This is a genomic window from Paenibacillus sp. FSL K6-1318 (genome assembly GCF_037976905.1).
Lineage (GTDB): Bacteria > Bacillota > Bacilli > Paenibacillales > Paenibacillaceae > Paenibacillus > Paenibacillus amylolyticus_A.
In genome coordinates, this window is sequence record NZ_CP150270.1 from 4525458 (window position 1) to 4640800 (window position 115343).

At 46.6% G+C, this 115343-nt stretch carries 113 protein-coding genes, 4 tRNA genes and 1 other annotated feature (2 of these 118 cut by a window edge); of the genes, 22 read left to right on the forward strand and 95 right to left on the reverse strand.

Annotated features, from left to right (window positions below):
• Together NYE45_RS19970 and NYE45_RS19975 are read right to left on the reverse strand one after the other, a co-directional pair.
• A protein-coding gene (locus NYE45_RS19970) for a DNA repair helicase XPB (RefSeq protein ID WP_340013729.1) crosses the window boundary here: on the reverse strand, positions 1-982 show its 5' portion. It extends 713 nt beyond the left edge of the window; the window shows 982 of its 1695 coding nt (coding positions 1-982); it begins with the start codon at positions 980-982; the stop codon falls past the left edge of the window.
• A gap of 128 nt (positions 983-1110) precedes the next feature.
• Positions 1111-2280 (reverse strand): M20 family metallopeptidase, encoded by a 1170-nt coding sequence (locus tag NYE45_RS19975; RefSeq protein WP_340013730.1) that lies wholly within the window; start codon positions 2278-2280, stop codon positions 1111-1113.
• 210 nt (positions 2281-2490) lie between these two features.
• On the opposite strand from NYE45_RS19975, the gene NYE45_RS19980 reads away from it, so the two are divergent.
• Together NYE45_RS19980 and ftsW are read left to right on the forward strand one after the other, a co-directional pair.
• Positions 2491-2838 carry a YugN family protein gene (locus NYE45_RS19980; protein WP_017687430.1) on the forward strand — a complete coding sequence of 116 codons (348 nt, stop codon included), beginning with the start codon at positions 2491-2493 and terminating at the stop codon, positions 2836-2838.
• Between the two features lie 13 nt (positions 2839-2851).
• Positions 2852-4141, forward strand: a complete 1290-nt coding sequence (gene ftsW / locus NYE45_RS19985) for a putative lipid II flippase FtsW (RefSeq protein ID WP_062835372.1) — start codon at positions 2852-2854, stop codon at positions 4139-4141.
• A 175-nt stretch (positions 4142-4316) separates the two neighbouring features.
• Here the strand turns inward: ftsW and NYE45_RS19990 are convergent, their stop codons facing one another.
• Entirely contained in the window at positions 4317-4679 is a 363-nt protein-coding gene (locus NYE45_RS19990; protein ID WP_017687428.1) for an Asp23/Gls24 family envelope stress response protein, read from the reverse strand.
• 182 nt (positions 4680-4861) lie between these two features.
• Here NYE45_RS19990 and cax point away from each other — a divergent pair, with 182 nt between their 5' ends.
• On the forward strand, positions 4862-5932 hold the full coding sequence (gene cax, locus NYE45_RS19995; protein WP_062835373.1) for a calcium/proton exchanger: 1071 nt from the start codon (positions 4862-4864) through the stop codon (positions 5930-5932).
• A 185-nt stretch (positions 5933-6117) separates the two neighbouring features.
• Here the strand turns inward: cax and NYE45_RS20000 are convergent, their stop codons facing one another.
• The 5 genes from NYE45_RS20000 to NYE45_RS20020 form a co-directional block, all read right to left on the reverse strand.
• Positions 6118-6411 carry a YlaN family protein gene (locus tag NYE45_RS20000; protein ID WP_017687426.1) on the reverse strand — a complete coding sequence of 98 codons (294 nt, stop codon included), beginning with the start codon at positions 6409-6411 and terminating at the stop codon, positions 6118-6120.
• 225 nt (positions 6412-6636) lie between these two features.
• Positions 6637-6882, reverse strand: coding sequence for an HPr family phosphocarrier protein (locus NYE45_RS20005; protein ID WP_036614658.1), 246 nt, complete (start codon positions 6880-6882; stop codon positions 6637-6639).
• Between the two features lie 95 nt (positions 6883-6977).
• Positions 6978-8093 (reverse strand): aminopeptidase, encoded by a 1116-nt coding sequence (locus NYE45_RS20010; RefSeq protein ID WP_076333328.1) that lies wholly within the window; start codon positions 8091-8093, stop codon positions 6978-6980.
• 111 nt (positions 8094-8204) lie between these two features.
• Positions 8205-9068 (reverse strand): hypothetical protein, encoded by an 864-nt coding sequence (locus tag NYE45_RS20015; protein WP_340013731.1) that lies wholly within the window; start codon positions 9066-9068, stop codon positions 8205-8207.
• A gap of 136 nt (positions 9069-9204) precedes the next feature.
• A complete protein-coding gene (locus NYE45_RS20020; RefSeq protein ID WP_340013732.1) occupies positions 9205-11196 on the reverse strand; it encodes a GGDEF domain-containing protein in 1992 nt (663 codons plus the stop codon).
• A 465-nt stretch (positions 11197-11661) separates the two neighbouring features.
• On the opposite strand from NYE45_RS20020, the gene rpsD reads away from it, so the two are divergent.
• The 3 genes from rpsD (at position 11662) to NYE45_RS20035 (ending at position 17881) form a co-directional block, all read left to right on the forward strand.
• On the forward strand, positions 11662-12261 hold the full coding sequence (gene rpsD / locus NYE45_RS20025) for a 30S ribosomal protein S4 (protein ID WP_062835377.1): 600 nt from the start codon (positions 11662-11664) through the stop codon (positions 12259-12261).
• A 186-nt stretch (positions 12262-12447) separates the two neighbouring features.
• On the forward strand, positions 12448-14553 hold the full coding sequence (locus tag NYE45_RS20030) for a methyl-accepting chemotaxis protein (protein WP_340013733.1): 2106 nt from the start codon (positions 12448-12450) through the stop codon (positions 14551-14553).
• A gap of 229 nt (positions 14554-14782) precedes the next feature.
• Positions 14783-17881 (forward strand): transglycosylase domain-containing protein, encoded by a 3099-nt coding sequence (locus NYE45_RS20035; RefSeq protein ID WP_340013734.1) that lies wholly within the window; start codon positions 14783-14785, stop codon positions 17879-17881.
• Between the two features lie 200 nt (positions 17882-18081).
• Here the strand turns inward: NYE45_RS20035 and acsA are convergent, their stop codons facing one another.
• Positions 18082-19806, reverse strand: a complete 1725-nt coding sequence (gene acsA / locus NYE45_RS20040; RefSeq protein ID WP_340013735.1) for an acetate--CoA ligase — start codon at positions 19804-19806, stop codon at positions 18082-18084.
• Positions 19807-20075: 269 nt separating this feature from the next.
• Between acsA and NYE45_RS20045 the strand changes: the two genes are divergently transcribed.
• Positions 20076-20708 (forward strand): GNAT family N-acetyltransferase, encoded by a 633-nt coding sequence (locus NYE45_RS20045; RefSeq protein WP_340013736.1) that lies wholly within the window; start codon positions 20076-20078, stop codon positions 20706-20708.
• Positions 20709-20839: 131 nt separating this feature from the next.
• Here NYE45_RS20045 and NYE45_RS20050 read toward each other — a convergent pair whose 3' ends face one another.
• The 4 genes from NYE45_RS20050 to NYE45_RS20065 form a co-directional block, all read right to left on the reverse strand.
• Positions 20840-21535, reverse strand: a complete 696-nt coding sequence (locus tag NYE45_RS20050; RefSeq protein ID WP_340013737.1) for a 5'-methylthioadenosine/adenosylhomocysteine nucleosidase — start codon at positions 21533-21535, stop codon at positions 20840-20842.
• A 121-nt stretch (positions 21536-21656) separates the two neighbouring features.
• Positions 21657-22670 carry a catabolite control protein A gene (gene ccpA, locus NYE45_RS20055; RefSeq protein ID WP_062835383.1) on the reverse strand — a complete coding sequence of 338 codons (1014 nt, stop codon included), beginning with the start codon at positions 22668-22670 and terminating at the stop codon, positions 21657-21659.
• A gap of 92 nt (positions 22671-22762) precedes the next feature.
• A complete protein-coding gene (ytxJ, locus tag NYE45_RS20060; protein WP_062835384.1) occupies positions 22763-23110 on the reverse strand; it encodes a bacillithiol system redox-active protein YtxJ in 348 nt (115 codons plus the stop codon).
• A gap of 122 nt (positions 23111-23232) precedes the next feature.
• A complete protein-coding gene (locus NYE45_RS20065; protein WP_340013738.1) occupies positions 23233-23646 on the reverse strand; it encodes a hypothetical protein in 414 nt (137 codons plus the stop codon).
• Positions 23647-23923: 277 nt separating this feature from the next.
• On the opposite strand from NYE45_RS20065, the gene NYE45_RS20070 reads away from it, so the two are divergent.
• A complete protein-coding gene (locus NYE45_RS20070) occupies positions 23924-24448 on the forward strand; it encodes a type 1 glutamine amidotransferase domain-containing protein (RefSeq protein ID WP_062835386.1) in 525 nt (174 codons plus the stop codon).
• A 124-nt stretch (positions 24449-24572) separates the two neighbouring features.
• Here the strand turns inward: NYE45_RS20070 and ptsP are convergent, their stop codons facing one another.
• The 4 genes from ptsP to aroA all read right to left on the reverse strand — a co-directional run bounded on the left by ptsP (position 24573) and on the right by aroA (position 30195).
• Positions 24573-26333, reverse strand: a complete 1761-nt coding sequence (ptsP, locus tag NYE45_RS20075) for a phosphoenolpyruvate--protein phosphotransferase (protein WP_340013739.1) — start codon at positions 26331-26333, stop codon at positions 24573-24575.
• Entirely contained in the window at positions 26330-28210 is a 1881-nt protein-coding gene (locus NYE45_RS20080) for a glucose PTS transporter subunit IIA (protein ID WP_062835388.1), read from the reverse strand. Before NYE45_RS20080 ends, ptsP begins: the two co-directional genes overlap by 4 nt.
• A 196-nt stretch (positions 28211-28406) precedes the next feature.
• Positions 28407-28841: a CoA-binding protein gene (locus tag NYE45_RS20085; RefSeq protein ID WP_017687409.1), complete on the reverse strand. Its 435-nt coding sequence runs from the start codon at positions 28839-28841 to the stop codon at positions 28407-28409.
• 58 nt (positions 28842-28899) lie between these two features.
• Positions 28900-30195, reverse strand: a complete 1296-nt coding sequence (aroA, locus tag NYE45_RS20090; protein WP_145151207.1) for a 3-phosphoshikimate 1-carboxyvinyltransferase — start codon at positions 30193-30195, stop codon at positions 28900-28902.
• A 106-nt stretch (positions 30196-30301) separates the two neighbouring features.
• Between aroA and NYE45_RS20095 the strand changes: the two genes are divergently transcribed.
• A complete protein-coding gene (locus NYE45_RS20095; protein ID WP_062835390.1) occupies positions 30302-30607 on the forward strand; it encodes a rhodanese-like domain-containing protein in 306 nt (101 codons plus the stop codon).
• A gap of 131 nt (positions 30608-30738) precedes the next feature.
• Here the strand turns inward: NYE45_RS20095 and NYE45_RS20100 are convergent, their stop codons facing one another.
• Together NYE45_RS20100 and gndA are read right to left on the reverse strand one after the other, a co-directional pair.
• Complete coding sequence (locus NYE45_RS20100; RefSeq protein ID WP_340013740.1) at positions 30739-31248, reverse strand: shikimate kinase; 510 nt, start codon at positions 31246-31248, stop codon at positions 30739-30741.
• Between the two features lie 269 nt (positions 31249-31517).
• Positions 31518-32927 carry an NADP-dependent phosphogluconate dehydrogenase gene (gene gndA, locus NYE45_RS20105; protein ID WP_340013741.1) on the reverse strand — a complete coding sequence of 470 codons (1410 nt, stop codon included), beginning with the start codon at positions 32925-32927 and terminating at the stop codon, positions 31518-31520.
• Between the two features lie 271 nt (positions 32928-33198).
• Here gndA and NYE45_RS20110 point away from each other — a divergent pair, with 271 nt between their 5' ends.
• Entirely contained in the window at positions 33199-33804 is a 606-nt protein-coding gene (locus NYE45_RS20110; protein WP_340013742.1) for a suppressor of fused domain protein, read from the forward strand.
• A 76-nt stretch (positions 33805-33880) separates the two neighbouring features.
• Here NYE45_RS20110 and NYE45_RS20115 read toward each other — a convergent pair whose 3' ends face one another.
• A complete protein-coding gene (locus NYE45_RS20115; RefSeq protein WP_264927996.1) occupies positions 33881-34480 on the reverse strand; it encodes a hypothetical protein in 600 nt (199 codons plus the stop codon).
• Positions 34481-34733: 253 nt separating this feature from the next.
• Complete coding sequence (locus NYE45_RS20120; RefSeq protein ID WP_340013743.1) at positions 34734-36026, reverse strand: MFS transporter; 1293 nt, start codon at positions 36024-36026, stop codon at positions 34734-34736.
• A gap of 176 nt (positions 36027-36202) precedes the next feature.
• Between NYE45_RS20120 and NYE45_RS20125 the strand changes: the two genes are divergently transcribed.
• Entirely contained in the window at positions 36203-37678 is a 1476-nt protein-coding gene (locus NYE45_RS20125) for an aminotransferase class I/II-fold pyridoxal phosphate-dependent enzyme (protein ID WP_062836119.1), read from the forward strand.
• Positions 37679-37885: 207 nt separating this feature from the next.
• On the opposite strand, the gene NYE45_RS20130 is transcribed toward NYE45_RS20125, so the two are convergent.
• The 12 genes from NYE45_RS20130 to NYE45_RS20185 all read right to left on the reverse strand — a co-directional run bounded on the left by NYE45_RS20130 (position 37886) and on the right by NYE45_RS20185 (position 47345).
• Positions 37886-38203, reverse strand: coding sequence for a DUF1292 domain-containing protein (locus NYE45_RS20130; RefSeq protein WP_036614722.1), 318 nt, complete (start codon positions 38201-38203; stop codon positions 37886-37888).
• 98 nt (positions 38204-38301) lie between these two features.
• Entirely contained in the window at positions 38302-38856 is a 555-nt protein-coding gene (locus NYE45_RS20135; RefSeq protein ID WP_062835395.1) for a hypothetical protein, read from the reverse strand.
• A 506-nt stretch (positions 38857-39362) separates the two neighbouring features.
• Positions 39363-40103 carry an SDR family oxidoreductase gene (locus NYE45_RS20140; protein WP_340013744.1) on the reverse strand — a complete coding sequence of 247 codons (741 nt, stop codon included), beginning with the start codon at positions 40101-40103 and terminating at the stop codon, positions 39363-39365.
• Positions 40096-40722: a TetR family transcriptional regulator gene (locus NYE45_RS20145; RefSeq protein ID WP_340013745.1), complete on the reverse strand. Its 627-nt coding sequence runs from the start codon at positions 40720-40722 to the stop codon at positions 40096-40098. Before NYE45_RS20145 ends, NYE45_RS20140 begins: the two co-directional genes overlap by 8 nt.
• Before the next feature lie 233 nt (positions 40723-40955).
• The gene (locus NYE45_RS20150) at positions 40956-41135 is read right to left on the reverse strand and encodes a hypothetical protein (RefSeq protein ID WP_340013746.1); all 180 of its coding nucleotides are present in this window, start codon (positions 41133-41135) and stop codon (positions 40956-40958) included.
• A gap of 110 nt (positions 41136-41245) precedes the next feature.
• The gene (locus NYE45_RS20155; protein WP_340013747.1) at positions 41246-41821 is read right to left on the reverse strand and encodes a YdhK family protein; all 576 of its coding nucleotides are present in this window, start codon (positions 41819-41821) and stop codon (positions 41246-41248) included.
• 170 nt (positions 41822-41991) lie between these two features.
• Positions 41992-42411 (reverse strand): organic hydroperoxide resistance protein, encoded by a 420-nt coding sequence (locus tag NYE45_RS20160; RefSeq protein WP_340013748.1) that lies wholly within the window; start codon positions 42409-42411, stop codon positions 41992-41994.
• A 256-nt stretch (positions 42412-42667) separates the two neighbouring features.
• Positions 42668-43354 carry a hypothetical protein gene (locus NYE45_RS20165; RefSeq protein ID WP_340013749.1) on the reverse strand — a complete coding sequence of 229 codons (687 nt, stop codon included), beginning with the start codon at positions 43352-43354 and terminating at the stop codon, positions 42668-42670.
• Between the two features lie 2 nt (positions 43355-43356).
• On the reverse strand, positions 43357-44355 hold the full coding sequence (locus NYE45_RS20170) for a hypothetical protein (RefSeq protein ID WP_340013750.1): 999 nt from the start codon (positions 44353-44355) through the stop codon (positions 43357-43359).
• Positions 44342-44614, reverse strand: coding sequence for a hypothetical protein (locus NYE45_RS20175; RefSeq protein WP_340013751.1), 273 nt, complete (start codon positions 44612-44614; stop codon positions 44342-44344). The genes NYE45_RS20170 and NYE45_RS20175 overlap by 14 nt, the downstream gene beginning before the upstream one ends.
• Positions 44615-44816: 202 nt before the next feature.
• On the reverse strand, positions 44817-47030 hold the full coding sequence (locus tag NYE45_RS20180; protein WP_340013752.1) for a M1 family metallopeptidase: 2214 nt from the start codon (positions 47028-47030) through the stop codon (positions 44817-44819).
• Between the two features lie 243 nt (positions 47031-47273).
• Positions 47274-47345 (reverse strand) — tRNA-Val (locus tag NYE45_RS20185).
• Positions 47346-47550: 205 nt separating this feature from the next.
• Between NYE45_RS20185 and NYE45_RS20190 the strand changes: the two genes are divergently transcribed.
• The 3 genes from NYE45_RS20190 (at position 47551) to NYE45_RS20200 (ending at position 48840) form a co-directional block, all read left to right on the forward strand.
• A complete protein-coding gene (locus tag NYE45_RS20190; RefSeq protein WP_340013753.1) occupies positions 47551-47808 on the forward strand; it encodes a hypothetical protein in 258 nt (85 codons plus the stop codon).
• A gap of 238 nt (positions 47809-48046) precedes the next feature.
• The gene (locus NYE45_RS20195; RefSeq protein ID WP_340017408.1) at positions 48047-48490 is read left to right on the forward strand and encodes a GNAT family N-acetyltransferase; all 444 of its coding nucleotides are present in this window, start codon (positions 48047-48049) and stop codon (positions 48488-48490) included.
• A gap of 113 nt (positions 48491-48603) precedes the next feature.
• Complete coding sequence (locus NYE45_RS20200) at positions 48604-48840, forward strand: DUF3892 domain-containing protein (RefSeq protein WP_017687389.1); 237 nt, start codon at positions 48604-48606, stop codon at positions 48838-48840.
• A 75-nt stretch (positions 48841-48915) separates the two neighbouring features.
• Here the strand turns inward: NYE45_RS20200 and NYE45_RS20205 are convergent, their stop codons facing one another.
• The 4 genes from NYE45_RS20205 to NYE45_RS20220 form a co-directional block, all read right to left on the reverse strand.
• Positions 48916-49197: a hypothetical protein gene (locus tag NYE45_RS20205; RefSeq protein ID WP_017687388.1), complete on the reverse strand. Its 282-nt coding sequence runs from the start codon at positions 49195-49197 to the stop codon at positions 48916-48918.
• Positions 49181-49402: a hypothetical protein gene (locus tag NYE45_RS20210; RefSeq protein ID WP_017687387.1), complete on the reverse strand. Its 222-nt coding sequence runs from the start codon at positions 49400-49402 to the stop codon at positions 49181-49183. Before NYE45_RS20210 ends, NYE45_RS20205 begins: the two co-directional genes overlap by 17 nt.
• 197 nt (positions 49403-49599) lie before the next feature.
• The gene (locus NYE45_RS20215; RefSeq protein WP_062835401.1) at positions 49600-49920 is read right to left on the reverse strand and encodes a DUF3889 domain-containing protein; all 321 of its coding nucleotides are present in this window, start codon (positions 49918-49920) and stop codon (positions 49600-49602) included.
• Positions 49921-49976: 56 nt separating this feature from the next.
• Entirely contained in the window at positions 49977-50282 is a 306-nt protein-coding gene (locus NYE45_RS20220; RefSeq protein WP_340013754.1) for a hypothetical protein, read from the reverse strand.
• Between the two features lie 256 nt (positions 50283-50538).
• Here NYE45_RS20220 and NYE45_RS20225 point away from each other — a divergent pair, with 256 nt between their 5' ends.
• The gene (locus tag NYE45_RS20225) at positions 50539-51441 is read left to right on the forward strand and encodes a manganese catalase family protein (protein WP_340013755.1); all 903 of its coding nucleotides are present in this window, start codon (positions 50539-50541) and stop codon (positions 51439-51441) included.
• 132 nt (positions 51442-51573) lie between these two features.
• Here NYE45_RS20225 and NYE45_RS20230 read toward each other — a convergent pair whose 3' ends face one another.
• The 8 genes from NYE45_RS20230 to NYE45_RS20265 all read right to left on the reverse strand — a co-directional run bounded on the left by NYE45_RS20230 (position 51574) and on the right by NYE45_RS20265 (position 58703).
• The gene (locus NYE45_RS20230; protein ID WP_340013756.1) at positions 51574-52008 is read right to left on the reverse strand and encodes an Imm8 family immunity protein; all 435 of its coding nucleotides are present in this window, start codon (positions 52006-52008) and stop codon (positions 51574-51576) included.
• Positions 52009-52107: 99 nt separating this feature from the next.
• Positions 52108-52536, reverse strand: a complete 429-nt coding sequence (locus NYE45_RS20235; protein ID WP_340013757.1) for a DUF5071 domain-containing protein — start codon at positions 52534-52536, stop codon at positions 52108-52110.
• A gap of 49 nt (positions 52537-52585) precedes the next feature.
• Positions 52586-53155: a DUF3221 domain-containing protein gene (locus NYE45_RS20240; protein ID WP_340013758.1), complete on the reverse strand. Its 570-nt coding sequence runs from the start codon at positions 53153-53155 to the stop codon at positions 52586-52588.
• A 125-nt stretch (positions 53156-53280) separates the two neighbouring features.
• Positions 53281-53610, reverse strand: a complete 330-nt coding sequence (locus tag NYE45_RS20245; protein WP_340013759.1) for a hypothetical protein — start codon at positions 53608-53610, stop codon at positions 53281-53283.
• A 231-nt stretch (positions 53611-53841) separates the two neighbouring features.
• Positions 53842-55557 (reverse strand): ABC transporter ATP-binding protein, encoded by a 1716-nt coding sequence (locus NYE45_RS20250; protein ID WP_315937085.1) that lies wholly within the window; start codon positions 55555-55557, stop codon positions 53842-53844.
• A 44-nt stretch (positions 55558-55601) separates the two neighbouring features.
• Positions 55602-56633, reverse strand: coding sequence for an iron ABC transporter permease (locus tag NYE45_RS20255; protein ID WP_062835409.1), 1032 nt, complete (start codon positions 56631-56633; stop codon positions 55602-55604).
• A 2-nt stretch (positions 56634-56635) separates the two neighbouring features.
• Positions 56636-57691, reverse strand: coding sequence for an iron ABC transporter permease (locus NYE45_RS20260; RefSeq protein ID WP_062835410.1), 1056 nt, complete (start codon positions 57689-57691; stop codon positions 56636-56638).
• A gap of 274 nt (positions 57692-57965) precedes the next feature.
• On the reverse strand, positions 57966-58703 hold the full coding sequence (locus NYE45_RS20265; protein ID WP_340013760.1) for a glycerophosphodiester phosphodiesterase: 738 nt from the start codon (positions 58701-58703) through the stop codon (positions 57966-57968).
• Between the two features lie 235 nt (positions 58704-58938).
• Between NYE45_RS20265 and NYE45_RS20270 the strand changes: the two genes are divergently transcribed.
• On the forward strand, positions 58939-59205 hold the full coding sequence (locus tag NYE45_RS20270; protein WP_340013761.1) for a hypothetical protein: 267 nt from the start codon (positions 58939-58941) through the stop codon (positions 59203-59205).
• Between the two features lie 222 nt (positions 59206-59427).
• On the opposite strand, the gene NYE45_RS20275 is transcribed toward NYE45_RS20270, so the two are convergent.
• The 5 genes from NYE45_RS20275 to NYE45_RS20295 all read right to left on the reverse strand — a co-directional run bounded on the left by NYE45_RS20275 (position 59428) and on the right by NYE45_RS20295 (position 63063).
• Positions 59428-59556: a hypothetical protein gene (locus NYE45_RS20275; RefSeq protein WP_017687371.1), complete on the reverse strand. Its 129-nt coding sequence runs from the start codon at positions 59554-59556 to the stop codon at positions 59428-59430.
• A 120-nt stretch (positions 59557-59676) separates the two neighbouring features.
• Complete coding sequence (locus tag NYE45_RS20280) at positions 59677-60261, reverse strand: TIGR00730 family Rossman fold protein (RefSeq protein ID WP_340013762.1); 585 nt, start codon at positions 60259-60261, stop codon at positions 59677-59679.
• 232 nt (positions 60262-60493) lie between these two features.
• Positions 60494-60913 carry a hypothetical protein gene (locus NYE45_RS20285; RefSeq protein ID WP_145322963.1) on the reverse strand — a complete coding sequence of 140 codons (420 nt, stop codon included), beginning with the start codon at positions 60911-60913 and terminating at the stop codon, positions 60494-60496.
• A 19-nt stretch (positions 60914-60932) separates the two neighbouring features.
• On the reverse strand, positions 60933-61601 hold the full coding sequence (ung, locus tag NYE45_RS20290) for a uracil-DNA glycosylase (RefSeq protein WP_340013763.1): 669 nt from the start codon (positions 61599-61601) through the stop codon (positions 60933-60935).
• A 241-nt stretch (positions 61602-61842) separates the two neighbouring features.
• Positions 61843-63063: a MalY/PatB family protein gene (locus NYE45_RS20295; RefSeq protein WP_340013764.1), complete on the reverse strand. Its 1221-nt coding sequence runs from the start codon at positions 63061-63063 to the stop codon at positions 61843-61845.
• Between the two features lie 250 nt (positions 63064-63313).
• On the opposite strand from NYE45_RS20295, the gene NYE45_RS20300 reads away from it, so the two are divergent.
• The gene (locus NYE45_RS20300; protein ID WP_340013765.1) at positions 63314-64021 is read left to right on the forward strand and encodes a helix-turn-helix transcriptional regulator; all 708 of its coding nucleotides are present in this window, start codon (positions 63314-63316) and stop codon (positions 64019-64021) included.
• A 154-nt stretch (positions 64022-64175) separates the two neighbouring features.
• Here the strand turns inward: NYE45_RS20300 and NYE45_RS20305 are convergent, their stop codons facing one another.
• The 3 genes from NYE45_RS20305 to NYE45_RS20315 form a co-directional block, all read right to left on the reverse strand.
• Complete coding sequence (locus tag NYE45_RS20305) at positions 64176-67097, reverse strand: insulinase family protein (protein ID WP_340013766.1); 2922 nt, start codon at positions 67095-67097, stop codon at positions 64176-64178.
• A 277-nt stretch (positions 67098-67374) separates the two neighbouring features.
• Positions 67375-67460, reverse strand: a tRNA-Leu gene (locus NYE45_RS20310).
• Between the two features lie 235 nt (positions 67461-67695).
• The gene (locus NYE45_RS20315; RefSeq protein WP_124116048.1) at positions 67696-68145 is read right to left on the reverse strand and encodes a general stress protein; all 450 of its coding nucleotides are present in this window, start codon (positions 68143-68145) and stop codon (positions 67696-67698) included.
• A 207-nt stretch (positions 68146-68352) separates the two neighbouring features.
• On the opposite strand from NYE45_RS20315, the gene NYE45_RS20320 reads away from it, so the two are divergent.
• Positions 68353-68577: a hypothetical protein gene (locus NYE45_RS20320; RefSeq protein ID WP_017687353.1), complete on the forward strand. Its 225-nt coding sequence runs from the start codon at positions 68353-68355 to the stop codon at positions 68575-68577.
• A 127-nt stretch (positions 68578-68704) separates the two neighbouring features.
• On the opposite strand, the gene NYE45_RS20325 is transcribed toward NYE45_RS20320, so the two are convergent.
• Together NYE45_RS20325 and NYE45_RS20330 are read right to left on the reverse strand one after the other, a co-directional pair.
• Entirely contained in the window at positions 68705-69187 is a 483-nt protein-coding gene (locus tag NYE45_RS20325; RefSeq protein ID WP_340013767.1) for a NucA/NucB deoxyribonuclease domain-containing protein, read from the reverse strand.
• 109 nt (positions 69188-69296) lie between these two features.
• Entirely contained in the window at positions 69297-70445 is a 1149-nt protein-coding gene (locus tag NYE45_RS20330) for an ATP-binding protein (protein WP_340013768.1), read from the reverse strand.
• A 313-nt stretch (positions 70446-70758) separates the two neighbouring features.
• Here NYE45_RS20330 and NYE45_RS20335 point away from each other — a divergent pair, with 313 nt between their 5' ends.
• Positions 70759-70947: a DUF6199 family natural product biosynthesis protein gene (locus NYE45_RS20335; RefSeq protein WP_083679584.1), complete on the forward strand. Its 189-nt coding sequence runs from the start codon at positions 70759-70761 to the stop codon at positions 70945-70947.
• Positions 70948-71092: 145 nt separating this feature from the next.
• Positions 71093-72316: an MFS transporter gene (locus NYE45_RS20340; RefSeq protein ID WP_340013769.1), complete on the forward strand. Its 1224-nt coding sequence runs from the start codon at positions 71093-71095 to the stop codon at positions 72314-72316.
• Positions 72317-72355: 39 nt separating this feature from the next.
• Here the strand turns inward: NYE45_RS20340 and NYE45_RS20345 are convergent, their stop codons facing one another.
• From NYE45_RS20345 to pyrR, 21 genes are all read right to left on the reverse strand, one after another.
• The gene (locus tag NYE45_RS20345) at positions 72356-72685 is read right to left on the reverse strand and encodes a DUF1904 family protein (protein ID WP_062835423.1); all 330 of its coding nucleotides are present in this window, start codon (positions 72683-72685) and stop codon (positions 72356-72358) included.
• Between the two features lie 158 nt (positions 72686-72843).
• Entirely contained in the window at positions 72844-72966 is a 123-nt protein-coding gene (locus tag NYE45_RS20350; RefSeq protein ID WP_083679583.1) for a sporulation protein YjcZ, read from the reverse strand.
• A 116-nt stretch (positions 72967-73082) separates the two neighbouring features.
• Positions 73083-73757: a hypothetical protein gene (locus NYE45_RS20355; RefSeq protein ID WP_340013770.1), complete on the reverse strand. Its 675-nt coding sequence runs from the start codon at positions 73755-73757 to the stop codon at positions 73083-73085.
• Positions 73758-73926: 169 nt separating this feature from the next.
• On the reverse strand, positions 73927-74094 hold the full coding sequence (locus tag NYE45_RS20360) for a hypothetical protein (protein WP_340013771.1): 168 nt from the start codon (positions 74092-74094) through the stop codon (positions 73927-73929).
• A gap of 144 nt (positions 74095-74238) precedes the next feature.
• Positions 74239-75795, reverse strand: a complete 1557-nt coding sequence (locus NYE45_RS20365; protein ID WP_340013772.1) for a tetratricopeptide repeat protein — start codon at positions 75793-75795, stop codon at positions 74239-74241.
• A 238-nt stretch (positions 75796-76033) separates the two neighbouring features.
• Positions 76034-76459: a hypothetical protein gene (locus tag NYE45_RS20370; protein WP_339166532.1), complete on the reverse strand. Its 426-nt coding sequence runs from the start codon at positions 76457-76459 to the stop codon at positions 76034-76036.
• A gap of 184 nt (positions 76460-76643) precedes the next feature.
• Positions 76644-76717, reverse strand: a tRNA-Ile gene (locus NYE45_RS20375).
• Between the two features lie 56 nt (positions 76718-76773).
• A tRNA-Met gene (locus tag NYE45_RS20380) sits at positions 76774-76847 on the reverse strand.
• Positions 76848-76918: 71 nt separating this feature from the next.
• Complete coding sequence (locus tag NYE45_RS20385; protein ID WP_047843730.1) at positions 76919-77110, reverse strand: hypothetical protein; 192 nt, start codon at positions 77108-77110, stop codon at positions 76919-76921.
• A gap of 107 nt (positions 77111-77217) precedes the next feature.
• Complete coding sequence (locus tag NYE45_RS20390) at positions 77218-78669, reverse strand: extracellular solute-binding protein (RefSeq protein ID WP_339166533.1); 1452 nt, start codon at positions 78667-78669, stop codon at positions 77218-77220.
• Positions 78670-78689: 20 nt separating this feature from the next.
• Positions 78690-79553: an ABC transporter ATP-binding protein gene (locus tag NYE45_RS20395; RefSeq protein ID WP_340013773.1), complete on the reverse strand. Its 864-nt coding sequence runs from the start codon at positions 79551-79553 to the stop codon at positions 78690-78692.
• A gap of 2 nt (positions 79554-79555) precedes the next feature.
• Positions 79556-82468: an FtsX-like permease family protein gene (locus NYE45_RS20400; protein ID WP_339166534.1), complete on the reverse strand. Its 2913-nt coding sequence runs from the start codon at positions 82466-82468 to the stop codon at positions 79556-79558.
• Positions 82468-83577 carry an efflux RND transporter periplasmic adaptor subunit gene (locus NYE45_RS20405; RefSeq protein ID WP_145151143.1) on the reverse strand — a complete coding sequence of 370 codons (1110 nt, stop codon included), beginning with the start codon at positions 83575-83577 and terminating at the stop codon, positions 82468-82470. Before NYE45_RS20405 ends, NYE45_RS20400 begins: the two co-directional genes overlap by 1 nt.
• Positions 83540-84469, reverse strand: coding sequence for an ABC transporter ATP-binding protein (locus NYE45_RS20410; protein WP_340013774.1), 930 nt, complete (start codon positions 84467-84469; stop codon positions 83540-83542). Before NYE45_RS20410 ends, NYE45_RS20405 begins: the two co-directional genes overlap by 38 nt.
• Before the next feature lie 290 nt (positions 84470-84759).
• Positions 84760-85401 carry an orotate phosphoribosyltransferase gene (gene pyrE / locus NYE45_RS20415; RefSeq protein ID WP_036674850.1) on the reverse strand — a complete coding sequence of 214 codons (642 nt, stop codon included), beginning with the start codon at positions 85399-85401 and terminating at the stop codon, positions 84760-84762.
• Positions 85398-86138: an orotidine-5'-phosphate decarboxylase gene (gene pyrF, locus NYE45_RS20420; RefSeq protein ID WP_340013775.1), complete on the reverse strand. Its 741-nt coding sequence runs from the start codon at positions 86136-86138 to the stop codon at positions 85398-85400. The genes pyrE and pyrF overlap by 4 nt, the downstream gene beginning before the upstream one ends.
• A gap of 103 nt (positions 86139-86241) precedes the next feature.
• A complete protein-coding gene (gene carB / locus NYE45_RS20425) occupies positions 86242-89460 on the reverse strand; it encodes a carbamoyl-phosphate synthase large subunit (protein WP_340013776.1) in 3219 nt (1072 codons plus the stop codon).
• A gap of 1 nt (position 89461) precedes the next feature.
• Positions 89462-90604, reverse strand: coding sequence for a glutamine-hydrolyzing carbamoyl-phosphate synthase small subunit (carA, locus tag NYE45_RS20430; RefSeq protein ID WP_062835434.1), 1143 nt, complete (start codon positions 90602-90604; stop codon positions 89462-89464).
• 332 nt (positions 90605-90936) lie between these two features.
• Positions 90937-92241 carry a dihydroorotase gene (locus tag NYE45_RS20435; protein WP_339166539.1) on the reverse strand — a complete coding sequence of 435 codons (1305 nt, stop codon included), beginning with the start codon at positions 92239-92241 and terminating at the stop codon, positions 90937-90939.
• 126 nt (positions 92242-92367) lie between these two features.
• On the reverse strand, positions 92368-93279 hold the full coding sequence (locus tag NYE45_RS20440; protein WP_340013778.1) for an aspartate carbamoyltransferase catalytic subunit: 912 nt from the start codon (positions 93277-93279) through the stop codon (positions 92368-92370).
• Positions 93279-93842: a bifunctional pyr operon transcriptional regulator/uracil phosphoribosyltransferase PyrR gene (pyrR, locus tag NYE45_RS20445; protein WP_017687330.1), complete on the reverse strand. Its 564-nt coding sequence runs from the start codon at positions 93840-93842 to the stop codon at positions 93279-93281. The genes NYE45_RS20440 and pyrR overlap by 1 nt, the downstream gene beginning before the upstream one ends.
• Positions 93843-94551: 709 nt before the next feature.
• On the opposite strand from pyrR, the gene NYE45_RS20450 reads away from it, so the two are divergent.
• Complete coding sequence (locus NYE45_RS20450) at positions 94552-97227, forward strand: YhgE/Pip domain-containing protein (protein WP_340013779.1); 2676 nt, start codon at positions 94552-94554, stop codon at positions 97225-97227.
• 91 nt (positions 97228-97318) lie between these two features.
• On the opposite strand, the gene NYE45_RS20455 is transcribed toward NYE45_RS20450, so the two are convergent.
• The 8 genes from NYE45_RS20455 to lspA all read right to left on the reverse strand — a co-directional run bounded on the left by NYE45_RS20455 (position 97319) and on the right by lspA (position 103866).
• A complete protein-coding gene (locus tag NYE45_RS20455) occupies positions 97319-98623 on the reverse strand; it encodes a DUF6080 domain-containing protein (RefSeq protein ID WP_340013780.1) in 1305 nt (434 codons plus the stop codon).
• 59 nt (positions 98624-98682) lie between these two features.
• Complete coding sequence (locus NYE45_RS20460) at positions 98683-98985, reverse strand: EamA family transporter (protein ID WP_036660128.1); 303 nt, start codon at positions 98983-98985, stop codon at positions 98683-98685.
• A gap of 4 nt (positions 98986-98989) precedes the next feature.
• Positions 98990-99319, reverse strand: a complete 330-nt coding sequence (locus tag NYE45_RS20465; protein WP_340013781.1) for an EamA family transporter — start codon at positions 99317-99319, stop codon at positions 98990-98992.
• Positions 99307-99939, reverse strand: coding sequence for an HAD-IB family hydrolase (locus tag NYE45_RS20470; protein ID WP_036614827.1), 633 nt, complete (start codon positions 99937-99939; stop codon positions 99307-99309). The genes NYE45_RS20465 and NYE45_RS20470 overlap by 13 nt, the downstream gene beginning before the upstream one ends.
• An 18-nt stretch (positions 99940-99957) precedes the next feature.
• Entirely contained in the window at positions 99958-100848 is an 891-nt protein-coding gene (locus tag NYE45_RS20475; RefSeq protein ID WP_340017409.1) for a decaprenyl-phosphate phosphoribosyltransferase, read from the reverse strand.
• 204 nt (positions 100849-101052) lie between these two features.
• A complete protein-coding gene (locus NYE45_RS20480; RefSeq protein WP_340013782.1) occupies positions 101053-102306 on the reverse strand; it encodes an LL-diaminopimelate aminotransferase in 1254 nt (417 codons plus the stop codon).
• Positions 102307-102416: 110 nt separating this feature from the next.
• Complete coding sequence (locus tag NYE45_RS20485; protein WP_340013783.1) at positions 102417-103379, reverse strand: RluA family pseudouridine synthase; 963 nt, start codon at positions 103377-103379, stop codon at positions 102417-102419.
• Positions 103372-103866, reverse strand: a complete 495-nt coding sequence (lspA, locus tag NYE45_RS20490) for a signal peptidase II (RefSeq protein ID WP_062835441.1) — start codon at positions 103864-103866, stop codon at positions 103372-103374. The genes NYE45_RS20485 and lspA overlap by 8 nt, the downstream gene beginning before the upstream one ends.
• A 219-nt stretch (positions 103867-104085) precedes the next feature.
• Here lspA and NYE45_RS20495 point away from each other — a divergent pair, with 219 nt between their 5' ends.
• Complete coding sequence (locus NYE45_RS20495; protein WP_340013784.1) at positions 104086-104826, forward strand: TraR/DksA C4-type zinc finger protein; 741 nt, start codon at positions 104086-104088, stop codon at positions 104824-104826.
• A gap of 47 nt (positions 104827-104873) precedes the next feature.
• Here the strand turns inward: NYE45_RS20495 and NYE45_RS20500 are convergent, their stop codons facing one another.
• From NYE45_RS20500 to sigE, 11 genes are all read right to left on the reverse strand, one after another.
• Positions 104874-105230 (reverse strand): DUF5665 domain-containing protein, encoded by a 357-nt coding sequence (locus tag NYE45_RS20500; RefSeq protein WP_340013785.1) that lies wholly within the window; start codon positions 105228-105230, stop codon positions 104874-104876.
• 164 nt (positions 105231-105394) lie between these two features.
• On the reverse strand, positions 105395-108493 hold the full coding sequence (gene ileS, locus NYE45_RS20505; protein ID WP_340013786.1) for an isoleucine--tRNA ligase: 3099 nt from the start codon (positions 108491-108493) through the stop codon (positions 105395-105397).
• Between the two features lie 599 nt (positions 108494-109092).
• Positions 109093-109385 (reverse strand) — a binding site (T-box leader).
• A gap of 57 nt (positions 109386-109442) precedes the next feature.
• On the reverse strand, positions 109443-109952 hold the full coding sequence (locus NYE45_RS20510) for a DivIVA domain-containing protein (RefSeq protein ID WP_062835445.1): 510 nt from the start codon (positions 109950-109952) through the stop codon (positions 109443-109445).
• A 147-nt stretch (positions 109953-110099) separates the two neighbouring features.
• Positions 110100-110882 carry a YlmH/Sll1252 family protein gene (locus NYE45_RS20515; RefSeq protein WP_340013787.1) on the reverse strand — a complete coding sequence of 261 codons (783 nt, stop codon included), beginning with the start codon at positions 110880-110882 and terminating at the stop codon, positions 110100-110102.
• 15 nt (positions 110883-110897) lie between these two features.
• Positions 110898-111158: a YggT family protein gene (locus NYE45_RS20520; RefSeq protein ID WP_139331912.1), complete on the reverse strand. Its 261-nt coding sequence runs from the start codon at positions 111156-111158 to the stop codon at positions 110898-110900.
• Positions 111159-111174: 16 nt separating this feature from the next.
• The gene (locus NYE45_RS20525) at positions 111175-111642 is read right to left on the reverse strand and encodes a cell division protein SepF (protein ID WP_215077507.1); all 468 of its coding nucleotides are present in this window, start codon (positions 111640-111642) and stop codon (positions 111175-111177) included.
• Positions 111633-112334: a YggS family pyridoxal phosphate-dependent enzyme gene (locus NYE45_RS20530; RefSeq protein ID WP_062835448.1), complete on the reverse strand. Its 702-nt coding sequence runs from the start codon at positions 112332-112334 to the stop codon at positions 111633-111635. The genes NYE45_RS20525 and NYE45_RS20530 overlap by 10 nt, the downstream gene beginning before the upstream one ends.
• Positions 112335-112340: 6 nt before the next feature.
• Positions 112341-113240, reverse strand: a complete 900-nt coding sequence (pgeF, locus tag NYE45_RS20535; protein ID WP_340013788.1) for a peptidoglycan editing factor PgeF — start codon at positions 113238-113240, stop codon at positions 112341-112343.
• 51 nt (positions 113241-113291) lie between these two features.
• Positions 113292-113684, reverse strand: a complete 393-nt coding sequence (locus NYE45_RS20540) for a YlmC/YmxH family sporulation protein (RefSeq protein ID WP_340013789.1) — start codon at positions 113682-113684, stop codon at positions 113292-113294.
• A 174-nt stretch (positions 113685-113858) separates the two neighbouring features.
• Positions 113859-114641: an RNA polymerase sporulation sigma factor SigG gene (gene sigG / locus NYE45_RS20545; protein ID WP_017687309.1), complete on the reverse strand. Its 783-nt coding sequence runs from the start codon at positions 114639-114641 to the stop codon at positions 113859-113861.
• Between the two features lie 111 nt (positions 114642-114752).
• Positions 114753-115343: the 3' portion of an RNA polymerase sporulation sigma factor SigE gene (gene sigE, locus NYE45_RS20550; RefSeq protein ID WP_017687308.1), read on the reverse strand. Its footprint extends 132 nt past the window's final position; 591 of the gene's 723 nt are visible here — the last part of the coding sequence; its start codon lies off the right edge, out of view; it ends in the stop codon at positions 114753-114755.

Below are 115343 nucleotides of genomic sequence, written 5' to 3' on the forward strand. Positions count from 1 at the left end.
CCGGGGCTGGCAACAAATGTACTTCGTCATATATGATCAGACCCCATTGCCGCTCACTGAGCAGTTTGATATGGGTAAAATCAGCATCCTTGGATTTCCGGTGTGTAAGAATCTGATATGTAGCTACAGTCACAGGTTTCACCTGTTTTTTCTGACCGGAATACTCACCAATCTGTTCGTTGGTAATCGTTGTTTTGTCTTGAATTTCCTGAATCCACTGTCGCACAGACGTCGTATTGGACGTCAAAATCAGGCATTCACATTGAAGCCGCTCCAGAACGGCCATGCCAATGACCGTTTTGCCTGCCCCGCAAGGCAGCACGAGCAATCCGCTTCCTCCCATACCCTCACTACCTTCGAATGCATCCACAGCTTCTCTCTGGTATGAACGCAACGCAAATCGCTCTGCGTGGTCCCCTGGATCATTGGACCGCCATCCAAATGAAAGTTTGGTTCCCTCCCGATATCCCACATAATCAAGAACCGGGTAACCCAGTCGTGTTAATTCCCTTTTCAATAAACCTCGCTGTTCTCCTGAAAGCAGAAGCTCATGAGCGTCTGTTCGTTCCATACGAAAGGCAGCTATTGTTTTCAATCCGCTTAACTCATCCAGCAACCGCTCATCCTCACTGTAAAGGCGCATTATGGCATGATCTGCTTGGGAATGCAGCTTTAATTTCCCGTACTGATCCATAATCCTCTGAACATCCTGTATGAGTGCAGCTGGCACGTTCCAGCGGGATACCAGCTCCAGACTTGCGATGACCTGATCTGCATTCCATCCCAGTGCAGCAGCATTCCAGAGCGACAATGGAGTGATTCGATAGGTATGAAACGCCGCCGGTGTCTTGACCAGTTCTGAATACTTCCCAAGCTGCTCTCTCGCTCTGTCGAATCCGGGGTGTCCGACTTCCAGCAAAACCGTAAAATCCCGCTGAACGATACAAGCATCCGTTCTTTCTGTATGTTCTGTTCCTTCCATTCGAAACTTCCTCCTATCACAAAAAAGTCCAGTTCCGGCAGCTTCCGAAAATGAACCACTTTAAAAATAAACAAAAAAACATCCTGCCCATACCTCGGTATGAACAGGATGCCCAACTGCATCTAAAGTCATTCGGCTGTATAACCCTTAGCCATGGCGATAAATAATTTTACGGCCGTCTGCATCGCATCTTCATCAAAATCAAACATCGGATGATGATGCGGATAGATCGCATTTTTATCCGGATTACCCGCTCCAACAAACATAAAGCACCCTGGAACCTTCTGCAGATAATACGCAAAATCTTCCGCTGGCATAAGCATCGGCGACGTTTGCACTCGTTCTGCCCCAAATACTTCTGTAGCTTCCCTGAAGAAACGCGCTGTCTCCAGTTCATCATTCACTACAGGCGGATATCCCATAATATATTTCACTTGAGTCTCGGCCCCGTACGCAGCCCCTGTCTGGGCCACCATGGTGAGCACCCGATCTTTCATCCCACTACGCGTCTCTTCGTCGAATGTTCTAACCGTACCGCTCATTTTGCACTGCTCTGCAATCACGTTTTGAGCGGAGCCAGCCTGCATTGTACCAATGGTCAGCACTGCTGGTTGCAATGGATCAACAGAACGACTAACAACCGTCTGAAGCTGCATCACAAGCGCAGAACCCGCGATAAGACTATCTATCGTGGATTGCGGCATGCCGCCATGTCCACCTTTTCCTTTGATCTCAATGTAAAAGTCGTCCGCGGCTGCCATCATCGGTCCTGCTTTACTGGCAACAACACCTACAGGCAGCGGGGTCCACAGATGAATACCGTATATGACATCCACGCCTTCAAGCGCACCATCGGCAATGACTTGGACTGCACCGCCCGGAAGCAGTTCTTCTGCTGGCTGAAACAAAAAGCGAATCTCACCTCGAACCTCCTGCTTGTGACGGCTGAAATACAATGCCGTACCGAGCAAGATCGAGATATGACCATCGTGGCCGCATGCATGCATCGCTCCTGCTTGTTGTGACGCGTATTCGATATTCTTCTCATCCTGAATTGGCAATGCGTCCATATCGGCCCGTAGCATGACGACAGGCCCTGGCTTGTCCCCACGAATCGTACCGATGACCCCGTGACCGCCTACATGACGCTTCACTTCAACGCCAAAGCTCTCCAACATATCCGCTACAAAAGAGGATGTCTTCTCCTCATGAAAGGAAACCTCAGGATTGCGATGAAGGTGACGCCGCCATTCCACCATGTGGATCTGCAGATCTTCCCACCATATATTATTAGTCATGTCTCTCCACCCTTTCAATCTTGAACGGGACTTTGATCAAGCCCGAACCTTCCTTCTCAAACCTATTGCTGTATATTGTAGCAGAATTGGAAGAAAACCGATACGAAACACCCCTGGAAAGCTTGCACGGGAAGGGGAAACATACTATCATGAACTAGAGAAATGCACGAGAAATTACACTCGGAAGCTTATGAGGAGGATCAGACGCTTATGATTTTTGAGAATACAGGCTTGGATGGCTTGAAGAGCGACTTGGCATACCTGGATGAGAGCGCCGAGAAAGTCGGATTTGTCCGGTGGCAATGGGAATATTACCGTGCTACATACGACTACAAAATTGAAGATGAACAAACCAACTCAGAATACTTTGTACGCATTAATACCCGCGCTGTGGAAGGCAAATTGGAAAAACCGGATACCGTTCTTGCTGTTGAAGCAGTATACCTTGGCAAAGCCACTTTCCCTCACGGCCTGGATTATGACTCTTCCGTTCCGCAACCAGTCGTGAAGCTGGCAGCCCAAAAATTACAGCAGCTCAAAGAACTGCTGGAAGCATAGGCTGGGCCAAACGATGAAACAACAAACGGCCCAAACGAAAACGAAGAGAGGCACGCCGGATTTTCAACTGCTAATCCTCACTTTATTGTTGGTGGGCTTTGGACTGGTGATGGTATTCAGCTCCAGTTCCAGCATTGCAATCGCAAGCGATAGATTTAACAATGATGCCCTTTACTTCACGAAAAAACAACTTATGTGGGCGATTATCGGTCTATTTGGCATGTTCTTTGCCATGAATATCCGCTTCAACAAGTATAAAAAACTCTATGCACCCTTTTTCCTAATCACTACGGTCATGCTGGTGATTGTTTTGATCTCAGGTGCAGTATTGAACGGCGCACGAAGCTGGATTCACATTTTTGGTTTCAGTCTTCAGCCTGCAGAGTTCGCAAAAATTGCTATCATTCTATATCTTTCTGCTCTTATCACCAAAAAAGGTGAGAAATTCAGGGTTTTCAAGACAGGGTATTTCCCCGTCTTGTTCATCGTTGGATTCATCGCAGGACTGATCATGCTGCAACCAGACTTTGGTACCACCTTCATCTTGGTGTCCACCTGTGGTCTCTTGATCTATGCCGGTGGCGCCAGTATGAAACATATCCTGGGTTCGATTCTCTTGGTTGTACTCGGTGGAGCACTGGCGTTCGGAGCGAATTCCTTGTTCTCTTCCATGTCTCCTTCCGACACGACGACTGCTACAACAGCAGTCACTGCGGAGCAAAACTACAAGATCGGACGTATTCAAGCTTTTCTTGATCCATTATCCGATATCAATGGCGGAAGTCTTAACCTCTACCGTTCTCTTGTTGCCATTGGTGATGGCGGCATGACGGGTTCCGGGATTGGACAAGGTACGATGAAGCTGCACTATTTGCCAAATGCATATAATGACTTTATTTTCTCCGTAATCGGGGAAGAACTTGGATTCATCGGAAGTACCTTATTCCTTCTGGTTTATCTGTACTTCATCTGGCGAGGAATTATTGTATCTCTACGCTGCCCTGATCCATTCGGAACACTGGTCGGCATAGGCATCATGGGACTGATCGCGATACAGGCATTTATTAACATCGGCGGTGTAACTCAGACCATTCCGGTCACGGGGGTCACACTTCCGTTTATCAGTTATGGGGGTACCTCACTCTTTGTGATGATGGTCGCCATGGGCATTTTGCTGAGTATCTCGCGTACCAACAACCTGGACGTGATCAAGGAAGAGAAAACCAAGTCCGTGACTGTTCAGACACAGACTCGCACTTCTCCTGCTCTTCGTTCACGGGAGTCCATCCGTCGGATTCGGTAAACGGGACTGGTCGTAAAGGCACGGAGCACGTCTCAATTCAAAAGAAAAGCTAACACAAAAAAGGCTGTGCACCCCATCGGATGCGCAGCCTTTTTGTGTGTACCTGGTACACTCTGTCTATCAAGATGGAGACAAGGTCAAGATGTCTCTGTCCTCCATCGCGGATTGCGAAATTTTACAGATCGTCGCCTTTGAAAGATACGCCTTCTACCTTTACATTGACTTCAACCACGCGTAATCCGGTCATGGTCTCTACCGCTTCTCTTACATTTTGCTGAAGCATACGGGAAACTTCATGAATCGGGGTTTCGTACAGGACGATGATGCGCAGGTCAATGGCTGCTTCCAGCTGGCCGACCTCAACGCTCACGCCTTTCTGTACGTTTTTACCGCTGAGTCGCTTCGCCCAGCCCTCTGATAAACCTCCAGACATTGCGGCAATTCCGGGCGTTTCCATTGCAGCCATTCCGGCAATTTTCGCAACCACGTCATCGGCAATCCGGATGTTTCCGCTCTCCAGTTGAAGTTGTTCTGCCATGCCACATCCTCCTTCACTTCGTTACTCGTATTTTAAATCCTTTCCACCCCAAAAAGCAAATTAAACTCAAAAAGATGCGTTTACAACCTACCACCATTTGGTTATATTGAAATATGAAAATAATCTCATAAGCTCTTACAATGCAATTCAAAACAAAATTATTTATAACCGAGGTGTTTGTTGTGAGAAACCGGATTTCATCCATTTTGCTGATTGCGTTCTTTGCACTCAGTGCCATCGCCCACTACTTGAAATGGGATTCGATTCTACAGTTCGTGATATCAGCCATTTCGGTTATTTTTGTGGCCGGTTTTTTAGGCAAAGCCACCGAAAATGTTGCCCACTATGCCGGACAGCGGCTGGGTGGATTCTTGAATGCGACCTTCGGCAATGCCGCCGAATTGATTATCGCCATTTTCCTCGTCAAAGAGGGACTGTTTGACATGGTCAAAGCAAGTCTGACAGGCTCCATCATCGGAAATCTGCTGTTAGTGCTCGGGTTAAGTATTTTTGCCGGAGGACTCAAGTTCAAAATCCAGAATTATAATGTATCACTCGCAGGTCTGAATGGTTCCCTGATGATTGTTGCCATCATTGCCCTGTTTATTCCCGCAGTCTTTCTCAATACACATTCCATTACACAGAAAGACACAAATACACTTAGTCTCATCGTGGCCGGGTTGCTCATTCTCGCGTATATTGCCTGGTTACTATTCTCCATGGTGACGCACAAGAACTATCTTGCGGACGTCACTGAGGATAGTGATGAAGAGCTACCACATGAGCATGCTCCGGCATGGTCCAAGAAAAAATCAATTCTCTATCTGGTGCTCGCAACGGTCATGGTTGCCTTCGTCAGTGAATGGCTTGTCGGCACGCTCGAAGTATTCACTTCGGAATTTGGACTTAGCGAGCTGTTTGTTGGTGCATTCCTTGTCGCCATCATCGGTAATGCGGCGGAACACAGTGCAGCCATCATGCTTGCCATGAAAAACAAAATCGGAGCAGCCGTCGAGATTGCTGTCGGCAGCAGCTTGCAGATTGCACTCTTCGTTGCCCCTGTGCTGATTTTTGTAAGCTACTTCACAGGTAGAACCATGGATATCGTGTTTACAACGATTGAACTGGTCGCCATCGGCGTATCCGTATTTATTGCGAAGTCGATCACCCAAGATGGTTCTACGAACTGGTATGAGGGTCTACTTCTGCTCGTCGTATATATCATTCTGGGCGTATCTTTCTTCTTGGTATAACCCTTCCCTCAGCAAACTAGCATTAAAATAAACAAGCCATAAGAGACAGCTCGAATATCCATATCGAGTTGTCTCTTCGCTTATACACGCCTTCGGAGTGACTTATGTCATAATCGATTCAGACGCACAAAAAAAGCATGCATAAACGCCTGCATGCCTTCTATTCTGACCCGCGCATTTGCAGGCTATTGCTCATTCTTTTTGTTCAAGGCTTCATATAAAATGGCCAAATTCCGCTCAAGCGCGCTAACCAGCTGCTTACCTGCACCTTCTGGAAGGAGCCCTGCACGAACAGCAAAGTCAACTTCCTTGGAGAACCCATACATCTGTGTATCCAATACTTCCTCATAGAGAGGGCAGTAGCGGGTAGCCAGATTCTCCATCTGTACTTCAATAAGCTTCTGTATTTTATCTGCATCTTCTTGAAGAAGACTGATCGCTTTCAAATTCAGCTGGTCCTGCAGATCAGATGAAGTCATGCATTTTTCCCCCCTATGTCCCAAAAATCGCGTAAAGACGTTCTACCTCTAATATTAGACGAAATGGAGAGCTAATACAAGAACCTGACCAAAATAAGCCCACAAAGTGAAGCCTTCTCTTGCAGCTTATTCCCCCTGTTCCAGAGATGTCCAGATGAGGATTCAGGTCATGCAATGCCAAAAAGCACCCCTGCCAAAAAAGGCAGAGGCGCTTCTTGAGAGCTATTACTCAGATGCGATGCTTACATTCAGTCCATGTTTGGCAAATACTTCTGACATGGCTGCTTTCGCTTCAACTGCATCTGGTCCATGAACATGCAGTTCATAGCTGTGCGTGCTGATCAGCGTTGTAAACAACCCGAGAATGCTTTTCACATCGATATACTTGTTCTCCGAATGAAGCACGATTGAAGAAGTAAACTTGCCTGCTGTTTGAGCAATTTCCACTACAGCCGCGTTATTACTCGACATAGGAATCCCTCCGTCTTTTTACTTTGGTATCATCTATTAATTACCACTACATGATACCGTGAATCCGCTTTCCTAGCAACAGCAAAATCCTGTTCCTATTTCAAACGGTCCGGATTGAGGCATTCCAGCTCAGGAATAACAAAGATACCGTCTTTACGAATCAGTACATCGTCAAAATAAATCTCCCCGCCGCCGTAATCCGGACGCTGGATCAACACCAGATCCCAGTGAATGGATGAGCGGTTGCCATTGTCCGTTTCTTCATACGCCTGACCTGGCGTAAAGTGCAAGCTACCTGCGATTTTTTCATCGAACAGGATATCTTTCATCGGATGCAGAATATGCGGGTTAAATCCAATCGCGAATTCACCGATATGACGAGCACCCTCATCCGAATTCAAAATTTCATTCAAACGCTCTGTGTCGTTGCTTGTCGCTTCAACAATTTTGCCATCCTTGAACGTGAATTTGATATTTTCAAAAGTCACTCCATTGTACAGGGTTGGCGAGTTATAACTAATCGTTCCGTTCACGGAATCACGTACAGGGGCACTGTACACTTCGCCATCCGGAATATTTTTTTGGCCAGAACATTTCTCTGCACCGATATCTTTAATGGAGAAGCTCAGCTCTGTTCCTGGTCCCGTGATGCGAACTTTGTCCGTACGTTTCATCAGGTTAGCCAGTGAATCCTGTGCTTTGTCCATTTTGGCATAATCCAGGTTACATACGTCGAAGTAGAAATCTTCAAACGCTTCTGTGCTCGTATTCGCGAGTTGCGCCATACTTGCGTTAGGGTAACGAAGTACAACCCATTTCGTATGTTTGACACGTTGTTCACTATGTACCGGGTGGGAGTACAACGAATTGTACATTTTCATTTTTTCTTCCGGCACATCGGACAGATCATTCACATTTTCTCCCGCGCGAATACCGATATAACAATCCATCTGCTTCATACGGTTCAGATCAATCTCTGCCCACGTTTTCATCATTTCTTCTGTCGCATTTTTCAACATCGCACGCTGTACGGTCTTATCGGTCAACTGTACAAAGACGTTACCACCTTTTTTGCCTACCTCTTCAATAATGGCGTTAATCAGATCACGTTCCGATCCAATCATCTCAACCAATACATTTTCACCAGGTTGTACATCTACAGAATAGCCCACCAGGCTTGCTGCAAGCTTTTGAATTCTTGGGTCCTTCATCTTGGTAAAATCCTCCTGTCATCTGCCTTGCTTGAATTGAACAACGGTAAATTACGATACTATTGTAGCACGCGAACAGTCATCCCGTCAGCAGGCAGTCCCATACTTCATTTATTGATATGACTTGAAGTTTACATCGGTGACAAGAGCTTCTTTGTTGCTCTTACGGTTGTTGTCCGTGTAACTCACCTGACTTTCAGAGGATAAGCGAAGCGGCAAACTGCTCTTCCGATCTACGGTGAGATGATATACCGTCTGCACGTTGGCTTTTTCCATCATCTGCTGCATCGTTGTTTCACCCTGTGCCCATACTTTTTCCAGGTCCTTCTGAAGCTTCTCCTTACGCGCTCCTTTCACCGTAGCTGCCTTGTGCATATATTCTGCTCGAATAGCGTTCATCTCGTCGTTTAGCTGGGTTACAGCCCATGTTTTGGCGTCTTGTGGTGCAAGTTCAATCCGTAACGTTCTGGTTCGACGCCCGGACCCATACTCCGATTGAATGGTTTTGTGCATCCCGTCGATCTTCTCCAATTGGGCAATTGGATTAAACCGGGAAAGAGAGCCACGCAGCGGCTCATGCTGCGCCGACAAAGCCATCCATTGCCCTTGTTTTCGCTCGAAAGAAGCGCTAAACCCACTGGGCTGTCCGTTATTGTTTACGGCGGTCGTATGAATACCTGTACCCACAGCAGTTACCTCTCCAGGTAATCGGGTCTGAAGGGTCAGACGATCATGATTCTCCAGCTTGCCTTCAAATTTGAACTGATTCTCGAACAGCCCGCTGTTCTCCCGTCGCAGTCCTGCTTCTCCTTCAAAACTTAACGTTTCTTTTCCCGCTATCCCGGATAAGGCCAGGGAAAAAACTTCTTCAGGTGTTCGATCTCGCTGAATCAATCCACAACCCGGAACACCAATAATCACGATGCTCACGAGTAACCATAATGTACATACCGACCGGCGGTTAAGCATGTCCATGTCCATCTTCACCCTTCCGTCAACTTTCTCCATAGATTGCCCTGCCCGTATTTGCTTATACTTCCTTCTATAAAACAACTTGATCTCCAATACATAAAAAAAGAGAGAACGACTCCGCAATTGGAATGGTTCTCTCTTAACGTGATACTTCCTGTTCTTCTACAACGATTCTGTTCCGACCGCCATTCTTGGCGCTGTACAATGCCATGTCAGCCCGATAAAACAAGGACTCCACACTAACCTTCTCATCCATCCAATTCCACTCGGCGATGCCGCTGGATACCGTAACAAGAGGTCTGGTCTCTTCCGCGACTCTCCTTCGGATCACTTCGGCGTATTCTAACGCCTGATGCACACTTACCTGCGGCATATAGATGGCCAGTTCTTCTCCACCCCATCTGGCGCAAATGTCTACCGGACGAACAGAGCTGGTGACTATTTCACTCACTTGTTTCAGTACTTGATCCCCCGTCTGGTGTCCAAAGGTATCATTCACCTGTTTGAACTGATCGATATCCACCACAATGAGAGAGCCACAGAACTCATGAGCCTGACGCTCGTGAATGACGCTATCCAGGTAATGCCTTACGTACAATCCCGTCAACATATCCAGATTAGCCAAACGCCTAACCTCGGCATGTAGCGTGGCATTCGACAGGGCAAGCCCAATATGAATAGATAACATCTGCAAGAGCCGATAATTATCGTATGAAAAATATTGCTCTCTGCTGTGTCCAAGCAAAATGGCACCCTTCACTTCACCATTGACTCTGATCGGTGATGCAATCAGTGACATGGATCCGGTATCTTCCATGAAAAAGGAGGACACTTTATCATATTGCGCATAATTGGATATAATAAGCGGTTCCTCTGTTCGATACAGCAAGCCTGCGATACCGTAGTCTACAGAAAATGATTGGTGAAAAACATCTTTCACGTTAGATGACATGACTTCGAAGTCATTCGTATTATCATTGAGTTGTAAAATGCAGCACGTTTCAGCCTGAAATATTTCCTTTAGCTCTTGCTCGGATAGTTGATAAATCTCCGAAAGATGCAGACTCTTGTTCAAACGCTGTGTAAGATCATTGATTAGACGAAGTTCCTGTATCAACATATTGGATTGTTCGTGCAACTTGGCGTTCTCAAAGGCCGTGCCTGCGGTATCTACCATCATCGTAATCAATTGCAGATCCGATTCTTCCATGATCTCTTCGTTCATTTCGATATGGAACACACCGTATATGCCTTGTTTTCCTTTCAAAGGAAGACCTACCTCTACGATGCGATTCTCTCCATCATCTGAACGAGCAATGATCAGCTTGCCTTCCATAAACGAACGCACACATATATCTTCTCCTCGTTCCTGAACAAGCAATGGTTTAATCCGTGGATTAAAGTTGCTCTGATCCTGAGACATATACAGTTTGATATACGTGGCTGGGTACAGATAGTCCATACTGTCAAATACCTCATCCAATATGGCGTCGACATCCATTTTGTCATGCATTCGCTGAACAATCTGAAAGAGGATGGACCTCCGGTGTTCTTCACGCGCTGTTTGTTCATGAGCATGTAACAGGTCCGTCATAAATATGTATTCAAATCTTCGGTAAAAGCAGGTGCGGTAATGCAATGCCTCAGATCGAACCACAGCTTCAGACGTTTCATATCGATTGGATTCATAGATCACAGCAGTGAATACGGCAAACATATCCTTGTTCGTTCTGGAGAATAAGGGATGTGTTATCAGGAGATATTCTCCACGTTCGCTAGTCCCTCTATGGGACAGGGCTTGTCTTTTATCCAAACATTCCAATACAAGCCCGCGTGCATCCACGCCCGAATCAGCATCTCGATCACGATCGTACCCTATACAATCGCCTTCCGTGTTCCATACGCTGTAAAAGGTTGATTCCCTGTCCAGGCCCGGATCTAATTTGGAGTTCCAGTCACTGTAAGCCTGCTCTAGCAAGCTGCCCAAATATGAAAAATCAAAAGGTGTGATATCCATTTTTTGCATCCACAACACATGCTCTTCATGAGGATGAGGAGCGGCAAAAGATGCGGAATCGCCCGAACTTCGTGAATTCAAGCTGGCAGGTAAACTTCTTAGATGTTCTAACATGTCAGGCGCTCCTTTGCACCGTTTTTGCATCCACCAGGATGCATTAATCTGCAGACGTTATCGCAAACCTGCAAATTCGTTGCGATAACCTTGTTACATAAAGATGATTTAAAGTTAAGATACAATCTATTTTACTCTGTTTAAAGCTTTTTTGCATCCATATTTCAGAAAATTGTCCCATTATTTTAGGCCCAATGACCTATCGACAAATTTAGACGTTTTTTTGCTTTTATTCTACGCTTGACTTTGGTTCTCTTAAACTGTAATATAAATTGTTGATGAAGACTACTAATGGGTCTTTAAATTTGGGCATTACCGGTTGTGTCACCCTCATTCTTTTTGTTGCTTTCAGGACAGCGGCTGAACTTTCCTGATCGTTCTATGCGAGGCCAAGCCCGCATCAACAAATTGGAGCGCAAACAGAGCCCTAATATGAACTTTAACTAAAAAGGAGCTACTTTAAACATGGCACGTTACACTGGTCCTAAATTTAAATTGAGCCGTCGCCTCGGCATTTCCCTTAGCGGAACAGGCAAAGAATTGAAACGCCCTTTCCCTCCAGGTCAGCACGGAGCTAACCAACGCAGAAAAATGAGCAACTACGGTATGCAATTGCAAGAAAAACAAAAATTGCGCCACATGTACGGTTTGGGCGAGAAGCAATTCCGCACACTGTTCTCTAAAGCTCAAAAAATGCAAGGTATTGCCGGCGAAAACTTCATGTTCTTGCTTGAGTGCCGCCTTGACAACCTCGTTTACCGCCTTGGGTTTGCTAACTCCCGCGCTGGAGCGCGTCAGTTGGTAGCACACGGTCACGTAACTGTAAACGGCAAAAAAGTCGATATCGCTTCTTACCAAGTAAGCACTGGCGATGTAATCGGCTTGCGTGAGAAGAGCCGCGCTCTTTCTTCCGTTAAAGAAGCTTTGGAAGGCCGTTCGCATCTTCCAGCATACGTTGAATACAACGAAGCAGCTGTAGAAGGTAAATTCATCCGCTTGCCTGAGCGTGCTGAATTGTCCCAAGACATCGATGAAAAACAAATCGTCGAGTTCTACAACCGTTAATCGTTGCAATCACATTAAAGTTTCAATCCAAACAGCTGTCGAGATTTTCTCGGCAGCTGTTTTTCTATGCTTTTTCTATTTATCTTCATTATAGAAGCTTAAATATCGATATAAAATATAGACTCCCTATAGGAGAAGCACACATCCATACTAACATCACAAGAGTAACATCGAGGGGGATTAAACATGCATTTTTTTCGCAATCGCAAGCTGGCTGTTAAGCTTGGACTTCTGCTAGGGATCGTATTACTCTGCTGTATCGGAGCCCTGATTGCATTTAACACCAAATCCATTTACGACAAAAGCCTGCAGTACGGTGAATCCGTTGCTGGACAGGCAGCAAACCGGGCTACAAACGAGTTCATGACTGACATTAATCAGGTCAAAAACACATTAAACACCATGAGTACCACGTTATTGGATGCCGCTCAGAACGGGTCTCTCAACCGTGAGGAAGTCGTTAGACTTCTTGAACAATATCTGAAAAAGGACGAGAAAGTTTTCGGTTTTTATACAGGCTGGGAACCTAATGCCTTTGATGGAAACGATGCGGATCACGTGAATAAAAATGTATATGATGATGCTACGGGTCGATTCGTTCCATACGTTATACGCGATGGCACCTCCCTGCAATTCGAGCCTATGCCCACTTACGAGGGAAGTGGTGAAACCAGTACGTACTATCAGCAACCCAAGAAAACCAAATCCATCTATTGGTCTGAACCTGTTACCTATACGGTTGGCGGAAAAGAAACACTACTGGTTTCGATTGTGCTCCCTCTATTAGATGAAAACAAAACGTTTCTGGGCATTGTTGGGGCCGACTTTACTATTGATCGTTTTCAGCAAAATATAGCATCGCTCAATCCGGATCAGGGTTATGCGATGTTGATTACTGGTGAAGGACAGATTGCTGCTCACGGCTCCAAACCGGAACTGGCCAATGAAGGAGCCATAATTCCAGCTGAAATGAAGACAGTCATTCAGCGTATACAGTCTGGCGAGTCCCAGTTTTACGCTACTGACCCAGAAGTAGGTGAAGAATTATTTATTGCCGAGCCCGCCAGGTTGCAAGGAACCGATTCAAACTGGTACCTTGTCTCGGCGCTGCCAAAGAGCCATATCCTTCAACCTTTCTATGACAGCTTGAACTGGTCCATACTGATTGCCGCACTGGCTGTACTTCTGCTTGCAGGTGTAGTCACCTACACCATCATCTCCATTGTAAGACAGTTGAATCAGGTCAATATTGTGGCTGGACAGCTGGCTGGCGGAGATCTGACACAAAAGTTACCTGTACGATCCAAAGATGAATTCGGTATCATGGCAGGTCATATGAATCAGATGATGGATACACTGCGTCATACGATATCGGTTATTTCGGAACATGCTTTATCCGTGGGCTCCACCTCTCAACAGTTGACCGCCGGAGCCGAAGAAACAGGTAAAGCCGCCGAGTTGATTGCATTAACAGGACTGGAAGTGGCAGATAAAGCAGGTAAACAGGTGCAGGAGCTGCAAGAGTCCTCCCGTTCCATGAATGAAATATCTGCAGGGATCGGAAGAATCGCAAAAGCCGCCTCCGATGTATCCGATTCATCACGAGCTGTGGCTGAGCGAACAACCGTTGGAACCGATAAAATTCAGTCTGCCATGCGTCTGGTGGATAGTGCCAACTCTTCTGTGCAAACGTCCATGACCGCACTGGAGAATTTCCGTCAACGCTCTGAAGAGATTGGACATATTACGGGTATGATCACGGAAGTTAGTCGGCAAACCAACCTTCTCGCACTTAATGCTTCCATTGAAGCATCACGAGCGGGTGAGCACGGTCGCGGGTTTGGTGTTGTTGCCTCGGAAATTCGTAATCTGGCTGAACAATCCAGAATATCAGCAGCGCAGATTGCAGCGTTGATTCATAGCGTTCAGCAAGAGGTCCTTTCTCTCGTTGAAAATATGGAACACGGGAACTCCGAAGTTAGCCATATTGCGGAAGTGATTAATGAGAGTGGGGAACTATTCCTCTCCATCTCATCACAGATTTCAGATGTAAATGAGCAGATTGAGCATGTCTCAGCCATTGCGCAGCAGATGTCAGCTGGATCACAGCAAGTGGATGCCACGTTGGTGCAACTCAAAACCATTGGACATGAGACAGCTGATCACGCAACTCGTGTTGCCTCTGCTTCTGAAGAACAACTTGCATCCATGGAAGAGATCACAGCGGCATCTGCCTCGCTGGCTAATCTTACCCAGGAACTATTGGAACTGATTCAACGCTTCAAAACCTGATGTAGAAGACCTCATATACGACACATCTTTCAGGCCACCCTATGCACCACAGCATGGAGGTGGCCTGCTTATTTTGCCTTACAACTCATGAAATGTGCTTCAATATCGCATGATATATAGCATAATCCATGGCAGAATGGCAAATTTCGACCATTACTTGTATTTCTCAGGCATGCAAACCCGCCTTTTTATGCTATAATAAGTGCTGTTAAAAGGAGGAAGACACTGAATGGTTGATGTTAATAAGAAAAAGCCCGATGAACAGCCTGTACGCAAGCGCAGCTTTGCCCGCAGACTGGGAAGTTTCGTCAAATGGATGGTTGTCCTTGGCTTTATGGGGGCACTATTTGTAGGCGGTGCTTTGATGGGATACGTCAGTTCCATTGTGAAAGACGAGCCTGTCCGTTCAAGGGCCCTGATTGAACAAAAAGTCAGCGAAAACTCCATCACAGGCTTTGCTTACTTTGCCGACGGCAGTCCGATCGGTCAATTACGTACAGAAGAAGACAGGCGTCCGGTCACTACGGACCAGATCCCACAAAAGGTTATTGATGCTGTCGTTTCAATTGAAGACAATCATTTTTACGAACATAAAGGTGTAGACATGAGCGGAACACTCCGTGCCGTGAAACAGAAAGTGCTGAAAGAATCAGTACAAACCGGCGGTAGTACACTGACTCAGCAATTGGCGCGTCGTGTGTTCCTGAATCTGGATCGTACGGAAGATCGGAAAGTAAAAGAAATCTTGCTCTCACTCCGACTCGAACGTTTCTTGACCAAAGACGAGATTATGACAGCGTATCTGAACAAGGTTCCTTTCGGTAACGGTTCCAGCGGTTACAACGTTTACGGAATCAAGGCCGCTGCTAAAGGTCTGTTCAATATTAATGATCTTGAAAAAATCAACATCGCTCAGGCTGCTTATCTTGCTGGATTGCCGCAGCTGCCCTCCTCTTACTCTGCCTTTAACGGTAAAGGCGATTTTGTAGAGGAAAATTTTGACCGTGCAATCAACCGTCAGCATCTGGTATTACGCCGTATGCTTGAACTGGGCAAAATCAATCAGTCCGAGCATGACGAAGCTCTTGCTTTTGATATTAAAAGTTCACTCGCTCCGAAGACCATCAAGGCTTACAATACTTATCCATATCTTATGATGGAAACGGAACGACAAGCTGCACAGATTTTGATGAAACAATTGAATTCCGATACAGCTGAATCCACAGACAATGGTACGGATGCAGACACACCTCAGAAGGAAAGTAGTGCGTTATTAGAGGAAGCTCAGACGCAACTGCGTACAGGTGGATATCGAATTTATACGACCATCAACAAAAGTATCTACAAAACGATGCGTACCATTGCGGAAGATGACAGCAATTTCTCAGCAGATGATCCTGTCAAAGGGAAAGAACAAACTGCTGCCATGCTGATTAATCACAAAACAGGTGCTATTCTAGGCATGATTGAGGGACGGGATTTCCAGGATGAACAGATGAACTACGCAACGCAGATGGTGCGTCAGCCAGGTTCAACGATGAAACCTATTGCCGCTTATCTGCCAGCTCTAGATGAAGGTCTTGTTCAGCCTGCTTCAATTATTGATGACTCACCGATCATCTTGAAAAACGGTCCGAGCGGGTACCACATTGCAAAGAATGCCAATAACCGTTATCAGGGATTGGTCACTGCCCGCAGAGCACTGAATTATTCTCTTAATATACCGGCTCTGAAGTTGTTTAATGAAGAAGTAGGAATCGAGAAGGCTTGGACCTTCGCCAAAAAACTGGGAATTACCACCATTCAGAAGGAAGACTATCAGGCTCAGACAGGTGTTCTCGGAGGTCTACAGTACGGTGTAACCGTTGAAGAACTGACCAGTGCCTATGGTGCCATCGCCAATAATGGTGTCTATAACGACTCCTACATGATTAGTAAAATTGTAGATTCCAAAGGCAACATCGTGTATAAACATGATACTGAACCTGTCCAAGCTTTCTCGGAGCAGACAGCATACCTGATGACCGATATGCTACGAACCGTTATTACGGAAGGTACAGCAGATAAAGTACGGGAAAATTACAAATATTCCAAGAGTGTGCCGATCGTAGGTAAAACGGGCTCCACCCAAAACTATGCAGATGTCTGGTTCGAAGGCTATACGCCAGATGTCACACTTGGTGTGTGGGTTGGATACAAACAACCAGTGAATACGTTGGAAAGCAAATCACAGAGAAAACGTGCGCAGCAACTGTGGTCGAAAATCTTGAATGAAGTGATCGATACGCAAAAAGATCTGTTCGTCACGGATTCGTTCAAAAAACCATCTGGCATTGAAACGCGGACGGTATCGGCTTACAGCGGCAAACTGCCAACATCCATGACTGACAAATTTGTTACGGATATTTTCAACAGCAAATTTGTTCCGAAGGATAGCGATGACGGCGTCGCCAAAGCCAAGTACATTACTTACAATGGTGTAAATTACATTCCGCGTGATGGAACGCCTGCGGACATGTTGAAGGAAAAAACGGTAATTAAGCGTAAAAAGCCGATCTCTGATCTCATCAAGGAATTGCAAAATGCATTCTCACGCATGAGCAGACATGAGTCACTTGCTTATTACTTACCGGAAGATGCTGATGCAGACATGCCGACACAGATCGATCCAAGAACGGATAACGGCAAAGCTCCTGATGCTCCAGGTAACGTACGAATCTCGACCTCAGGTGACAGAGCAGTCATTACATTTAATGCCACACCTGAAAATGATGTCGTTGGTTATCGTCTGTATCGTTCTGTAAACGGTGGAGGATTCCAGAATCAGGGTCAAGTTGTCCTGACCGGTGAATCCAGATCATTCTCTGCATATGCAGCGCCAGGCGGCAACTTCGCCTTCTATGTAACCGCAGTGGATGTTGCTGGCAGAGAGTCTGCTCCTAGCGCTACCGTAAATAGTGCTGGAAGTGTAGCCCCTCCTGTGGAAGAAGAGATTAATGAGCCAATTGAAGTTCCAGGTACAGTCATTACTCCGGGAGAAACGCAGAACGATAATACGACAACGACAGCCCCAGGTACACCTGGTCAAGTCAGCGTATCTGCGCTCTCTCAAGGACTGCGTATTCAATGGGCGTCCACTCCGAACGCAGATAGTTACGCTGTATATTACAGTGAAACAGGTTCGGCTCCTTACACCAAAATTGGAACAACGTCGGGAACGACCATGGATTATGGCGTACCTGCGACTACCGCTGGATGGTTCAAGGTATCTGCCAGCAACAGTGCGGGTGAATCCGAACCTTCTGCAGCCGTACATTTTCAACCCTGATTCAACAGAGTGATCCACAAAAAGCCGCACGCTCAGACTGTATCTGAGGGTGCGGCTTTTTATTTGGTTGTGCAGCAGGCTTTTACAACCGATTTAATGCGTAGAGTCACCGTATTTGGATTCGTAGAGTATTAACTTCTTCCCCACACTCATTGGTATCGACACGATACCGACACATTCATGATCCTAGCACTGTCACGTTAGTCTTCAATGGTGGATAGATCCCCTGCTGGCAGATCAAGCTCCCAGGCTTTCAGTACCCGGCGCATGATCTTGCCGGAACGTGTCTTGGGCAGTTTATCCTTAAACTCAATCTCACGCGGAGCAGCATGAGCAGACAGGCCTTCTTTTACAAAACGATAAATCTCTTCTTTTAGCTCCGGGGTCGGCTCATATCCTTCACGAAGCGCTACAAAGGCCTTGATAATCTCCCCACGTGTCACATCCGGCTTACCGATTACACCCGCCTCTGCTACCGCAGGATGCTCCACAAGCTTGCTCTCTACCTCGAAAGGTCCAATACGCTCGCCTGACGAATTAATTACATCATCAATCCGTCCCTGGAACCAGAAATATCCTTCTTCATCCATATAAGCAGAGTCGCCAGACACATACCAGCCCGTAAGCCTGAAATACTCCTCGTATTTCGCAGGATTATTCCAGATCTTCGCCATCATGGATGGCCAAGGTGTTCGTATCGCCAGATTGCCCATACTGTACGGCGGCAATTCCTGCCCGCGATCATCAATAATAGCTGCCTCAATTCCAGGCAATGGACGTCCCATGGAGCCAGGCTTAATCGGCATTCCAGGATAGTTACAGATCAGCTGCGCACCTGTTTCGGTCATCCACCATGTATCATGAATTCGCTGACCATAGGCTTTCCATCCCCAACGAACAACCTCCGGATTGAGCGGTTCACCGACAGACATCACGTGACGCAGGCTGCTCAGATCATGCTGGGCAATCGTCTCTTCCCCTGCTCCCATCAGCATACGGAAGGCCGTTGGTGCACTGTACCAGATGGTGACTTTGTTCTTCTGGATGGTATTGTACCAATCTTGAGGACTGAAACGACCGCCACGTATCACATTAGTCACTCCGTTGAGCCACGGGGCAAAGATCCCATAAGAGGTACCTGTCACCCAACCAGGGTCAGCTGTACACCAATACACGTCATCCTCACGCAAATCCAGAACAACCTTACCTGTATAATAGTGCTGAATCATGGCATTCTGAACATGGTAGACCCCTTTGGGTTTACCCGTAGAGCCTGAGGTATAGTGAATTAACAAACCATCCTCACGATTCAACCACTCCACTTCCATTTCATCCGAAGCTGCAGACATCTCTGCATCAAAATCAATGAGTCCTTCTTCAGTCTGTGCGCCGCCACCCACAATAAAGATATGTTTGAGTTCAGGCAGTTCGGAGCGTTTGATCCGCCCCAGCAATTCCGGAGTCGTAACGAGCGCTACAGCCCCGCTATCCTCCAGCCGATCCTTCACAGCCGTTTCCATAAACGCTTCGAACAAAGGGCCCGCGATGGCTCCAGCCTTCAATATACCCAGAAGACTAAAATACAGCTCCGGGCTTCGCGGCATAAAAATAAACACACGCTCCCCTTTGGCTATGCCATATTTGCGGAGAACATTCCCGAACCGACTCGACTGTTCACTCAGATCAGCGAAGGTATACGCCTCTTCACGCGAAGCATCACTATACAATAAAGCGGTTCTTCCGCCCCTTCCTTCCAGTACATGACGGTCAATCGCTTCATGCGCCATGTTTACTTTTCCGCTGGCGTACCACGTAAAGTGCCTTTCCACCGATTCCCAATCGAACCGGCTTCTCGCCTCCGTGTAATCGCCCAGGTTAGATTCGGACACAACCGTTTGCAGCATCTCACCATGTGCTTGACTCATGCTTGCCAGCCTCCTTCAACTCGACATTTCGATTCCCGTTATGGGTTAATTCTCATTGCCTTGGTGTTGACTGAACTTCCAGTTAGCGCTTACATTAGTAGAGAGAACTTCTCATCATGTACTTGCTCTGCCAAACAGATGTTATCCATACTGCGTTGAATTGTGAACATTTTTTGTCTACGCAATTATAGCAAATCTTTTCAATTGTCGTCTATGGCTTTTCAATTTTTTGGATTTTTGCTATAAGTAGGGGGAGAGGAGCATGAACCATGGAACATATCAAGGAATATCATATGCGTTCCATCTTCAAGTCCGGCCACCGAATTACCATTGAAGGCCCCGTGCAGGCCGAGGAAATAACCCGCCTTGCCTTCCATCCGGATCTGGATGCCTTTCGGCGCCCAACCGAGCAACAGGGAGCGTTGGCTGAGATTGCAGCGTTGCCAGAAGGTCGAATTATCCTCGCACATGAAAATGAAACGATCATCGGCTATGTAACCTTTCACTATGCGGATGAGTGTGAACGCTGGTCTGAGGGCAACATGACTGATCTGATTGAGCTTGGGGCAATCGAGGTTGCGGACGAATACCGCTCGCTTGGCATTGGACGTGAAATGCTGCTTACGGCTCTGAAAGATAAACATATGGAGAACTACATTATTTTCACGACAGAATATTATTGGCATTGGGATCTGAAAGGCAGCGGACTAGACGTATGGGATTATCGCAAAATGATGGAGAAGCTGATGCAGACGATCGATATGACCTGGTATGCAACAGACGACCCCGAAATCTGTTCACATCCTGCGAACTGTTTGATGGTGCGAATCGGAAGTCAGGTACCCATAACATCGGAAGAACAGTTTGATCGTGTGCGTTTCCGCCACCGGTTTATGTACTAATGCAATGATCTGTTCCAAACGATATACATAACAAAAACCGCCTCTCGCAGCGTTGTTCCCTAATTCATGGAACAGCTAATCGAAGGGCGGTTTTTATTCCTAACGTATCACATTACTTTCCAAGCTATGCATTACATATTTTCTAACATGTGCTCCACAATGCGATGTGAACGCTGCGAAGATTCCACGGTAAATTCAGCAAAGTTAACATGCGCCGAACCATCCGCTTTATCTGACATCCCACGCAGGACAACAAATGGTACTCGATTCATGTAACAAACCTGAGCGACTGCAGCCCCTTCCATCTCGGCACATGCACCATCCATTTCGGTATATAACATGTTAACTGTATCTTTATTCGCAATAAATTGGTCTCCAGATAACACTTTACCGATCAGGTAATTGGCTTGCTGAGCTTTGCACGCTTCTTCAGCCAGTGCAATAAGTGAAGCCTCGGCGGGGAATGCAGATGTCTCCTGGTAAGGAATAACTCCGCGTTCGAACCCCAGTGGCGTTACATCCATGTCGTGCTGAACACATACAGACGATATAACCATATCTCCAATGTTCAGCTCCGGGTTAACCGCACCCGCAACACCTGTGAAGATAATGCGGTTGACCTGAAAGCGATCGATCAAGATCTGTGTCGTAACCGCTGCGTTTACTTTACCTACACCGGATTTGCACACAACGATTTGCTTGCCAAGCCACTCACCTGCAACGTATGTAATCCCGGTTTGTTTGACCGTCTCAAGCTGCTTCATGCCTGCCAGCAAAAGCTCTACTTCCTCATCCATCGCTCCGATAATACCAATCGTTTCGCGCATCTTCTGATACCCCCTGTTTTTATTTTTAAACTCATTCAGCACAAAAGCTCCGTCTCCGGAGCTTTCGCATATCCACTATGTAGAGAGAATGACTTCTCCCTTTCCTGTATATAGTTCCCGTTTAAACTACATCTGCGTGACTTACAGACAGACGAAGAATCGTTTCATGCGGCAAAATAACACGTGGGTTCTCCACATTTTCCTTCTTCATCAGCTTCGTCAGCAAACGCATCGCTACTGCACCAAGATCGTACATTGGCTGAGCCACTGTCGTCAACTGAGGACGCACCATGGAAGCCATACGGATGTTATCCACACTAATAATGGAGAAATCATCCGGCACTTTCAGACCTTCATCCTGGATGCTATGAATGGCACCAATCGCCATTTCATCTGTTGCCGCAAAGATCGCCGACGGTTTCTTCTTCAGCCCGAGGAAATACTTCATCGCTTCCACACCGGATTCATAACGATAGTTACCGATACGTACCAGATCCTCTTGGTATTCCATGCCTGCTGCTTCCAGTGCTTTCTTGTAACCTTGGAAACGGGCATATCCATTCGCAGGATCTTGCAATGTACCGCTGATCATCGCGATTTCCTTGTGTCCATGACGAATCAGGGTGTTTACGGCGTCAAAAGCAGCCGCCTCATGGTCAATATCCACCGAAGGGAATGTTCCCTTCTCATCACTCGTTGCACAAAGTACGATCGGCACAGCCGCAGACTGGAACGCCTGAATGTGTTCGTCCGTTACTGTTCCGCCCATGAAGAGCAGTCCATCTACTTGTTTTTCGAGCAAAGTGTTAATAACACGAATTTCTTTTTCTTTCTTCTTATCTGCATTACACAAAATAATATTGTAGTGATACATATTCGCAATATCTTCAATTCCGCGGGCAATCTCCGCGAAGGTTGAGTTCGAAATATCCGGAATAACGACCCCGACCGTGGTTGTCTTCTTGCTTGCCAGACCTCTGGCTACCGCATTCGGACGATATCCCAACCGTTCGATGGCTTCATATACTTTTTTCCGCGTTTGCGGTTTGACATTAGGGTTATTATTAACTACCCGTGATACCGTTGCCATAGACACTCCAGCTTCACGTGCCACATCATAAATGGTTACCGTCACAGTACTTCTCTCCATTACCAGTAAATTTTCATACCATTTTCATTAAGATTTATATTACGACAAATTTTTGCATTAATCAATTAAAATAGGCTTTAGGACTCACTCAAAACATTCGTAAGTGTGGCGCTAGTAATATCTGAATGGGAAGTATGCCATACAGGAATTCCCTTTTTGATCAGGATCGCCTGTGGAGATTCGTGCTTAACACCCAGCTTATCTGCTGCTTCATTGGATACCGGGCGATCTTCCACAACATAAATGATGCCATATTTCACTTGTTCATTGGGATTGTTATGCAAATAATCGTTCATCTCCTGATAAGCATTCGAGCTGATCGGGCAGCGTGTGCTGTGCTTAAACAGAAGCAAGGGTTGATCCTCGGTAGCCTCCACTGCGGAGTTTAGCTGTTCAATACTTGTCATTTTAGTCATGTCAGCCATTAGATATACATCCCCCTTTACCAGGAATACCGCTATGTTGAGCGTTTTCACTCTTCGATATCTTAACAAAAAGTGCGCAAAAAAGCCAATTTTCATGAAAACAAGCATTTTACACGTCAAAATTAGACAGCATTCGAGAAGTACTCCTGCCACACAAATCCGGATAATTGACTTAATCTGCGCTCTGTGGTCTCAATCCACGCTGTATCTCCAGACTTCGTTGCGTACCCCATAATGTCCAGTAGCAGATTAATACGCTCCTCCACCGCTTGCTGCATGCGATATTCCATCTCCCGATCCGTGGCATCCGGCCAGGCTAGCAATTGCTCATGAAACAGATCTGCCAGTTCATTCCGTTCACCAAAAGATACGTCCTGCTTCACCGGTTGATCTCCCAGTGTGCTTATGCATTCTGTTAAGTCCGGCTTGACCGGAGGAAGCACTTCGTAGGATACACAGTCTGTACACGCAAATACAGGTACGTTTCGAATCTCCACCTTTTTGGCGTATACTACTGTTCTTAATTCCAACTCCATTACATGTCCACATCTGCACGACTTGCGCACAACCATCACCTCATTCGTTCTATACTCTTATATAAGTACCATTCGACCTATTTCGGCTCAAATCCTGCTGCAAATGAGAGGTTGCACAAATTACCACTCCCACCAGATGAAGGTTGTCGAATGCAGGCAGTCCTTGACTTGTAATCGTTTCCTCAAAAGTGAATATGCACTTCCATGAACTCCCACGGAGAATCTGTTACAATTATAGACGCGACATCCCTAATCACCGCAAAAAGGAGAGATGGATATGAGATTAACCGGTAAAAAAGTCATCGCTCTGGTCGATGAAGAATTCGAAGATCTGGAATTGTGGTACCCTGTGCATCGTGTTCGTGAAGAAGGCGCGGAGGTGCATCTGGCTGGAGAGAAAAAAGGAAAAACCTATATTGGCAAATATGGTGTCCCTGCTGAAGCTGAATACAGTTTCGATGAACTCGACAGTTCACATTATGATGGTATTCTCGTGCCAGGGGGCTGGGCGCCGGACAAGCTGCGTCGTTATCCCAAGGTACTTGAGCTTGTGAAGGAAATGAATGCAGACAAGAAACCGATTGGACAGATCTGTCATGCAGGTTGGGTGCTGATCTCCGCCAAAATTCTGGACGGGGTAACGGTAACCTCTACACCAGGCATTCGAGATGACATGGAAAATGCAGGTGCCATATGGAAAGATGAAGCGGTTGTTGTTGATGGCCATATCATCTCAGCGCGTCGTCCACCCGACCTTCCACCTTACGGTAAGGCATTCTGTGATGCACTCGCTGACAAATAAAAATAACCCCGTTGTGCTTGAGATCAGCACAACGGGGTTATTTTATTATCACAAGTTTCTCAACAACAATTTATCACAAATGTAAATATATTAACTTAAAGGTATTTATATCCAATTATCCGTTTCATGATGCATTCGAACCACTTTGTTCATCCGGACTACCTGTGGAATCATTAAAGACTTGTAAACGCTCCTCAATATCTCCACTGGTGCGTAGGGAGAAGCACTTACGTGCTTCTTCTTTGGCTTCCGATGCCGTTGTATTCAGCACTCTGTGTTTCACACGCAGCAGGGATTGTGGAGACATACTCAAGTGGCGGATGCCAAGCTCCAGCCAAAGCGGAATGGCACGTTCGTCCCCTGCCATCTCACCGCACACACTAACATCAATTCCGGCGGTGTGAGCCGCATCCGCTGTGGCACGAAGCATCCGTAGAACAGCCGGATGATATGGATGATACATATGAGCTATCTGCTCATTCATTCGATCTACTGCCAATACATATTGAACCAGATCGTTCGTACCAATACTGAAGAAATCTGCTTCCTCAGCCAGAAGGTCAGCAATCATCACCGCTGCAGGAACTTCAATCATAATCCCCACCTGAATGTGAGGATCATATGATAATCCCCGCTCGTCCAGATCGGACATTGCCTCACGAAGAATCTCATTAGCCTGCTGGAGCTCTTCCACCGAAGAGATCATCGGATACATGATTTTGACATTACCGGCAGCACTGGCACGCAGAATGGCTGTAAGCTGTGTTTTGAACAGGTCCTTGCGGTCCAGACTAATTCGAATGGCACGGTACCCCAGAAACGGATTGTCTTCCTCTGGCAATTCAAAGTAATCGAGTTGCTTGTCACCACCGATATCCAGTGTACGAATGACTACGGATTGGCCTGCTGTTTTCTCTGCCACAAGGCGGTACACCTCATACTGCTCCTGCTCACCTGGGAACGTAGCCCGGTCCATATACAGGAACTCTGTCCGGAACAAGCCTACGCCCTTCGCTCCATGTTTCAAAGCCATGTCCAGTTCCTTCACGGAACTGATATTGGAAGCAAGGTGTAATATGGCCCCGTCTTTAGTGACGGCATCTACCGTAGCAAGCACTTGAAGTTGTTCCTTTTTCTTCAGTTGCTTGCTGCGAAGCATGGTATACCGTTCAATCGTCTTGCGGTCCGGATCAGTAAATACCAAGCCATTGTCACCATCTACCACAAGCATATCCCCTGTCTCTACCGGCATGCCAAGACTCGCTTCCAGACCGGAAACGAGAGGAATGCCGAGTGCACGAGCCATAATCGCAGAGTGTGATGTTTTCCCGCCAATCAAGGTTACAATGCCTAGCACATGGGTGGGATTCAGATGTGCCAGTTGAGATGGAGACAGCTCTTTCGCAACGAGTACATAAGGCTGGGTATCCGAAGGAAGTGTAATCTCCGGTGCGCCGAGCAAATGTTTGAGCAGACGGTTGCCTACATCCTTGATGTCAATAGCCCGCTCCTTCATATACTCATCTTCCAGCAGATCAAACATCGTGACAAAATGGTCAATGGCTTCTTTGACCGCCACTTCTGCCGCCTTGTACTGACGTTCGATAATGCCGCGAATTTCGTTCATGAATACCGGATCTTCGAGAATCGCCAGATGTGCATCAAAAATACTGGACTCCTCTGGACCAACGACTTCCTTGAACTCATTTTTGATATATTCGATCTCATCCTTTGATGTCCGTATGCCCTCATACAGCCGTTCGAACTCCTGGGCGAGATCCACCGAATCCATCTTCTGATCCGGCAGATCCCATTCCCAACTGGGCAGGACAAATGCTTTGCCGATGGCTATGCCTGCAGCTCCGTTGATGCCTTGTATCTTCATTCTACCCCTCCAACGTTCCTGTCATAGAGCACCACGGACATAACGGATGCCTGACCTTTCTTAACTTGCTTAAATGGAGCAAAACTCCATGATTTTACACGATCCGGATTCGTAATTACCATTGGTGTTGTCAGTGACGCCGCTTGCTCGCGAAGTACTGCCAGATCAAACTTGATCAACAACTGCCCTGGCTCCACCGTATCGCCCTCCTGAACAAAAGCTTCAAAATGGCCTTTCAACTGAGAGGTATCGATGCCGATATGCAGTAACACCTCAAGGCCCTCACGGGTAGAAATACCCAAGGCATGCATGGTCGGGTACAAGTGCATAATCGTTCCGTACACGGGCGAGACCAGCTCTCCCTTTTCAGGAACAAAGGCTACCCCATCCCCAACAAGCTTGGCTGCAAAGATCTGATCCGGCACCTCTTCGATCGGTAGCATTTTACCCTGAACGGGCGCACAGAATAGAACCTGTTGCAGATCTCTTTCCAGCAGCTTCGCAATTTCTTCCCGGATCAATTCCGAGTAGGTACCGAATACCACCTGTACGTTACCGCCACCCAGCTTGATCAGTCCAGCGGACCCCATACTCTTCATGGCACCCGTGTCGATCAGGCGGTCATCATGCACAGTCAGGCGAAGTCGCGTAATACAGGCTTCAACCTGCACAATGTTCCCTTTTCCACCCAATGCTTCGAGAATCAAAGGTGCCTGATAAGGAATGTTACCTACCCAATCTTCCAACATAGACCCCTCTTCACGTCCTGGTGTTGGTATTTTGAACGTACGAATCGCCCATCGGAACAGGAAGTAATAGACCAGCCCATATAGTATGCCAACCGGAATGAGCTTCCAAGCATTCTCCGATAGATGGAAATTGAGTATGTAATCAATAATACCTGCGGAGTAAGAAAACCCGTGCCTAATATCGAGCCAGTAGCTAATCCACATCGCAACACCGGACATCACTGCATGCACGATGAACAGATAAGGTGCGGCGAACAAAAAAGCAAACTCAATCTGCTCCGATACCCCGGTCAGAAAACAAACGAGTGCCGATGTCAGAAAGGTTTTCTTGATTTTTGGTTTCAGATCTTCCCTGGCTTCCTGAATAATAGCGAAGGCTATTGCCGGAATGGCGAACATCATGATGGGAAACAAACCCGCCATAAAGAATCCTGCGGTGGGATCACCTGCAAAAAATCGAGGCAAATCCCCTTGCACAATGTTACCATCAGGCGTTTCGAACGTCCCTAACTGGAACCAAAACACATTGTTAAGCAGGTGATGAAGCCCGAAAGCGACCAGCACCCTGTATAACACCCCGTAAATGAACAGTCCAAAACCCCCGAGACTGTATTCCCAAGTGGCGATGGCGTTCAATCCATGCTGAAGGATCGGAGCAAGCCATAACATAAAACAGGAGAACAGTGCCGAACAGAGTCCAACAATGAGTAAAACAAACCTTGAACCCCCGAAAAATTGTAAAATTTCAGGTAGTTTAATGCTTTTAAAGCGATTATGCATTCCCCCGGCAAGCGCGCCGAGTATGATTCCGATTAAGGAAGCGGGCTGAACGGTGCCGTCACCGAAGTTGCGAGTCACCTGATCATATATCACGATACCAGCCAGCGCAGCGAGTCCCGCTTGTCCGGCCTGGTTGGAGAGTCCCAGTGCTACACCGACAGCGAACAAATACGGTAAGAAATAAAAAATACCGTGTCCGGCCACGGTAGACACTTCACCGACAACTTCCAATCCCCAGGCGTCCCAAGGCAGACTGCCAACACTGAGCAAAATTGCGGCGGCGGGCAGGACCATTGTAGGCAGCATTACCGCTCGTCCGAGCTGCTGCAAGGATCCGAGCCAATTCATGGCGACCTCTCCTTTCTATCCTAGATGGTAAGCTTTACGCAACGTTTTGTCAAAGTAAAACAGTAACCAATTGGTAATTAATACGGCAAAAATAGAACAGAAAAAATCCCGTCAACTTCAAGTTAACGGGATTCATCCTATGTTCATTCAATTGGGACAGATCAGGAGATCATCTGATCACAGGTGAACGAGCCTCTCAGCCGCGTCCAGCGCCGCGCAGAACGATGGAATCCTCTACCTTGATACAACGATTCGTTACCGCTGTCATGCCGTTCTCCGCAGCAATCTGGACCGCTTCATCACTATGGATGCCAAGCTGCAGCCACAGCACATTCGCTTTGATGGCAGCAGCGTCACGAGCGACATCCGCACAAAACTCTTCGCGTCTAAACACATTGACGATGTCTACCGGCTCTGGAATATCCGCGAGTGTGGCATATACCGTCTCTCCCAGGATTTCACCTTGCACCTGTGGATTAACCGGGATGATGCGATAGCCTCTGCTCTGCATGGCTTCGGCTACCATATAGGAAGTGCGATCCGATTTGTCTGATAAGCCGACGACTGCGATGTTGCCTGCCTTGCGCAAAAGTTGTCCAATTTCTTCACGAGTAGGGTTGTTAAATTCCATGTTCAAGCACCATCCTTTTCTGATTAAAGTGCGTGTTCAAAAGACAGTTTTCAGTTATTTACTCTTTTACCCATTGAACCGAGGCGCCAAGCGCCTGCAAATGATCGAAATATTGCGGATAAGACTTGGCTACATGGTGTGCATCCCGAATACGAAGCGGTTCCTTGGAACGCAGGCCAACGACTGTAAGCGCCATAATTACGCGATGATCGTAATGAGCGTTAATCTCAACGCCACCTTCAACGCCTTCCGGACGCCCGTGTACGATAATCTCAGCCTGACGCTCTTCGACGTTCGCTCCTGCCTTCCGCAGCTCGTTCAAATAATCAGTGATTCGGTCACATTCCTTGTAACGCAGGTTCTCTACATTATAGAACCGTGAAGTGCCTTCCGCAAACACAGCTGCGGCTACCATAGCCAAAACGGCGTCTGTCGCGGCATCCCCGTCGAATTCGATCGCTTTCAGTCTGCCATTGCCTTGAACGTGTACGACATCGTTCTCATGTGTCAACGGTACTTCCATCATTCGCAACACGTCAACGATGGCACGTTCACCTTGCTTGCTCTGCTCCATTAAGCGCAAAATCTTCACATCAGACTGTGTAACCGCTGCTGCGGCAAGAACTGCTGCTGAGCCCGGGTAGTCCCCTTGAACTGTGTAGGTCGTTGGCTGGTAAGCCTGTCCACCTGGTACACGGAAGGACATGTAATCATCACTTGCATGGATAACGATGCCTGCCTGCTCCAGCACTTCCAGGGTCTGTCCGATAACGACCTTGGACTTCAGGTCATTCAGCACTTCAATGGTGCTGTCTTCTGCAAGCAAAGGCGTAACAAACAGCAATGCGCTCAGATATTGGGAGCTAACGGAGCCGGATACACGTATGTGTCCACCCTTGGCATTGCCACCTTTGATCGTAATCGGCAGGCGCCCTTGTTCATGTTGTACTTCTACACCCAGTTGACCCAGCGCATCGATCAGGTCATCATGCGGGCGTTTGCCAAGCGAATCCGGGTACGTATTCACAAAAGTAACTTCAGGACAAAGCGCTGTAACGCCCATCAGGAAACGAAGTACTGCACCCGCATTGCCTACATTCAATTCACGCACATCACGGGGATGACTGCCAAAGCCCTGGATCACAATCTTGCTGTCGTCTTCTTCAAGCACTGCACCCAGATCGCGAATACATCTGCGCATGGCGTCACTGTCTTCACTGTGTGCTGGGAAATGAATGGTACTTGTACCTTCTGCCAGCGCAGCAGCCAGCAAGTAACGAGTCGTGTAGTTTTTGGAGGACAGAGCTCCGATTTCCCCGTTCAGGGTAGGGGTTGGTTTAACAATAACGTCCATGGATTAAATTCTCCTTCATTGATTATATTGTGGCCAAATTGACATTCCGTGCATCGCTTGGGTATCATTATAGGCGTTAAGTCCATACAGAAAAGAGGACCTGAATATGACACAAATAGCTGAAATTGAAACATCTGAGCTGCGCCGCCGTTTACAGGCAGGAGAGAAGCTGCAGATGATAGACGTCCGCGAGGACGATGAAGTGGCACAAGGCATGATCGAAGGAGCCAAGCATATCCCGCTTGGACAGATTCCGGACCGACTGTCTGAGATTGATAAGTCAGGCGAGATCGTAATCATCTGTCGCAGCGGTTACCGCAGTGAACGTGCATGTGAATATCTGCAGCAACTCGGATATGAAGGCTGTACGAACATGGTCGGTGGCATGCTTCAATGGCAACAGGAAGACTAGAAAAACTCGGAGCGGAGTAAAGTCATTGTAACCTTGTGTGACCTCTACTCCACTCCTAGAAGCGGGCCATATGGCCCGTTTTGTTGTATCTGCCACCATCTATCAACCAAGAAACTTCGATGATCACAAGCTTAGACGCGGTAATGCGCTAAAATTAAACGAGTCACTTCAGCAGCGGATAACTCGGTTGTATCCACCGTATAATGCGCGAACCGATATGCGTCTTTCCGTTCTTCCATAATCGTCTTGATGCGTTCCTCTGCATTGCCTGCAAGAAGCGGACGATTGTCACAACCGCTAACACGTTCTACAATTACTGCTGGATCAGCAGTCAGGGCTACAACCCAACCATTCTTCGACATCACGTCACAATTATCCGAACGCAGCACCACGCCACCTCCGGTCGCTATGACCTGTGACTTTTTCTCCAGTACCGAGCACAACATGCGGCTCTCGGCATCACGGAAATACGTCTCTCCCTTGTCAGTGAACAGTTCTGGAATCGTACAGCCTTCCTCTTTTTCCACCGCGGCGTCCACATCAATCAATCGGTAGCCAAGCTCGCGTGCAAGCATGTCAGCGACGGTTGATTTGCCAGTTCCCATCATGCCGATGAGAATAATATTGTTAGACTTGCTCAAGGTGTACACTCCTTTAATTCAAGCAATTCGTGAGCACTTTTGTCCTATCATAACACAGCCCTGCGGACTGGGAAAGACCATCTCCTTACCGACTTCCGTTGGACCATCCAGCAACGTAACGAACTCCAATGAGCTTATTCATAAAAAAAGAAGCCTGGCGTTAACCGGCAATAACCGGAACACCAAACCTCTTTATGAGCCTTTCAACAGGCCAAAGCTGCCACTTAGAGGAGCACTAGCCAAATCTCATCGACTCGTATGCGGTAGTACTACTCCATCCAGTTGTGGTGGAAGCTGCCTTCTTTGTCCACACGTTTGAATGTGTGAGCACCGAAGTAGTCACGTTGTGCTTGCAGCAAGTTTGCTGGCAAACGCTCCGTACGGTAGCTGTCGTAGTAAGACAGTGCACTGGAGAATCCAGGTACCGGAACACCTTGTTGTACAGCAGCTGCTACAACTTCACGCCATGCGCCTTGATAAGACTCAACGATGTTTTGGAAGTACGGATCCAAGAGCAGGTTTTTCAGTGCTGCGTCTTTATCATATGCTTCCTTGATGTTTTGCAGGAACTGCGAACGGATGATGCAGCCACCGCGGAAGATCATGGCAATGTTGCCGTATTTCAGATCCCAGCCATACTCATCGGAAGCTGCACGCATTTGTGCAAATCCTTGTGCATAGGATACGATTTTACTTGCAAAGAGGGCTTTACGTACGCTCTCGATGAATGCTTTTTTGTCCCCGGAGAACGCTTCAGTCGCTGGTCCACTCAGGATTTTGCTAGCTGCAACACGCTCGTCCTTCATCGCAGACAGGAAACGGGAGAATACGGATTCCGTAATCATGGACAATGGTACGCCGAGATCCAGCGCGCTTTGGCTTGTCCATTTACCAGTTCCTTTTTGTCCTGCAGCGTCCAGAATGACATCAACCATTGGTTTGCCAGTTTCCGGATCATATTTGGAGAAGATATCTGCCGTAATTTCGATCAGGTAGCTATCCAGCTCTCCTTGATTCCATTCCGTAAAGATCGCATGAAGCTCTTCAACGGAAACGTTCAATACGGATTTGAGCAAGTGGTAAGCTTCACCAATCAACTGCATGTCTCCGTACTCGATACCGTTATGCACCATTTTCACATAGTGTCCGGCACCGTCAGGTCCAATATATGTACAACATGGATCGTCACCGACTTTGGCAGAGATTGCCGTCAGAATCGGTTCAACCAGTTTATAAGCACTTTCCTGTCCACCTGGCATAATGGAAGGGCCTTTCAATGCGCCTTCTTCACCACCGGATACGCCTGTACCGATGAAGCGAATGCCTTTGTCTTCCAACTCTTTGCTGCGACGTTGCGTGTCAGGGAAGTATGCGTTCCCTCCATCGATGATGATGTCGCCCTCATCCAAGTGAGGAAGCAGTTGTTCAATGGTAGCGTCGGTCGCTTTGCCGGCTTGTACCATGATCAAAATTTTGCGCGGGGATTCCAGGGATGCTACGAACTCTTCAATGGAGAATGAGCCTGTCAGGTTTTTACCTTCAGCTTCTTTCAGAAGATCATTGGTTTTCTCCGGGGAACGGTTAAATACCGATACTGAGAAACCTTTGCTTTCAATGTTAAGGGCCAAATTTTTGCCCATGACAGCCAGGCCAATTACGCCAATTTGTTGTTTTGTCATCTGGTCCTCCATCCTTTGCTCCAATTAATTTTATTGAAATAAATTCTCAACAATACTCCTATTTTAACGGTTTTATGTATAGAAGTGAACCCCGTGGCACAGTTACGCAACGAGAAAACACCCCAATCTGCTGAGGTGTTCATCGTATTTTCATAAATAGAACCGTGAAGACAATAGATCATGCCAAAGTAATCCTATTAATCCAATATTGTATTGTACAATGTTATAATTATATCCAATGAAATTCGAACAAAAAGGAGGAGTGTACATAATGGCCTTAGAGCAGCTCTCAAAAGAGGAACGGTTTTCCCTGGATATTCGAAGAACATTTCTTCTGGGGGCGTATATGAATGAATGGGGGGTGCCAGAGCTCAGGATCGTTCTTTCGAAGCCAGAAAGAAACATTCATGTAGAAATCTATTATTTTCCTGCCACAATTCAATCTGGCATCGCAAGATTCGTGACGGTTGGGTTGTCTCAGGCAACACGGCCCTCAGGAGAGCTTGTAGCTGCTGAATGGATGCTTGCGCTGCAACCGGATCTTGGCGGTGAAGAGGTGGAGCGTGTCAACACCTACCTGGTCGATCTGATCTCCCATCACATCGAAAACGTGCCGGATTCAACGGTTCCCCGTGTGATGGAATCAAGCGAATTAGCACCAGCCCGATGGAATGCGACTGCCTTTCTCATTGATGAATTGCGGGGAGAAAAAGAATCCCTCGAACAGATTCATGTGGGTCATGAAACGATAGCATTACTGTGGGCAGTACCCATCACTGCTTTTGAAGCCAACCTGTTGCTCACCAAAGGATTGGATGAATTTGATGCCTGGATTGAAAGCTCGCAATATTCCATCATCAACCCCTGTCGTCCGTGATGCCCGTCAGGCACATAAATAGAGCCCTGGCTTGCGCCGGGGCTCTAATGTAGATGACTTTCAAAAGCGATATTCATCAACCTTCCAGCATTAACAGATGTCCGGACAACTGTTTCAATGCTTCGCGGCAGGCGTTTGCCTTTTCTGTATTATTCAGCTGAACTGCCGTATGCAGGCGTTCCAGTTCATCGTCCACTTCCATGCGCAACAACATGAGCCTTTCCTCACCTTCACGCGAGAGGAACATTTCTTCCATCTCTTCCGCCGTCGGCGCAGGTTCCTTTTGGAAAATGACACGCTGTTTGAACCCGGACACTTCCACGAGCCGAATGACTTCACCGAATAAAATGTTCTCCACAGTCATCTGCTGATCCTTGAATCGCTTCACAACCGCATGACCGCGTGTATCTCCAATCAGCTTCTCCAGCCACTCTGCAAGCTTCGCGTCCTTGATAATGTAATCACCTGTCATCTTATAGTTCCCACTGCGTGTCTGTTGAAAACGGAGCTTTACCAGCTTGCGGCCGGTACGGACAGACAGGATAAAAAAGGATTCGTCCTCGCTCCAATATAGTGAATACCCCTCACGAATAAGGTCTTTGATCAAATTTTGGATATGCCGACGGTTGAACCGCAGCTCCAGATTGCAATATTCAACTTCATAACTCTTATTCACGGCACTCCCTCCATCTGTACCGGAATTGCTCCGGCCCTCGTCTTCAATCGCTTCTACTCAATCGGCTTACCCTATTTTATACTTCATTTTATGTAAGGGTACTTGGTTATTTGACTATTTTTCACCGAAAGAGCCGCAGGATTGCAGCTTTCCGCAGGAGCACAGGGGCAAGCCCCCGATTTTCATGATATAATGAACGCGAAAAAGGGAGCTCCACAACCAAGACGGTTGGTGGAACTCCCTTTTCTTTTGCTTATTTGGCCGGAGCGGTGCGAAACGGATTGCGGGATAACACAAAGTGCACAACGGCAAGTCCTGCCATGACGATGGCACTGCCAATGAATGGAGCCGGATGGCTAACGTGGTCCCACAGCAGTCCGGAAACAATAGGGCCTACAACCATGCCTGATCCCTGCAGTGTGAGGAAAAATCCCCAGATCGCTCCCCGCTCCCCTTTGGGAATCAGAGTGGCTACAAACGCATTCCAGGCGGGTAAAATCATGGCATAACTGATGCCCACCAGCATGACAACACCAAACACCACCGGAATGGATGTTATGGAGGAGAATGCGAACAGACTCGCCGCCGCCATCAGAAAACCAACGTTCAGGAACGGTTTCGTGCCAAACCTGTCTACCATTTTACCTACAGGCAGTAAGGCAATAACGGTTATTCCACCTCCCGCAATCAGTAACAAACTGTAAAGGTTCGGTGAGATGTGCAGATCTGTGCGTGTATATAGCGTGATTACTGGACTAAGCAGCCCAATGACAAATGACTGCATAAACAAGGCAGGATACACAAGTGGATTAACATTAAGTGTGCTGCGTACCCGTTGTAGTGTACCCTTCACACTCTTTTGCAGCCGGATGAACGGCGTGAGCAGATTCGGTTTGGCTGGATATTTCACATCACTATTCTTCGCTGCTTGCTCAGCATGCTCTCCTTCAACAATGACACGTCCAGGAAGAATCATGGCCACCAGAATAACGAGAATGGCACAACCCATCAACACGAGGAATATAGTTCGATAATCATGATGCGTGCGCTCCAGCAACCAGTTCATGCCTATAGGTCCAAGCCCCGTTCCGCCGAGAGCAGCCATCTCCAGCGCCCCCATTGCTGTACCATTCTTGTTCTGTGGGCCAGACATGGCAGTCACCCCTGTCATGGCGCAAGGCCAGAGCGGTGACGTACCAATGCCAAGAATCAGACAGGCCAAGGCCAGTCCAACAGCACTTTTGAGAAAAAGGATCATAATAACAGCGATTAAGGTACAGATTAGTGCTGTAACCATCGTTGCACGAAAGCCGATCCGTTCTGCGGCCCAGCCGGAAGGTGCCCGGAACAGATTATCTCCCAGATATTGAAGCGCAAAGGCCACACCGATAACACCTGCGGACAGACCCAGAATATTGTCCATATACACAGGCAGAACAGCTACCAACAGGGCCCCTTTGATAATTTCAACTAGAAAAAGTGTCAGCCACATCGCAATAAAAAATGGTGATCGCAAAATTTTGGCTGGTTTTGTGTCGGTTTGCATTCTTTTTCCCCTTTCGGCGTTCATTAACCCATCCCCTATCCTTAGTGTAACCCCGGGGAATGTGCCCAAATCTCGGCAATTTAAAAAATTGTCGATTATACTGTTGCATTCGGTTCTTAATTTGCTATACTCATCTTTGTTTACCAATTTTATTAGGAAGGGTTGTGACAGCACTGATGAATCACCACCGTACGCCGCTGTTTACCGCTTTAAAAAACCATGCGGCACTCAATCCGGTACAGTTTCATATTCCGGGCCATAAAAAAGGATTGGGAGCGGATACCGAATTCCGTGAATTTATTGGCGATAATGCCTTCTCCATAGATTTGATTAACATCGCACCGCTGGATGATCTTCATCAGCCAACGGGTGTCATTCAGGAAGCACAAATCCTGGCAGCAGATGCCTTCGGAGCCGATTATACCTATTTTAGTGTACAAGGCACAAGCAGTGCCATCATGACCATGATCCTGTCTGTATGCACACCGGGTGACAAAATTATTGTGCCCCGTAATGTGCATAAATCGGTTCTTTCCGCCATTATTTTCTCAGGCGCGAAACCCGTATTTGTCTCTCCTTCACAAGACGTCAATCTGGGTATTGATCACGGAGTGACCACACAGTCTATCCGTCGCGCACTTGAGCGTCATCCGGATGCCAAGGCATTGCTCGTGATTAACCCGACCTATTATGGTGTAGTTACCGATCTGAAAGAGATTGTTGAGCTGGCACATAGCTATCAAGTCCCTGTGCTTGTTGATGAAGCACATGGTGTACTTATTCATTTCCATGAGGATCTGCCGTTGTCAGCGATGGCAGCAGGTGCCGATATGGCTGCAACCAGCGTTCACAAGCTTGGTGGCTCCATGACACAGAGCTCCGTACTCAACCTGAACACGAAGAACGGGTTCGTGAATCCACAGCGTGTACAGACGATTCTGAGTCTGCTTACCTCAACATCAACTTCATACATTTTGCTTGCTTCACTCGACACATCAAGACGTAACCTGGCTCTTCACGGTCGCGAGATTGCACAGAAGGCGATTGAACTAGCCGAGTTTGCCAGACGTTCGATTAACGATATGGATGGACTGTATTGCTTCGGCAAAGAACTGCTGGGTACAGAAGCAACCTTCAACTATGATCCAACCAAAGTAACGATCCACGTCCGCCATCTGGGCATTACAGGATATGAGACAGAGAACTGGCTGCGTGAACATTACAACATCGAGGTCGAACTTAGTGATATGTACAATATTCTGTGTCTCATCACGCCAGGAGATACGGATGACAGTGTGGATATCTTGCTGAACGCTTTGCAGGATCTCTCCCGTACCTATTATCAAGTGAACCCGGCCCATGAACTGGTGGTTAAAGTTCCGGATATTCCACAGTTGATGCTCACTCCACGGGACGCATTCTACGGTGACACCGAAGTGATTCCGTTCAAGGAATCTGCAGGACGTATTATTTCGGAATTCATTTATGTGTATCCGCCAGGAATTCCGATTCTGTTACCGGGTGAGGTGATTACCCAAGAGAACATCGACTACATCATCGACCATGTCGAAGTTGGATTGCCTGTCAAAGGACCCGAAGATCGCAGCGTAACCAACGTTAAAGTGATCGTGGAAGCCGATGCCATTTTCTAGAACAACCCCATTTGCGCTGTAAATGGGATGAACTTAAAGGACCAAGCCTTAAGCTTGGTCCTTTTTTATTTTATGGACAAGCGAGTTTGCATTTTCCCGTCTATTTCGTCGTCAAAATTGGTCATGAAAATGCTCGTCTACCTCTTGAAAACAAACAAAAGGCCCCCTGAAATCAAGGAGCCTTCATGTTATGTTCCAAAAGAATGACTATTCTTGTGATGCAACGAGTTCGTTGTAAGCCGCTTCAACGCGGTTCCACTCTTCTTCGTCTTCAATATTGTAGAGCACCATTTCCTCGTCTTCTTCTTCCATACGCAGGATGATGCCGTCAGCTTCAGGATTGTTACGTTCCAGCAGGAGCGCATAAACATGCTTCTCCACGTCAAACGTCTCCACCAAAACCATCTCCACGTCTTGGCCGTTCTCGTCTGTTAATGTGAGAAGGACTTCTTCATGCTCGTGGTCGTGGTCGTGGTCTTGCCCGCATCCGCAGCCATCGCCGTGTTCATGTGTGTGATCGCTCATTGAAATACCTCGCTTTATAAATAGAAATTGTGTAACCTTGCATATCGTAACATGTTCAATGACCTAGGTCAATTTAAAAGGGCAGCGTTACTTTCGCTTCAATCGTTCAGCGCTGTAATGATTTTCTCCGCTACCAGGACGTAGCTGCTATTTGCATTTTCTTTAATATGAAAGCCTACCTGGTACTTGCCAGCACGACTGAAATCGTACGTAAAATCATATGTGCGGAACCAGAAGTTATCCTTCTGGGTCGTAAGCTCCTGGGACTGGATATCTTTCACCTGACCGCTCGGGTTAGTGATCGTTACTTTCACGGCAGCTACATCTGCTGTTAAACTGTCCACTTGTGAAAATACATTGAATTTCAACTTACCTACGTTAACGTTGCCAAATACAGTGTCTCCCTTGAAGAGAAAAATATGTACATTCGGTTTGATCACCGTTACTCTCTTGTTGCTGCTATCCCATTTGACGACGCCTCCGGTTTCCCTTACAGGTACATAGGTCGTTCCATCAATGAGATAACCTCCATCAGCTGCTTCCTTGCCGTTAATGAGAACTCGAATCTTCTCGTTCACCGAATCTGCAAACAATAAAGACCCGCCGAGCAAGGAGAATACCGTGACACAAAGCAATATTCGTTTCCATTTCATCCCGTCAATATTCCCTCCCCTGCTGCTAGCTGTTGTACATTTATACTGCAGATTCATCCACAAAGTTGCGCTGTTTTTCATCATTTTTCATTTTTTATCCAGAATTTTTTCCACCCCTTGGAATGCTCAAAAAGAGGCGATCCTCATTAAAGGATGCCTCTGTCCTATTATTGTTATATATACGGGATTATATGAAGAGTTACGAAGAAGTATGGCGGGTCAAAATACAGGGAACACCCTTGCCTAGTGCCCCTTCAATTCTCATACGTGCAGCGTAATCCATTCCTCGTGTACATGGTGTCTTGCATCTCTCGCATACATCCGAAGTGACCAACTTCATGGATACACGAATTTTGTCACTCTTTAACGCGGGAGCTTTCTTTCCTTTTGCCTTTGCCATCCCGGATTCCCCATTTCCCCAAGTGCTTACTGATGTAATGCATCATATGGGGATTCGCCCGGTTGTGTGTCAAATGGAATGATCGAACTTCCTGATTTCAGTTATGTTAAATAAAGCCACCATTCACTCGGATCGTCTGACCCGTAACCCATTGAGACTCCGGGCCTACCAGAAATGAAATGACACTCGCGATGTCTTCCGGCTCACCCAGACGACCGAATGCATTCATTTTACGGATTCCTTCCAACTGTTGTTCCGTCTTGCCAACCGAGAACAACTCCGTGTTGACCGGACCTGGTGCGACTGCATTAATCGTAATCTGTTTGGAACCAAACTCCTTGGCGAGTTGACGGGTGATCTGCTCTACCGCCCCCTTGGTCCCTGCATACACACTGTATCCAGGAAACATCTGTCCTGTTACCGAGGTAGAAAAGTTCACGATACGTCCTGCATCTTCCATATGTTTAAGCGCTTGTTGACAAGCAAAGAACGTACCTTTGACATTAATGGCAAACTGCTGATCAAACTCTTCCTCTGTCACTTCCGCTAGAGGAGTTGTCTTCATGATGCCTGCATTATTGATTAAAATATCCACTTTGCCAAGCTCGCTGATCGTTTCGGAAAACAGACGTTCCACATCTTCCTTCCGCGCCAAATCCGCTTGCACGGTAATGGCACGAACTCCTTTTTGCCGAACAATCTCTGCTACCTCTTCTGCTTTGTCCGGACGACTTGCATAATTAATCACCACATCGGCTCCGAGCTCCGCGAGTTGCTCCGCAATGGCACGCCCAATTCCTCGCGACGATCCTGTGACCACAGCAACCTTACCAGTTAATTTATTCATTCGGTCTCCCGCCTTCTTCACTCATATTAGATAAACCGTGTTCGACTAATAACCATACTTGTGCAAATTCGTCATCTATCGTATCCCTGCGCCATTCATAGGCATGTGCCGGATGATGGAAACGAGCCGTTGCATGAAGAATAGCCATTGCTGTTACCTTAGGATCACTGAACTTAAACTGGTGATTCTGTCGAATAATTTCGCTCAAATGGTGTATAAGATGTTCCACATGTTTGCGGATCAGATCAGCTGATTCCTGCGTAACCCGCGCATACATCTCAAATAATTCGGGATCTGACTCAGCATAATGACGTTTAAGATGTATTAATGTTTCTATATATACTTTCAGATGATATATACCTTGCCTTGCGTTGTTCTCATCCTGAGTTACCGAAGTTAAAGGTGTGATTATTTCATCTTTAAGCCATTGTTCAGTGACACCTTCAAGCAATTCCTTCTTGCTGGCATAATGTCTGTATATCGTTCCATGACTGACTCCGAGCAATTTGGCGACATCGGTGACGGATGTTTTGGCAGTACCAAAACGTCTTATCGTTTCCTGCGTAGCTGCAATAATCTGCTCTTTGGTGAGAAATTCAGAAGTTTTGTCTTTTACCATATTAACGAGATGGTTAACACCATCCACTTGCCACCTCCATTGAGATTAGATTAACACACCCGATAACAAATGACAATTATTGATTTTTGTCATTTGTTATTATTTATCATTTAGCGTTCAATTAAGCTACAACAAAAAAGAGCCCATTAAAACTTGGCTCTTTTGCTTCCTTATGATGTATATCAACATACTTTGCGATTTACAATAGTTTAGTATAGTCACAATTGATGCACTTAGAAAACGTATTTAAATAATAAGAAGATGACAAGAAGGATGCCTCCGAGAATGAGCCAGTTACTGATTTCGTACCAAATGCCCTTCCCTCCGGACAGGTATTTCTGTTCATTCTCTTGATAACGCTGACGGTGTGTATCGGTCTCAGAGCCATGGGGTGGTTTGCTAAAATCCATCATAAGTACATGCCCCTTTCAGCAACTTTATATAATTCTAATACCATTATAACCCATAATGGAGTAAGAATTTGATTTTTCTGCATAAAAAGGGCTGTTTCATACAAATGGTTCTATTGGATAGCCGTCAATTCTTCTTCCGTGACCCATTTGTGATTCTTTATCGGATCTCCTTCTGTTGTGGGTGTATAATCAACCATATATACCGTAGTTTGTTCAGCAGAATCAACTGTGGCCTTGGCACCTTTCATTCCCTGCATGTGATCAGCGTTCAGCAGCAGCTCAGAACCTGCCGCATATGGTTGATCCGTAGGGTCCTGTATTTCCTCATGGATGACCCACTTATGATTGTGGACGGGATCACCACCTGTGGTTGGCGTATACGTAACTGCATATACCGTAGTCTCATATGCTCCAACGATCTTTGCATTCGCACCCTTCATACCCGACATGTGGTCGGCACTCATCAGCGCCTGGCTTCCTAATGAGAAGGTGGGATTGTTTTTTTCCTTCAGTCCTTCCGGTAGCTCTCCCGATTCAGAATGGTGCATCTCACCTGCGGCAACGGTATGACTCTCATCGTTACTTTCACTAGTCTCACTAGTCTGGCGAGCCTCCTTGCCACATCCACTTAAGATCAAACTACTCGTGATCACTATAGTGCACATGGTCAGTACGTACTTTCTCATGTTATGCTCTCCTTTAATTCCAGTTATACCCTTCATTATACCCCCTATAGGTATATTACAATCATTATGATTGCTATTTTCGGGCAAGTCGAATCTGCAGCGGAGCAAAACAATACAAAAAACCTCCGATTTCTCGGAGGTTACGGATTATCCATGAACGGATTCTGTAATTACAGCAGTTCTACATTAACATTAACGTTGCCTTTGATTCCTTTGGAATATGGGCAGTATTCATGAGCAAGTTTCACAAATTTTTGTGCTGTCTCCTCATCCAGTCCTTCGATTTTCACCTCAAGTTCAACGTCCAGCTTCACGCCATTATCTGTAGGATCAGTAACCAGCGCTACCGTTGCAGATACCGTACTTCTCTCGATAGTGACATTGTGTTTCTTCAATTGGAACTCCAACGCGGAGTTAAAACAAGCACTATATCCTGCTGCAAACAGTTGCTCCGGATTCGTAGCTGTTGTTACTTTACCTCCAAGCTCAGGGGGTGCAGCAACATCCAACATAAACACGTTATCTGGGGATTGTACGATTCCTTGACGTCCACCTGTATTGATTACTGTAGTTTCATATAATGTTTTCATGTGTAAGACTCCTCTTCAACATTTATTTGTATTGGTTAAACATGATTTCTCGTTTTTGTTTTGCTAACAATTTGATTGTACACAATTTAATTGCGTTTGTAAACAATTTTAGAAAATAAAAAAAGAAGCCGCTTACATAGCGACTTCTAAGCGCAGCTTTTATCGTCAACACAGATCATACACGTTTATTCTTCCGAACAGTTTCTATTGAAGACATGGCTATTGACGATTTATTATCCTCGTTGTTCCAATCCGATCAGTTACTCCAGATATCCACTTTCATCTGTGCACATTTGAAATACTTGGCCTCTGCGGGGCTTGTGGTCAGTTTCAACAGACATTGCAGGTTTCCATGTTGGAATATCCCACTACTGAGATCAGCAGCAACACCGCCATACTGGTCATCCGCACCAAGCCATACGGACGGTCTCTCGAACCCAGCTGAGAACTGTAATCCGGTGCAGAGCAGCACAGTGAGATTTTTACGGTTCTGTGCCTCATCACCTGCTACGCCATGTGTGGTGAAGAACACCATGTTTTGCTTGAAATCGGTATACGTTCCATCTGCTTTATAGGCACGAACCATACCATACTTCTGATTGACGTTCTGAAAAAACGTGATTCCGGCCTTGCTATCCTTCGATTTAATGCCAAGCTGAACAGAAATTCCAATGTTCCCGTTCAATTGTAATGCTTCCAAAGTGACTGCAATGGCTGTTACTTTCGAGCTGTCAATCAGATGCTTCATTTTCAACTCTGCCGAGGCTCCTGCCGTTGCCGGTGTTGTGACTGTAATGGTCCCTCTATCGGGCAAAGGCTCAAACGTAGGTGTACCCACCACCTCAAGCCAATCCGGTAACGTTCCGTGAAGAAAATCGGCCACAAGCTGTTTGTGAACCTTTCCAAATGGTACGATCTGACCTACTGCATCACGTATAACCATCTCTACACCCCCACCGAATAGGCTACACCGATATTATGATCGGTATTGTAATACACGTACACTACTCCGTCCATAACGGACACCATCATGGATTGCATGTTCGTCGTTTCCCAATTCAATGCCGGAAAATGTATATCTGAAGGTTTGTCCAGCAGTTGACGAAAATCTGCACTGATCTTGGCAATAGCAGGCCGAGCTACGGTCGTAACTCCACCGGAAGCATAAGCTGATAACATGCCGAGCCACCACATGCTCCCTTTGTACATAAATACACCAGCATTGGGTCTCGAAATGTTTTCACCCGCGTTTAAAGTGGCATCATTACCACCCATTAATGGTCTAGGATCAGCTAGCCAGCTGCGCCCATCATGAGAATGCCAGATACATTTACGGCCGAAGTCACCGCCGCCCATCACCGAGAAACCGATCCATTTGCCGCCATTTCTAAAGCACGAGAAGTATCCGGTATGACCATCACCTGGGAAACCTGGAGGTTTGTCCAGAATCAAACCCACTCTTGTCCAGTTGATCATGTCTACAGAGGTCGCAAGTGCCGTCGATTGATTGATCCCCAGTCCGTTTTGTTGATAGTACATGAAGAACAATTGTTCTTCATCGTTCCAGATCACGAATGGCGTTTCCGTCGAATTCCCAACCACGGTATCCAAATATACCTGTCCGTGTTTCGTCCATGGTCCTGTCGGGCTGTTCGAGTAGGCTAGTCCAATTCCTCCGATGTTATTATGATTGGTAGAATACGTGGCATAATAATCTGCTTTGGTATCAGGGATAAGTCCCTTTACCTTGATCGCCCGAAACCAATAGATCGATTGTAGCCCCGCCATTGCAGCGGTATATATAGGATTGTCCATTTTTTTATCAAATTGAGGTGTGTACATCCGTCTGGATTCCGCATCGCAATAATCGTATGGCGCAATGGCCCTGTTCGCCTTCATCGCTGCGTCAAGTGCTGCCTGAGCAATATTTTCAGCCATGGACATGGAAATTCGCCTCCTTCGTACGTAGGGTAATACAGTGTACCAGTGGCATATATAAAATATCCGAAGTATATTTTAATAGGATTGAAAAATTAACAACATTACCCTCATTCGCAGCTGGCTCCTGAGTAATACAAATGATAGGACAAATTCTAGCATTATATGAATACGCTTTCATTTTGTTCATTCCTTTATTTCCTTTACAGTTGTAATCAGCAACTGTCCCTTTCATTAGTACGTCCGGATAATGTTGATCCTTCATATTAATCCCTCCTATTGTTTTCTCCCGATAAGTATATTCATGAGGTTGCCTTTCTGTTAAAGCATTATGCCCATCTTGCAGCCTATTATTCTAAGTCTGGTTTTCATATAAATAACGGTTTGTTTATGTTAAACATGACTAAACAGGCTAACCAATACAATTGGCTAACCTGTTTGAAAAGAAAAACTGCAAAACCAATTACTTATTCCTCCGCAAAAAGTGGAGATATGGGATTCGCAACTTTTTTACTGGATTTCTCCTTGCCTTGGTTATCCAATACATAGTACTGGTAAAAGTCGTTAGTGAATCCGATAGACTCCTGTATTTTTAGCTTAAAAGCTTCAAATACCGCATCACTCAGATGATCCTCATTCCAGAAATAATGAAGCATCAATCGATTCTGGTTATAGGGATGTTGGATAACATATGCACCCGTGGCGAGAGGTTGATTCATGGTATTCTTCCACGGAAAACCCGTCTGTTTCGTCCGATCAATAATATTAAATTTTAAAGCCTGCACCAATCCGTTTGACTTGGCATTGCCAATGACAATAAGGTTGCTGTTGCCGATCTCTTTTTTCATCTTTTGCTTCAGTTCCTTGCGATCCCGTATAATGTCGTATCTCATACCGGTCATATCAAGAAATCCGGTCAACTGATTAACCATATCTTCCTGCTGCTTAGTTGCAAGTTTACTCACCTGATCGCTGAGTACAATGGTTAATTCCTCACCTTGAAGGACTTTGTCCATCAATCGATTCATCACTTCATAAGGCAGATTAGGAATCATACCCATGACAGTCTGATATTGCACTTGTAAGATGTCATGTACATAGGCGGCGGTCTCTTCCTGTGATAATTGGTATTCCGGCTTTAAGACAAAGTTAGGCTGATAAAGGGCCGTCTGCATTTCTGAACGTACTTCTTTACCAAGCACATCTTCAATGGTTTGAAGCAGCCCCTCTACCGTTGCATTTTGGTACACGTAGCGTTTGAAATATGTCCTCATCAACTCATCAAATTTCTCTTCACCGTCGGAACGGTAAAGCTGATAGATCGCTTGTCTTCCCTTCTGATAATACACCAAACCTGCCAAATCCCCAGCTTCATTGTTTGTCGACGCAATCTCCATATCTACGGGCGCCGTATCAAACTGTATGGATCTGAATCCATTTAGCTTGTCTCCCTGTTTCTCGGCAAAGTACACCATTGAGAAATCAGCAAAGCCTTCATCCAGAAAGGATTCTGTCTCCGAATTATTACCGATCAATGCATGGAACCACTGATGCGCTATTTCATGAACAAATGTTGTATCTTCTTCTGGAACCGCACCATTTTGAATCTGTCCCATCTGAATGAGCCTCGCATACTCCACGGCAACGCCTTGTACATACGTCTCGACAATTCGGAACTCTGGATAGGGATACTTGCCATATTTATCACTATAAAAATCAATGACCTTGAATGCCTGATTAATGTACCGCTCAACCAGCTTTTTCTTGGATGGATCATCGTTGAAATAATAGTATTCCACCGTCAAACCGTTACGGGTAGCGCGTTCCACTTGAAGATTAGGACTTGCAAAGAAAACAAACTCCCTCGTATTCTCGGCTACAGCAGACACAATCTTACGTCCATATTCTGTACTGTCTTGAGTGGTGATCGTGCCCGGCATGGTTACCTGATACTCATCAGGAACATTGAATTGAACTTCAAAGTCCGATGAGGTGTAATAATCGCTCTCAAATGTTCGACTATACGGTGCCTTGTTCCACTGACGCTTAACCTCGTCGTATACAGACATCACCGGGAACCAGTGCGCACCATTGATAATATCCTTGTAATAGGAAACTCGCTGTGAACCATAGGGTATATTCAACTGAAACTCCAGTTGGAATGATACCGATTCGCCTGGTTGAACGGGCTCTTTCAACTGCACGGTCAAGGCTTGGCTTTCATTCTGAAAATCCAGCGATTGGCTATCTGCTGTTACAGCCTGAATATCGATGCCACCAAGGAAATCTTCCGGTTTCTTATCCGGATTATTAATGCTAATCACTTCATTATCTTGTTCAAACATGGTCGCCTGTGTAGACTTGGACAGGTTCGCATCAGCATATGTATGAAGGACCAGCTGCTGGAGGGTATCCTTGCTTGTGTTGTGATACGTCACCTTCTCGCTCCCCTGGATCGTCATGTCCTTCTCATTCAGCCGAGCCTGGATCTGGTATTGAATCGGGGTCTGCTCTAGTGAGTCTTTCTGTGTGTTATGCATCTTCGTCGATACAGGCGATGGAACTGCTTCCGCGGCAACAACCCCCATGTTGGCAATTGGGTTTGTTGCCAGTATTAAGGCAAGTGTACCCGCGATCCCTACTCTGGCTAACTTTGATGTAAATGGATTTGGATAATTCATAAGTTCTCTCCTCTTTGTCGTGTCTGTTGACCTCAGAACCAAGTATAGAAGACGAACCTTACGCTGAATTTATGTTTTATTTAAGTTTTGTTTAAAAAAAGGAGAGAAACTATACTATTAATTAAATTTATTATCAACAAAAACCACCTACATATTGTTGGAGGTGGCCATAATGTTATATATAAAAAAACAACCCCTCTTGAGATATAATTCTCAAGAGAAGTTGCCTTTTAATCTTTCATATAGGACGAGTGGGGATCGAACCCACGACCCTTACCCTGTCAAGATAATGCTCTCCCGCTGAGCTATCGCCCTGTAATAATTAAGATGTATCCATCACGGTCATACTACTATACTTAGCTGAGCTAACAGATCATGATATATAATTGTTTCCCAATCAAGTAACAGTATCATATCAAGTAACCGTGTTCATTGTCAATAATTTATTTGGTTATAATTCACCCGAAATGGTGCACAATAAAGGAAAGATTACCATTTCTACAACGAGGTGAATTTTCCTATGAGAAACTTAACAAAACGGTCAAAATCCAATAAATATACATTTACCAAATGCTTCTTTCTCTTCGCTGGGCTTGTGATTCTCATTACAACCGTTACTGGTTGCAGCTTGGAGCGGGATGAACACACGGTACAATTCCAACAATTACAGCAGCCCAATGAAAATGGTGATTCTCTGCCTGTCTGGTTAGATGTGTACTCCAAATCTGTGATTCAAGATGTATATTCTCCGCGAGGGAGCAGTGAAGTCTTACCGTGAAGGTTAACAGGTGAATTACTCATCTTCATCCCACTTGCGTGAGTAAGCTTTCTTGGTCACGTAATACAACAGAGCAATCATTCCCGCCGACATTAGCAATGTAATTACCATGATGCCTGCCATGCCCATCACTAGTTCCTCCTCTCCCAATATGTTCCAGACTTAACTATACAGGAAAAGCATTTTTTTGTATAATTCAGTCTGATATGTCGCGCAAGAGCAGAAAGAAGGAATGGAATTGGCAGCTGAGATTAGTTATGTAACGACGGAAGAACAACTGGAGCAAGCCTTGGCGATTCGCCATCACGTTTTTGTGATCGAGCAACAGGTGCCTGCCGAGATTGAGATTGATCAATATGATGTCATCAGTCCTGATGTACATCATGTATTGTTAAGTACGGATGGCCAAGCTGTAGCCACAGGACGTCTAATCTATTACAGCAAGGATACGGCCAAAATGCAGCGGATCGCGGTGCTTGAGTCTCATCGTTCATTTGGTTATGGACGAGTGCTTCTGTTGGCCATGGAGGAGCGGGCTCGTGAACTCGGCTTATCCTATTCTATACTGGATGCTCAGTGTCAGGCTCAAAAATTCTATGAAAAACTGGGCTATGAAGTGATTTCGGAAGAACCTTTTTATGATGCAGATATTCTGCATGTTCGTATGAGAAAAAGCCTGTAAACCCTCGGAGCTAGCAGGTCTTTATCCGCATAGGGTGCATACTTTCGATGAATTCGGATAGGCTAATCAGGTAAGCAGATTCCTATCTCGTCATATAAGGAGAGTGTGACATCATGGATCAAACGACACGCGAGAGTTTCACAGCAGTACAGAAAAATGGTGACGGTGACCTGACAGCCTTTCAGACATCAGCGGGACGAGTACTGGATTACCAACAGGCACTTGCAGAAGTAAAAGCTGGGGCTATTGCCGGCGTGAATGTATTTAAAGGCAAGGATGGAGAAATGTACATTCGCGGCGATGCCGACGGCGACCCAACCAATAACCTGGACCAACTTCCCCATTTCTAAAATAGATGCACACGTCGTACGTGTGACACAGCAAGCGCCGATCCGGTTATCCGGGTTGGCGTTTGCTTATTAAGACTAGTAGTCCGTAAAATATTTTACGGAATCCCCGGAAGGCTGGCTTTTGCGAATCGGCTGTTGCACCTGCTCCCATGCCTGCAAAATCTGTATACCTTCCAGAGTAGACCGGTTCTCCCACGCGATGTGCCCGGTGCGTTCAAGCTCCAGCAACGACTCATGAATGAATGCTTTGCTTCGTCCCGTCTTGTTCTCCAATTCATCCATACGTGGTAAACGACGCCGTTGTCCTGCATAGTTCACCATAATTCGCAAAATCTTGCGTTCAAAGTCGTTCAGCATACTTTACCTCCCCGTTCAGATCCGTAACAGGACGCCATGCTAGAATACCTTGCTCCAAAAAAGTTCGGGGTGAGCCTTCTTTTCCTGCAGATGCCCTAATCATCCCGCCACGTACACTGTTAATTCGAATCTGTCGCTGCGTAATCTGCCCTGCACGATCCATGTAGACAAGCTCCACCATCTGGCCAATATATTTCCCTAGCATAATCATCCCTCCGATAAGAACGTTTGTTTGTATTTCTTATTATATGCGAACATAAGTTCTTTATTCAATAGTAAAAAAAGGATTTTTGTAAAATAAAAAAAACCAGACTTCACCTTAAAGATTAAGGCAGTCTGGTTCAATCCATAGTGTAGCTAATATGAAAACCTTGTATTATAATCACTACGTTCTATAGCGGATCAGTGTCGATCCGATTCCGAAAATTGCACTTTTTTCAATTGCTGTGTTGACGGGTTAAAATCAACATTCACATAGACTGCGAATTGCTTGCCGTCTTTTGCACGAACCCATAGCTTGAACTGTTCCCGTGATTGATCCGCTGTTAGAGAGGTACGACCGATATGCTTGTAGTCCAAAATATCCACATTGTATTTGGTTTGTGTTTCTTTTACTGCGATAATTCCCCACTTCGCATAATCAGGGATAGCAGCGCCTGTTCCTGATGTGATTCCGGCTAAACTCAGGACTACCGTCATGACGGTAACGATGAGCATTCTCATTTCACTCACTCCTTGGGACAATATGTTTCTGTTATATTGCCCGTCCGGGTTTTATTTTACACGAATAAACGAAAGATCCAGGCCAGTGGCCGTAAAGAAAAGGGAAACACATGGACAAGCCGGTCAAACGCATCAGGCTCAGTACGAAAGCTAATTCCCCAGTCACCCGAGAAAAAGGGTTGTTGTGTCTGTGGCTCCTGAGGACGTTCCAACCCGTATTTCTTTTCGAGCAATTGCCTCGTTTCTTCATCCACCTGAACCTCATTTGTAACTAGATATGCTGTGACAGGCTCGCTGCTTATGTACATCAGAATCATTAGAAACATCCAAATCCACACCATTTTTATCCAACGTTTGTTCATCTCTTACTCCTTTTAAAAATCATGGTTTTCTTGTAACTGGAGACTCGTTTGAGTGTTTGATTATACATAAATTTCACCGTATTGGAAATAACAACAGGGAGAAGAGTTGAGGCATGTGTTATGCAATGCTTAAGTCCCATTTGGTTTATTTTTTGTTTAAAAAACCCAATAGACGTGTAATAGGCCATGACAGAGTGACTTCACGAACTGAGACCCTACACGATCTGCAATACCACTTTGAGGAGGTTACACCCCAATGTTCAAACGCTTGGATGAAATCCTGATTGAGATTCCCAATGTCGAGAAGCCAGATCCGAATGCAGCAGCAGCCATACAAGAATTGCTCGGTGGCAAATTCGGAGAAATGTCAACGTTGAACAACTACCTCTATCAATCGTTTAATTTTCGCTCCAAAGAAAAGTTGAAGCCCTTCTATGACCTCGTCATGAGTATTACGGCCGAAGAATTGGGTCATGTCGAGCTCGTGTCTCATGGCATTAACAAGTGCCTCAGAGGTTCAACCGATTACAAAGAACCCGACGATACACCGCTTGGCTCCGTGAAGGATGCTCGTCTGTCGTATCATTTTCTGGCAGGTGCACAGGGAGCGATGCCTTTCGACTCCATGGGTAATCCGTGGACGGGAACCCACGTCTTCAACAGTGGTAACCTGGTCGAGGATCTGTTGCACAACTTTTTCCTCGAATGCGGAGCGCGTACCCATAAAATGAAAGTATACGAAATGACCGATCACCCCGCAGCCCGGGAAGTTGTCGGTTACCTGCTGGTACGTGGCGGCGTGCATGTGGTTGCATATGCCAAAGCACTTGAGATTGCAACTGGTGTAAATGTAACCAAGCTGGTGCCTATTCCTTCACTGAACAACAAAGCCTTCAACGAAGCTCGTAAATATGAAGAAAAAGGGGTACACACCAAGCTGTATACCTATAGTGATAAAGACTTCAACACGATCGGCCAGATCTGGAAAGGAACTCACCCCGAAGATGGACAACCCCTGGAAGTGATTCAAGGCATACCCGAAGGGTACCCGATTCCGGAATCTCCAGCCGTGGAGGAAGAATTCGCACCAGGCATCTCGCAAGAAGACTTCAAGGAAATTGCTCGCCGTCTGAAGATGGCAGGGAATATTGCGGATTGATTCAGCTAAGTAACAAAATAAGCCCAACCTTCAAAGGTTTGGGCTTATTGCAGTTGTAACAAGGTTTAAATATTTCACTTTGCAAAAAACCGAGACAATTATCTGAAAACTTACCATTAATCTTATATTCAATTAAATATCGTTATCCGAATGTTTCTTAATCATCTCCCATAGCTCTTCTTCACTATTCAAACGTATAGAATCCGTATATTCCCATCTAAAATAAGGAGCTAGGTCTTTGGCTATTTCTTCCAAAGTCTCCCCTTGATGCTGCATCAGGATTTGCTGAATAGTTTCCCCAATCAATTCAAAATCCAACTTATTAACAATAAAATGCCTCATACCCAAGACTAGATTAGTCCCGTCTTTTAGTTCGGTTTCTAGTGCTTTCGGAGTTATGATTGTAAAATCAAAATTATACTCACCTTCACAATCTTCCGTCCCAACACAGGCTGTACCTGACAAGTAAAAATCGTCTCCAATATCTTCAGTCTTCGTGAATTGTAACTTGCCATGAAAATCCGGATTTCCAGTAATAATAAGATCTTTCAAGATCGGTTTAATCACGTTTCACACCTCTTAGGTATCTAGTCTCTTTCATTAATCGCTATTTTTCTTGTTACAGTGCTGTCATAATCCATTTTTTAGAAAGCTAATTACCAGTTTCTATGTATCCAAACTCCCTTCCCCACTGATCTCTCGTTGATGTAAATTCATCTTTTCCAAAAGCTCCACGATAACCTCATCCAACTCCTCAAGTACCTCACTCGGTGTGGGAGATTCCAGTATCCTTACCAAATCCGTCTGTAGCAAACTTAGATGAGATATAGGTAATCGATCAATTAATCCAACCAAAATGAAATATTCCCACTGTGGATCTTGGGTTTGCAATACATCCTTAATATGAGGAACTAAGTCCTCCCCCAATCTCAATAGCAGATCCTCTACCGGCTTAGAGATAGGCCAATTCCCGTCTTGCAACCACTCCATAAGCTCTGGGATGATAACTTTTAATTCCACATTACTAAATTCACTTAACTTACGCACCGCTTCAAAATCAGATTTGTCGCGGGGAAGGCACTCCCTAATATCCATTTAAACTTCCTTCCTCAATCTCAATGTGCAAAATCATACCCCACCTGTGTTACTCGACTGGCTCTACATCGTCTACTTTGATATCAATCTCATCTTGATTCTCCGTCGTTGACATCGCATCTCTCATGCGAATCGTCCACGTTCCTGCATCCTGATCAAATTGTACATCTTCAATCACAGGAACACGTACTTTTTCTCCATCTGGTGAATATAGTCCACCCCGAATCGCGTCCTCCTCACTTAAATGAGCACCATCTGGAGTATTTGGACAAGATACCGCTATTGTTTCTGCTCTGGCCTGCCCAGGATAGGGCTGATTTTCTGGTCTTCCATCCGTCCAGACTTCAACATAGGAGCCGATCTGTGGGTCAGGTGCATTGGAGAACCATTTTGCCGGATAATATCGATCGGCTCCTCCATTGGAACTGTTATCTCGGTAGGCAGGATCAACAACAAGAATGGAATCGTCTTTGCGTTCAACCACATATCCAGTGAAGCCCTTTTCACTTGATTCATTGGCTTGAGTCTGCACGGAGTTGCACTCAATCTGTTCTGAACATCCCGTAAGGCATACGATCAGGATTGAGAGCAATATGAGGACTCGACGAAGATTGGACATATGTAAATCCCCCTTTAATAACACCTCTTTCTAAATTTAACGTTCCATATCAGTTTATTGTTACAAATACAGCTGTCAGCTCACCCTTAATTTCCTGACGGGCTCAACACGATCAACCCAAATATTCACTTTTTTATATCCCTTTTATACACGTACCTTCCCCATACCACCAACGCCGTACACAACAAGATCACACAATAAGCCCATACAAAAAACATGGCAAGCCCCAAACCGATGTTGGCATCCAGGCGCTTATCAAAGATCTCTGTGTATAGTGAGAAACCGAGTGGCACGGCGCCAACAATGAAAAGTCCAATGGACCATCCACCCCAGCGTTGGAAACCGGACCCCGCACGAGTGCTGGAAAGTTTGCGAATCCCTTGAGTCAGTAGCCACCAAATCAGAATAAATAATAGACAGGTTATAAGAATTTTCAGCATATCGTTCAACTGCATATCGTGTACCTCCTATATCTTGCAAGATGATGAACATATCTTACACGTTAAGCGTTCTCTTTACTATATTACCCGTTTCCACATCCATGATCACAGGCAGACAACAATCCAGCACCCCCTACCCACACTTGATCATGAAAAAGAAAAAAACGCCACCGTCCTGACCCCTTCCAAGTCAAGAACGATGGCGTTACTTCTCGTATTTACATTGTTACATCCATATCGGATACGTTACGCACCAAACTGCGCATAGTGAAGGCGGCTGTACACCCCACCTGCTGCGAGTAATTCTTCATGACGCCCCTGCTCCGTAATGCCCTGTTCAGCTACTACAATAATGCGGTCCGCATTTTTGATCGTAGCCAATCGGTGGGCGATAACCAGTGTGGTCCGGCCCTCAGACAGCTCAGCAAGGGATTGCTGAATCGCTGCTTCCGTTTCTGTATCCAGCGCGGATGTGGCTTCATCCAGGATCAGAATTGGTGGGTTTTTCAGGAACATACGGGCAATAGACAAACGCTGTTTCTGTCCACCGGACAGCTTCACGCCGCGTTCACCAATTAACGTATCTAATCCTTCCGGCATCGATTGAATCAAAGGTTCCATCTGTGCCCGTCTGGCGGCCATCCAGATTTCTTCTTCGGACGCATCCAACTTGCCGTAGGCAATATTCTCGCGAATGGTTCCATCGAAGAGGAACACATCCTGTTGTACAATACCGATCTGGCTGCGCAAGGAATCCAACGTCATGTCCTGTATCTCCTGCCCATCGATCGTGATGCGACCTTCCAGCACATCATAGAACCGTGGCAGCAGACTGCACAGCGTTGTTTTACCTGCTCCCGATGGACCGACAAGGGCTACCGTTTCACCTGCATGTACGTTTAGATCAATCCCTTTGAGCACAGGCTCCTGATCCGAATAACCAAAGGTGACTTGCTCATAACGAATATCTCCACGCAAATGGGATACCGTAACGGCTCCTGGACGATCTTCCACATCCGGTTCCATATCGAGCAGTTCCGTATAACGTTTGAAGCCTGCAATCCCTTTCGGATACGTCTCAATAACCGAGTTGATCTTCTGGATCGGTGTCAGGAACACATTGGACAACATAATAAATGCAATGAACTGACCGTAGGTCATACTGCCGTTAATGACAAACCATGTTCCGCATACCAGGACAAAGAGGGATACCAGCTTCATCAGCATATAACTGACGGAAGAGTTCCAGGCCATGATTTTGTATGCGATCAGTTTGGTCTGACGGAAACGACCGTTGTTCACAGCGAATTGTGCTTTTTCATGCTCTTCATTAGCAAAAGCCTGAACAACACGAATACCTGTAATATTGTTCTCTACACGAGCGTTGAAGTCGGCAATATCTCCGAACATTCGGCTGAATGCCTTGGACATCTTGCTGCCAAAGTAGAGCGAGAGATAAATGATCAGCGGTACGATGATAAAGGTTAACACCGCCAGATTACCGTTAATGCTCATCATGATGCTGAATGCACCAATCAGTGTCATCACCGCGATAAATACATCCTCTGGACCATGATGGGCAATCTCGCCGATATCCATCAGATCGTTAGTCATGCGGGACACGAGGTGTCCTGTTTTTGTATTATCGAAGAAACGGAATGATAGCTTCTGCACATGATTGAACAGACTTTTACGCATATCCGTCTCAATGTTAATGCCCAGCTTGTGTCCCCAATAGGTAACCACGAAGTTCAGAAACGAATTCAATAAGTAGATGCCCAGCAATGCCAGACACGCCCATAGAATCCAGTCCCAGCGGCCGCCTGGCAGGAGATCATCGACTACCCGATTGACCGCTAGTGGAAAAGCCAGCTCCAGCAGAGCGACCAGAATCGCACAACTGAAGTCAAGAATAAAGAGCTTTTTGTAAGGCCTATAATAGGCAAAGAAACGGCGAAGCATGGACTAAAGTCCTCCTTATGCAACCACACAATGATGATTACGTTCTATTTCGTTTTGCTTAAGAGGTACAGGAAGTATGGCGCACCAATAATGGCAACCAGGATACCCGCAGGTATCTCTGAAGGCTGTAGGATGACACGGCCCAGCGTATCTGCAACCAGCACGAGCAATGAACCGATCAGTGCAGATGCGGGTAACAGAAACTGATGTTTTGGACCCACCAGACGACGTGCCAGATGCGGTCCGATCAGACCGACAAAACCGATCCCCCCACTCACAGATACACATGAGCCGGCAAGCCCTACCGCTGCCGCAAGCAAAATCAGCCGCTCACGTTCAACCGGAGCCCCGAGTCCACTCGCAGTCTGGTCACCCAGATTCAGTACATTCAGTACACGTGCCTTATACAGAACGAGCGGTACAAGAATGATAAGAAACGGCAGCAAGGCCGTTACAAATTTCCAGTTCGAACCCCAGATGCTGCCTGCCATCCAGGTAGCTACAAATTGATACTTTTCCGGACTAAGCCGCAATGTCAGCACGATCATGGCAGAACTGATTCCCGCCGCTACCCCGATCCCCGTAAGCAACATGCGAGTAGGCAGGATGCCCTCTCCTTTTTTGTAAGAGAGAATGTAGATCAGAAATGCGGCAAAACCTGAACCGATCAAGGCCAGAATTGGCAAAAGAAATACCGGTGCTGCTGTCGTTGTCGGGAAAAAGGAAACGAATAGCATGACGACCAATCCAGCACCTGCATTAATCCCGAGGATACCTGGATCTGCCAGCGCATTGCGAGATACCCCCTGCAAAATACAACCAGATAACGCAAGTCCGGCCCCGACCAGCACCGAAATCACGATACGTGGCAGACGGAATTCAAACAGGATCAATTCCTGTTTCGCCGTGCCTCCGCCAAACAAGGTACGCATCACCTCAAGCGGCGAAAGCTTGGTAAAACCTGTGTTCATGCTCACCACAAAAGCCGTAATAATTAATAGGCCAAGCACAATGAGGACAATCGTGCTCTTGGCTCTCTTTTTGCGCTCTGCTCCAACTAGTGTTGAGGATTCCATCGTTACAGAGTCCTCCTTTCTTTACGCGCCAGATACAGGAAGAACGGTACCCCAATGAGGGCAACCAATGCGCCAATTGGCGTCTCGTACGGCGGGTTGATCATACGTGCAGCCAGATCCGCAAATACAAGCAACAGACTGCCCATTACAGCGGAGCATGGAATAATCCAACGATAATCCACCCCAACTATTTTTCGCGTGAGATGGGGAATAATGAGTCCAACAAAACCAACCGCACCCACAACGGACACAGCCGTACCCGCGAGGATCAGTACAACAATCAGACCCACGAGCTTGATCAACCCCGTACGTTGGCCCAAGCCAACGGCAATATCTTCTCCAAGGCTAAGCAAAGTAATGGAACGGGAGATGAGAAGACCTGCAATCAGCGCAGCGAGTACCCATGGGAACATGACCTCCAGTTGAGACCACTTCGTTCCGGCTACACCCCCAGCTGTCCAGAAAGCCAGATCTTGTCCAATTCTGAAGTACAATGCAATCCCTTCACTGAGTGCTGACAGCATCGCTGATACAGCTGCACCTGCAAGTACAAGGCGTAGAGGTGTAAGACCCGATTTGGAAGCTGCACCAAAACCATACACCAGCAGAACACCAAGCCCTGCTCCAATGAATGAATACATAATGATGTACATAAACGGCAAGCCCGGGAAAAAGGCAAAACAGATTGCAAGCGCAAATCCAGCGCCCGCATTCAGCCCAAGCAGACCGGAATCAGCCAGCGGGTTACGGGTCATGCCTTGCATGATCGCACCAGCTACAGCAAAGCATGCACCGACCATCGCTCCGCCAAGAATACGCGGCAACCGAATCTCCCATATGATCTGATGCGGAGTCAACTCAGGATTGAAATCGAAGATGGCCTTCCAGACGACACCAAGCTTAATATCAGCTGCGCCAAAAGAAATGGATAATGCCATACCCAGAGCGAGTAGTAAAATTCCCCCTGTAAGTATAAGTGTGGCTGCCCACGGACGAGTGTGTATCTTCGCTGTGGGTGATTCCGGATTATGATTTGCTGGTGAAGCTTTTGAACTCATACGCGCCCACCCTCGTTATGAGTGGAGCTGTTCGAACCTATGTACATAACAATCACCTCTCTATAAATACCGAACTTTAATGATATTGATTCTCATTCCCATAGACCATTGTAAGTGAATCCACGGTCTCTGGCAATGGACAAATGGGACATGTTTATTGCATATATGAAGATTTGCACACAATTTTGCACGCAAAAAGGCTGTGCAAGAGCCAAAAAGCTCGAACACAACCTTGTCATTCCATATGTAGAACACATGTAAAACACAGACTTGATTAACGGGCAGGTACATTAATTAAAGATGCCAGGACATCAGGAACATCGGTAATGATTCCTTGCACACCCATGTCAATCATGGCCTTCATCTCGACAGGATCATTCACCGTAAATGGATAGGTAACAACACCCTGTGCCAGTGCTGCCGCAACATCTTCGGGCGTAACTGCCAGCTTGTAGGGATGAAGGCCGGAAGCTTCAAGTTTGACGGCATAGTCATAGGGACGATACAACTTTTCCATATATAGAAGCGCTGTACGAATCTCCGGGGCAAGACGCTTGCACCTTACCAGCGAAGCATGATTGAAACTGGACAGAACGACCTGTTGCTCCAGCTTCCAGTCTCGGATCGCTTGTATCATCTTCTCTTCCATTCCCTTGTAACTCACAATACCATTTTTCAACTCCAGATTAAGCAAGGTTCCTTTCCCCTGTACGAGCCTGAATAACTCCTCCAGAGAAGGAATACGTTCCCCGGCAAAATCGGCATGAAACCAAGACCCAGCATCATATGTGCGCAATTGATCATACGTTATATCCTTAACCCAGCCCTCTGTACCCGCAGTCCGGCTTAACGTTTCATCATGAATCAGCACCAATCGGCCATCACTCGTCATCTGCACATCGGTTTCAATGCCTGTCGCTCCAAGCTCCAGGCAACGTTCAAAAGCACTCATCGTATTCTCCGGGCATACGGCAGATGCACCGCGATGGGCAAAAATTTCAACGTTCCTCATTCCAGCGCCTCCTGCGTTCAACGTTAACTCTATGATTTTCACTATAAACGCCGTTTGTTAGACCTGTATTAACAGAGCGTTTAATTGGTTGTTCACTTAGCCAATATATGCGTTATGGTTGAATATCTAACGGGCTGGGGATTCACTCATTTTTGCGAACTCAATCTGAAAATCGACATAATATAGTATGAACGAACGATGGAAGCACTGCACTCCGTTATAAGGAGGTTGACTATTGAATCCCTCAAAGAAAAAATCGACACCTACGCGCCCTCGCACATCCCAGTTACAGTCGGCTTCCAGGCTTTCCAGATCATCTGTCCATATCAAAAACAAATCCGGCAAGACGGCTAATCAGCGTTCCTATAACTCCAGTTCACCCAACACACTGGATCAGCTGGCTATTGTTGCAGCTATACTTTCCTTAATTGCTGCCGCCATCGGGCTATATATCGCCTGGAAATCGTTAAGTAATCCGGATCAAACTGCTGTTGTGGTGTAAGCTGCTTGATACGCAGCGATTGGCTCAGGAGGCTCTCTCCTGCTTCTGACCTTATTCAGGGGCAGGTTTTTGCTTTTTTAATCCCTAATCGTGTGTTCTGAAAACGTCAAAAAACCGTTCCCCTGAAACGCCGGCATATACCGGCGTCTCTTTGGAAAGGTCATTTTTTATTCGGACGGCTGCCTCTGCAGCACGATCCCTCATCTCGGAACATGGACCGAATTACAGAATGAATGTGCGAGAGATGATAACCAACAGAATGAACAACACCAGAATTGCGCCTGTCGATGTCCATGCTCCACCACTGAAGCCTCCGCCGTATCCGTAACCTGTGCCTTTGAGTTCGCTCATGAGTGACACTCCCCTCTTCAGTAAAGTACACTATAGACTATGTCCGATAGCGGAACTTGCTTGGGCAGATCGAAAATTCTCCTCTAGAGCGATTGGTTACAGGCCTCTATTCTTGTAAAATCATTTTTCGTTCAGCTGTGACCACTTCTGGGTCAACTCTGCCGGAATATAGGATGACATCTGGTTGAGCAGTTCAGCCGGATCGGATTCCAGACTCCACAGACTAAGATGTGACGTGTTGGAGAACCCTTCCTGTACACTATGCTCTACCATCTTCATCAGCGGGCCATAATATCCGTTGACATTCAATAAGCCGACAGGCTTGCGATGAATGCCGATCTGTGCCCAGCACAGTACCTCGAATAGTTCTTCAAATGTACCCATGCCTCCGGGAAGTGCAATGAATCCATCGGATAATTCCGCCATTGTAGCCTTCCGTTCATGCATGGTTCCCACTTCAATCAGCTGTGTAAGCCCTCCATGAACAACCTCACCCCGGAACAATCCGGTAGGCATAACACCGATCACTTCTCCACCCTGCTTCAGAGCCGCATCGGCAACTGCGCCCATTAAGCCCATGCAAGAACCACCATAAACCAGTGCGTATCCGCGATCAGCAATCTGTTTGCCCAGTTGAACAGCCTTCTCTGTATATTCGGGGTGATTTCCCGGGTTCGAGCCTGCAAAAACAGCTATACGTTTCATTGGGTTTCACTCCTTCTCATGATCTATTTTAATAATATATAACATGAATGTTATGGGTATGTACAACAGGTTAACAGAACAAATGGATAAAAAAATACCCGACCGTTTGCAGCCGGCCGGGCTCCCATTTCAGTACACATCAATTTAGAAGGGGTTGTTACTACCTAATATACAGACCGAACATTAAATCCGTATGATCTTTGCATGAAATGAATATTAAATCTTCGTGGTTCTAACGTATCCCACGGCGTGAACGCACGACAAACATATGCTTGTCTTTACGCAGAATCCGGCCATCTGCAAGTTCGACCTGATCTTCATCATGACGCAGAATCGTCGTGGATAACGCTACAATTTTGGCCCGGCGCCAGATCATAACCTGTGACTTGAAATAGATGGCATTTTCGAACTGAATCGCCTTTTTCATCACATATCCAACCTTGTGTACTTCAGAACGTGCTTTCTTTAAGGGAAGACTCTCTTCGGGAAGAGGTCTGATCATTGCGATATTGTCAAACGACACCTTGATCCGTTTCGGTCCGATCCGTACACATTCCGCTTCTTCATCCCACTCGACCAGCGTTCCCTTTAATGGCTCCCGTATGCCTGTTGCACGATATACCGCTACTTTTCGTCCTATCCAATGTCGCAATGCTCTCACCTCCATCTGTCTAGTTTTCAGGTATCTTCCAATCGATCGGTTCAATACCTTTGGAGGTCAAGAAGTCATTGGCTTTGGAAAAGGGACGACTGCCGAGGAATCCACGATGTGCAGCCAGCGGACTGGGATGTGTAGACTCCAGTAGCAGGTGCTTGTCCCTGTTAATAAATGCACCTTTCTTCTGGGCATGACTGCCCCACAGCATATATACCATCGGCTCTGAACGTTCATTCAGCGCACGAATTACAGCATCCGTAAACGTCTGCCAGCCCAGTGCCTGATGCGAGTTCGGCTGACCTTCCCGGACCGTCAGAACAGCATTTAATAGCAGGACTCCCTGCTGTGCCCAATGGACCAAAGATCCATGATTCGGAATCGGCAGGTCCAGATCGGCGTGAAGCTCCTTATATATATTTTTCAGAGAAGGAGGTACGCGCACCCCCGGTCTAACCGAAAAGCTCAATCCGTGAGCCTGACCCGCTCCGTGATAAGGGTCCTGACCAATAATAACGGCCTTAACCTGATGATAGGGAGTCAACTTCAGTGCGGAGAACAGGTCTTCTTTGGGTGGAAAGACCGTCTGCGTTTTATACTCGGCGGCGAGGGTGTATCGAATCTTGTTGAAATATTCGGCTTCCGTTTCTTCCTGAAGCACCTTGTCCCAGTCGTTTCCAAACATATGTATAGACTCCTTTCCCCTGATGAATGCAAATTCGTGTAGCCCCACTACGGGGCTCTTCATTCTGAGAGCCGCATGTCATGCGACTCATAGACTATCCACCATTTTAACATAACCGGGGACGGCAGGCCAGAATTGCGCATCAGGGTATAAGTTCACCTCAAAATCAACATTGTTCTTACCGCAATCCGTATACTCATCCGAAAAAGTCACCACGCTGTTGCGTGATGACTTGATGACTTTATACTTGAACGGGCACTTCTTCGACTTTATTCACAAGCACACTACTAATTCTCCGTAATCCTTCCTGAAGAACAGAACGCGGACAAGCCAGATTCAACCTAATACAACCCTCACCATTGGCTACAAACATCTGACCATCTTCCAACAACACACCCGCTTGCTCGGCGAAGAATAAAGGTAGACTTACATGCTGGGGAGCATATGCCGAGATATCAATCCAGGCAAGATACGTGGCATCCGGAATGTGAAAGACAGCCAGCGGCAGATGCTGCTTCAAATACTGTTCAACGTAGGCAAAATTGGCGTCGAGATAACCTTTTAATTGTTTCAGCCATTCATCACCCGTTTCGTAAGCCGCTTGTGTGGCAGCAATGCTCAGTGGGTTTTTGAAACCATAATGGCGTGCCTGCCAGATGTCTCGAAGTTCCTTATTCGGAATGATGACATTGGAGAACATCAGACCAGCCATGTTGAATGTTTTGCTCGGGGACATGCATGTAATGATTCGATCCGTATCCGGGAACAGCTTCGCGAGTGGCGTATGTCTCTTACCAGTACGCAGCAGATCACAGTGAATCTCATCCGAAATGACCCATACATTGTTCCTCAGGCAGATTTCACCCACACGCTGTAACTCTTCGGTTGTCCAGACACGTCCAGACGGATTATGGGGGTTGCAGAAAATACATACCCTTACCTTCTCATCCTTCGCCTTGGCTTCAAAATCCTCAAAATCAATCGAGTAATGTCCCTGATCGTTGATCATATCCGAACATACCAGTTCAAGATTGTTATGCTCCGCAGCTGACTTGAAGAAACCATAGGATGGGGTCACGATCAGTACTTTCTCATCCGACTGACAGATATATTCCACCAGTTCATACAAAGCGGGAATGATCCCGTTTGAGGTCTCCAAATGCTCCTTCGGGAAGGACCAGTCATAGTATCTTTTCATCCAATTCGAAACAGCTTCATAGTATGCGGGATCAAACACCTGGGAGTAACCCATAATTCTACGGTCCAGACGCTCCTTAACTGCATCCAGAATCTCGGGAGGTGTGGCGAACTCCATATCTGCAATCCACATGCGAATGAATTCTTCATCCTTGAATGGAAAAGTCATGTCCTCAGTGGCGTTAAAAATATATTGACGGAAACCATCCGTATTCATGGCATTTGTTCCTGTGCGGTCGATAATCTCATCAAAGTTATATTTCATAGCTTCTGCTCCTCTATCTGCTTTACTTTTTCATTGTCGTTTCATGTCGTATTACACCTATTATTTCATGACGCAGGAATTGCATCAAATGCAATACAATCTATTCTGACGAAACAAATGAAGTTTATTGTTTCTCCAGAATAGGTATTTCCGTGAAAAAGTGATATATTTCTCATATAACATCATTTTTATGAATGACTTTCATCATTTTCACGTACTCTCAAGAAACATTACATAAGGAGAACCGGCTATGAACAATATCAATCAGGAAGTTGGCAAGAAGATACGAAACTTTCGAAAGTGGCGGGGGCTGACCATTCAACAGCTTGCGGATCAGATCTTCAAGAGTAAGGGCACGCTATCCAAGTATGAGAGCGGAGATATTACACTTGATCTAGTCACGTTACATCATATTGCGAACGCACTCAACATTCAGGTGGAGCAACTCTTGTATCAAGAACCCAGACACGCTTCTCCGCTGATGAATGCGGTGCCGTCCAGCTTTTTCAAAAACTCCACACGTTTCTATTCTTACTTCTATGATGGGCGGAACAACAGTCTCATTCGTTGTGTCATTGACATGATGGCTCAATCGGATGCCAACCGTTATCGCACCGTGATGTATATGAATGTGAAGGATTTTGATAACTACCAGGAGTGCGAGAATATGTATTGGGGCCACACCGAGCATTATGATACACTCACGACTCTAATTTTGAAAAATCAGGCCACGCCGCTGGAGAATCTATATATTAATATTTTGGCCTCTTTTCAGGAATCGGAGAAAAAGTGGGGACTGATGGCTGGTGTCTCTTTCAGACCTTTCATGCCTATTGCGCTCAAAATGTTATTCTCCAGAACCCCGCTGCCCGAGAATCAGGAGTTATATAATGAATTAAAAATCTCAAAGGAAGATCTGCGGACCCTGAAAATATACAACATGCTCGCTGTCACTTAAACAACGCAGCGTGTCACACATTCTCATATGGGATGGAGACAGTCCCTCCCATTAGAAAAGGCACTTCTATAAGCTGTTGAAACCAGCTCATAAAAGTGCCTTTCGCTTTGATGCCTATTTAATCGGGCTATCTGTGTATTGGTGAGACTATCGCTTAGTTTTTAATTAAATCCAGCGTTTCGTCAAACATTTGCTTCTGTTCCTCTATCTTGTTCTCATTACCGATTACGCAGCGCTGCTGCTGCTCAAGTATGGCCGATAAGAGCTCAGCAAAACCGATAATGTCGCTTTCCTTCGTGCTTAACACTTCGTCACGTTCCTGTTGCAGATCCGCTTCAGTCACATTCGACAGATAACACTCCAGGGAGAATGCCCCTTCGCCATAAGGCGTTCTCGGCGTATCGAGATCCTGAATCGCACCAATGATATAACGCGTCATTTCCCGCTCGTCTGCCCGGAATTCGGTCAAATATTGCGGTATCTCTTCATATACTTTGTACGTTTTATCGAGATTTGGATCACGGTACGATGCAACGTAGCTGTCTCCGTTACGTCTGAAGCCTGACATGCAGCCATAAGCTCCGCCTTTGGCCCGGATATTGGTCCACAAGTAATCCAGGGACAGAATGCCCTGCAGGACTCGTAACGAACCCGTGTATTGATATCCTTTATCGATATAATTACCCGTTTGCACCACATACTGCACCTCTGAAGGGGAACGGAATCCTTCCTTATGAGTAGCCGGTGCGAACGTAAACTCTTCCTTGGCAACCTCATGTGTGAACAGCTTCGCTTTCAGATCAGACACCTGTTGCTCCAATCCTTTATATCCCTGTTCATCAGCAGTATAGCTGACAAGCAAATTCTCCGGTCTGAAAATATACCCCGTCAACTCTTGCAGGCTGGAAGATAACTCTTCTTTTCTCGCCTCAAAGTTCGCCTGAAGATCTTCAAGCCACTGGTAAAAGGCAATGCCACTTACAGCTTCTCTGAAATCCGCGACCGCTGAATGTTTGGACGAAGACCGACCAATTCCCGCCGAATGTCCGCTGTTGATCAGATTACGTTGCAGGTTACCTTTCATCTGGGAGATGATCTCATATAACCGCTTCGAATTATCGAATCGAGACGTGAACACGATTTCTTTGATCATATCAAAGGCAAATCCAAGCTTGTCATACAACACTTTCGCGTTGAACTCATAAGTAGCCTTGAATTCATTGTGCTTGTGCGCATTAGCATAAGATCCTATCCCGCTATGAATACCACCCGAATGGATATGGATTTCATTGGATAATTCATTGAACGAGTAGTTTTGAGTATCCACGTAACCCAGTACATTTTTCAACAATCCTGCATACGGCAGGAGATGCCGTGGCACTTCTTTGATATCGAACAACAGTCTCAGATAACCAATTCCGTTCGTGTAGAGGTTATGATGCAGAATGGTTGTGCCATCGACCTGGTTCTCCGTTTGATGCAACGTAGAGGCCTTCGGTTCAATATCTTCAATGGATAACGTCGGGATGACCTGCTGCTGCTCTTTGGTTGAAGGTGTATTCTGATACTCGGCGAGTGCTTCCGTTTTCTGAATCAACGTTTGAACTTCTTCCTCACTAAGGCCGGCCTGAATAGTTTTCAGACGTGCTTTCAACGCTTCCTCCTTGCGTGAATTCAACCCTTTGTCCGGTGTCAGGGCTACAAAGGAAGTATGTGTGTTTTGCAAGATATACTTCTCAATGAGTTGCTCGAAATAACCTTCTTTCATTTTCGTCCGCAACTCAGCAAATACGTCATTGGCCTCCAAATGGGTGAAAGGCGCTTCTTCATCGTACAACCAACTTTGCAGGGAGGAGAATCCGTAGATCAAGCCCTTCGGCATTCTGCCATAGTCTGCTTCCCTGTGATTGAACTCATAGGAGTTAATTCCTGCAAGCAGCGCTTTCGGATCAAAGCCTTCTTTCACCACACGCTCAAGCACTTCTTTGACCGTTCCCAGGAAATCCTCTTTGCTCGCCAGATTGCTCTTCTTCAGTCCCACAGTGAACACAGGCTGATACAGGCTGTCATCATACGAACCGTATACATCCTTCGCAATGCCTTTATCCAACAAAGCCTGTTTCAATACCGCTCCCGGAGCGTTCAACAGGGCGTATAACAAAATTTGGAACGAAATGTTGAGTTCCTTATCCAGACTTGTGCCAATTACCGCGTTGTAGGTCAAGAAGCTGTTATCCGCTTCCGATTCTGTACTTCCCGCAGAGTAAGTCTTAACTGTGTCTACCCGTTCTGCAAAAGCAGGTTGAAGTTGAATGGCAGAATCGATCTCGATTCGATCATATGCGCTCAGGTAGTTCTCATCCAGCCATTGCAGCTTCTCTTCCATATCCATATCGCCGTACAGATAGATGTAACTGTTGGACGGATGATAGTATCTCGTGTGGAAATCCAGCAGCCCCTGATAAGTCAGATCCAGGATAGCTTCCGGGAACCCGCCAGACTCGGAGGAGTACGTAGTATCCGGGAAAAGGGAGTTCAGCACTTCTCTGCGCACCATTCGTTCCGGTGAAGAAAAGGCACCCTTCATCTCATTATATACAACTCCGTTGTAGGTTAACTCATCATCTGCAGAGGCCAGGTTGTAGTTCCAACCTTCCTGCAAAAATATCTTTTCATTCTCATAAATGTTCGTGTTCAATACCGCATCCAGATATATATCCATCAGGTTATGGAAGTCGTGGTCATTACGACTCGCGATCGGGTAGATCGTCTTATCGGGATACGTCATGGCGTTAAGGAATGTATTCAATGAACCTTTCAGCAACTCAACAAAAGAATCCTTGGCCGGAAATTTCTTGGACCCACAGAGCACGGAGTGTTCGAGGATATGGGCTACCCCTGTATCATCTTCCGGAGGTGTGCGGAAACCGATACTGAATACTTTGTTGTCGTCCTGATTGGACAAAAGTACAATTTTGGCTCCGGATTTCTGGTGTTCCAACAGATACGCATCCGATTTCAATTCTTCGATTCTGCGCTCTTGTAACACCTTGTATGGCTTAAGCTGTTTCAACATAAACTTGAGTCCTCCGTCCATAAGATTGTTTTATTGGTTTTGTGACTTATCGTTCAGCAAGGTAAAGGTAATATATGCCTATGGATAGTATACACCATTGTTCCGTCTCTTCATAAAAGTCAGATAAATGTACTTTCTGATATGTATTATGTAGGGTTTATGTTTATGAGCTACATGGTGATGTGGTCAGCTATGAAGTGACATTCATATTAAAGAACATAAAAAAAGATCGCATGCAGCTTGGTTAACAAGCGTCATACGATCTTTTTTTTTAAGATGCCGAGGACCGGGATCGAACCGGTACGGTAGTCACCTACCGCAGGATTTTAAGTCCTGTGCGTCTGCCAATTCCGCCACCCCGGCAGGATTATGTATTTCTTGGCGACAAGAAATATCTTACCATGAAATAATTAACTTTGCAACACTTTTATTAAAAATAATAAAAAAATGAAACAGGCACTGCGAGCGTCAGCTCACAGTGCCTAGAAAGTCCGAGTTGCGGTCCCGGACTTCCGGTAAACCAATCTATATTAAGGGAGGTGTAAGATAAGAATACCTCCCCAACATTAAAGAAACCTAAAATCAGCCTTAAATTAAACTAAAAAAGTAGAATAGGCCGAACGCGAGCAGCTTCTTCCTCACTGCACTCCACGATAACCAAGATATGGTCCTTTAACAGCCAATCTTCGTAATACCGCGCATCCTCCTCCGAGATCCCCGCTTCAGTCAATGTAAGCACCAAATCATCGGTCTCACTCCCAATCTCATTACCAGCGAGTCTACGCACTGCATTTCCGATCGACATCGTCTGATCCATCCGCTTCCCCAGACCAGCCAATATGCCTTTCAGAGCGCCAAAGGCACCATCCGTTCCGGCACCTTTCAACGGTTTGGGCAGCCCCGTCTTCTCGCTCACCAACTCCAGATTGAGTTGTTCCTTCGCCACCGCTCCCAAATATTTATCCTTAATGCCTTCCTCTTTCACCTGATTCAGCATCAATATAGCCTCGTTCTCGGTACGGGCCAGTCCAATGATTAATTGTGTCATTCCGTTCCCCTCCTTTTACCCTTATATAACCCCGTAACCCCCATTCAAAAACGAATAAAACCTAGCTAAGACAAATCACCTAGAAGATTGTTGATTTCTCTTCTGGAAATCTATACCTAGTTCTGATAGACTAGATAAAGAAGACAAATTAACCATTGAAAACATTGACATATGGATTTAACATCTCATAATCAGGAGCAATGACTTATGAAAAAAGAGGTAGAAATTGCCATCCGGCGCAAACAACAGATCATGGTTCGTAATACAAGCGGTCAGACGGTAACCGGATTTCCCGAGCGTACCGCCGATACATCCATTCTCTCCTTACGTACCGTTCACGGCAGTCTGTGGATACCGTTCGATGAGGTTGAACATGTTACGCGTCTGTTAAGCATCCGGTCTCATCATTTAAGCGGAATGCAACTCGTTTAGTCGGCTCTGTAATCATAGAAATTAGTTCTCGTATATTTACGTCAACAACATCTATTTATGCCAGCACTTCATACCAAAAAAACCAGACGCATGAACGTCTGGTTTTTCTCTTCCACTTATCCTGTTGTTACTTCACTACAAACTTCACTCGTGTTCCATCCGGATATGTACTTAACTGATTCCCTACCCATGAACCTGCCCCGCGATTATCCTTCGGGGTAATGTACTGGATATCTGCACCTGTTCCTCCCTCAGCGCACATCGCCATGGGCCACTCATCACGATCCTTACCCTTTTTGACCGGCACACCCTTGAGTGATAAATCCCGATTCCCTTCAGCGCCACTACGATCAATGGTGCATACATCCGAATGCCCTGCCTTGATAGCAGCTTTAATATGGTTGGCTGTTTCGGGATATCGCTCTGAAGGGAACGTAATGGTATGGTCTACACTCTTGTTAGTACTCCCGAATGGAGAGGGTATCTCCTCCGGCCATTCTCCCCCAGCCCAGGCATAGAGGGCTACCAGCAGCATCGCTACCAATGTCAGAACCTGCTTTTTGAAGCCTTGCTTACCTTTACGCTTTCGTCTTGTGCGTCTCTTACTCATGCTGTGTCTCCCCCATTCAACACTTGCATTATAACAGAACGCCCGTTCGTAAAACAATCCAATATAATAAAAAAACAGCCGAGACCGCCCGGCTGTCATGCTTGATTCATTATCCTACATTGGGAATGGCCTGTTGGCGCAGCAAGGGCAGGGTCACCTCAAACTGTGTGCCTTTCCCTTCGATACTCTCCACCGAAATCTGACCATTCATCAGTTCCAGCAGCTCTTTGCAGATGGTCAGACCAAGTCCGCTTCCACCAAATCGGCGTGCATGGGAGATATCCGTCTGGGTAAATGCGTCAAACAATTGTTCGATCTGATGCTGAGGAATACCAATCCCTGTATCACGCACAGAGAATACCAATACAACGGTATCCATCAGCTGTTGCCTCACATCCACCTGTAACTGCACTTCACCCTGCTCCGTGAACTTGATCGCATTACTCAGTAAGTTATCGAGTACCTGCCGAAGTCTTAGCGGATCACCCATAAGCACATCAGGAACACTCAGATCAGCATGGCAGAGCAAACGTATTTGTTTATTCTGCGCCGCAGGCTCATGTGTCTTCACAATCTGTTGAATCAGCTTCAACGGCTGAAATTCAATGTTTTCGACATCCATTTTGCCTCTGCCCAGCTTCGCCATATCCAGGCTATTGTTAACGATGTTCAGCAGCGCCTCACCCGATTGACGTGCAAGCTCCAGATATTCTTTCTGCTCATCCGTGGTTTCACCCATGCTGGCAAGTTCGATCATGCCCATAATGCCATTAAGCGGGGTACGAAGCTCGTGATTCAGCTTGCCGATGAATTCCAATTGCCCTCTGCTGTTCATCTCAGCCATGGAAGTTGCAAACTTCAGCTGTTGATCTGCATACTTCCGTTCTGAAATGTCGTATTGAATGCCTACAAAATACAGACACTCGCCTGATTCATTGAAGATCGGATCAATATTCAGTTCGTTCCAGAACTTCTGGCCACTTTTTGTATAATTTAAGATATCAATCTTAATGGACTCTTGTTTTTTTAATGCATGACGAATCTGTATTACTGTCTCGGGGTCTGTATCCTGCCCTTGCAGAAACCGACAATTCTGTCCGACAGACTCTTCATACGTGTATCCTGTCAGCCGGGTAAAATGTTCATTTACATACATGAGCGGAAGCTCAGGCAGGGTAGCATCGACCACCGTAACGGAGGATTTCACTTTCGAGATGATAAATTCCCATTGTAATGAGAGTTGATTATGTTGGCTCATGCCTTCCTCCTTCATCTCACACACGTTAATGTTTATATATTCAGCATTCGTACTTTATATGGAGATACAACTAACCAGATGGTATGTGTTGATATAGAAACAATATATTTTAATTGTAACACAGTTATTCAAGTCATGTGGTTTATGGGTAATAGTTGATAACTAACATTCGACAATAACCTAACTGTCATCAGGAGGAACACACATGAAATTTCTGTTAATTATCATCATTATTATTTTGATCGCAGTCATTTTTTCCAGACGCAAACGTTAAGATGAGATCCGTTATGTAAGTTAGGAAAGGAAGATGGGTATGAGAACCCTCTTTTTTATATTCATGGTACTGTGCATCATCAATCTCTGTTTCCCAAAATTCGGCTGGTATCTGCGGTATGGCTGGATTTCCCGGGGTGAAACTGAACCCAGCAGACCTTATATGGCTATGGTCAGAATGACCAGCCTGTTGATGTTGCTTATCGCCTTCACACTCGCTATGGCATGAACTATAGACATCAGAAGACAACTGTCCTATTGGGCAGTTTCTTTTTTTTGTGATGAAATGACGGGAAAATGATAACTTTGTTTGTGGTGCAAAGATGACAATGCCCGTAATATAGACATATCGTTTCGGAAAGGACATCATTGGCATGAACATCGCATTTTATCCGTACTGGGCTGCCAAAACGCTGCTCTCACTCATTAATGTCATATATATCATGGTTATTACTACGTTTATTTATAGTCAGACTGGATCCGTACTCTATGCTGCCATGTTTCCGTTCATTCGGATCATCGCACGCATAACAGCAGGATTTACTTTACCATTACTTGTGAAGCGTTTCTCATTCTCCAGACTACTGATCAGCATTCCCGTAGCCAAAGCATTCCTCGTGACTGGGATAGCGATTTCGTTGAACCACTTGACCACACAACTGCCACTTCTGTTGATCGGGGTTGTCATTCTATCCTTTTTGGAAGGCTGGGAATCTCCGTTACTGGATACTTTAACGCCACGGTTGGTTCAGGGAGAAGATTTGGTGAAGACCAATAGTCTCCTCTCTTTCTCCAATCAGACGGTGACCATTGTCGGGTTCGCCATGACGGGATTTGCCGTGATGAACTGGGGAGCGTCACAGACCTTCTGGGCAGCTACAAGCCTGTCCTGGGCCGTTCTGCTCTTCCTAATTGCCCTTGGATCGCTCACACGGGATATAGAACAACCCGAGAAGTCGATCGTCACACGGAATGTGCTGCGAAAAGGCTGGAGCATGCTTTGGAAGAATCCATCCTTACGACTGATCACACTTATGGACATCGCCCAAGCTCTTGCGGGGTCCATCTGGATCGGAGTGATTACGCTGGCCTTTGCGAAAGAAGCTCTGGCACGAGGAGAAGGTTGGTGGGGACTCATGAACTCGAGTTACGCTGCCGGAACCATGCTTGGAGGTATTCTGGCTCTGGCTCTGGCCAAACGGATTCAGAAGCACTTGATCGCCAGCATGACCATGGGTTCTCTTCTCCTCAGCCTGATGACCATCGTTTATGGTCTCAACAGCCTGCCATGGCTCGCGCTGGCGTTATGTATACTTATGGGCCCTGTCTACCAGATTCGTGATATGGCTCAACGGACAGCGTTTCAGAGAAGTGTGCCCGCTGAATCCTTGTCCCAGGTATACGCCGCACATGGCGTACTGATCTCCACGGTTATGAGTGTATCCATCGTCATCTTCGGTCTAGTCGTCGATCTATTAGACGTTCGATGGGTATACCTTATCGGTGGAGCCTTGTTTATCGTGTCTGCGATATGCTCTATATCGTTGAACCGGGTGCACAGGAACGAGCATACTATTAAGCATACGAAAAATATGTAAATCAAAAAGACGAGCAACATCTGCTCGTCCCTCACAACCTCAATCCAATCGATAATCTGTCAGCGGCTTCCCTTGTTTATAATACAAAGTGGGTGACAATATATTGAAGAAAATATGCACATCCGGCATGTACGCTTCTTCCAGAATAGCCTGCAACGAGGATGCAATCCGATTATGAATCTCCTGATCACGTTGAAACATCAAAATCTCTATAGAAGCTGGAGAAGGCGTTAGCGCTTGTACATCATGACGCTCTGCCTTCATTCTCTCCTGTGGAATATGAGTAATTAGGGCCATCTTCTCTGTAATTTGGGGTACAACTTCCTCTAGCTGAGGACCTGTGAATCCTTTAAAGCGAATAAACGGCATTGCTATCCCTTCAATCTCTGTTAATAGTCTCTTATGTGATTTTAAGCACATTGTTTTCAGTTGTCAAATGTCATTGTTAGCATATGTTGCTTCTTATAATAGGAAAAGCCCCGCTGAAGTCTCAGCGGAGCCATTGCCTGCACGATTCTATACGCGACTTACAGCCAGAAAGATTTTGTGATGATCACGAGCAGGATGAAAAGTACGAGAATTGCACTTGTGGAAGTCCATCCGCCGCCAAATCCACCAACATTGCCACAACCGTATCCAACTTGACTCATTTGATTGGCCTCCTTTGAATTTCAAGGTATGCCATAACATATGCGTATTCCGCGGAAGTGACCGGGCGAATCGGCAAGTTCAGTAGCCCATTCATCTGGGATTCATGCCCGGTGACTTAACTGTGTGGAACAATGCTTATATTCACTCGGTTTTTTAACGACTTCTGAGATGATGGGTCTGTACTCCCTCTGCCCAAAAGGATTGTACGAGTGCGTGTATCACTTCGGGATGCCAAAACAACTTCTCCATCAGGCGCTATACAATAAGCGATTGGAATGGATATCTCGCTATCACGGTACGAACCATCCGCATGGCTTGTTCCCATGACAATACATTGATGCTGCAAGGCAATCTTACGCGCCTCTTCGACCCATTCACTATACTGCTCTTCACTGAACATGCCCACACCAATGGAATGCATAATGATATCCACACTTCCTATATTCTCGTTGCGAAATCCTTGCAGGACCAGCTCATCACACAATAAAGTGCTTATTACCCAACCCTGTTCCTCAACCGTCTCCGCAGGTGTATATTTGGCTTTCTCCAATACAATCTCTCCAGCCTTGGTGATGATGATCGATCTGTCCTTTGGACGTTCATCCAGTCTGCGATGGCCTGATATAATCATGGTTCCACTTTCAGCCGCCAACCTGCAAGCTTCCTCAACATTCTGGTTCAGATATCCTTCAGGAAAAAATAATACATCTGCATCAGGGTGTTGCTTGAGTTCGGCTTCAAGCTGCAGCAAATGCTGTTCGAGCCTCGGTTGTCCAATGATAATCTTCATCTGGTATCCCCCATTCATAAATAAAAGCCGGTTCATACCTGAATAAGGTACGAAACCGGCTTAAAGGTTGTACGGACAGAACACTGCTCATCGTACTTCACTTCAAGAGTAATTGTTCTCATGTTATTGCTCGGTGAAACAATTACCTTTACAGTTCAATGGTATGTAGTTAGGCATTTCTACGTTCAATACTATCATAGATGGCCTGTCCATCATAGCTTCGATCTGTAGCGATATCTTTCACCAATAGGGTACTGTTTGCATTTCCAGATAAGATACTCAGTGCCCCCAGCACCCAAGCAAGTGGATATAACGCAACGGATAACATTTTCTTCATAGCTCTGTCTCCTTTTCTGTTGAACTAGACGATTGGTTGAATATCCCATTAATACGATTACAACCCAATTAGGTTTCGATTTTATATACAACCATCACTATTTCTAGACATACAGGAGACAGGACAGAACTTCAATTGTTGCGTTCAGCTCAACTCAAAACTCTGGAGTAACGCTGCCGCCTCTTCATGATCGGGTTCCAGGGCCAATACTTTATGGGTATATGACAGGGTTTCTTCTTCCAGTTCAAGTTCATAACAGCACACAGCCAAGTCGTACAGAACTGCCGGATTATGATTACTCGGATCTGCAACCAACGCTATCTCCAGAAACCGTTTCGCATCCTCATACATATACATTTCATATAATAACTGCCCTGCCAGAAATGCCAGTCCCCCTTGCTGCTCCATCACATAGTAGGACGACCACATCGTATGGATGCCAGACTGAATATCAAGCATTTCCTCATCACTTGCATCAGGAAGAAGACTGGAAATATGCGTAGCACTGTGAATCAAGAACTCAGCATCATATCCACCCAAACGCCAAAACGGCAAAATATGCTTCAACTCCATACTCTCTATTTGAGAGTCTACCCATTGTTTCATACTGAAAAAGTCATCCGGTCCAAAACGTTCAACAAATCGATGGTAGGCCAGCCGCGTGTTCACATAACGGATCGGTTCGTCCACCATTAACATGCACCCAACATTCAGATCTTTATAATGATGTGTTGTGAATCGCGTATGTGCTCCCTGTTGTTCCAAGACATATTGAATGGCATGGTAGTTAGCCGTTAAAGAGAAACTTCCGTGCAGAACGAATTCAGGTGGCTCTGCGAACTTCCAGTTATCCAGTCGATGATCTCCTTTATCAGCGGTAATCAACACATAACCAGACTGTGACAGCTTGTTCAACCGTTCGAGACACGACAAACCAATTGCCGGGAAAAGGATGTGTGAATCCTCCAGCTCCGCCTTGTACAATGTGATCAGTTCCGAATACGGATAGTTATCTGCACTGTATTCGGGCGCCCGGCGATACTCATAACTCAGTGTCATGTTCTTCAGCATCTCAGCGGGTTCAAGATCATGACGACGATCCGGAGACTGAACAAGCAGATCACACTCGTAGATCTCGCCATCCCCAATATAGATTAATTCCTGTGGAATGCTGTCAAAAAAGTAATTGGCAATCAACAACAACGGTTGTTTCAGATCGCCTGGTCGAATAACTGTACCCGCAACGGCCAGTTTTAGCTCCGTATCTGCTACAGCGTCAAAACGCGCAAAATCCACTATACCTTGTTGAATAAAGGATTGCATGGATGGGTGCTCTTTCCAACCCCGCACATTCTCCTCTACGAGATCCGTCAATACATATCTGAAAGGAGGTAAATCTAATCCTGCAAAATCCTTTAACTCAATCAGTTTAAGCAGGATTTGGTGTGCCAAACGCCCTACGCCCGCCCCAAGCTCCAGAATGGTCACAGTCTCGGTGATCTGTCCCTTGTTCGCCAGGTCCTGAAGAAAGCCAAAAATCATCTCTGCATACGCCGTGGCAATCACCGGATTACTGGTAATATACTGAGGGACCTGATTTTCTGTCCAAGCCTCTAGCCCCTTCTGTTCATAATAAGCTCTCTGCCAATCCCAGACCGGAGCTTCGCTGTAACGAAAACGTTGACTTTCATTTGACGTCATTAAAATAGAAACCTGCTTTCTATAACTAATTTCATAAGATTCTCAGATGTTCACGGAATACTTTATTTCGAATACCATTCAATCTCTGTAATGCATTATATCATAGAACCCTGTCTACTCGATGGAGTTCAGTCTTCCCCTTCAACAAGAAAAAAACCTGCTTTTGAGGGCAGGTCTGCGATGTCCTTCATTTAAGAAGAATATTGATCTAGTTTCACTTAGGCTAGGACGCTCAACATTAGTCGGAATACAACACTCCGTCGAAGTTTTCAGGACCTACACGGATCGTACCCAACAAGTTGGAGCTAACAAATGCAGTGTACGTCAATTGAGGTGTAATTGGTGGGTTGAAGTCATCGGCAGAGAAGGTAATAATCTGAGGTGCCAGGATGCTCAAGCTAAACGTAGACGTTGCGGAATAAATTACAGGGTCTGTTGGTGCGGTTCCTCTGACAATGGTGATAGTTATACCAACGAGTGCCAAAGGAAGTTGCACAGACACCGTTCCTTTGAATTGTACCCGTGGGTTAGCTCCAATGCTGCCACCGGTGACTAGACCAATCTGGCCAAATAATTGTGGTGTGTTAATAACCAGGATTGGTATGGCGATTGAGTTAGCCAAACTCGCATTCTGCGAGGTTCTTGCATCAATAAATTGACTCATGAAATCTACCTCCTATGTGTGGGATAGGATAGTATATGCGAGAGTTGGTGTACGGCGTGGACATACACTGAGTTACGCAAAAAAAGGGCTTATTAGAAAGACACTATTAACAAATGACCTTTTTGACTCTAGCACCTATATGAAGACAGAAAAAAACCCTTGCTAGGCAAGGGTTTTAAGAGTATGGGCCCTACAGGACTCGAACCTGTGACCAATCGGTTATGAGCCGACCGCTCTAACCAACTGAGCTAAGGGCCCTAGACATAATGTATAACGTGCAGATGATGGCTGTGAATCATCCAAGTGAAACTAAATTGCGGGGGCAGGATTTGAACCTGCGGCCTTCGGGTTATGAGCCCGACGAGCTACCGGGCTGCTCCACCCCGCGTCAGTAAGAAATATTAAAACAGCGACTTAACTAATATACACCATTCTATCCTAATAAGTCAAGGGGTAATGTCAGGGAATAAATCGAACACCGTAACGACCTTTGCGTGAACGATACACTTCGACTTCTGCCGGTTCATTGTGACCGTAAATCCACCCGTCCTGCTCCATTCGTTTCGCCAGACATCCTGCCTGAAATTTGGTTGCATACAACTTGCTGAAATATACCCAGTGCATACCGCTCGTCCTTTCCGGAGTCGTCATTTATTCCTGCTTTTTGTAGAATACCCCATTTCCATAAAAATAGCCGCCAAAGATTAAAATCTTCAGCGGCTATCCTTAAAATGATGATATGACTACATCATCAAATCTCATTGAAACGTGGCTTTAGGGTCCTTTTTCAACTTCTCTAACATCTCGTTACCTTTAGCTGCCCATTCGCCAAGCGCTTCTTTTGGTGTCTTTTTGTTCTCAAGTACCTGGTTGAAATATTCCATGCCTTTTTCGTTTACTTGCCATAGACCTGGGGATTTTTGATACATTTTATCCAGGTTGGTATTCGTTGGTGGGATCGGCTTCAAAGAATAGAATGCTTGAATGTTGTAATCCAGGCCATCCTTTGGCTTGATGAAACTCTTCCGGGATACCATCTCATAGCTGCTACGTGCCTTGATCTTCGCCCAATCTTCACTGTTCATGTACTTGATCAGTTCCCACGCGTCATCCGGGTTCTGAGCAGCACTATTGATTGCCATCAGGTTGCTCAGATAGATGTTGCCTCCGATTTCAGGCGCTTCTGGGTGAACTGGAGGTGTAACTACATCCCAATCCACTTTCGTAAAATCTTTCATTTTATCCGCATTTTTATTCGCATCAATCAATTGATTAATATAGCTGTAATCTCCAATAACCATGGCTGATTTGCCGCTCAGGAACAGGTCACCCTGAACTGGATCATAACGTCCGCTCGGATCCTGATCCTGTGGTTCGTCGCCTTTAGGGATAACTTTGTCAATCGCAAGTTTACTGATCGTGCTCCATACTTTCTCCCATTGAGGAGAATCCACAGTCATTTTTTCAGCTTTATCGTCAAACGTCTTCAGCTGCAAAGAACTGTAATACTGTTGCATGGAGTAGTACGGCGAACCGCCCTGATATGTGGTGAAGGAGAAACCAAATACATGGTCTTTACCCTCCCCTTTCGTAAGACGGGTACCCAGATTGAAGATATCATCCCAAGTCATGTTGTCTGTTGGTGGTTCCACGCCTGCTTTTTCAAACAAACCCTTGTTATAGAACAAAGCAGAGGAGGAGAACGTTGGTGTCAATGCATAGATGCTCTGATCCCCAAGGTCCTTAATTCCCTCCAGTACACTAGGCACAATATCACTGGTATCAAACTTGTCTTCCTGCATCAATGGATCCAGCTGTTTCACGAGATTCTCCTGAATTAATGATTTGACTGTTGCGGTATCCGCCACGATGACGTCAACCGGGTTATCCCCAGTCATAATCTTCTTCAGACTTTCCATCGTATCCGGGACTTCCGGCTGCTCTTCGGTGTTACCATACCCATACATGCTGCTCTGATCAACAGCAGCTACAATTTCGATGGTTACATTGGGATGTGTCAATTCAAAAGCATCGGTGAATTGCTGACGGAAGTAACTATCATCCTGTCCTCCCCACAACGTAGCCACACGTAATACACGCTGCTCCGTATCCTTGGCCTCACTTGCCGTACAGCCTGCAATTAGCGGCAGTGCCAGTGTTGCTGTAGCCATAATGGCCAGCACCCGTTTTCCCCATAACTTGTTCTTCATCTCCCAGTTCCCCCTCTTAATTATCTTGGCGGTGTAATAACAATACGTTCACCGTCAAATTCCAATGTAGCCCGGTTATCAATGGATAAGGCCTCCAGATACTCTTTTGGCACCTGAAGCCGTCCTGCACGGTCAATAATGACAAATGCTTCGTGAATATCCGGCATCCCCGCAGCGGACAAGCTATGTTCATCATCCAGATTCGGGTTACGCTTCACAAACTCGGTACTGGTCAAGCCGTCCCGAATCGCAACGATCCGGTCTACCTTGCCAGCAAGCGTCAAGTCATGCGTAACAATGACAATGGTAACGCCGAGTTCCTTATTCATTCTTCTGAAAATGCCCATGATCGTATCACATGTCTCGGAATCGACCGAACCTGTTGGTTCATCTGCGAGCAGGATTTTGGGACGATTGGATAAGGAGATCGCAATCGCTACCCGCTGCTGCTCTCCTCCGGACAATTGATGCAATTTGTTATGCATCCGATCCTTAAGGCCTACCCATTCGAGCAACTGCTTCGCGTAAGCACGATCACGTTTGCCCCCCAGAATCATGGGTGTCTCCACATTTTCGAGTGCCGTGAGATAAGGCAGCAGATTACGACCGTTATTTTGCCAGATAAAACCTACGGTATGACGTTTGTACTCGACAAGTTGGGCATCTGTCATCTTCAGCAGATCCCAGTCTCCCACAACAGCCGTACCGGCAGTAGGACGATCAAGTCCGCCCAGAATGTTCAGCAGCGTGGATTTACCGCTACCACTGTTACCGATGATGGCCATCATTTCACCTTGATTGACAGTCAGGTTGAGGCCCTGAAGGGCAACGACTTCCACATCGCTGGATTTAAAAATTTTGACAAGTCCTTCGCATTGGATCACGTTTACCTCTCCTCTCCCATTTTGACCGCCTGGTGAACCCGCAGCCTGCGAATCTGCCAGAGCAACATCGTTGCACCAATGACCAGCATCACCACGGTGACCCCATACAGTTGCAACATATCCTGCTGTTCAAACACAATGCGGAACGGAGGTACCTGAGCAGATACATTATCTGTCGTTTGCAGGAATGGCAGGAATAAACGACTGGATACCTGACCAATACCAATACCTAGCAGGATCGACAGTCCCGCTGTGAACACCTGTTCCAGCAGCAGCATGCCGCTCAGTTGTGCCCGGGATAACCCCATGGCTCGTAGCACACCAAACTGCACAACACGTCCAGACAGGTTGAAGAACCAGTACAGCACGTATCCGATCAACGAGATAATAACCGAAACCAGGAAACCAAGGCTCAGAATCCCGAATACGCCACCTCTTGACGGATGTTTACCCTGAGATACCAATTCGGTCCGTACGTCACGCACAGACGATAACTCAATACCTTCTGCTGCGAGTTTCTCCATTAATGGAGCCACTTTGGCATCCGGTTCCATTTTCAACCAGACCTCATAAGGAATCAGAGGCACCTGATCATAGATATAATCCAGATTGGCCACGAAGAATGGCATCTGATCCGGATACTGGGCTGGCCAGTAAGGAATGATCCCGAACACGACGAATTCAATCGCCTGTCCCTGTACACCCATGGAGACGAGGTCCCCAGTTTTTAGTTTAAATTTGTCAGCAAATTTGGAAGAGATCAATACAGCCCCTTCGTATTTACCAAGCAAGTCAAGGTACTTGTAGGGATGTGCCGGGAACAGATCGTTACGGAACCAAGCCACTTGAGCAAAGTCCACATTATCAATCCCGACCAGCATTCCCTGTCCACCCGATTTACCAGAGACGATAATATTGCCCTTGGTCTGCAGCACTCTTGCTGCATGTTCCACACCATCTAATCTGCGGAATACTTCGAATGGAGGTTCAGAGTAGATGACTTTCGATGGCTGAGAAGATCCACCGCCTCCACCTGGAGCACCTCCACCGCCATTTCCTCCGCCAGGAGCGCCTCCACCACCAGAACCGCCGCCTCCGCCTTGTTGACCTCCACCTGAACCACCATTCTGTCCGGAACCAGGCTTAATCTCAGGCGTTCCTTCCCATACGGTCTGCATGATCACATCAGAACCATAACGGTACAGCGTACGCTCGGTGGAATTCAGATCAATCGTCCGGGCCGCAGCCGAGTTATACACCCCAAGTCCCAATGTCAATACGAGCAGGATCATCAACGGATAATAGGAAGAAGATGAACGCGATAGCTGCGTTAATGTCAGATACAACGGGACCGGGAGAAACTTGCGACCGATGAGCTGAATAAGCTTCAATATCCACGGGAACAAACGCAGGAAGAATAGTCCTAACGCAAAGATCGCGAGTGCGGGTACAAAGAACAGAAACGGCTGTACCTGCAGCTGATCAGTTGTCATTCCGGTCTGGAAGGTCAACATCTGACGTTCATAGAACAGGTAGTATCCATATCCAGCCAGACCCAGCAACACCACATCCAGGAACCAGCGTTGCCATACCGGAGCGCGGTCTGTACGCGCTTGTCGCCGCTTGGCTGATACAATGGTTGCCCGTGCATAGGTGATCGCAGGGATAAGTGATGCGATGATTGCAACAAGGACCGCTGCTACGCCCAGGAAAATAGCTTCTTTCGATATACCGATCGGAATGGATTTCCGATCTACGAATGACAGGAAGCCGCTTGCTGAACCAATACTCTTGGCCATAAACCAACCGAGAAACGGTCCAATAATGAGCGCAATAACGCCCAGGAATATGCCTTCAAGCAGGTAGAGAGAGAAGATCTGCCGAGCTGAAGCTCCACGGCTGCGCAATACTGCAATATCACTCTCTTGCTTCTGTAATGACTGTCTGGCGTTCATCGCGATAAAATAAAAGACCATCGCAATCATCGGTGCTGCCAAAGTAAACAGCATCGTTTGCAATTGCAGACTCTGACTGCGGAACTGCTTGAGCAGATCACCGAAGGTAATGTCCACTTTCGTATCTTTCAGCCGCTGATACAGATCGATATCCAGCCTTTCCAGCATGGAAGTCAGACCCGACAACTGGCTGGTTTGAATTTCTTTCAGATCAAAGGCATAATACCAGCGTGAATTCTGAAGTGGAATTCCTTTTTCCTTCAGTAAAACATCATTAAAAACCGATTCATCCACATAAAGTCCATTCATCATGCCGTCAAATCCCTGTACCCAATAAGGGCTGTTTGGATCATCTGCCTTGAAGGAACCTGTAATCTTCACACGCAACGTGATATCAAGGCCGCTATACACCGGATATTCCAGAATATCGCCGATATGCAGATCGTTACGGTACATGCCTTCTTCCAGCATAACTGCCTCAATAATATCGTCCTTGACCTGATTGCCAGGTTTCACCCCGGCAGAGTAATTCACCTGTGCATCCAGTCCACTCATCGTGCCCATACTCATACTGCGCACCCGGCTGGCGTCCACTTTGGTTGGATCTTCGGGACTCACCTCTGTGCTGCGAATGGATCTGGAATTCACATACGTATGGAAAGGAAACCCGATGTCGCGAGGGACATCCTCACGAATATAACGATCTACTTCGTCCAAACCCCTTGTGTCTGTCTTCACGCCACCAGGTGCCTGATAACTCATGAGCAACGAACCCGCTGGCAATCCTTCACTGTTATCCTGTAGCGTCTGCGCGACGACCCGTTTCAGCGCACCATCGGCATACATTGGAATACTGACGGTGAACGCAACCGCCACAATCAATCCGATCAGTGTGCTGAAGGTCATCCAGCGCGTGTTCCACATTTTGCGGAACAGCAGCCGAAGCAATGGCAGCCCCATTAGCGTCCCACTACTTTCTGGCCTACGGTCAGACCTTTCAGAATCTCGACATCCGTCGACGTCTGCTGGCCAACTTCAACGTCCACTTCACGCTTGCTGCCATCACTCTCGACGACTTGCACGTACGTTCTTGAACCGATGGAGCGTAAAGCGGATACAGGAATTACAATCGCGTTCTCGGTACGCTGCGTTACGATGGAAACCGATAGAGGAGTACCACGTTCCACGCCTTTCGGCATTTTCGCAAGTGTAACGATAACATATTGATCCAGCGATTCTTTGACAGGAGGTGTTGCTCCTTCTCCCGATCCTCCCCCACTGCCGCTTTCCGATGCTTCAGCGATAGGCATGACTTTAATTTTACCAGCGACTTTACCCGCCCCATTAATGTCTACTTCTGCCTTCATACCCGCTGAAAACTTCTCCAGATCTTCCTTCGCAAAAGTAGCTGCCACAACCAGATTCGATGTATCTGCAATCGTAGCAATCGGATCATACGCTTTCACCGCTGCACCCTTCTCTACCTGCACAGCAATAACGGTGCCACCAAATGGAGCAGTCAGTGTGGCTTTGCCCAATTGTTCCTCCAGATCAGCGAGTTCCTGGCGTAGTTCTTCAAACGCAATCGTTGCTTCTTCGAACTCTACAGGGTCCATCTCATCCTTCTTGCGGAGTGTTTCCTTCATTTGAACTTCGGACTTGCGAATAGCAAGTTTCTTGCCACGGATCTCCTTCTCTACACTCTCCACATCAAGCACGGCGAGCAGTTGACCCTTTTTCACTTTATCCCCCGGTTTAACATTCAACTCTTTGACATGCATGCCATCGAGCGTGAAGTACACCTTCTCTTCCCGTTGACTCATCATCTTGCCGCTGCCACTTACTTTTTTCTCCAACGTCTCTGTCCGAACCTCATATTCCGGTTTCTTGGAAATCGTTGGCGGCGTAATTGGCGGAAGCACTTCTTCTTCTGTTTCTGACGGCAGCAATGAGCAGCCGGACATCGTTGCAACCATTATCGCACCAAGTACAATAACTGCTGCGCGTTTCCCCCTCTTCGGAGCGGCCCCTTTACTTGATAAATCTGCCGTCCGCCATTTCATAAACATGGTCCGCAACCTCCAAAATTGTAGGATCGTGTGTAGTCATACATATCGTTACTTGTTCTACTTCAATAATATTGCGGAATACCGCCATGACCTGTGCGCCCATCTTGGAATCCAGTTCGGCCGTAGGTTCATCCGCAAGCAACAATCGAGGTCTATGGGCAATGGCCTTGGCTATAGCCACACGCTGCTGCTCTCCCCCGGACATCTCGAATGGACGGTGCTTTACACGTTTGGATAGTCCAACCAGATCCAGACAATGACCAACCCGGTCCTTCCACTCTGCTCGCGGTACATCCGCCATGCGCAGCGACAGCTCTACATTTTCCCAAGCAGATAATAAGGGCATGAGTGCATACGCCTGAAAAATAAAACCGATCTCCTTGCGCCGCAAAGCGGTCCGCCGCCGGTCTCCCCAATCCTGAAGAGGCTGGCCGGAGAACAGAATATCTCCACTTGAAGGCTGATCCAGTCCACCCAGCATATTTAGCAGTGTTGTTTTGCCTGAGCCTGATCGACCCTTCAGCATGACCAGTTGTTGCGGATTCACTTCCATATCAATGCCTTTGAGCACATGGATGATGCGACTGCCTGTCTGGAAACTGCGATGTACGTTACGCACCTCCAGTACAGGTCCATCATATGGAGGCAGCATATCCTTCTTTGGTTTGATCTTCTTTTGGGGTTCATCAACGGTAGTGACAGCAGCCGCAGCCACTTCATCCGAAGCGATTTCACTTTCAGATAAAGATACTTCACTTGTCGGGTGCGCTGGTTCACTTATGTATGTACTTTCCCCCGACTCCGTCGATGCCTCCAGCAGTGTTTCCTCCTGTTGATGTTCATCGCCTGACTGGCTCTTGGCAGGTCTTTTTCTGAGAAATAAATTCTTCATGCCAGCAATCACGCTCATCCTTTCTTGATATCCCGATCATTTCTTCAAAAAACCTAAAATTAGAAATCTGTTCCAACCTACACTGAATTATAAACGACCGATCACAACTAAAAGTTACAAGCTTTTTACAACGGTAGAGTGAAAAAGTTAATATTTTGATGAACAAACGAAAAAAGCACCCCAAAGTGCGGGATGCCTCTTGTATATTCGATGGTTTTGCCGCTATGACGGCAATCATTACAATTTTGATACCGTTCATTCCTGAACATTTTTTCGAGGTATCAATGATATTATTTACCAAATGAAGAAGGATCTTCACGCCAGGATTTAAGCAATTCAAAATCACTCTCCTGAATCGTTCCCTGAGCCAAAGCCACATCCATCAGAGCCGTATAATTGGACAGCGTCTGAAGTGGAATTCCAGCATCTTCGAATGCTTTAACACCTTTGTCCAGCTGATAGCTGAAGATCGCAAGCACGGCGAGAGGTGTTGCACCTGCTACACGTACAGCTTCGGCTGCTTTGATCGAGCTTCCACCTGTGGAGATCAGATCTTCAATAACAACCACTTTCTGTCCTTCGGTAATCAGACCTTCGATCAGGTTCTCCTTGCCGTGTCCTTTCGCTTTATCGCGAATGTAAGCCATCGGCAGATTCAGCTTCTGAGCTACCCAGGCAGCATGCGGAATACCTGCGGTTGCCGTACCTGCGATGACTTCTGCATCTGGATACTGGTTACGAATGATTGTTGCAAAAGCTTCAGCGATATCGTTGCGAATCTCGGGGTAGGACATCGTTAAGCGGTTATCGCAATAAATTGGTGATTTGATGCCGGATGTCCATGTAAATGGTTGTTGCGGACGCAACGCCACGGCTTTAATTTTCAACAGTTGGGAAGCAATATGATTGGGAATCTCATTCAGTTCGATCATGCGTTCAACATCTCCTTCAAAATGGTTTCTGCCGCTTCTCGCGGATTGGGAGCGCCTGTAATCGGTCTGCCTACAACAATGTAATGACTGCCTCTGGCAATGGCTTCACCCGGCGTCAAGACGCGCGTCTGATCTCCCAGACCGCTACCCGCTGGACGAATTCCCGGTGTAACGGTATGAAAAGCACTGCCGCACGCTGCTCGGATTGCAGGCACCTCCAGCGGGGAAGCAACAACCCCATCCAGTCCGGCCTCTTGGGCTAGTCCTGCATAACGAACCACAGCAGCTTCCACACTTCCCGGAATGCCAATCTCGGTATTCATTGTTTCCAGGCTTGTACTGGTCAATTGGGTCACTGCAATGATCTCTGGCTTGCTTAAGGAAGGATCGGCAGCGATTGCTGCCTCAGCACCTTCACGTGCAGCATGCATCATGATGGTTCCCCCCGCTGCATGCACATTGAACATATCTACACCCAGACGCGTGATACTCTCAGCTCCGCCACGAACGGTATTCGGAATGTCATGCATTTTCACATCCAGAAAAACGGAGTAGCCTTTGGATTTCAGCTCCCGAATAAAGTCCGGTCCTGCTGCGTAGAACAGCTGCATGCCCACCTTCAGATAACAGGGAATGCCTTCAAGAGCTTGTACCAATGCTTTCGCTTCTTCCGCTCCAGGGTAATCCAGTGCCACCATCAGACGGCCAGCCATTTCATTGAAATTCGTGTGATTCATCACCAGCGCTCCCCTCCACTTGCTCATTTTTTCCGTTTTTGCCCGATATAAAGGACATCCCGCCAGCCCGCAGGCTGACTGATGTCCTTCATCAGAGAGTTATTTATTTTACAAAGACAGGCATTGCTTCCGAAGAGAAGTTGATCGTTTGCAGCATGATCAGCAGCGCACGAATCGTATCCAATGAAGTCATACATACAATGCCGTTTTCTACCGCTTCACGACGAATTCGGAATCCATCACGCTGCGGTGTTTTGCCTTTGGTGAGTGTGTTGAAGACAAAGTTCGCTTCGCCGCTGCGAATCATATCGAGAATGTTCGGCGAACCTTCACTTAATTTGTTCACAGTCGTTACCGGAATGTTCGCCGCTTCAAGCGCAGCTGCTGTTCCGCCGGTAGCCATGATTTTGTAACCCAGTCTGTAGAAACCTTCGAGCAAAGGAACCGCTTCGTCCTTGTCTTTGTCTGCTACAGTTACGACAATCGCTCCGGTTGCCGGAATTTTCATTCCTGCGCCGATGAGACCTTTGAACAACGCTTTAGCGTAATTCGGGTCACGACCCATAACCTCACCTGTGGATTTCATCTCTGGTCCGAGGGTAGGTTCTACACGACGCAGCTTCGCGAAGGAGAAGACCGGAACTTTGACCGATACATGATCCGATTCAGGCCACAGCCCGTCGACATAACCAAGATCTTTTAGCTTCACACCCAGAATGGCTTGTGTTGCCAAGTTCGCCATTGGAATGTTGGTTACTTTGCTCAGGAATGGTACGGTACGAGATGAACGCGGGTTCACTTCGATAATGTACACTTGACCATCATGGATAACAAACTGAATGTTAACCAGACCGACCGTTTTCAGTTCTTTTGCAATTTTAATTGTAATCTCTACAATTTTCTCTTTCATATCCTGGGACAGGTGTTGAGGAGGATATACCGCGATGGAATCACCAGAGTGAACCCCTGCACGCTCAATATGTTCCATGATTCCTGGAATCAATACCGTTTCACCATCACAGATGGCGTCAACCTCAACTTCTTTACCCATCATATAACGGTCGATCAGGACCGGATGCTCCGGATTGATTTTAACCGCCTGTTCCATGTATGTCAGCAATTCTGCATCGGAGTATACAATCTCCATCGCACGACCGCCAAGTACATAAGAAGGACGAACCAGTACCGGGTAGCCCAGGCTTTGAGCTGTTTCTACCGCATCATCAACGGAAATGACCGTTTTACCTTTTGGCTGTGCAATCTCCAGACGGGAGAGCAGACGCTCGAACTTCTTGCGGTCCTCCGCCTCATCGATGCTTTCCAGATCCGTTCCGAGAATGGTTACACCTGCATTACGCAGTGGTGCTGCCAGGTTGATGGCCGTTTGACCACCGAACTGTACAATAACCCCTACTGGTTTCTCCTGTTCAATCACGTTCATGACATCTTCGAAGAAGAGCGGTTCAAAGTACAGGCGATCTGATGTATTAAAGTCCGTAGACACCGTCTCCGGGTTATTATTGATAATTACTGCTTCATAGCCTGCTTTTTGCAATGCCCATACTGCGTGTACAGTAGAGTAGTCGAACTCGATCCCTTGACCGATCCGGATTGGTCCTGAACCCAGTACCACAACTTTTTTCTTGTCTGAAGGGATAACTTCATTCTCTGTCTCGTAAGTTGAGTAATAATATGGCGTTGTTGCTTCGAACTCAGCTGCACATGTATCTACCATTTTGTACACTGGGCGCAGGTTCTCGGCTTCCCGACGCGTTCTAACTTCCGCTTCAGTTGTTAATGTGCCTCCAGGTTGACCTTGCGCACGCAGTTCGGCAATGGCGCGGTCCGTGAATCCAAGGCGTTTCGCTTGATACAGAATGTCGGAAGACAATTCGGATTCTTCGCGAATGCGATCTTCGAATGCGATCATACCTTCGATTTTGTCCAGGAACCACCAGTCGATCTTAGTCAGATCCTGCAGCTGTTGCAACGTGTAACCTCTGCGGAATGCTTCGGCAATCAGGAAGATACGCTCATCGTCCGCTTTGATCAGACGTTCGTTCAAAGTAGCTTCATCCAGCGTTTCTGCATCCTTCAGGTAAAGGCGGTGTACGCCGATTTCCAGGGAACGTACTGCTTTGTGAATCGACTCCTCGAATGTCCGGCCAATCGCCATGACTTCGCCTGTTGCTTTCATCTGAGTTCCCAGTTTACGGTTCGCCGAGATGAACTTGTCGAACGGCCAGCGAGGAATTTTGCTCACGATGTAATCCAGTGTTGGCTCGAAGCAAGCATAGGTTTGGCCTGTTACCGGGTTCACGATTTCATCCAACGTGTAACCCATGGCAATTTTGGCAGCCATTTTGGCAATCGGGTAACCCGTTGCTTTGGAGGCCAGAGCCGACGAACGGCTTACACGTGGATTTACTTCGATAACATAGTATTGGAAGCTGTGTGGGTCCAGTGCAAACTGTACGTTACATCCACCCTCGATATTCAGGGCACGGATGATTTTCAGGGAAGCTGAACGCAGCATTTGATATTCACGGTCCGACAAAGTTTGGCTTGGTGCTACGACGATACTGTCGCCTGTATGAACACCTACCGGGTCAAAGTTTTCCATGTTGCAGACAACGATACAGTTATCGTTTTTGTCCCGCATCACTTCATACTCGACTTCTTTCATGCCTGCAATGCTCTTCTCGACCAGACATTGCCCAATCGGGCTGTAACGAATTCCCGCTACCACAGTCTCGCGCAGCTCTTCTTCGTTCGCACAGATTCCGCCGCCTGTTCCGCCCAGCGTATAGGCTGGACGCACGATGATTGGATAACCAATCTCATTTGCAAATTCAAGTGATTCTTCAAGTGTCGTTACGATGACACTCTCTGGTACAGGCTGTTCCAATTCACGCATGAGGTCACGGAACAAATCGCGATCTTCCGCTTTCTCGATGGATGTCAGCTGTGTTCCGAGCAATTTCACATTTTCACGTTCCAGCACGCCTGCACGTGCCAGTTCTACCGCCATGTTCAGACCTGTCTGACCACCCAGTGTTGGCAGCAAGCCATCTGGACGCTCCTGACGAATGATTTGGGTCACGAAATCCAGTGTGATGGGCTCGATGTATACTTTGTCAGCCATGTTTGTATCCGTCATAATGGTCGCCGGGTTGCTGTTGATAAGTACAACTTCCACGCCTTCTTCTTTCAGAGCCTGGCAAGCTTGTGTACCGGCATAGTCGAACTCGGCCGCTTGACCGATGACGATTGGACCGGAACCAATCACCAGGATTTTTTTGAGATCTTTGTTAATCGGCATGTTATTGTGCTCCTTTCACTGCGGCTGCCAATACGGCTTGACGCGGCTTTTGCGGGTTAGTGATTTTGTGCTCGCGAATCATCTCGATGAAGCGGTCAAACAGATAGCTGTTGTCGTAAGGACCCGGGGCTGCTTCAGGGTGATATTGAACCGAGAATGCCGGGAATGATTTATGCTTCAGACCTTCAATGGTCTTATCGTTATTGTTGATATGTGTAACTTCCAGGTCTGTACTCTTCACAGACTCTTCGTTTACGGTAAATCCATGGTTCTGGGATGTGATGAAGCAACGTCCGCTCTCGAGTTCTTTCACCGGGTGGTTTCCTCCGCGATGTCCAAACTTGAGTTTTTCGGTGTCTGCTCCTGCCGCAAGTGCGAACAATTGGTGACCCAGGCAGATGCCGAAGATCGGGTATTCGCCAAGCAGTTCACTGATCATTTTAACTGCGTGAGGTACGTCTTTCGGGTCCCCAGGGCCGTTGGACAGTTGAATGCCGTCCGGGTTCAGGCGACGAATCTCGTCTGCTGTTACATCGTGCGGAACAACGACAACGTCACAGTTGCGTTTGCTGAGTTCACGCAAGATTCCTGTTTTCGCACCATAATCCACGAGCACAATACGTTCAGCCGTTCCCGGGCTGTTGTAGACATGTTCCGTAGAAGTCATTGGCACCTGGTTGCGCAGCTCGGCGATCGTGGTATCTCCCATCATCTCCAGCAGTTCTTCCACAGGCTTCGATCCTGTTGTGAGAATTCCCTTCATTGTGCCGTGGTGACGAATCCGGCGAGTCAACATGCGTGTATCAATTTCGCTGATTCCTACGATGCCGTATTCCTTGAGCAGATTGTCTACGCTATATTCCGCACGCCAGTTGCTTGGCGTTGGCTCATGACGACGCACGACGAAACCGTGCACGTATGGACGAATCGACTCAAAGTCATCACGCGTAATGCCGTAGTTTCCGATCAGCGGATACGTCATGGTTACGATTTGACCGCAATAGGAAGGATCCGAAAGCACCTCTTGATAGCCTGTAATTCCCGTATTAAAAACGACCTCACCTGTAGTTTCACCTTCAGCACCAAATGCTTTCCCGGTGAACAGTGTGCCGTCTTCCAACAATAATCTTGCCTGTGCCTGCATCCCATTTCACTCCTCTGTGTTTATCAACGTTGAATGCATTGGGGTTGAACATGGGAGACGTTACGTTTGGTGCGGCTCCGTGGGCAGAAAACCCTTTGATCGCTGTTATCCCCGGATTACTTTTTATCATTTTTCAAATGATGTAATCCGGTGATAAAGGCGAACGCTTTGCTTCTTCGGGTTCTTTCTGCCCACTCCGCAGTAACGTTGGTGTCCACGTTCAAAATCATGACATTCAACTTTGCTTGTTTCGTATATTGGACTCTCGGCATAATCTGCCTCGAGTTAGTTGTAAAGATGTTACTGATTTACTAATTTGCTGAGTTACCGTTTTACTGTTGTACCGTGTTATTCCACACGCTTTTGCCATCCACCCAAGTTTGTACGGCCCAGCCTTTCAGCTTCCAGCCTGTGAATGGTGTGTTTCTTCCTTTGGTTGCGAACGTTGCAGGATCAACTGCTTTTTCCTCGTTCAGGTCAATCATCGTGATATCCGCTGGTGCTCCCTCTTCAAGCTTGCCTGTATCCAGTCGGAATACACGTGCCGGATCAGCTGTCATGCGTTTAACCAGGAAGTCCAAGCTCCAAAGTCCTGTTTCTACAAACTTCGTGTACAGCAGTGGGAAGGCTGTTTCGAATCCAACGATTCCGAATGGTGCCAACTCCATGCCTTTAGCTTTCTCTTCTTCACTGTGTGGTGCGTGATCGGTTACGATCATGTCCAGCGTACCGTCCAGCAAACCTTCGATACATGCCTGCACATCACGTGGTGAACGTAACGGCGGGTTCATTTTCCAGTTGGCGTCCATGCCCGGGATATCTTCATCCGACAACACCAGATGGTGCGGACATACCTCAGCAGTTACTTTAATGCCGATGGACTTCGCCAGACGGATCAGACGAACCGACTGCTCTGTACTTACGTGGCAGACGTGGTAATGAACTCCCGTTGCTTCTGCAAGCAGGATATCACGGCCAACGTGGATGGCCTCGGATTCATTTGGAATCCCTTTGATACCGTGACGCTTCGAAAACTCGCCTTCCGTCACATATCCACCGACAACCAGTGAGTCATCTTCACAGTGTGCGATCACGGGCATATCCATGCTAGCCGCGAGGCTCATGGCATCTTTCATCATTTGAGCGTTTTGTACGCCTACACCGTCATCCGTGAATCCGATAGCCCCTGCTTCTTTTAATGCGGCAAAGTCGGTAAGTTCACGACCCAGTTCGTTTTTCGTAATGGCTGCATAAGGCAGCACTTTAACCAGATCAGCTTCTTTGGCTTTATCCAATACCAGTTTCACAACTTCCGCTGTGTCTGTAACTGGTCTCGTGTTCGGCATGCAAGCGATCGTTGTAAAACCGCCTTGTGCTGCTGAACGGGCACCTGTCTCGATCGTCTCTTTGTGTTCGAATCCAGGTTCACGCAGATGCACGTGCATATCGATCAATCCCGGAATGACCAGTTTGCCTGATGCGTCTGTCACACTATGCGCTGACTTTTCGGCATCCAGTACGGCTTGGTCTTCCAGACCAGCGATTTTTTTAATTTTACCTTCATCTATAATGATGGTTTTCCGTTCAAGTTCCCCTTTTTGGTTCAAGACGTTCGCATTCTTTATAATCTGTAGCATAATTGCCCTCCGCTTCGGTTCTGTCCGGCTTACCAAGCAAGCCGGATGATTTTCTTTATCGTGTACTCTCTTATTGCTCTATAAGAACTACCGTACCGTCAGCCTATGACCCACAGCCAGACCCTGTTACAGTTTCATCGCACGTTCCATAACCGCCATGCGGATTGGAACGCCGTTTGCCATCTGCGGGAAGATCCGCGATGCTTCACTCTCCACAACCGCGTCATCTACCTCGACGTTGCGATTCACAGGAGCAGGGTGCATGATAATGGTGCTTGGTTTTAGGCGTGATGCCCGTTCTTCCGTCAATCCGTAGTGTTCGCGATAATCCTCAGCTGAAGTAATTAAGCCATGTTGATGACGTTCCAGTTGAACACGGAGCATCATGACTACATCTGCATCCAGCGCTTCTTCAAGACCGACATAAGGAGCATGCTCTGCGAGTTCCGGTGCCTGCATCGTTGGCGGTGCACAGAAGCGTACATCCGCGCCAAACTTTTGCAGTGCCCACAGGTTGGAGCGCGCTACGCGGCTATGCAGAATGTCGCCAATGATGGAGACACGCAAGCCCTTCAGTTCGCCAAATGCTTTCCTCATCGTGTAGAGGTCCAGCAGTGCCTGTGTAGGATGCTCATTGTTGCCGTCTCCGGCGTTCACGAGCGGAACACTCACTTTCTGAGCCAATTGTTGCAGAACGCCTGCCGGTTTCAACCGGATCACCCCTGCATCAATGCCCATCGACTCAAGTGTGCGTACCGTATCGTAGATGGACTCTCCTTTTTCCACACTGGATGCGGCTGCCGTAAAGTTCAGCACTTGTGCACCCAGTCGTTTCTCTGCCATTTCGAAGGAGAAACGGGTACGTGTGCTGTTCTCGAAGAACATGTTCGCAACGAAGCGTGATTCCAGTACAGGAACCAGTTTTTCTTTCTGTGCTTCCCAGTGAGCTGCCCTGTTCAGAATCGACTCGATCTCTCCTCGGCTAAGTTCCTTCAGTCCAAGCAAGCTCCGGTCTCTCAATGCTGGTTGTGTAATCATTATGCTTGCTCCCCCCGGTTCTGAGTGATTTTGACTTCGTCCTGTCCGTCCGTTTCCATAAGTGCAACCTCGATCTCCTCTGATTTGGAAGTCGGCACATTCTTGCCGATAAAATCAGGTCGAATCGGAAGTTCCCGGTGTCCGCGGTCTGCGAGTACAGCCAGCTGAATGTTCTGCGGTCTTCCACAGTCCATTAGGGCATCCATCGCTGCGCGAATCGTACGTCCGGTATAGAGCACATCATCGAACAAAATCACTTTTTTGTTATGGATCGAAAGTGATTCAGGTGTCATAATCAACATTTCCTTGCGATTCGCTTTATTTTCATCCAAGCGGTCATCGCGGTAAGGAGTCACATCCAGTTCTCCCCAGGGTACTTTGGCGCCTTCGATTTCTTCAATCTTGGCCGCGATCCGTTCTGCCAGGTAGACCCCGCGTGTACGGATACCGACCAACACACAATCGTCGATTCCTTTGTTTTTCTCCAATATCTCATGGGCAATCCGTGTTAATGCGCGGCGGATCGCCGTCTCATCCATAATGACATGTGTCTCTGTGCTCATGCGTTCAGCCTCCTCAGGATTTCCCTCCAGATCATGGCCCCGTGACGAGGAGAACAAAAAAGACTCCTTGCCGTGTTTATTGGCAAGGAGTCTCCGAACTTCAGACCGCTCTGAAGAAAGTTTACTCTCGGGGATGCACCGCTTTATTTGCCGCAGCAAAAAACGATGTATCATTCACGTTACCTTGCCAGTCTCACGGGACTGATTTAAAGGTGCTATTCATGTCGTTCATATTGCAGGACCTCACAGGGTTCTGTAGTCAATATGTCCGTTTGTCTTCATGAATTATGACAGAAAGACAACCCCCTGTCAACACCTCACCATCGCAGGTGAAAATCCTCTGCTACGTTCTTCTTAGAATCAGCAGTTAGGCCGAAAAACATCCATGCACATTACATCTCATTGGTTATTCATAATTATACAACGTTTCTGTATATTTATCCATAGGCAAATGAGAAATCCGATATAGCCAAAATAACCCTCTGACTATATTCAATGTTGAGATATATCCCTTCTTTTTAGAACCAACGGTGCGTTTCATCTTAGGGAATATATGAAGGCTCTGCATTAGCTCCAAGTGAAATGGGTACAGTTTATAAACACGAACCCATTCATAGATGCTTAAATAAAGCCGATATACATACGATTCACAAATATGAGTCATAGAAATAAGTTAATCCCTACATTTATGTACATTTAGGAGGAAGTCATGCGTCACATTTGGCACGTTTACAAAACAGACTGGTTGCACATTCTGAAGGTTCCCACAGGTATATTTCTAATTGTGGCTATTATTTTACTGCCCGGGGTGTATGACTGGGTCAACGTGAAGTCCGTATGGGACCCGTACAGTAACACCCAGGGGATCAAAATTGCGGTGACAACTGAGGACAAGGGTGCGACTGTTGAAGGAACCAACGTTAATATCGGAGATGAATTGGTATCGAGTCTGAAGCAGAACGAAAAGCTGGGCTGGACTTTTGTGGACCAGGCTGAGGCTAATCGGGGTGTGCAAACTGGAGAGTATTATGCAAGCCTGCTCATTCCGGGGGACTTTTCATCCAAAATTACAGGTATCGTTGATGGGAAGCTGGAGCGACCAGAAGTAATCTATACCGTCAATGAGAAGGTGAATGCCATTGCTCCAAAAATCACAGGCTCCGGTGTATCTGCGATAACAACGCAAATCAATGAGAATTTCACTGAAGCCGTTAGTGAGGCAGTTCTAACCAAGCTGAAAGAAGCCGGGGTTGAAATTAATGCGCAGCTTCCAACATTACGCAAGATGGAGAATGGCATTTTCACGCTGGAGAGAAACCTTCCGGCTATACAAGCCGCTGGTCAAAAGGTTCTGGAAGTAGAAAAAGCGATGCCTGATATTGTAAAAGATGCTCAAAAGATCGTTGAAATCGAAAAAAAACTGCCTGAAATCAATGAAGCTGCACAGTATGTGCTCAAGGTGCAGGAGTATTGGCCACAAATTAATGATGCGGCTTCTGAAGTACTGGCTATTCAGCGGCGAATACCGGATATACAAAAAGCCGTAGCACGCATTCAAGAAGTGGATGAAAACTTTGGTCAGGTATCAGGTGTCATCCAAACGGCGCTGGATAAAACCGACAAAGCTCTGACTATCGTAACGGCCGCAGAGCAAGATCTGGACAAAGTATCACAAATCGCTGGCAACGGGATTGAGCTGGCCGAAGGCTTGAATCAATTTGTGGATTCCAGTGAAGAAGCGTTTCAGGCGATTGGCCCTGCGATCCGACAAAATCTAATGCTGGTGCAACAGATTACTAACACTGCAGGAGACGTATTTGCACAATTGCAAAATTCGGATCTCAATAACCTTCCTACAGCAGAAGATATCGAACGGATTGCTTCGCGTTTAGGGATTGCGGTAAAACTCGTCGACAGTATGGCAGAACTACTGGGCAACATCAATAACTTGCTTCCAAGCCAACCACTTGCCGATAAAATTACACAACTGAACACCGTTTCAGACAAACTTCAGTTGCAAATCCGCTTGGCTGGCATCATCAGTGATGCCATGCGTCGCAATACAACGCTGCCCGCAGACGTCATCGCGAAGTTAAATACGCTCTCCAAAGACATTGGCAGCGGGATAGGCAATATCTTAAACACCTATGAAAGTGAAATATCACCTGCACTTGCAGCTGGTGCAGATAAGCTCAGGTCTATCCTCTCCACTTCAGCAGAAACTCTGCAAGGAGCAAAGGATCGTATTCCAGATATTGCGGGCATTCTTGCATCAGCCAAAGAAGGGATTACGTTTGGGCAGACCGAGTTGAGGAAAATCCAGAGCGAACTGCCTGAAATACAATCCAAGATCCATGAGATATCAGAGACACTCGCGAACAAAAGTGAAGGTTTTATCCAAGCTTTAAACACCGTCTCTTCATTAATTCGGACTGATCTGCCCAAGCTGGGAAGCAAACTGAACGAAGCCGCTGATTTTGTTCGTCATGATCTGCCTAATGCCGAGAAACAAATAGGCAAGGCATCCGATTTTGTACAGAACCAGCTGCCGGAGGTCGAAAAAGGAGTACACCGCGTTGCCGCGCTTGTACGTGATGATCTGCCAGCATTGGAAAGTGCCATCAGCAAGGCTGCGGACAAGCTCAGGGAAGTCGAAGGTAATAACCAGTTTGCCGAACTTGCCAAGCTGCTGCGCGGCGACATTGAGGAAGAGAGTGCTTTCCTTTCGAGTCCGGTGCAAATCAAGGAAAAGCAACTTTACCCGATTCCGAATTATGGATCGGCCATGTCGCCATTTTATGGCGTGTTGTCCTTATGGGTCGGTTCAACGCTGCTGATCTCTCTGCTTCGTGCTGAAGCCGAGAATCCGGATGGCAAGTTCCGGGGATACGAGTTGTATCTCGGACGTCTTGCTACTTTTCTAACCATTGGATTGCTCCAGGCCGTATGCGTCACTCTGGGAGATATCTTAATCCTGGGTACCTATGTCGCAGATAAACTGTGGTTTGTCCTGTTTGCCATGCTTGTAAGTGCTGTATTTGTCACCATAACGTACACCCTGCTATCCGTATTTGGAAATATCGGCAAAGGGATCGCCATCATCTTCATGGTGTTCCAGTTTTCCAGCTCGGGCGGTACGTTCCCGATCAGCATGACATCACCCTTTTTCCAGGCATTGAATCCGTTCATGCCCTTCACATATGCGATTAGCCTGCTGCGTGAGTCGGTCGGCGGCATCTTGTGGTCTACTGCCATCAAAGATATTTTGTGGTTATGTATGTTCATCGCGCTGAGTCTCATCGTTGCCCTTGCTTTGAAACGACCACTAAGCAGTCTCACCAAACGTTCAGCCGAGAATGCCAAGAAGACCAAGATTATTGCTTAACTCGTGTGCTGAATATTAAACAAGATAAGGCCATTGGACTTTACATCCAATGGCCTTATCTTGTTTTCTTATATGAATCGATACATTTTGATTATTTCACTGAGCGTTCCTGTTCCAATTGATCATAGGATTGCTTGATTGTTGTTAATGTTTCTACATGGCGATAGATGTTGTTACTTGCCGCCACGATAACACATAACATAATCAAGCCTATAACTACTTTTTTCCCCAATCCCGGACGAAGACCGATAACGAAACCCCCACCCAACAGGAAGAACGCAAACAGATAATGTCCCGCATACAGGTACATATCGTATTGAAACACAGCTAATCCAAAGCCCACGACTACATGAAGCAAAAAGGCAAACAGAATATATGGCACAAGGGTCCACACTTCACGTTCACGAATGCCCTTAACGAAGCCCATGAGTGCCAACAGTAAAATAAAGATACCTGTAATCTGCACATAGATTGGATTGGAACGGGATAGATCCGTGACAAAGGCTGCCATGCCCGGGTCCAGTAAATGCATCTTCGGTGTCAACATGGGATTGATGGTCAGCATATTCAATGCTTTCCAGTGAACAGCGAACTGGAATGGGGTTGCATAGCTGGTTCCACCATTTTGAATGCCCAACAGCCAGTTACTAACCCAACTGCGACCTCCAAAGGCAACATACTGAATACCAGTTAATATGACGATGATCAGAACCGCCAGTGCCATGATGCCGATGTATTTTTTCAAATTCGCCTTATTGCGCCATGCATGCATATTGAAGAATGTGGCAGCAGCAAATGGTACGATATTGGTCGAGGTTAGTCCAAAGTTAATGGACGCAATCAATGCATTGGGTACATATCGTACGTCTTGACGCTCACGAGTATACTGCATGTAAACCACTGAGAACAGAATAAAGAACTGTACATACGGATACGAATCCGGGATCAACGCGGTATACATCAGGTAGGAACTGAAACCAAACAACAAAGCGAACAACAGCGGTGTGATGGCCGGCTTGTCTTCTTTTTGACTTAGGAATAGATACGCCAGCACCACTGAACCCGCATTCACCAGCGATTGCAGGATTAGAAAGAACCAGTTGCCTCCCAGAAGTTTCGCTACAGCCGCAAGGGTGACTGCCAGAAACGAAATCAGCGGATGGATAACGGAAGAACTGTTGTCCCCATAATACATTGAAGGATCAAAGTTGAATAAATTAATTGGAAACAGCGTTGTATTAAATGGGGTATACGCCCCAAGCATCTCTGCATTATTTTCAATGTACAGAACATAAGAGCCGTTCATTAAACCATAGAACAGAGCAAATCCCGCAAACAGGTAAAAAGCTGTCCAGTTGGCTCTGCGATTATAAAATAAGTAATCTAAAAAGTTCATGCTTTCATTTCACATCCAATAAATTTTATAGTGCTCGTGTAAATAATCATTAGTTCAAATTAGAACACCAGTAACAGTAGGCCACCCATAATACATGCCACACCTATCCAGCGTAGAGGGCCCACGGTCTCTTTAAATACCAGCCGTGCTATGATGAGAGTCCAGACATATGTTAATGCGTTCGCAGGCAACACTACGGTTAATGGAAGAAACTTCAATAATACAATATTCAGCAACGCACCCGTTCCGTAGAATCCAAGTCCCATGAGTACATGCAGACGATTGCGACTGGAAGCATAAGCTTTCAGTCCGGCCCCGCCCAGTGCACCACACAACGTCATGACAATTAATACGGCAACCATCCAGCTATCGATCAACACTGGTTAATGTCACCCCGATTCCAAGCAACACAACTGCTGCCAGCTTCTGCATCGTAATTTCTTCCCCAAGCAAAAAATATCCATAGATTAAGGCAAATACATAGCTGGCACACATCAGAGGATAAGCAACAGAGAGTTTTTCCAGAGCAAAAGCTTTAATCATCAAAATCGCTCCAAGTCCATAACACAGAAAACCAACACCCAGGTAGATCCACTCGGCTAGTCCCCATTTCCAGAACAATTGACCCGTTGCTGTCAGAAAAGCGGAAACGAGCATCAACCATTTACCAGTATGACGCGATTTTATTTCCCCCACGTTAATGCCTCCATGTCCGGAACACGCTTGTTAATAAAGTATCGTTGACTTACAAGCTGCATGACTGGAAGGTCGGATAAGGAGTCCGAGTATGAACATGACTGGTCATAATCAATGACCATATTCTTCTCACTCAGATAAGCCTGAATTCGGCGTACCTTCTCTTCCCCTTTGCAATTGCTGCCATCAACTCTGCATGTGTAGCCATTCTCATGACGAACCAGTTCAGTTCCAATTACATGGTCCACCCAGGGAAAATTATTAAAGTATTTCATATAGGCATGCGGAGATGCAGTTACCAGCAAGACATGATAACCTGCTTCTTTGCGATGTTGCATCTCTACACTGGCCTCGGCAAAAATGGACGTACGCAAGCGAGTATCAAAGAAATGTTCGAGATCTTTTTCAGACATACGCTCAATTTCTTGAAAGTAGGATCGTTTGACTTGTTCAACCGTCATGAAACCTGCCTTGAATAACACGGTATGTAATGCAATGACAGGTAATCTCCATACCTGCCACGGGTAACGGCGAACACCGTAATGCACAAATTGAAACATGGAATCACTGCGTATGATCGTTTTATCAATATCAAAAATGGCGACTTTCGTGCTTTTCACCCTGATCCCCCTCAGCCTTTATTCAAAGATTGCAAAGATTGTAACAACACTTATCACATACAACATAACCGTAATTAATATAGGCTTGTCCTCAAACAGCACACGATCGGGCGAACCTCCCTGGTTCTTCATGTGGATCAGATACAGGTAACGGAACATGCCGTAAATGACCAATGGAATCGTCCACATGAGATGAATGGTTCGATCTGAAGTGAATGTGAACAGGGAATAACTGATAATCGTAGCTGTCGTCACAATCGTATTGAACTGATCCAGCAACGTAATGGAGTAGTTATCCAAAACCTTGCGGTGTGATCCCGTGTTTCCCTCAAGCAACGTAAGTTCATTTCTGCGTTTGCCAATGGCCAGAAACAACGACAACAACATCGTACATATCAAAAACCACGGTGTGAATGGCACATGGATCAGCACACCGCCTGCAATCGCGCGAAGTACGAAACCGGCTGCAATCGTCATCATATCCAGGATAACGAGATGTTTCAGTACAAAGGAATACGAGACATTCAACAGGAAGTAGACGACACACAATACGCCAAATAGCGGGTTCATCACAAAAGCCGTTCCTACGGAAAGGGTCAACAGAATGATACCGAACAACAAAGCATGAGTCGGATTCACCTGCCCTGAAGCAATGGGACGAAACTTTTTCACCGGATGCTGCCGATCTCTGTCCCGGTCTACATAGTCATTCAAAATATAAACACAGCCTGCAACGAGGCTAAATAGAATAAAACCAAGCAATGTCGCAAGAATGGTTTCGGTCCGAATCTCCTCAAAGGAGAATAGTAAAGCAGCAAATAACAAGAGATTTTTGGTCCACTGTTTGGGTCTTAACAATCTGACTAATCCTGACACTGTACTGCCTGTTCCTGTAGCCGGTGAAGACACCGTACTGGTTCGTGATGATAACAATTGTAATAACTCCCTTCAACAACAACTTCTGTATATAACAAATAACGTAAAGATCTAATCATATGTTGCTTGTATAATTTTGTAAAGGGAGTAAATAAAAAAATCTAATATGAACATAAAAAAAGAGACCGTTTCCGGTCTCTCTTGGTTAGTACATGATTTAATTATTGGGTAATTCAATTAAAATTCGAATTGCATATCGCTCAGACGACGTTTGATCTCAGCGATAACACGTTTCTCTTCCTCTTCACCCTTAGCTTCAAAGGTAACGGAGAAACGAACAAAGTTACCCGCATCATCCCAAGGTACGGACGAGATCAATTTCTCACGGATCAGGAATTGGGAGAAATCTTCGCCGGATTCGAAGCGACGTCCGCCAACCACACCTTTTGGTGCTTCAACATACAGGAAGAAGGAACCTTTAGGTTTTTCAGCCTGGAAGCCCAGTTCGTTCAATGCGGCAACGAGCATGTCGTGACGACGAGAATATTTCTCTGCAATTTTTTCCGTGATCTCAGGGTGATTCAATCCATAAGCAGCAGCTTTCTGAATCGCGATGAACTGACCAGAGTCGTTGTTGTCCTTCACGTCGCTGAATGCTTTGACTACAAGCGGGTTACCCGCTACGAACCCGATTCTCCAACCTGTCATGTTGTAGGACTTGGATAGAGAGTGCAGCTCTACGCCGACATCTTTCGCACCAGGTACCGACAGGAAGCTGAACGGTTTTTTGCCATCATACGTCAATGCCGCATAAGGAGCATCATGGACAACGACTACGTTGTATTTCTTCGCCCACTCCACGACTTCAGTAAAGAACTCCACTGTCGCACTTGCGCCTGTTGGGTTGTTCGGATAGTTCAGGTAGAGCAATTTCGCACGTTTTGCGATGTCTTCCGGAATAGCTGTCAGATCAGGCAGGAAGTTGTTCTCTTTCGTCAATTGAATGTTGAACACTTCTCCACCCAGATACTTGGTATGTGTACCCATAACCGGATAACCTGGAACGGTCATGATGGTCACATCACCTGGATTGATGAAGCATGAAGGCATCATCGCCAAAGCCGGTTTGGATCCAATGGAGTGTACGATTTCAGTATCTGCATCGATGCCTTCTACATTGAATACGTTTTTCAGGTAGGAAGCAGCAGCAGCCTTGAATTCAGGAATACCGTTATCGGCATAACCACGGTTCTCAGGTCTGGAAGCTTCTTCTGCAAGTGCAGCTACAATACCTGCATCCGCCATCTCGTCTGGTTCACCTACACCAAGGTCAATCAGTTCCACATCGGGAAAATCTTTTTTGGCCGAAGCTTTGGCACGTTTGATTTTCTCGAATTTATAAATGTTCGTGTCTTTACCATAGTTGGAGCCACCGATACGGTCGGCAAAATTAGTCTGAATGTAAGTTTCTTGATATTTATCGATACTCATAACGTTGTTCATCTCCTCATTTGACGCAAATTTCTACACTTTAATATGAAGCATTTGCGTGATCAAAGCCATGGACAAAGTATCCGAACATTTGTACTTTCTTGGAGCTGTTAACGACTGCGTAGCGAAGCAAGCACGTCTTCCATATCTTGCGGAATCGGAGCTGAAAATTCAAGGTATTCTCCCGTTGTTGGATGCACAAATCCAAGAATGGCCGCATGAAGGGCCTGTCCTTGCATTTTGATGCCTTTATTCCGTCCATAAGTTGGATCTCCTACAAGCGGGTGACCGATAAATTTCATGTGAACCCGGATCTGGTGGGTACGTCCTGTCTCCAGTTTCAATTCCAGCAAGGTATAGTCATTGATGCGCTCTGTAACGGTAAAATGCGTAACGGCATGTTTACTGTTGCGTTCCGTGACTGTATACATTTTGCGGTCATTGGTATCGCGTCCAATCGGTGCATCAACGGTCCCTTGATCGTGGTTAAGATGACCATGAACGAGCGCGATATAACGTCTGTTCACCGTATGGTCCTTCAACTGAGCAGCCAGTGATGCATGCGCACGATCGTTCTTGGCAGCCATAATTAGGCCGGACGTATCCTTATCGATGCGATGCACAATACCCGGGCGCAACTCTCCATTGATACCCGATAGGTCTTTACAGTGGTACATGAGTGCATTGACGAGTGTGCCAGACGTATGTCCTGGTGCAGGATGCACGACAAGACCACGCTGTTTATTGATTACGATCAAATCGCTATCTTCATATACCACTTCCAACGGAATATCTTCGGCAATGATCTCGACGGCGGCCGGTTCAGGAATCTGTAGTTCAATCAGATCACCTTCGGATAACTTGGCATTGGCTTTAACGACAGCGCCATTTACCGTAACTAATCCGTCTCCAATCCACAATTGAACTTGGGAGCGTGATACGTTATCCACAGCTTCCGTAATATATTTATCGATTCGTTCTTTCTTATGTTCAGCGGCAACGGTCCATTCCATACGCTCATTGCCATTCATTAGTTCTTCATCGTTCATCTGTTCCTCATTCGGGTTACTCATGATGTTCATTCCCTTCAATCTTAGCGGCTGCTTTTTCGCGCCGTCCTTCAAGCAACGTCTCCACAATGATCAACGCTACACCGATACAGATTGCCGAGTCGGCGATGTTGAAAATGGGGAACGTGTAACTTCCGAAATTAAGCTGTACAAAATCTACAACTTCTCCGGTCAGTGCCCGGTCAAGGAAGTTGCCAATTGCTCCACCTAGCACCAAGCTAAGCGCCACAGGCAGCAATTTGTGCGGGGTATCTTTTACTTTTTGCAAATACCAAATCAAGGCAACGACCACAATCACCGTAACCACAATAAAGAACCAACGTTGGTCTTGCAGAATGCCAAAAGCTGCACCTGAGTTACGATGTGATGTGATGACAAAGAAATTGCCGATGACCGGAATTTCTTCTCTCAGTTCCATCCGGGTTGCAATCAGAAACTTGGTTCCCTGATCCAATAGAAATACGATAAAAGCGAGGATATAATACACCACGTTTGTTTGTCACTCCGTTCTTGTCTTTTCCAAACGATACCAGGCTTACGCCAGACTTGTTTATTGTAGCACAGCTGTTTGGAAATCGTCCACGAGCGCTACATCGCAATCCTCATGGCAAAAACGATAACATTTCCCTTCTGTAATCTTGCCCTTAATAGCACATCCTACAATAGAGTTAAAATCCGGATTCCAGACGAAAGCAGAAAGGGGTAAACCATGTCACATTTTACTGCTGAACAACTGCAATTTTTGCGTTCCCAACTGATAAGCGATAAGCGCGATATTGAACATAGACTGTCGGAGAACGAACATTATGGCCTTGGAGACTCCCTCAAACTACAGACAGGTGAATTATCACCGATTGATAACCATCCTGGTGACATCGCCACCGAGGTGTATGAACGCGAGAAGGATATTTCCCTGCTGGAACACGATGAATTCCAATTGGAACGTATCGATTCTGCACTGCACTCCATCGAAGAAGGGCATTATGGTACATGTGCAGTCTGCCAGCAACCCATCCCTTATGAACGCATGGAAGCTGTTCCCTACACGAAATATTGCAAAAAACATCAGCCGGAAACCGTCGTCTCTGAAAACCGCCCTGTAGAGGAAGAATTCCTCGCCCCTGCATTTGGCCGAACGAGTCTGGATGAACGGGATGACCAAAATGGCTTCGATGGTGAGGACACCTGGCAGATCGTTGAGAGCTGGGGCACATCGAATTCACCAGCGATGGCTGAAGGACGTGATATCGACAGCTATGACGTTATGGCCATTGAAGCCACAGATGAAGTGGAAGGCTGCGTTGAAGCGTATGAAAGTTTTGTGGCAACGGATATCTACGGTCATGACGTCTCCATCGTGCGTAATCGGCAATATCGCCAGTACCTGGAGAACCGTGAAGGCGATGGTCTGTTAGAACCGGATATGGAGACGGATGACACGTATTATTGATTGCACTTGGATATCATTTGCTTTTATTCGCTTGATCGCTTAATCGCTTAGTAGGTGTTCATATCCAGCTGACGCTGCACAATGCGTACGATATCAGCGATGTAGTCTCCAACAATAGGAAGATTGAGCGCCCCAAGCAGCTGTAAAACATAAATGATCGTTGCTGCGAAAAAGGTAAACCCAATTGCGATCCCTACACCTCTTGCGGCTCCAGACAACAGGTTCAATCCAATCAGTTTCCATGGCCTGTTCAGCAATTCCGTGTATTGCGCAATCCGGGAACGTTCCAGCTCATTAGCCAGACGGTTAGTCAGGGTATGTAACTCTTCGATTTTGTCATGTGATTTCAGATCATCTGATGTTGATGGTGAAGTGGATGCGGATTGCTTGTCTTGTTCGCTCATGTTTGGTCAGTTCCTTTAATCAATATAGATTGACTGCACTATAAAATCATTGCCCTTTTACCTGAAAAACAAACGAGCCCAGAACCAGGGAATATGTCCCTGCCTCTGCGGCTCGTTTGTTTATACGCTATATTCTGTAAATATTGATAGTTACAAACTTCGAATTACGCTTCGATGTAAATACCGATCGATTTGCCCCCGGCTTCAACGCGTTCCATGGACTCATTCGAGCCGAATGTAACTTCGGTTACGAGAACATTTTCACGCAACACATCATCAAACGCCTGAATAGCTTCCTGAAGGGATGCATCTACATCCAGCGTCAAACGTACTCTTTTCTCAATCGGCAAGTCCAGTCGTTTCCGGGTATCCTGCACAGCACGAACCACTTCACGAACCCAACCTTCCTGTTCCAATGCTGGCGTGATTTCGGTATTGAGCGCAACCGTCAGACCATAACCTGATGCTGAAGCAAAACCTGATTTGGCCTGTTTATCAACCAATAATTCTTCGCTCGTCACTTGCAGCTCTTCGCCTTCCGGAGAAACAATGTTCAGCACACCCTCCGAAACCACTTTACGCGTCTCATCTGCGGACATTCCCTTGAAGAAGTTTTGCAAGAATCCTACGTTTTTACCGTATTTTTTACCTGCGACCTTCAGGTTCAGCTTCAATGTAAAGTCAACGAATTCTGCATCGTTATGCTCCGTACGGATTCCTTTTACATTGATCTCTTCCTTGATGATCTCTTCATAACTTGCCAGGTCAAACCCTTTATCCAGGGAAACAATCAATTCGGACAGTGGCTGACGTGTCTTGATGCCTGTTTCGTTACGAACGTTACGGGCAAGTTCAACCACGCGGCGAGCCGTCTCCATATCCTGTTCCAGTCCTGCATCAATCAGCGCTTCATTCGCTACCGGATAGTCTTCCATGTGCACACTCTCACCTGTTGCAAGGTTCAGATAGATATCTTCTGCCAGCATCGGTGTGAACGGAGCAACCAACTTCGCAGTAGTCACCAGTACCTCAGTCAATGTACGGTAAGCATCCAGTTTATCCTCTGTCAGGCCACTTCCCCAGAACCGGTCACGGGAACGACGGATATACCAGTTACTCAGCTCATCGACAAACGCTTCAATCGCTTTGGAAGAGTTCAGATAGTCATTAACCAGCAACGCTTTTTCTACAACCAGGATCAGGCTGTTCAGTCTCGACAGAATCCAGCGATCCAGCTTGTGGGCAGACAGTTGGAACGGATGCTCCTGTGGATCAAATCCATCAATGGTCGCATAAAGCGTCAGGAATGCATGGGTGTTGACCAGTGTATCCACCATTTTGGATTTCGCTTCGCCGACGATGCCTTTGGAGAAACGTTTGCTGTTCCACGGTGCACTGTCAGACAACAAAGCCCAGCGGAATGCATCAGTACCGTATTCTTCAATTACTTCCCACGGATCGATAACGTTACCTTTGGATTTGGACATCTTCTGTCCGTTCTCGTCAAGAACGTGTCCTGTAGCCATAACCGCTTTGTAAGGCGCTTTGCCTGTCAAAAGGGTAGAAACTGCCAGCAAGCTGTAGAACCAGCCACGTGTCTGGTCAATCCCCTCACAGATCATATCTGCAGGATATTGCTGTTCAAATACTTCTTTATTTTCAAACGGATAGTGCTGCTGGGCAAACGGCATGGAGCCACTGTCGAACCAGACATCGATCACTTCCGGTGTACGTTTCATTTCATATTTGCCACAAGAACTCATGACTTTAACGTCATCCACATATGGTTTATGCAGTTCAAGATTCTCAGGCACGTCGCCTACCGCACGAGCACGCAATTCAGCAATGCTGTGTGGAGCAAATTGTTCGCCAGTCTCCTCGCACACCCAGATGTTCAGTGGAGTTCCCCAGTAACGATCACGGCTGATATTCCAATCCACCAGATCTTCTAGGAACTTCCCGAAGCGACCTTCACGAACATGACCCGGATACCAATCCACTTCACTATTGTTGGCAATCAGTTGGTCCTTGATGGCTGTCGTTTGGATAAACCAGCTGTCCATTGCATAGTACAGAAGCGGTGTATCACAACGCCAGCAGAACGGATAGCTGTGCTCATATTTTTCTTTGCTGAACAAACGTCCATTCTCGGACAGATATCTCACGATATCAATATCACAATCCTTCACGAAACGTCCGGCAAAATCAGTAACCTCAGCCACAAATTTACCTTCCAGGTCCACCATGTTCACAAAGCTGATACCATTTTCACGGCATACACGGTAGTCATCTTCACCATGGGCAGGAGCCATGTGTACGATACCCGTACCACTTGCATCCGTTACAAAGCCTGCGCCCAGGATGATGTTGGCTTTCTCAGCCTGTACGTAATTGAACGGAGGATCATACGTTTTGCCAACGAGGTCGGCACCTTTCAGTGCACCAATGATTTCATACTCACCTTTGGCATCTTTCATCACTTTCTCAACCAGATTGGTTGCCATGATGTACACTTCGTTGTCTTGACGAACACGGGAGTAATCCATCTCCGGATTCACGGCAAGTGCAACGTGCGAAGGCAATGTCCAAGGCGTTGTCGTCCAGGCGAGTACGAATTCACCGCTGTCATTCAGTTTGAATTTCGCTGTAGCGCTCAAGTCTTTGACGTCTTTGTACCCTTGTGCAACTTCATGGGAACTCAGTGTCGTCTGACAAGAAGGACAATACGGGCTCACACGGTGACCACGATACAGCAGGCCTTTCTCGTGGATCGTCGCCAGTATATTCCATACACTCTCGATGTAGTTGTTATCAAGGGTGATATATGGGTTATCCATATCTGTCCAATATCCGATACCTTCCGTCAGGTCACGCCATTGTTGCTCATACTCGAATACGCTCGCTTTACATTCGTTAATGAATTTCTCCACGCCGTAATCTTCGATTTCCCACTTATGGGAGATGCCGAGCTTCTTCTGTACACCTAGTTCTACAGGCAGACCATGTGTGTCCCAGCCCGCTTTACGAACGACACGGTAACCCTTCATCGTGTTATACCGTCCAACGAAATCCTTGATTACGCGTCCCAGTACGTGACCGATATGCGGTTTACCGTTTGCTGTAGGAGGCCCTTCATAAAATACGAAGTTTGGCTTGCCCTCCCGGTTTTCGATGGATCGTTTGAATGTATTCTCCGTTTTCCATTTATCCAACACGCGTAATTCTCTGGCGCGTGCTTTCTCTTTGACGTCAACTCGTTGCATGATGATCAACTTTCCTTTCTTTGGTTGGATTGTGGACCGTCCACAAAAAGCGTTTCAATCCCCCTAAATCCCCCTTGCCAAGGGGGACCCCATAGGCGCTCCGCCCTCTGGACACCCGGGATGGGTTGTCGTTGGTGGAACAGTGGCGCTTATGAGCGAGGGTTTATGTGCGTAGTGGCGGCCATTTTGCGGCTGTTCCCTGCGTGAACGCCGCATGGCCTTACCGCGAGGCGGGTGTTGCCGGGCGCTTCGCTTCCCCGGCGGGCGGCTCTCTCCTTGAGGTCCCTGCGGGCCTCATGGGCGTTCGCCTTGGCGAACCCTGATTGCCGGGCGCTTCGCTCTCCCGGCGGGTGGGCTCTCTCCTTGAGGCACCTTCGGGCCTCATGGACGTTCGCCTTAGCGAACCCATGTTGCCGGGCGCTTCGCTCTCCCGGCGGGCGGCTCTCTCCTTGAGGTCCCTGCGGGCCTCATGGACGTTCGCCTTGGCGAAACCCATGTTGCTGGGTGCTTCGCTCTCCCGGCAGGTGGCTCTCTCCCTGAGGTCCCTTCGGGCCTCATGGGCGTTCGCCTTTTTTGGACACAAAAAAGCCCCGTCCCTGGAAAGGGACGAGGCTATACTCGCGTTACCACCCTAATTCTGTTCATCACAAACCACATCCATGCAAGCCTGGGTATGCTCTGTCATCAACAGCGCTTATGCCCCACTATACTGCCGCAGGGTGCCGTTATAACGTACGGCTTACGGTTCGGCTTACACACGGCAACCACGATCACCGCTTCAGCGTCACTTCTCCGGGGAGATATTCGGCTATAACTCATCCATTGGTTTGCACCAACCACCAACTCTCTGAGGGATGAGATCATAACGTACTGAACCCGTCATGGAATCACTATTCATTATGAATATAGTTATAGCCTCTTTGCAGACAAAAGTCAACCAGGCGACAGACTAATAAATTTCTTTCATCTCCCGCTCACGGTCACGCACTTCCTGCTCCCGGCTCTCAAGCACTTCCCAACCATCCTGAGTCAACAGTTCAAGCTGCGCTTCAACAAGCGTGCGGAAACGGGCACGATAAATTGATGCCTGCTTTTTCAGTTCTTCCACTTCCAAAGCAATTTTACGTGATTTGCCCAACGATTCGTTCACGATCCGGTCTGCATTTTTCTCTGCTTCCTTCACGATCAACTGCGCTTCTTTCTTCGCATTATTCTTCACATCATCAGCAGCTTCCTGCGCAATGATGATCGTTTTGCTAAGCGTTTCTTCAATCGTGGCAAAATGATCCAGCTTTTCCTGAACGGACAGCAACTGATTGCTCAGCTCTTTGTTCTCGCGAATGACGCCTTCGTAATCTTTGATGACTTGATCCAGGAATTCATTGACTTCATCCTCGTCATACCCGCGCAAACGTCGGGAAAATTCCTTGTTGTGTATGTCCAGCGGCGTTAATGGCATGCTGTCCACCTCCTGTAAAAGTTCCTTCCCGTCCAGAGAAGGTTTGCAGCATAAATCTTTGACTTAATGTATATCGGATACACCGCGTAATTTTTACACCTTTATGATAAACATTTCGACAAGAAAGCCAATTTTCCTGCAACAGACTCAGGCAAATTTGCCGATTTTCACTCGGCAGCGCCCTTTTTTTGTCATGCCGTCCTGTTCAATAACCTTGAAACGACCAAACCCCTGAATGGATACGACATCCCCCGCTTTTAACGCTTTGGAGGGATCTTCCTCAACCTTCCAGTTCACACGACAGCGCCCAGCCTTGATGGGCACCAGCACCTTACTGCGACTAAGCCGATACACATCTGCACAGATTCCATCCAAACGAAGTGAAGCGACCGTAATATCCATCGTCTCCAGCTTGTTCTCTGACCATCGCATCTGATCCAAAGGAAGTAACTCCGTGAACACATGTAACCGATGCACCTGATTCAGTTGAAGCGATAAAAAAGCGCCGGTTTCCGCTGCCACCACTGTATGGCAACCGTCCTCCAGCACTTGGATATCCCCGATCTTTCCACGTTTCATCCCAAGCCCGAGCAGGGAACCCATGTAGTCCCCATGCTCCAGCTCCGAGATTTTCTGATCATCAGACGTGATACAGAGCACCTGCATACCCATATCCTCATCATCCAGATACATATAATCAGGTGCAACCAACGCACGCTTGCGCTCAGCAGCCTCGTAACCACCATTCAGACGAATCTGAACATCATTACGTCGATTGGCAAGAGTTTGTAAAATAAAAACCTGTCTTGGGTCAAGAAAGTCAGTTAGCTTCATATCATGATACTTGCCTGCCCGCTCAACCCAATCCGAAGCTTTATCTACGAAATCCCGCTCATCATGGCTAAAATGTTCGTAAATTTCACCGCTCATCTATGTCACCCTACCCTAATATACAAAATACCGAAGTATGGAGATCAATCCATTAAGCGCGAGTTGTAGAACGATCAGCGCCACAATTGGGGAAATATCCAGCACTCCGAACAAAGGCGGGATAAATCGACGGAAAGGTCTTAGGTAAGGCTCCACAAATTTGCCTATCCATTCACCGATGAAGCTTTCCCGCGCATTGGGAAGCCAAGACATCAATATGTAGACAATGACCATGTAAAAGTAAATCTGGTATAACGTGTACAACACGCTTTCAATCTGATACAAAAGTGGCTCACCTCATTCTGTTATAATCTTGCTCGCTGTCAGCCAGTATTTCCGTAATTGAGCCCTGAATTTCAACCGTATCTGGCGTACAGAGAAAAATGTTTCCGCCGATTTTGGAAATACCGCCACCCAATGCGTATACCGTGCCACTCAAAAAATCAATAACGCGCAGCGCTTGGTCTTGACGTATTCGTTGCAAGTTCACCACAACGGTACGATGCGAACGCAGATGGTCGGCAATCTCCTGAGCCTCGTCATAAGAACGCGGTTCATACAGGACAACTTTAACATTTTTCTGGGAATGAATGCTCACCACATTATTCCCCCTTTGGTTTCTACGTTTATCGAGACTGGAGGTTTCAGCTTCCTGCTGTTCAGATTCATTTTCCTCCTGCGCAGCCATCCGTTCACGTTCCACAATCTCTTCCTCTTCCTGAAGTCCGAGGAAATTCATAAATTTATTCATTACGCCCATCGTGAACCCTCCTCTTTTCCTACGAGAATCGATCCTAGCCGTACCCAGGTTGCCCCTTCTTCAATGGCCACTTCAAAATCATTGGACATCCCCATCGACAGTTCAGTCAATGGTTCTGCTGTAAGGGCTTGTCCATTCAGTTGATCTCTCAGCTCACGCAATCCACGAAATACGGGACGCGTCAGCTCCGGATTTTCCTCATGAGGTGCCATGGTCATCAGGCCGACGACCTTGAGATTGTTGAACGAACGAATATCACGCAAAAATGAACTTGCCTGTTCAGGCTGTAAGCCATACTTGCTCTCTTCACCCGAAATATTCACCTGCAAAAACGTTTCCACTTGGATGCCAAGTGAAGCTGCTTTCTTATCCAACTCCTTCGCCAATGACAAACGATCCAGTGAATGTATGTAACGAAACTTGCCTATCACGTCTTTCACCTTGTTCGTCTGCAAATGACCGATAAAGTGCCAGGTGCCCTGTTGACCAAATGCTTCCCATTTGGCCTGTGCATCCTGCCACCGATTTTCTCCAATATGCTCAAGACCATGCTCCAGCACCGATCCCGTTGTTTCAAGTGAGACGTACTTCGTGACCGCAATCACGTTCACATCATCACGTTGACGGTTACTGCGCCGACATGCATCCTCGATCTTCTGATTTACCTGTTGTATACGCTCCTCCAATGACACAGAGGGTCACCTCTCTTCCAGCCCAATCCAGCTCGCCATCCGCCCTGTAACCCCATTTTCCTTCCGGTAGGAGAAAAATAGTTCGGGATGACAACTTGTACACCATGTTGTACATTCGATATGATCCGGCATTATTCCTGCTTTCATCATAATGTGTCGATTACATTCTTTCAAGTTTAACATCGTTTTACCGTTATTCACGGGTCGATATGCTTGTTTAGAAGCAGAATCCTCGTATTTATCATTAACCGGGGAATCATCAAACCAAACCCGCACATGCTGCATAACCGCCTCATCCACTTCATAACAGCAATCCCCAATGGACGGACCGATAGCAGCCCGGATATCCTGTCTACGGCTTCCATACTCCCGTTCCATCGTCTCCACCATGGATACAGCGATACCCGCGACTGTACCTTTCCAGCCCGCATGAGCAAGGCCAACAGCCTGTTGTACAGGGTCGTAGAAATAAAGGGGAACACAGTCTGCATAGAAAGAAGTCAGCAGCACCCCGGGCACATTCGTGACCAATCCATCCGTATCCTGTAACGCAGAGTGACGATCAAGTAATCCTCTGCTCCGATCTTCAGCGGTAATTACAGCCACATGTTTGCCATGCACCTGTTCTCCACAGGTCCATGCTTCGGCTGCAAAGCCAATCTTCTCAGTTACAAGCCTGCGGTTGTTAAGTACAACTTCCGGATCATCCCCCACATGATAAGCACAATTGAGCGTAGCATAGGGAGCATTGCCGACTCCACCATGTCTTGTCGTAAACCCAACCGTCAACTTTTCAAACTGCTGTCTCCAAGGCTCAACATATAATAATAACGGGTCAGAACCGAAATCTGAGTTAGGATTCTCTATCCGTTCAAGTAATTCCTTATTCAATACAAAGGGTTCCATTCTCTCACCTCACCACTTCCAGTGTACCAAATGAGCCACATTCTGTCTCATTTATATCGTTCGACGCTGATTACGTTCCGAACGCTCAAGGCGTTCCACACGTTCTGTACGGTTATGATGCTGTTCATCATACAGACGTGCTTCCCGATCACGCTCGTCGTACGTGTTCTCCTTTACTTCATCCATCTTCACCAGAATCACATCTGAACCAATCTTCACAATATTTCTCCAGGGAATCACCAGATCCGTTCCCCCGCCAAAGAGCCCCATAAAACGGCTGTACCCTGGTACAACAATCGCTTCAATTCGTCCCTGCTTCAGATCAAGCTCCAGGTCACTGATCTGACCCAGACGTTTACCATCCGTAATGTTAATAACATCCTTTGTCTGAAAGTCCGAGATTTTCATGCCTCGTGCCGCTACTTCGCTCGTATTTACTTTCATTCATTTCCGCCCCCTGTTATTCCTCTTCTGCCCGTTCCTCACGCTTCTATACAATATATGTTTCAGGGGCGAAAAATGTCCTGTTTTTCATCGAATGTGGAAACGGTCCAAAACAAAAAGACGACCAACGGTATACACTGCCCCGATTGATCGTCCTCCTGCCCTTGCATCCTGTTACGACTTTACATGTTTTTGCATCTGCTGTATCGCTGATTTCTCCAGACGTGATACCTGAGCCTGGGAAATGCCAATTTCATCAGCCACTTCCATCTGGGTTTTCCCTTCGAAAAACCGCATCGACAGAATCATTTTTTCCCGCTGACCAAGACGATGCATTGCTTCCCGGAGCGCTATTTCCTCGATCCACGACACATCCTTGTTTCTGTCATCACTGATCTGATCCATGACATAGATCGGATCTCCACCATCATGATAGATCGGTTCGAAAAGCGAGACCGGATCCTGAATGGCGTCCAATGCAAAAACAACATCTTCCTTCGGCACATTCAGTACTTCCGCAATTTCGAATATCGTCGGTTCCCGGGAATTTTTATTCGTCAGGCTGTCACGGACCTGAAGTGCTTTGTAAGCAATGTCCCTCAAGGAGCGAGATACCCGAATCGGGTTATTATCACGCAGGTATCGACGGATTTCACCGATAATCATCGGCACCGCGTAGGTTGAAAATTTGACATTCTGGGATAAATCAAAATTATCAATGGCTTTCATCAGGCCGATGCAACCAACCTGGAACAGATCATCGACAAACTCCCCCCGATTGTTAAAACGCTGAATGACACTGAGTACCAGACGCAGGTTGCCATTCACTAATTTCTCTCTTGCTGAGCGATCATGGTGTTGCTGAAGGGAATGAAACAATTCCCGCATTTCAGTGTTGGTGAGGACAGGCAATTTTGCGGTGTCCACGCCACAAATCTCGACTTTGTTTCGGGTCATCGTGATTTACCTCCCAAGGAGAAACATTAATGTACATTATCTCCCGGGCAGGCTTTTTTATTCGTACTTGGCATCCTTGCCAGTAATACCCATTCTGACCAGTGATGTATTTCAGACCATTTTATTGAACTCCTTGCGGAGTCTTTTAATGATTCTTTTTTCGAGTCGAGAGATGTAGGATTGGGAGATTCCAAGTAGATCCGCCACATCTTTTTGAGTCTTTTCTTCCCCATCCGTCAAGCCAAAACGAAGCTCCATAATCATTCGCTCGCGCTCCGTTAATTTTTCCAGTGCCTTGTGCAAAAGCTTCCGGTCTACCTGCTCTTCAATATTCCGATAGATTGTATCGTTTTCTGTACCCAGTACATCGGATAATAATAGTTCATTTCCATCCCAATCAATGTTGAGCGGTTCGTCAAAAGAAACCTCAGTTCGGATCTTACTATTACGTCTCAGGTACATTAAAATTTCATTTTCGATACAACGTGAAGCATAGGTTGCCAGTTTGATTTTCTTTTCCGGGTCAAATGTATTAACTGCCTTGATCAGTCCGATGGCTCCAATGGAAACCAGATCCTCAATATTGATTCCTGTGTTTTCAAATTTGCGTGCAATGTATACCACCAGACGCAGGTTGCGCTCAATGAGCATCGCGCGAATGGCCGAGTCTCCCGAGGATAATTTTTGCAGCAAAAATTCTTC

Bases quoted from the DNA above. Each gene is read 5' to 3' on its own strand.
- NYE45_RS19980 (WP_017687430.1), top strand. From the start codon at position 2,491: ATGATTTTTGAGAATACAGGCTTGGATGGCTTGAAGAGCGACTTGGCA.
- NYE45_RS20180 (WP_340013752.1), bottom strand. From the start codon at position 47,030: ATGAATTATCCAAATCCATTTACATCAAAGTTAGCCAGAGTAGGGATC.
- NYE45_RS20160 (WP_340013748.1), bottom strand. From the start codon at position 42,411: ATGAAAACATTATATGAAACTACAGTAATCAATACAGGTGGACGTCAA.
- NYE45_RS20155 (WP_340013747.1), bottom strand. From the start codon at position 41,821: ATGAGAAAGTACGTACTGACCATGTGCACTATAGTGATCACGAGTAGT.
- NYE45_RS19975 (WP_340013730.1), bottom strand. From the start codon at position 2,280: ATGACTAATAATATATGGTGGGAAGATCTGCAGATCCACATGGTGGAA.
- NYE45_RS20335 (WP_083679584.1), top strand. From the start codon at position 70,759: ATGAGAACCCTCTTTTTTATATTCATGGTACTGTGCATCATCAATCTC.
- pgeF (WP_340013788.1), bottom strand. From the start codon at position 113,240: ATGGAACCCTTTGTATTGAATAAGGAATTACTTGAACGGATAGAGAAT.
- NYE45_RS20005 (WP_036614658.1), bottom strand. From the start codon at position 6,882: ATGTCGAGTAATAACGCGGCTGTAGTGGAAATTGCTCAAACAGCAGGC.
- NYE45_RS20405 (WP_145151143.1), bottom strand. From the start codon at position 83,577: ATGTTTATGAAATGGCGGACGGCAGATTTATCAAGTAAAGGGGCCGCT.
- NYE45_RS20325 (WP_340013767.1), bottom strand. From the start codon at position 69,187: ATGAGTAAGAGACGCACAAGACGAAAGCGTAAAGGTAAGCAAGGCTTC.
- NYE45_RS20080 (WP_062835388.1), bottom strand. From the start codon at position 28,210: ATGAATTGGCTCGGATCCTTGCAGCAGCTCGGACGAGCGGTAATGCTG.
- NYE45_RS20175 (WP_340013751.1), bottom strand. From the start codon at position 44,614: ATGAAGGATCAACATTATCCGGACGTACTAATGAAAGGGACAGTTGCT.
- NYE45_RS20345 (WP_062835423.1), bottom strand. From the start codon at position 72,685: ATGCCGTTTATTCGCTTTAAAGGATTCACAGGTCCTCAGCTAGAGGAA.
- NYE45_RS20225 (WP_340013755.1), top strand. From the start codon at position 50,539: ATGTTCAAACGCTTGGATGAAATCCTGATTGAGATTCCCAATGTCGAG.
- NYE45_RS20260 (WP_062835410.1), bottom strand. From the start codon at position 57,691: ATGAGTTCAAAAGCTTCACCAGCAAATCATAATCCGGAATCACCCACA.
- NYE45_RS20450 (WP_340013779.1), top strand. From the start codon at position 94,552: ATGCGTCACATTTGGCACGTTTACAAAACAGACTGGTTGCACATTCTG.
- carB (WP_340013776.1), bottom strand. From the start codon at position 89,460: ATGCCGATTAACAAAGATCTCAAAAAAATCCTGGTGATTGGTTCCGGT.
- NYE45_RS20165 (WP_340013749.1), bottom strand. From the start codon at position 43,354: ATGGTTATACGTGATGCAGTAGGTCAGATCGTACCATTTGGAAAGGTT.
- NYE45_RS20440 (WP_340013778.1), bottom strand. From the start codon at position 93,279: ATGATTACACAACCAGCATTGAGAGACCGGAGCTTGCTTGGACTGAAG.
- NYE45_RS20460 (WP_036660128.1), bottom strand. From the start codon at position 98,985: ATGGTTGCCGTATTAATTGTCATGACGTTGTGTGGTGCACTGGGCGGG.
- NYE45_RS20320 (WP_017687353.1), top strand. From the start codon at position 68,353: ATGAAAAAAGAGGTAGAAATTGCCATCCGGCGCAAACAACAGATCATG.
- NYE45_RS20065 (WP_340013738.1), bottom strand. From the start codon at position 23,646: ATGGAGTTGGAATTAAGAACAGTAGTATACGCCAAAAAGGTGGAGATT.
- NYE45_RS20145 (WP_340013745.1), bottom strand. From the start codon at position 40,722: ATGGTAAAAGACAAAACTTCTGAATTTCTCACCAAAGAGCAGATTATT.
- NYE45_RS20355 (WP_340013770.1), bottom strand. From the start codon at position 73,757: ATGAAGATTATCATTGGACAACCGAGGCTCGAACAGCATTTGCTGCAG.
- NYE45_RS20525 (WP_215077507.1), bottom strand. From the start codon at position 111,642: ATGGGCGTAATGAATAAATTTATGAATTTCCTCGGACTTCAGGAAGAG.
- NYE45_RS20495 (WP_340013784.1), top strand. From the start codon at position 104,086: ATGTCACATTTTACTGCTGAACAACTGCAATTTTTGCGTTCCCAACTG.
- NYE45_RS20255 (WP_062835409.1), bottom strand. From the start codon at position 56,633: ATGGAATCCTCAACACTAGTTGGAGCAGAGCGCAAAAAGAGAGCCAAG.
- aroA (WP_145151207.1), bottom strand. From the start codon at position 30,195: ATGGACGTTATTGTTAAACCAACCCCTACCCTGAACGGGGAAATCGGA.
- NYE45_RS20385 (WP_047843730.1), bottom strand. From the start codon at position 77,110: ATGACGACTCCGGAAAGGACGAGCGGTATGCACTGGGTATATTTCAGC.
- NYE45_RS20015 (WP_340013731.1), bottom strand. From the start codon at position 9,068: ATGGACATGCTTAACCGCCGGTCGGTATGTACATTATGGTTACTCGTG.
- ileS (WP_340013786.1), bottom strand. From the start codon at position 108,493: ATGCAACGAGTTGACGTCAAAGAGAAAGCACGCGCCAGAGAATTACGC.
- NYE45_RS20125 (WP_062836119.1), top strand. From the start codon at position 36,203: ATGAATCACCACCGTACGCCGCTGTTTACCGCTTTAAAAAACCATGCG.
- NYE45_RS20150 (WP_340013746.1), bottom strand. From the start codon at position 41,135: ATGATGGATTTTAGCAAACCACCCCATGGCTCTGAGACCGATACACAC.
- NYE45_RS20140 (WP_340013744.1), bottom strand. From the start codon at position 40,103: ATGAATAAATTAACTGGTAAGGTTGCTGTGGTCACAGGATCGTCGCGA.
- NYE45_RS20250 (WP_315937085.1), bottom strand. From the start codon at position 55,557: ATGCTTCGCCGTTTCTTTGCCTATTATAGGCCTTACAAAAAGCTCTTT.
- NYE45_RS20480 (WP_340013782.1), bottom strand. From the start codon at position 102,306: ATGAGTATCGATAAATATCAAGAAACTTACATTCAGACTAATTTTGCC.
- NYE45_RS20540 (WP_340013789.1), bottom strand. From the start codon at position 113,684: ATGAAAGTAAATACGAGCGAAGTAGCGGCACGAGGCATGAAAATCTCG.
- NYE45_RS20500 (WP_340013785.1), bottom strand. From the start codon at position 105,230: ATGAGCGAACAAGACAAGCAATCCGCATCCACTTCACCATCAACATCA.
- NYE45_RS20070 (WP_062835386.1), top strand. From the start codon at position 23,924: ATGAGATTAACCGGTAAAAAAGTCATCGCTCTGGTCGATGAAGAATTC.
- NYE45_RS20035 (WP_340013734.1), top strand. From the start codon at position 14,783: ATGGTTGATGTTAATAAGAAAAAGCCCGATGAACAGCCTGTACGCAAG.
- NYE45_RS20275 (WP_017687371.1), bottom strand. From the start codon at position 59,556: ATGAGCGAACTCAAAGGCACAGGTTACGGATACGGCGGAGGCTTCAGT.
- NYE45_RS20000 (WP_017687426.1), bottom strand. From the start codon at position 6,411: ATGACTTCATCTGATCTGCAGGACCAGCTGAATTTGAAAGCGATCAGT.
- NYE45_RS19990 (WP_017687428.1), bottom strand. From the start codon at position 4,679: ATGGCAGAACAACTTCAACTGGAGAGCGGAAACATCCGGATTGCCGAT.
- NYE45_RS20200 (WP_017687389.1), top strand. From the start codon at position 48,604: ATGGATCAAACGACACGCGAGAGTTTCACAGCAGTACAGAAAAATGGT.
- NYE45_RS20300 (WP_340013765.1), top strand. From the start codon at position 63,314: ATGAACAATATCAATCAGGAAGTTGGCAAGAAGATACGAAACTTTCGA.
- NYE45_RS20030 (WP_340013733.1), top strand. From the start codon at position 12,448: ATGCATTTTTTTCGCAATCGCAAGCTGGCTGTTAAGCTTGGACTTCTG.
- NYE45_RS20305 (WP_340013766.1), bottom strand. From the start codon at position 67,097: ATGTTGAAACAGCTTAAGCCATACAAGGTGTTACAAGAGCGCAGAATC.
- NYE45_RS20390 (WP_339166533.1), bottom strand. From the start codon at position 78,669: ATGAAGAACAAGTTATGGGGAAAACGGGTGCTGGCCATTATGGCTACA.
- NYE45_RS20110 (WP_340013742.1), top strand. From the start codon at position 33,199: ATGGCCTTAGAGCAGCTCTCAAAAGAGGAACGGTTTTCCCTGGATATT.
- NYE45_RS20220 (WP_340013754.1), bottom strand. From the start codon at position 50,282: ATGAACAAACGTTGGATAAAAATGGTGTGGATTTGGATGTTTCTAATG.
- NYE45_RS20135 (WP_062835395.1), bottom strand. From the start codon at position 38,856: ATGAAATGGAAACGAATATTGCTTTGTGTCACGGTATTCTCCTTGCTC.
- NYE45_RS20370 (WP_339166532.1), bottom strand. From the start codon at position 76,459: ATGAGTCAATTTATTGATGCAAGAACCTCGCAGAATGCGAGTTTGGCT.
- NYE45_RS20235 (WP_340013757.1), bottom strand. From the start codon at position 52,536: ATGGATATTAGGGAGTGCCTTCCCCGCGACAAATCTGATTTTGAAGCG.
- ftsW (WP_062835372.1), top strand. From the start codon at position 2,852: ATGAAACAACAAACGGCCCAAACGAAAACGAAGAGAGGCACGCCGGAT.
- sigG (WP_017687309.1), bottom strand. From the start codon at position 114,641: ATGACCCGAAACAAAGTCGAGATTTGTGGCGTGGACACCGCAAAATTG.
- NYE45_RS20120 (WP_340013743.1), bottom strand. From the start codon at position 36,026: ATGCAAACCGACACAAAACCAGCCAAAATTTTGCGATCACCATTTTTT.
- pyrE (WP_036674850.1), bottom strand. From the start codon at position 85,401: ATGATCGAACTGAATGAGATTCCCAATCATATTGCTTCCCAACTGTTG.
- NYE45_RS20315 (WP_124116048.1), bottom strand. From the start codon at position 68,145: ATGACACAATTAATCATTGGACTGGCCCGTACCGAGAACGAGGCTATA.
- NYE45_RS20410 (WP_340013774.1), bottom strand. From the start codon at position 84,469: ATGAAGAATTTATTTCTCAGAAAAAGACCTGCCAAGAGCCAGTCAGGC.
- NYE45_RS20130 (WP_036614722.1), bottom strand. From the start codon at position 38,203: ATGAGCGATCACACACATGAACACGGCGATGGCTGCGGATGCGGGCAA.
- pyrR (WP_017687330.1), bottom strand. From the start codon at position 93,842: ATGAGCACAGAGACACATGTCATTATGGATGAGACGGCGATCCGCCGC.
- NYE45_RS20265 (WP_340013760.1), bottom strand. From the start codon at position 58,703: ATGAGGAACGTTGAAATTTTTGCCCATCGCGGTGCATCTGCCGTATGC.
- NYE45_RS20045 (WP_340013736.1), top strand. From the start codon at position 20,076: ATGGAACATATCAAGGAATATCATATGCGTTCCATCTTCAAGTCCGGC.
- NYE45_RS20485 (WP_340013783.1), bottom strand. From the start codon at position 103,379: ATGAGTAACCCGAATGAGGAACAGATGAACGATGAAGAACTAATGAAT.
- NYE45_RS20095 (WP_062835390.1), top strand. From the start codon at position 30,302: ATGACACAAATAGCTGAAATTGAAACATCTGAGCTGCGCCGCCGTTTA.
- acsA (WP_340013735.1), bottom strand. From the start codon at position 19,806: ATGAGTCAAGCACATGGTGAGATGCTGCAAACGGTTGTGTCCGAATCT.
- carA (WP_062835434.1), bottom strand. From the start codon at position 90,604: ATGCAGGCACAGGCAAGATTATTGTTGGAAGACGGCACACTGTTCACC.
- NYE45_RS20010 (WP_076333328.1), bottom strand. From the start codon at position 8,093: ATGAAGGACCCAAGAATTCAAAAGCTTGCAGCAAGCCTGGTGGGCTAT.
- NYE45_RS20205 (WP_017687388.1), bottom strand. From the start codon at position 49,197: ATGCTGAACGACTTTGAACGCAAGATTTTGCGAATTATGGTGAACTAT.
- ung (WP_340013763.1), bottom strand. From the start codon at position 61,601: ATGTTTGGAAACGACTGGGACAAGGTGCTTCAGGAAGAAACGGAAGCC.
- NYE45_RS20170 (WP_340013750.1), bottom strand. From the start codon at position 44,355: ATGTCCATGGCTGAAAATATTGCTCAGGCAGCACTTGACGCAGCGATG.
- NYE45_RS20400 (WP_339166534.1), bottom strand. From the start codon at position 82,468: ATGGGGCTGCCATTGCTTCGGCTGCTGTTCCGCAAAATGTGGAACACG.
- NYE45_RS20050 (WP_340013737.1), bottom strand. From the start codon at position 21,535: ATGCGCGAAACGATTGGTATTATCGGAGCGATGGATGAGGAAGTAGAG.
- NYE45_RS20365 (WP_340013772.1), bottom strand. From the start codon at position 75,795: ATGACGTCAAATGAAAGTCAACGTTTTCGTTACAGCGAAGCTCCGGTC.
- NYE45_RS20435 (WP_339166539.1), bottom strand. From the start codon at position 92,241: ATGCTACAGATTATAAAGAATGCGAACGTCTTGAACCAAAAAGGGGAA.
- NYE45_RS20330 (WP_340013768.1), bottom strand. From the start codon at position 70,445: ATGAGCCAACATAATCAACTCTCATTACAATGGGAATTTATCATCTCG.
- NYE45_RS20350 (WP_083679583.1), bottom strand. From the start codon at position 72,966: ATGAGTCAAGTTGGATACGGTTGTGGCAATGTTGGTGGATTTGGCGGC.
- NYE45_RS20210 (WP_017687387.1), bottom strand. From the start codon at position 49,402: ATGCTAGGGAAATATATTGGCCAGATGGTGGAGCTTGTCTACATGGAT.
- NYE45_RS20455 (WP_340013780.1), bottom strand. From the start codon at position 98,623: ATGAACTTTTTAGATTACTTATTTTATAATCGCAGAGCCAACTGGACA.
- NYE45_RS20510 (WP_062835445.1), bottom strand. From the start codon at position 109,952: ATGCCATTAACGCCGCTGGACATACACAACAAGGAATTTTCCCGACGT.
- NYE45_RS20240 (WP_340013758.1), bottom strand. From the start codon at position 53,155: ATGTCCAATCTTCGTCGAGTCCTCATATTGCTCTCAATCCTGATCGTA.
- rpsD (WP_062835377.1), top strand. From the start codon at position 11,662: ATGGCACGTTACACTGGTCCTAAATTTAAATTGAGCCGTCGCCTCGGC.
- NYE45_RS20280 (WP_340013762.1), bottom strand. From the start codon at position 60,261: ATGAAACGTATAGCTGTTTTTGCAGGCTCGAACCCGGGAAATCACCCC.
- ytxJ (WP_062835384.1), bottom strand. From the start codon at position 23,110: ATGGCTGACATGACTAAAATGACAAGTATTGAACAGCTAAACTCCGCA.
- NYE45_RS20215 (WP_062835401.1), bottom strand. From the start codon at position 49,920: ATGAGAATGCTCATCGTTACCGTCATGACGGTAGTCCTGAGTTTAGCC.
- ptsP (WP_340013739.1), bottom strand. From the start codon at position 26,333: ATGAAGATACAAGGCATCAACGGAGCTGCAGGCATAGCCATCGGCAAA.
- NYE45_RS20020 (WP_340013732.1), bottom strand. From the start codon at position 11,196: ATGTTAGAACATCTAAGAAGTTTACCTGCCAGCTTGAATTCACGAAGT.
- NYE45_RS20190 (WP_340013753.1), top strand. From the start codon at position 47,551: ATGAGAAACTTAACAAAACGGTCAAAATCCAATAAATATACATTTACC.
- NYE45_RS20360 (WP_340013771.1), bottom strand. From the start codon at position 74,094: ATGAAGAAAATGTTATCCGTTGCGTTATATCCACTTGCTTGGGTGCTG.
- NYE45_RS20245 (WP_340013759.1), bottom strand. From the start codon at position 53,610: ATGCAGTTGAACGATATGCTGAAAATTCTTATAACCTGTCTATTATTT.
- NYE45_RS20295 (WP_340013764.1), bottom strand. From the start codon at position 63,063: ATGAAATATAACTTTGATGAGATTATCGACCGCACAGGAACAAATGCC.
- gndA (WP_340013741.1), bottom strand. From the start codon at position 32,927: ATGACAAAACAACAAATTGGCGTAATTGGCCTGGCTGTCATGGGCAAA.
- NYE45_RS20340 (WP_340013769.1), top strand. From the start codon at position 71,093: ATGAACATCGCATTTTATCCGTACTGGGCTGCCAAAACGCTGCTCTCA.
- NYE45_RS20515 (WP_340013787.1), bottom strand. From the start codon at position 110,882: ATGAGCGGTGAAATTTACGAACATTTTAGCCATGATGAGCGGGATTTC.
- NYE45_RS20085 (WP_017687409.1), bottom strand. From the start codon at position 28,841: ATGGAATTTAACAACCCTACTCGTGAAGAAATTGGACAACTTTTGCGC.
- pyrF (WP_340013775.1), bottom strand. From the start codon at position 86,138: ATGAATCACACGAATTTCAATGAAATGGCTGGCCGTCTGATGGTGGCA.